General features: G+C 62.3%; 87 protein-coding genes, 1 rRNA gene and 2 riboswitches. Of the genes, 35 read left to right on the top strand and 53 right to left on the bottom strand.

Annotated elements, in window-relative coordinates:
- Window positions 1-389: 389 nt before the first annotated feature.
- The 9 genes from ACWF6P_RS19600 to ACWF6P_RS19560 form a co-directional block, all read right to left on the bottom strand.
- Window positions 390-863: a hypothetical protein gene (locus ACWF6P_RS19600; RefSeq protein WP_452622151.1), complete on the bottom strand. Its 474-nt coding sequence runs from the start codon at window positions 861-863 to the stop codon at window positions 390-392.
- Between the two features lie 130 nt (window positions 864-993).
- Window positions 994-1176, bottom strand: coding sequence for a hypothetical protein (locus tag ACWF6P_RS19595; RefSeq protein WP_452622150.1), 183 nt, complete (start codon window positions 1174-1176; stop codon window positions 994-996).
- 25 nt (window positions 1177-1201) lie between these two features.
- The gene (locus ACWF6P_RS19590) at window positions 1202-1579 is read right to left on the bottom strand and encodes a hypothetical protein (protein ID WP_452622149.1); all 378 of its coding nucleotides are present in this window, start codon (window positions 1577-1579) and stop codon (window positions 1202-1204) included.
- A 321-nt stretch (window positions 1580-1900) separates the two neighbouring features.
- Window positions 1901-2179, bottom strand: a complete 279-nt coding sequence (locus ACWF6P_RS19585) for a zinc-ribbon domain-containing protein (protein ID WP_452622148.1) — start codon at window positions 2177-2179, stop codon at window positions 1901-1903.
- Window positions 2180-2244: 65 nt separating this feature from the next.
- Window positions 2245-2787 carry a hypothetical protein gene (locus ACWF6P_RS19580; protein ID WP_452622147.1) on the bottom strand — a complete coding sequence of 181 codons (543 nt, stop codon included), beginning with the start codon at window positions 2785-2787 and terminating at the stop codon, window positions 2245-2247.
- Window positions 2787-4973 carry a hypothetical protein gene (locus ACWF6P_RS19575; RefSeq protein WP_452622146.1) on the bottom strand — a complete coding sequence of 729 codons (2187 nt, stop codon included), beginning with the start codon at window positions 4971-4973 and terminating at the stop codon, window positions 2787-2789. Before ACWF6P_RS19575 ends, ACWF6P_RS19580 begins: the two co-directional genes overlap by 1 nt.
- On the bottom strand, window positions 4970-5374 hold the full coding sequence (locus ACWF6P_RS19570) for a hypothetical protein (RefSeq protein ID WP_452622145.1): 405 nt from the start codon (window positions 5372-5374) through the stop codon (window positions 4970-4972). Before ACWF6P_RS19570 ends, ACWF6P_RS19575 begins: the two co-directional genes overlap by 4 nt.
- Before the next feature lie 119 nt (window positions 5375-5493).
- A complete protein-coding gene (locus tag ACWF6P_RS19565; protein ID WP_452622144.1) occupies window positions 5494-5898 on the bottom strand; it encodes a hypothetical protein in 405 nt (134 codons plus the stop codon).
- A gap of 119 nt (window positions 5899-6017) precedes the next feature.
- Window positions 6018-6524, bottom strand: a complete 507-nt coding sequence (locus ACWF6P_RS19560) for an MspA family porin (protein ID WP_452622143.1) — start codon at window positions 6522-6524, stop codon at window positions 6018-6020.
- 917 nt (window positions 6525-7441) lie between these two features.
- On the opposite strand from ACWF6P_RS19560, the gene ACWF6P_RS19555 reads away from it, so the two are divergent.
- The 4 genes from ACWF6P_RS19555 to ACWF6P_RS19540 all read left to right on the top strand — a co-directional run bounded on the left by ACWF6P_RS19555 (window position 7442) and on the right by ACWF6P_RS19540 (window position 12225).
- Complete coding sequence (locus ACWF6P_RS19555) at window positions 7442-9043, top strand: ABC transporter substrate-binding protein (RefSeq protein WP_452622142.1); 1602 nt, start codon at window positions 7442-7444, stop codon at window positions 9041-9043.
- Between the two features lie 616 nt (window positions 9044-9659).
- Window positions 9660-9884 carry a hypothetical protein gene (locus ACWF6P_RS19550; RefSeq protein WP_452622141.1) on the top strand — a complete coding sequence of 75 codons (225 nt, stop codon included), beginning with the start codon at window positions 9660-9662 and terminating at the stop codon, window positions 9882-9884.
- A 792-nt stretch (window positions 9885-10676) separates the two neighbouring features.
- Window positions 10677-11225: an AAA family ATPase gene (locus ACWF6P_RS19545; protein WP_452622140.1), complete on the top strand. Its 549-nt coding sequence runs from the start codon at window positions 10677-10679 to the stop codon at window positions 11223-11225.
- Window positions 11226-11778: 553 nt separating this feature from the next.
- The gene (locus ACWF6P_RS19540) at window positions 11779-12225 is read left to right on the top strand and encodes a hypothetical protein (RefSeq protein ID WP_452622139.1); all 447 of its coding nucleotides are present in this window, start codon (window positions 11779-11781) and stop codon (window positions 12223-12225) included.
- 6 nt (window positions 12226-12231) lie between these two features.
- Here ACWF6P_RS19540 and ACWF6P_RS19535 read toward each other — a convergent pair whose 3' ends face one another.
- Window positions 12232-13362: a lipase family protein gene (locus ACWF6P_RS19535; RefSeq protein WP_452622138.1), complete on the bottom strand. Its 1131-nt coding sequence runs from the start codon at window positions 13360-13362 to the stop codon at window positions 12232-12234.
- Between the two features lie 789 nt (window positions 13363-14151).
- Here ACWF6P_RS19535 and ACWF6P_RS19530 point away from each other — a divergent pair.
- Window positions 14152-14673, top strand: a complete 522-nt coding sequence (locus tag ACWF6P_RS19530; protein ID WP_452622137.1) for a 2-oxo-4-hydroxy-4-carboxy-5-ureidoimidazoline decarboxylase — start codon at window positions 14152-14154, stop codon at window positions 14671-14673.
- Window positions 14674-14729: 56 nt separating this feature from the next.
- On the opposite strand, the gene ACWF6P_RS19525 is transcribed toward ACWF6P_RS19530, so the two are convergent.
- The 9 genes from ACWF6P_RS19525 to ACWF6P_RS19485 all read right to left on the bottom strand — a co-directional run bounded on the left by ACWF6P_RS19525 (window position 14730) and on the right by ACWF6P_RS19485 (window position 25001).
- Window positions 14730-15185 (bottom strand): tellurite resistance TerB family protein, encoded by a 456-nt coding sequence (locus tag ACWF6P_RS19525; RefSeq protein ID WP_003941110.1) that lies wholly within the window; start codon window positions 15183-15185, stop codon window positions 14730-14732.
- An 84-nt stretch (window positions 15186-15269) separates the two neighbouring features.
- Complete coding sequence (locus ACWF6P_RS19520; protein WP_452622136.1) at window positions 15270-16826, bottom strand: TerD family protein; 1557 nt, start codon at window positions 16824-16826, stop codon at window positions 15270-15272.
- Window positions 16827-16866: 40 nt separating this feature from the next.
- Window positions 16867-17760, bottom strand: a complete 894-nt coding sequence (locus ACWF6P_RS19515; RefSeq protein ID WP_452622135.1) for an SGNH/GDSL hydrolase family protein — start codon at window positions 17758-17760, stop codon at window positions 16867-16869.
- A 159-nt stretch (window positions 17761-17919) separates the two neighbouring features.
- On the bottom strand, window positions 17920-19332 hold the full coding sequence (locus ACWF6P_RS19510; protein ID WP_452622134.1) for a TerD family protein: 1413 nt from the start codon (window positions 19330-19332) through the stop codon (window positions 17920-17922).
- A 27-nt stretch (window positions 19333-19359) separates the two neighbouring features.
- Complete coding sequence (locus ACWF6P_RS19505; protein ID WP_378448119.1) at window positions 19360-20217, bottom strand: HAD family hydrolase; 858 nt, start codon at window positions 20215-20217, stop codon at window positions 19360-19362.
- Window positions 20214-21323, bottom strand: coding sequence for a cysteine protease StiP family protein (locus tag ACWF6P_RS19500; protein WP_378448118.1), 1110 nt, complete (start codon window positions 21321-21323; stop codon window positions 20214-20216). Before ACWF6P_RS19500 ends, ACWF6P_RS19505 begins: the two co-directional genes overlap by 4 nt.
- Complete coding sequence (locus tag ACWF6P_RS19495; RefSeq protein WP_452622133.1) at window positions 21320-22609, bottom strand: phosphoribosyltransferase family protein; 1290 nt, start codon at window positions 22607-22609, stop codon at window positions 21320-21322. Before ACWF6P_RS19495 ends, ACWF6P_RS19500 begins: the two co-directional genes overlap by 4 nt.
- A complete protein-coding gene (locus tag ACWF6P_RS19490) occupies window positions 22606-23763 on the bottom strand; it encodes an HpcH/HpaI aldolase/citrate lyase family protein (protein WP_378448116.1) in 1158 nt (385 codons plus the stop codon). The genes ACWF6P_RS19495 and ACWF6P_RS19490 overlap by 4 nt, the downstream gene beginning before the upstream one ends.
- A 92-nt stretch (window positions 23764-23855) precedes the next feature.
- A complete protein-coding gene (locus ACWF6P_RS19485) occupies window positions 23856-25001 on the bottom strand; it encodes a hypothetical protein (protein ID WP_452622265.1) in 1146 nt (381 codons plus the stop codon).
- A gap of 243 nt (window positions 25002-25244) precedes the next feature.
- On the opposite strand from ACWF6P_RS19485, the gene ACWF6P_RS19480 reads away from it, so the two are divergent.
- From ACWF6P_RS19480 to ACWF6P_RS19455, 6 genes are all read left to right on the top strand, one after another.
- Window positions 25245-25820 carry a TerD family protein gene (locus ACWF6P_RS19480; protein ID WP_020906049.1) on the top strand — a complete coding sequence of 192 codons (576 nt, stop codon included), beginning with the start codon at window positions 25245-25247 and terminating at the stop codon, window positions 25818-25820.
- Window positions 25821-25957: 137 nt separating this feature from the next.
- Window positions 25958-27085, top strand: coding sequence for a DUF475 domain-containing protein (locus ACWF6P_RS19475; protein ID WP_452622132.1), 1128 nt, complete (start codon window positions 25958-25960; stop codon window positions 27083-27085).
- Window positions 27086-27312: 227 nt separating this feature from the next.
- A complete protein-coding gene (locus ACWF6P_RS19470; RefSeq protein WP_452622131.1) occupies window positions 27313-29367 on the top strand; it encodes a TerD family protein in 2055 nt (684 codons plus the stop codon).
- A gap of 2 nt (window positions 29368-29369) precedes the next feature.
- Window positions 29370-29846, top strand: a complete 477-nt coding sequence (locus ACWF6P_RS19465; protein ID WP_452622130.1) for a GNAT family N-acetyltransferase — start codon at window positions 29370-29372, stop codon at window positions 29844-29846.
- An 18-nt stretch (window positions 29847-29864) separates the two neighbouring features.
- The gene (locus ACWF6P_RS19460; RefSeq protein ID WP_452622129.1) at window positions 29865-30314 is read left to right on the top strand and encodes a GNAT family N-acetyltransferase; all 450 of its coding nucleotides are present in this window, start codon (window positions 29865-29867) and stop codon (window positions 30312-30314) included.
- A gap of 64 nt (window positions 30315-30378) precedes the next feature.
- Window positions 30379-31740 carry a lipase family protein gene (locus tag ACWF6P_RS19455; protein WP_452622128.1) on the top strand — a complete coding sequence of 454 codons (1362 nt, stop codon included), beginning with the start codon at window positions 30379-30381 and terminating at the stop codon, window positions 31738-31740.
- Window positions 31741-31753: 13 nt separating this feature from the next.
- On the opposite strand, the gene ACWF6P_RS19450 is transcribed toward ACWF6P_RS19455, so the two are convergent.
- From ACWF6P_RS19450 to ACWF6P_RS19440, 3 genes are all read right to left on the bottom strand, one after another.
- Window positions 31754-32458 carry an MgtC/SapB family protein gene (locus tag ACWF6P_RS19450; RefSeq protein WP_003941187.1) on the bottom strand — a complete coding sequence of 235 codons (705 nt, stop codon included), beginning with the start codon at window positions 32456-32458 and terminating at the stop codon, window positions 31754-31756.
- Between the two features lie 9 nt (window positions 32459-32467).
- Window positions 32468-35161: a magnesium-translocating P-type ATPase gene (gene mgtA / locus ACWF6P_RS19445; protein ID WP_452622127.1), complete on the bottom strand. Its 2694-nt coding sequence runs from the start codon at window positions 35159-35161 to the stop codon at window positions 32468-32470.
- A gap of 343 nt (window positions 35162-35504) precedes the next feature.
- A riboswitch (M-box (ykoK) riboswitch) is annotated at window positions 35505-35678 on the bottom strand.
- Window positions 35679-35723: 45 nt separating this feature from the next.
- The gene (locus tag ACWF6P_RS19440; RefSeq protein WP_452622126.1) at window positions 35724-36365 is read right to left on the bottom strand and encodes a TetR family transcriptional regulator; all 642 of its coding nucleotides are present in this window, start codon (window positions 36363-36365) and stop codon (window positions 35724-35726) included.
- A 68-nt stretch (window positions 36366-36433) separates the two neighbouring features.
- Here ACWF6P_RS19440 and ACWF6P_RS19435 point away from each other — a divergent pair, with 68 nt between their 5' ends.
- The 3 genes from ACWF6P_RS19435 (at window position 36434) to dszD (ending at window position 38813) form a co-directional block, all read left to right on the top strand.
- The gene (locus ACWF6P_RS19435) at window positions 36434-37537 is read left to right on the top strand and encodes an ABC transporter permease (RefSeq protein ID WP_378448107.1); all 1104 of its coding nucleotides are present in this window, start codon (window positions 36434-36436) and stop codon (window positions 37535-37537) included.
- A gap of 15 nt (window positions 37538-37552) precedes the next feature.
- Window positions 37553-38026, top strand: a complete 474-nt coding sequence (locus tag ACWF6P_RS19430; RefSeq protein ID WP_378546156.1) for a YbaK/EbsC family protein — start codon at window positions 37553-37555, stop codon at window positions 38024-38026.
- 208 nt (window positions 38027-38234) lie between these two features.
- Window positions 38235-38813, top strand: coding sequence for an NADH:FMN oxidoreductase DszD (dszD, locus tag ACWF6P_RS19425; RefSeq protein ID WP_003941189.1), 579 nt, complete (start codon window positions 38235-38237; stop codon window positions 38811-38813).
- Window positions 38814-38865: 52 nt separating this feature from the next.
- On the opposite strand, the gene ACWF6P_RS19420 is transcribed toward dszD, so the two are convergent.
- Together ACWF6P_RS19420 and gabT are read right to left on the bottom strand one after the other, a co-directional pair.
- Window positions 38866-40311 carry an NAD-dependent succinate-semialdehyde dehydrogenase gene (locus tag ACWF6P_RS19420; protein WP_452622125.1) on the bottom strand — a complete coding sequence of 482 codons (1446 nt, stop codon included), beginning with the start codon at window positions 40309-40311 and terminating at the stop codon, window positions 38866-38868.
- A gap of 1 nt (window position 40312) precedes the next feature.
- Entirely contained in the window at window positions 40313-41677 is a 1365-nt protein-coding gene (gabT, locus tag ACWF6P_RS19415; RefSeq protein ID WP_452622124.1) for a 4-aminobutyrate--2-oxoglutarate transaminase, read from the bottom strand.
- 128 nt (window positions 41678-41805) lie between these two features.
- Here gabT and ACWF6P_RS19410 point away from each other — a divergent pair, with 128 nt between their 5' ends.
- Entirely contained in the window at window positions 41806-43323 is a 1518-nt protein-coding gene (locus ACWF6P_RS19410; protein WP_452622123.1) for a PucR family transcriptional regulator, read from the top strand.
- On the opposite strand, the gene ACWF6P_RS19405 is transcribed toward ACWF6P_RS19410, so the two are convergent.
- The 4 genes from ACWF6P_RS19405 to ACWF6P_RS19390 all read right to left on the bottom strand — a co-directional run bounded on the left by ACWF6P_RS19405 (window position 43300) and on the right by ACWF6P_RS19390 (window position 49918).
- A complete protein-coding gene (locus tag ACWF6P_RS19405) occupies window positions 43300-46491 on the bottom strand; it encodes an NAD-glutamate dehydrogenase domain-containing protein (RefSeq protein WP_452622122.1) in 3192 nt (1063 codons plus the stop codon). The genes ACWF6P_RS19410 and ACWF6P_RS19405 overlap by 24 nt on opposite strands.
- 127 nt (window positions 46492-46618) lie before the next feature.
- The gene (locus tag ACWF6P_RS19400; RefSeq protein WP_378534711.1) at window positions 46619-48307 is read right to left on the bottom strand and encodes a flavin monoamine oxidase family protein; all 1689 of its coding nucleotides are present in this window, start codon (window positions 48305-48307) and stop codon (window positions 46619-46621) included.
- Window positions 48304-49149 (bottom strand): carbon-nitrogen hydrolase family protein, encoded by an 846-nt coding sequence (locus tag ACWF6P_RS19395; RefSeq protein WP_378534709.1) that lies wholly within the window; start codon window positions 49147-49149, stop codon window positions 48304-48306. The genes ACWF6P_RS19400 and ACWF6P_RS19395 overlap by 4 nt, the downstream gene beginning before the upstream one ends.
- A gap of 133 nt (window positions 49150-49282) precedes the next feature.
- The gene (locus ACWF6P_RS19390) at window positions 49283-49918 is read right to left on the bottom strand and encodes a helix-turn-helix domain-containing protein (RefSeq protein WP_317551735.1); all 636 of its coding nucleotides are present in this window, start codon (window positions 49916-49918) and stop codon (window positions 49283-49285) included.
- A 146-nt stretch (window positions 49919-50064) separates the two neighbouring features.
- Here ACWF6P_RS19390 and speB point away from each other — a divergent pair, with 146 nt between their 5' ends.
- Window positions 50065-51021: an agmatinase gene (gene speB / locus ACWF6P_RS19385; RefSeq protein WP_003941134.1), complete on the top strand. Its 957-nt coding sequence runs from the start codon at window positions 50065-50067 to the stop codon at window positions 51019-51021.
- Here the strand turns inward: speB and ACWF6P_RS19380 are convergent.
- Window positions 50985-51659 carry a class I SAM-dependent methyltransferase gene (locus ACWF6P_RS19380; protein WP_378534707.1) on the bottom strand — a complete coding sequence of 225 codons (675 nt, stop codon included), beginning with the start codon at window positions 51657-51659 and terminating at the stop codon, window positions 50985-50987. The two genes, speB and ACWF6P_RS19380, sit on opposite strands and share 37 nt — an antisense overlap.
- Before the next feature lie 110 nt (window positions 51660-51769).
- On the opposite strand from ACWF6P_RS19380, the gene ACWF6P_RS19375 reads away from it, so the two are divergent.
- Both ACWF6P_RS19375 and ACWF6P_RS19370 read left to right on the top strand, forming a co-directional pair.
- Window positions 51770-52207: a hypothetical protein gene (locus tag ACWF6P_RS19375; RefSeq protein WP_452622121.1), complete on the top strand. Its 438-nt coding sequence runs from the start codon at window positions 51770-51772 to the stop codon at window positions 52205-52207.
- Window positions 52208-52370: 163 nt separating this feature from the next.
- Window positions 52371-53972 (top strand): ABC transporter substrate-binding protein, encoded by a 1602-nt coding sequence (locus ACWF6P_RS19370; RefSeq protein ID WP_452622120.1) that lies wholly within the window; start codon window positions 52371-52373, stop codon window positions 53970-53972.
- Window positions 53973-54012: 40 nt separating this feature from the next.
- Here ACWF6P_RS19370 and ACWF6P_RS19365 read toward each other — a convergent pair whose 3' ends face one another.
- The 3 genes from ACWF6P_RS19365 to ACWF6P_RS19355 form a co-directional block, all read right to left on the bottom strand.
- Window positions 54013-54393, bottom strand: a complete 381-nt coding sequence (locus ACWF6P_RS19365; RefSeq protein WP_378534701.1) for a 6-carboxytetrahydropterin synthase — start codon at window positions 54391-54393, stop codon at window positions 54013-54015.
- 35 nt (window positions 54394-54428) lie between these two features.
- On the bottom strand, window positions 54429-54782 hold the full coding sequence (locus ACWF6P_RS19360; RefSeq protein WP_378638766.1) for a metal-sensitive transcriptional regulator: 354 nt from the start codon (window positions 54780-54782) through the stop codon (window positions 54429-54431).
- Between the two features lie 198 nt (window positions 54783-54980).
- Window positions 54981-55727 (bottom strand): hypothetical protein, encoded by a 747-nt coding sequence (locus ACWF6P_RS19355; RefSeq protein ID WP_452622119.1) that lies wholly within the window; start codon window positions 55725-55727, stop codon window positions 54981-54983.
- A gap of 311 nt (window positions 55728-56038) precedes the next feature.
- On the opposite strand from ACWF6P_RS19355, the gene ACWF6P_RS19350 reads away from it, so the two are divergent.
- The 4 genes from ACWF6P_RS19350 to ACWF6P_RS19335 all read left to right on the top strand — a co-directional run bounded on the left by ACWF6P_RS19350 (window position 56039) and on the right by ACWF6P_RS19335 (window position 60948).
- Entirely contained in the window at window positions 56039-57469 is a 1431-nt protein-coding gene (locus ACWF6P_RS19350) for an MFS transporter (RefSeq protein WP_452622118.1), read from the top strand.
- Window positions 57470-57542: 73 nt separating this feature from the next.
- Window positions 57543-58070, top strand: coding sequence for a carboxymuconolactone decarboxylase family protein (locus ACWF6P_RS19345; protein WP_452622117.1), 528 nt, complete (start codon window positions 57543-57545; stop codon window positions 58068-58070).
- Window positions 58054-59376, top strand: a complete 1323-nt coding sequence (locus ACWF6P_RS19340) for an MFS transporter (RefSeq protein WP_452622116.1) — start codon at window positions 58054-58056, stop codon at window positions 59374-59376. The genes ACWF6P_RS19345 and ACWF6P_RS19340 overlap by 17 nt, the downstream gene beginning before the upstream one ends.
- A 612-nt stretch (window positions 59377-59988) precedes the next feature.
- Complete coding sequence (locus tag ACWF6P_RS19335; protein WP_452622115.1) at window positions 59989-60948, top strand: DMT family transporter; 960 nt, start codon at window positions 59989-59991, stop codon at window positions 60946-60948.
- On the opposite strand, the gene ACWF6P_RS19330 is transcribed toward ACWF6P_RS19335, so the two are convergent.
- Window positions 60938-61612, bottom strand: a complete 675-nt coding sequence (locus ACWF6P_RS19330) for a TetR/AcrR family transcriptional regulator (protein ID WP_452622114.1) — start codon at window positions 61610-61612, stop codon at window positions 60938-60940. The two genes, ACWF6P_RS19335 and ACWF6P_RS19330, sit on opposite strands and share 11 nt — an antisense overlap.
- Before the next feature lie 157 nt (window positions 61613-61769).
- Between ACWF6P_RS19330 and ACWF6P_RS19325 the strand changes: the two genes are divergently transcribed.
- A complete protein-coding gene (locus ACWF6P_RS19325; protein WP_452622113.1) occupies window positions 61770-63287 on the top strand; it encodes an MFS transporter in 1518 nt (505 codons plus the stop codon).
- Window positions 63288-63642: 355 nt separating this feature from the next.
- Here ACWF6P_RS19325 and ACWF6P_RS19320 read toward each other — a convergent pair whose 3' ends face one another.
- Window positions 63643-65250: an ABC transporter substrate-binding protein gene (locus tag ACWF6P_RS19320; RefSeq protein WP_452622112.1), complete on the bottom strand. Its 1608-nt coding sequence runs from the start codon at window positions 65248-65250 to the stop codon at window positions 63643-63645.
- A gap of 134 nt (window positions 65251-65384) precedes the next feature.
- On the bottom strand, window positions 65385-65963 hold the full coding sequence (locus ACWF6P_RS19315) for a CGNR zinc finger domain-containing protein (RefSeq protein WP_378646094.1): 579 nt from the start codon (window positions 65961-65963) through the stop codon (window positions 65385-65387).
- A gap of 63 nt (window positions 65964-66026) precedes the next feature.
- Here ACWF6P_RS19315 and ACWF6P_RS19310 point away from each other — a divergent pair, with 63 nt between their 5' ends.
- Together ACWF6P_RS19310 and ACWF6P_RS19305 are read left to right on the top strand one after the other, a co-directional pair.
- A complete protein-coding gene (locus ACWF6P_RS19310) occupies window positions 66027-66404 on the top strand; it encodes a hypothetical protein (protein ID WP_452622111.1) in 378 nt (125 codons plus the stop codon).
- Between the two features lie 93 nt (window positions 66405-66497).
- The gene (locus tag ACWF6P_RS19305) at window positions 66498-66842 is read left to right on the top strand and encodes a hypothetical protein (RefSeq protein WP_452622110.1); all 345 of its coding nucleotides are present in this window, start codon (window positions 66498-66500) and stop codon (window positions 66840-66842) included.
- Here the strand turns inward: ACWF6P_RS19305 and ACWF6P_RS19300 are convergent, their stop codons facing one another.
- Window positions 66843-68054, bottom strand: a complete 1212-nt coding sequence (locus tag ACWF6P_RS19300) for a saccharopine dehydrogenase family protein (protein WP_452622109.1) — start codon at window positions 68052-68054, stop codon at window positions 66843-66845.
- Complete coding sequence (locus tag ACWF6P_RS19295) at window positions 68047-69045, bottom strand: alpha/beta hydrolase family protein (protein ID WP_452622108.1); 999 nt, start codon at window positions 69043-69045, stop codon at window positions 68047-68049. Before ACWF6P_RS19295 ends, ACWF6P_RS19300 begins: the two co-directional genes overlap by 8 nt.
- A gap of 149 nt (window positions 69046-69194) precedes the next feature.
- On the opposite strand from ACWF6P_RS19295, the gene ACWF6P_RS19290 reads away from it, so the two are divergent.
- Complete coding sequence (locus ACWF6P_RS19290) at window positions 69195-70067, top strand: PaaX family transcriptional regulator C-terminal domain-containing protein (protein ID WP_452622107.1); 873 nt, start codon at window positions 69195-69197, stop codon at window positions 70065-70067.
- On the opposite strand, the gene ACWF6P_RS19285 is transcribed toward ACWF6P_RS19290, so the two are convergent.
- The 8 genes from ACWF6P_RS19285 to ACWF6P_RS19250 form a co-directional block, all read right to left on the bottom strand.
- A complete protein-coding gene (locus ACWF6P_RS19285) occupies window positions 70046-70660 on the bottom strand; it encodes an LLM class oxidoreductase (RefSeq protein ID WP_378534669.1) in 615 nt (204 codons plus the stop codon). The two genes, ACWF6P_RS19290 and ACWF6P_RS19285, sit on opposite strands and share 22 nt — an antisense overlap.
- A 210-nt stretch (window positions 70661-70870) precedes the next feature.
- A complete protein-coding gene (locus ACWF6P_RS19280) occupies window positions 70871-72196 on the bottom strand; it encodes an aminotransferase class V-fold PLP-dependent enzyme (protein ID WP_452622106.1) in 1326 nt (441 codons plus the stop codon).
- Window positions 72197-72249: 53 nt separating this feature from the next.
- A riboswitch (SAM riboswitch) is annotated at window positions 72250-72364 on the bottom strand.
- A 60-nt stretch (window positions 72365-72424) separates the two neighbouring features.
- Window positions 72425-73960 (bottom strand): PucR family transcriptional regulator, encoded by a 1536-nt coding sequence (locus tag ACWF6P_RS19275; RefSeq protein ID WP_452622105.1) that lies wholly within the window; start codon window positions 73958-73960, stop codon window positions 72425-72427.
- Window positions 73957-75015, bottom strand: a complete 1059-nt coding sequence (locus ACWF6P_RS19270; protein ID WP_452622104.1) for a DUF917 domain-containing protein — start codon at window positions 75013-75015, stop codon at window positions 73957-73959. Before ACWF6P_RS19270 ends, ACWF6P_RS19275 begins: the two co-directional genes overlap by 4 nt.
- 6 nt (window positions 75016-75021) lie before the next feature.
- A complete protein-coding gene (locus tag ACWF6P_RS19265; RefSeq protein ID WP_452622103.1) occupies window positions 75022-76161 on the bottom strand; it encodes a DUF917 domain-containing protein in 1140 nt (379 codons plus the stop codon).
- On the bottom strand, window positions 76158-77759 hold the full coding sequence (locus tag ACWF6P_RS19260) for a hydantoinase/oxoprolinase N-terminal domain-containing protein (RefSeq protein WP_452622102.1): 1602 nt from the start codon (window positions 77757-77759) through the stop codon (window positions 76158-76160). Before ACWF6P_RS19260 ends, ACWF6P_RS19265 begins: the two co-directional genes overlap by 4 nt.
- Before the next feature lie 29 nt (window positions 77760-77788).
- A complete protein-coding gene (locus tag ACWF6P_RS19255) occupies window positions 77789-79156 on the bottom strand; it encodes a purine-cytosine permease family protein (protein ID WP_452622101.1) in 1368 nt (455 codons plus the stop codon).
- Between the two features lie 151 nt (window positions 79157-79307).
- On the bottom strand, window positions 79308-80039 hold the full coding sequence (locus ACWF6P_RS19250; RefSeq protein WP_452622100.1) for an SDR family oxidoreductase: 732 nt from the start codon (window positions 80037-80039) through the stop codon (window positions 79308-79310).
- A 244-nt stretch (window positions 80040-80283) separates the two neighbouring features.
- On the opposite strand from ACWF6P_RS19250, the gene ACWF6P_RS19245 reads away from it, so the two are divergent.
- Window positions 80284-80424, top strand: coding sequence for a hypothetical protein (locus ACWF6P_RS19245; RefSeq protein WP_003941170.1), 141 nt, complete (start codon window positions 80284-80286; stop codon window positions 80422-80424).
- Here the strand turns inward: ACWF6P_RS19245 and ACWF6P_RS19240 are convergent.
- Entirely contained in the window at window positions 80412-80729 is a 318-nt protein-coding gene (locus tag ACWF6P_RS19240) for a hypothetical protein (protein ID WP_452622099.1), read from the bottom strand. The genes ACWF6P_RS19245 and ACWF6P_RS19240 overlap by 13 nt on opposite strands.
- 67 nt (window positions 80730-80796) lie before the next feature.
- Between ACWF6P_RS19240 and ACWF6P_RS19235 the strand changes: the two genes are divergently transcribed.
- The 6 genes from ACWF6P_RS19235 (at window position 80797) to ACWF6P_RS19210 (ending at window position 91060) form a co-directional block, all read left to right on the top strand.
- Window positions 80797-81204: a hypothetical protein gene (locus ACWF6P_RS19235; protein ID WP_452622098.1), complete on the top strand. Its 408-nt coding sequence runs from the start codon at window positions 80797-80799 to the stop codon at window positions 81202-81204.
- A gap of 425 nt (window positions 81205-81629) precedes the next feature.
- A complete protein-coding gene (locus ACWF6P_RS19230) occupies window positions 81630-83483 on the top strand; it encodes a BCCT family transporter (RefSeq protein ID WP_452622097.1) in 1854 nt (617 codons plus the stop codon).
- Between the two features lie 122 nt (window positions 83484-83605).
- Complete coding sequence (locus ACWF6P_RS19225; protein ID WP_452622264.1) at window positions 83606-87499, top strand: Pls/PosA family non-ribosomal peptide synthetase; 3894 nt, start codon at window positions 83606-83608, stop codon at window positions 87497-87499.
- 11 nt (window positions 87500-87510) lie between these two features.
- The gene (locus tag ACWF6P_RS19220) at window positions 87511-88812 is read left to right on the top strand and encodes a M1 family metallopeptidase (RefSeq protein ID WP_378639539.1); all 1302 of its coding nucleotides are present in this window, start codon (window positions 87511-87513) and stop codon (window positions 88810-88812) included.
- Window positions 88813-88973: 161 nt separating this feature from the next.
- On the top strand, window positions 88974-89489 hold the full coding sequence (locus tag ACWF6P_RS19215) for a hypothetical protein (protein ID WP_452622096.1): 516 nt from the start codon (window positions 88974-88976) through the stop codon (window positions 89487-89489).
- An 11-nt stretch (window positions 89490-89500) separates the two neighbouring features.
- Complete coding sequence (locus ACWF6P_RS19210; RefSeq protein WP_452622095.1) at window positions 89501-91060, top strand: SPFH domain-containing protein; 1560 nt, start codon at window positions 89501-89503, stop codon at window positions 91058-91060.
- A gap of 47 nt (window positions 91061-91107) precedes the next feature.
- Here ACWF6P_RS19210 and ACWF6P_RS19205 read toward each other — a convergent pair whose 3' ends face one another.
- Complete coding sequence (locus ACWF6P_RS19205) at window positions 91108-92382, bottom strand: MFS transporter (protein ID WP_452622094.1); 1275 nt, start codon at window positions 92380-92382, stop codon at window positions 91108-91110.
- Entirely contained in the window at window positions 92382-93026 is a 645-nt protein-coding gene (locus tag ACWF6P_RS19200) for a GntR family transcriptional regulator (protein WP_452622093.1), read from the bottom strand. Before ACWF6P_RS19200 ends, ACWF6P_RS19205 begins: the two co-directional genes overlap by 1 nt.
- Before the next feature lie 175 nt (window positions 93027-93201).
- On the opposite strand from ACWF6P_RS19200, the gene ACWF6P_RS19195 reads away from it, so the two are divergent.
- A complete protein-coding gene (locus ACWF6P_RS19195) occupies window positions 93202-94323 on the top strand; it encodes a GGDEF domain-containing protein (RefSeq protein WP_452622092.1) in 1122 nt (373 codons plus the stop codon).
- A 14-nt stretch (window positions 94324-94337) separates the two neighbouring features.
- Here the strand turns inward: ACWF6P_RS19195 and ACWF6P_RS19190 are convergent, their stop codons facing one another.
- From ACWF6P_RS19190 to ACWF6P_RS19175, 4 genes are all read right to left on the bottom strand, one after another.
- Window positions 94338-95135 (bottom strand): SDR family NAD(P)-dependent oxidoreductase, encoded by a 798-nt coding sequence (locus ACWF6P_RS19190; RefSeq protein ID WP_452622091.1) that lies wholly within the window; start codon window positions 95133-95135, stop codon window positions 94338-94340.
- Between the two features lie 78 nt (window positions 95136-95213).
- A complete protein-coding gene (locus ACWF6P_RS19185; protein WP_452622090.1) occupies window positions 95214-95903 on the bottom strand; it encodes a class F sortase in 690 nt (229 codons plus the stop codon).
- 127 nt (window positions 95904-96030) lie between these two features.
- Window positions 96031-97497, bottom strand: a complete 1467-nt coding sequence (locus ACWF6P_RS19180; protein ID WP_452622089.1) for a hypothetical protein — start codon at window positions 97495-97497, stop codon at window positions 96031-96033.
- A 623-nt stretch (window positions 97498-98120) separates the two neighbouring features.
- Window positions 98121-98579 (bottom strand): carboxymuconolactone decarboxylase family protein, encoded by a 459-nt coding sequence (locus ACWF6P_RS19175; RefSeq protein ID WP_452622088.1) that lies wholly within the window; start codon window positions 98577-98579, stop codon window positions 98121-98123.
- A gap of 49 nt (window positions 98580-98628) precedes the next feature.
- On the opposite strand from ACWF6P_RS19175, the gene pdxR reads away from it, so the two are divergent.
- Window positions 98629-100020, top strand: a complete 1392-nt coding sequence (gene pdxR, locus ACWF6P_RS19170; protein ID WP_452622087.1) for a MocR-like pyridoxine biosynthesis transcription factor PdxR — start codon at window positions 98629-98631, stop codon at window positions 100018-100020.
- A 310-nt stretch (window positions 100021-100330) separates the two neighbouring features.
- Here pdxR and rrf read toward each other — a convergent pair.
- Window positions 100331-100423: ribosomal RNA gene (gene rrf / locus ACWF6P_RS19165) — 5S ribosomal RNA — on the bottom strand; the annotation flags it as partial.

The raw sequence follows: 100423 nt of genomic DNA, 5'->3' as shown, positions 1-100423 counted from the left end.
CCGCGCCCCCCCCCGCGCGCCCCCGGCCGCCCCGCCCCCCCCCCCCCCCCGCCCTGCCCCCCCGCCGGCGCGCGGCCGCCCCCCCGCCCCAGATCGTCGCCTACCGACTGATAGAGGTCGACACCGAAGACCGGGTCGATGTCGCGAAGTAACTGCAGCGAACGAACAACGAGAGCGGCGGTGACACTTTCGGATGCTGGCAGCCCCTCAGGCGAGATGGCTCTCAAGGTCAGTCCGTCCGTCATGGTTCGGCGCAGTGATGTCGACGGCATTTTCATTCCTTTCTCGTCGTAGCTCAGTCGAATCGTTCGCTGATCTGCGGGTCGCAGAGTCGGTAGCCGGGGGGCGTACTGGGTGTCACAATTCGATCATCAGGGCCTGCAGAGGTTTCATCGCTTCCACACGATGGTCACGAGTTCGTCTCCCCTTGCCGCCAGCACTAAACTGCGTCCGCCCAGGTCGAAGAGTGCAGTGACTGGTTTGCCGTCCGCCACGGTGTCGACGGTAAGTGCTTGGATCTTGCGGCCGACGAGGGCGGACACGTCAGATCCCTCGCCTGGGTCGAACACTGTCCATTTTCCGTATTCGGCTACGTACCGGGCGTTCTCGGCTTCACTTTCGGGATCTGCGCCAGCACCGACATCAGCAAACGGATCGATCCACGGGCCTTCTCGGCACACCAATTCTTCTCCGTCAGGACCTGCATCGAAAACAAGAGGCGCTCGGTCGCCGACAGTCACCTCGACGGGACCGTTCCGCGACTCGATCGTATCTCCGCGAACGTAGTGCACGCGTCGGATCTTGGTGATCCGATCGCCGACAACGCTCCGTTGAACACTTGTGAGCGAAAGCTGTTCTGCCATCGTTGTTTCGCCCCTCCTTTGACACAGCACCTCGCAATGCTGGCGGCGCAACCGCCCGATCGCAGGTGGTCTGACCGCCGCCGTACCGTGGAAGATCAAACGCCACAACGAACCTGACAGCCACACAACTTCAGCACCCGCACACGGTCCCTACTGCGAACAGGGTGACACCGAGCGCCACTGCTGCGGCGGAAAGGTTCGTCACCAGTCGGCGATCGTCGGGATCGTCGATCACGAGGGCCGCGAACCGTAACGCTGCCGCGACGACTGCGATGAGGAGCCCCACGATCGTGAGACAGCGGGACGGGGTCACCGCGACGAACCTGGCTCGGAAGTCTCTACCAGGCGCTCACCCCGTAGAAGATGTTCCCCAGGTTGATCGCGGGGTCGATGAGATAAAGCCCGACACGACCTCCGGGGTGCGCTGCCGCTTCGTCGACGAACTGATCACCGGTGACCGGGGTCCAACCACCGGTATTCCAGATCGAATCGTCCGGCAAATCGACCGTCCAGCGGTCTCCGAACGCGGCGTTGATCAAATTGCCCGCGTTGACCTGACCGGCGATCACAGTCTCGTGGTGATCGAGAATGACACCGGCATACCCGTCTCCGGAGATCGGAGTCGCAGCGGACGCGCAACCGGCGCCGGCAACAACCACAGCCCCCGCAACCGCCGGGACAGCCAGAGCAGCAACAACTTTGTACATACGAGTCATGGGGAAGTTCCTCTTCTCTAGTCCGGTCCCGGCACAGGCCTGGACCCGAAAGTCCGAAACCCGGTTTGTCGGGTTCTCACCTCTCCAGTGAACAGCATCAGGCAAACAGAGAGCAACCTGGACGGGTTTGACGGAGAGCCAGATCACATCTAACAGTTGAGGGCTCTTCTATTGCAGCCGTTGATATCTCGAATAACTCCACGACAGAATCTTGCCGCACTACTCGTATCACCACATATGAAACAGACTTACAGCTACCGACACGTGCACGAAAGGAGGGCCGCTGCCGCGTCGTCGACCGCGATGTACGGGTGGGGCATTTCAGCGAAGCGTTTCGGTGTTGAGACGCTGGGCTTCGTAGTGTGCGGCGTCGGCGGCGAATCGTTCGGCATCGGGGCGAGCGAGAGCGGTGGCTTGTCCGCAGTGTGCGCAGGCCATGAAGCCCTGACCGTGTCCGAACGGGAAGATCGGGAGGATGAACAGGGTGAACCAGGTGCGGCGACGGTGCAGGCGCTGCGCGGCGGTGACCCGGCACAACTGGCAGGCGAAGAACAGCGCCGCGATGAAGGTTGTTTTCGTGCGTGTTCCGAAAATCAGCATTCCGTTCGCCTCAAGTGAGCATCGAAATTGCTCCGTCGCAACAGTTTTCGGGGGCCAATCTGGGACTATTGCGCGTGGGTGTCTCCGGCGTCGGTGGTGTCGACGACGTTGATGTCGAGTGCATCGTCGGGACGGCGGCGGATGAGATCGACCGCGACGGAGGCGACGTCGTAGTTCACCAGCGCCCCGTTCTCGATGCGGCAGTGCAGCGAGAAGTACACGATCCCGTCCACCACACGGTGGGTCTGGGCTTGGACGCGGAAGTCACCGCCCAACACAAGCCCAGCGCGGTACAAGGACATCGGCCCGTCGGGAATCCCCGGCAATGGGGGGATTTCGTCGATACCGCCGTCGGGGAGCATTCCGTCGACGCCATAGACGATCGGATGCCCATCCGATTCCTTGGACACCACTGCCAACGGCATCGACGCCACGTTGAACAAGATTCTGGGCGCACCACATAGAAGGGCATCGATGACAAGGGAATCACCTTCTGAGCCGAAGGAAACTCCAATGACACGAATCTCCTGCCCCGTGACCAGCCGAGGCGCGTGAACTTCCAGGTCGAGGGCAGGCATACTCGGCCAGGGCTTGCTTTCGACCAACATCAGTTCACTCCTAGGAAGCGTGCGCCTTTGTTCAACGCGTTCTGGTAGGCGTTGTCGCCCTGGATCTTCTTGATCAAAGACTGGGGTGCGCCTTCGAATTCTTGGGTGTTGAAGTTGTAGTAGTACTTCCCACCGCGATCATCCTGCAAGTGCATCTGTCCAGCCCGCACGCCTGGGGCAGGGTTTTCGATATCGATCCGATAGTACGGGCCGTTCGGTGGAATCTTGTCGGTCATGGTTCTGCTGCCGGGTAGTTGTGTTCCGCTCTGGCCTAGCATCTCCCCATTGGGTGCGGTTTGCGCGCTAGGACTCGGTTTCGGGGTACTGCCCGAATTACCGGAAGTCCCATTCCCGGAGCGGCGGGCCTCGAAGTTGGTTGCGATGTCGGGGGCGACCTCGGCCATCCCAGCACCCGCGAAGGCGGCGCCGCCTGCGATCGCCGCGGCACCAACAGCGTTGAGCGCCAACCCGGCCGGTAGTCCGATACCGGTCGCATCGAGCAAGACGCCCCCGCCCTCCACCGTGCCGCCCAGACCGGCCAGGATCATTCCACCGACAATCGATGCGGCGGCGGCCGGATTGTCGAGCATCGCCTGCGCGAAGGCCCCGGCAGCGTCGCCGGTGACATCGAGGGCTTCGTCGCCGAAACCCCAGACGTTGTCCCATACCCGCCGCGCCAGACCCGGTTCGTCCTCCTGTTCACTTGTCTCGCGTTCGACTTCGAGTATTTCGCGGTCGATGGCCGCCTGCTCGGCCGCGGCCGCGGCCTCCTGGTTCGCGTGCTCCTGCTCAGCGGCCATCGTGTCCAGAGCCTGCGTGGTGGGCACGTTCGTGACCTCCAACCCTGCACCGGCCGAATCACCAGGTTTGGTGTAGTTGTTGGTGGTGCCGTCACCTTGATCGACGGTCATCGGGACATCCGGCTTCATCGTCTCCGGGTTCGGCACGTACGCCGAGTGCCCGTCATCCGGGGTGCCCACCACCGCGATACCGCCGGGCTGTCCCGTGATCGCTTCCTGCCCGTTCGGCAGTTCGACCGCAGAGATCTGATGCCCGGTGGCCTCGTTGGTGCCGCCGTCGAGGCCGTCCGCGAAGATCGGATACAGCACATCCGGTCCGGGTTCGATGTGCTGAATCAGGGTGGTTCCGTCGTCGGCGACCTCGTACCATGTCGGCACCGGACGGCCCAGAGCGTCGTACGCCCACGGCGGAGCCTCATGCGAGACCACAGCGCCGTTCACGTCGAGGATGTCAGCGGAGCCGTCTGCGTTGACACGCATATGACCACCTGGGGGAACCTTCTTCGGGAAGTAGTACTCACGAGGTGATTCCGGCCCGTTGAGAAGATCGAACGTCTGCTCCGCACCACCAGGCCACACCACCGTCAATTCCTCGTAGCCGGGGCGGAAGATCCCACCCGATCCGAGACCGCTCATCGACGTCTGCGGTAGCGGAGTGACCTTCCCGCTCTCACGCGCACTGAACGGTCCGGGCCTCCCCCGCACTCCGATACCGGCGGCAGTGAAACCTGCCGCGCCGACCAACACAAGTTCGAGGTAGCGGTCACGTCCGTCGCCTTCACCGAGACCGGCGGGCGTCACCACCGGCGTTAATTCTTGCGGTGCGGGAACACTATTCGACGTCGTTGCGGGTACTGGTCCGGGACCACGATCGGTGGTGGTTCCCTCACCCGGGGTGGGTGTGGGTGAGGGAACCGCTGATGCCGATGCATTGGGGAATGCACCGACACCAGTTTCCGAGGCCGGGGACTCGGAAGTAATGGGCGGAACCTCGATCGTCGGCACAGGGACGATGGGGGTGCCGTTGTAGGTGGGAAAGTTCGTCGGAGCATTGGCCCCGACATTTGGGCCACCGCCTGGAGCCTGCGCACCGGGGAGCCCGACCGTTGTTGTCGGGGCGGCTGTCGGGGTCGTGGTGGGAGCGGTCAGGCACGGGTTGATGTACTCGGGTGGGATGGGGGCACCGGGTGGCAGTGAGGCGATCAGGTTCAGGTAGATCTGATGATCACGTGCCCGCACCGCGGCGCAGTCCTCTGCCGGTCCTGCGGAGGAGGTCGGGGCGAAGATCAGCAGCGCCAGCAGTGCGATCACCATTGCCGCGAGCACCACCACGGTGGAGATCACCGTGGTCGGTGAGGTGCGGTCGAACCGGCGCGCAGGCTTCACCGGCGATCACCCGTATTCGACTTCTTCCGAAATTCGGCGATGAGTGTGTCTGCGCCCCACCAGAACACCCGCCCCGCGATCGACATCCACAGAAAGAACGCCAGATACACCAGAATCGTCCCGTAATCGGCGGCCCACCCTCCGAGGCGTCCGATCACCGCAAACGCCGCGATCAACAACGCGAGCCCGAACACAGTCGCGATCACAGCCTTCGACATCTGACTCAGTTCACTGTCACGATCCCATCCCTGATCACCTGCACCGACTGCATCGCGGGGTAGATCCTCATCCGCCGATGCCGGAGCTGCAATGGTTCCTGGCGGCACGTACGGCAACGCAGGCTTAGCTGTGACGTCGCGGCGGGTGGGTGAGGTCATCGGGGCGTTCGCTGAGGTGGTCATCGGAGGTGAATGCCTTTCCCCGCCAACTAAAAACGCGGGACTCGAGATACCCGACACCGACCAAAAGAACGGGCGGTCACCGGGAGGAGATGCAGCAGTGGACAGGAAGAGGGTGCGCTCTACCAGGGGCAGTTGACGTACGAGGTAGCTCCGGCGAGCCACCCACCTGCCGGCGGGAGATAGAACTGGAATGAGGCGCACCCGTTCGGATACTGGGCAGCAATTGCCGTCCGGCGCGCCAGGACATCAGCCGACACGTCGATCACGGCCTCCCACCCGGGAACGGGGATCATGACGTTCGCGTTCGAGAGTGCCGTCACGATTCCACTGTCGCGGGCCGCCACGGTCAAGGCGTGGCCCAGGGGAACCTGCACCACCGGTGCACCGTACTGCGCCGGAACCGGCCCCTCGAACATCACGGGAGCAGCCATTGCGGCCGGGGCGGTAGCGAGCAGAATCCCGCCGACAGCGAGTGATGCAGCCGCGGTCGTGGCTGCGATTTTCTTCGTGCGAGTCAAAGACATGATGCTCCTTTGATGGATGGAAAAGTGGAAAGTGTTGGGTAACAGCGCCAACGGCGGACCAGCACGGCAACCGAGATAGGCGATTGCGGGCGCGGAATGCCGTTGACGACAGTCCTGGATCAGAGCCAGGTGGGATCGGAGTACACGAACACACTGTTATCCGAGACGGCTGTCGACACCGCGAACTGCGCGTACGAACGGATCGTGACCGGGCCCATGCACGCATCGACCTTGACGTGCACGTTCTCCGCCGTGATCGACGCCTTCGCAGCCTCGAGGTCCTTCTTGCCGAGCGGGATCGTGGTGATCGTGCCCGGTGCGATGGTGGTCTGGATGCTCGTGTTCACCGAGGCATTCACGCCGACGTTCGCCGACGGAACCCCCGAAATGCTGACCCCGACGGACGGGCCGAGGGAAAAACCAAGTCCCACGCCGAGGCCGGAGGACACATCGATTTGGCAACCGATCTGCAACCCCTGCTCGACATAGCCCGTCTTCACCGCAGAATCACCTGCTCCAGAGATGGTGCCGGTGACCTTCGCCGACACGAACCCCTCGCGAGTGAACGCTGTTGTCGCCAGGTTCGGGACCGGGTTCGCCGAAAGTTTGGTAGCCGCCAGATCCAACGTCCAACCGTCGTCGGTGACCGTACTAGCAAACTGGTCCGGCAGCGCCGTCGGGTCGCCGACGCGCCGCCGGCAAAGGCAACAGAGCCTGCCATCAAAACTGACGAAACCGCAGTATAAGCACCCACCGCCTTGCCGAATCGACGCTTTCTTACCTGCGTGCGAGTGGTCTCGAGGGACGTGATGGCCATGGTCGGTCTCCCGGGGGATGCGTAGCTGATTCAGCAACCTGAGCGATTGCCAAAACTTAACTGTTTGGTCTGGCTGGGACGCTACAACACCGTCCATATGTCCGACTAGCCTCCAATGCCCGAATCTGTCCGCCGAAAGTCGTACTCGAAGTTACGTAAACATTTTCCGAACACTCGGACCAGGCGGTTTGTTCGCGCGAGGGGTGTGACGAGCCTCATGATCACGAAACGGTGACTACTTGTTCAGGCTCAGTGATTGTCCGGCAACCCGGTCCCGGAAGGTGTCGACGGCCGGTACGTTTCATATCCTCAGATAGTGATCCCGGTCGTGTTGGCGGGTCCGCTCAATGGTGACAGGGAGGGATCACCCCGCCCCAAAGTCCCTGTGTTCGTTCCACACGAAAGATTCGCTGGCGCGATGCGACGCTGTTTCCAGGTCCACGCCCGCGCAGAAATCTTCGTTTCGACATCGATCGCTCTGTCTCGCACTTCTACCGGAGGGCAGCGGCGGCAACCGACTTAACCCGCCTGTTTCACCGGTCGCTGCCCGATTGTCGACAGGTAATTACTTGTCGATTCAATTCTCGTGGGAACGGACAAAAACCGACCGGATTCTTGTGAGAATCGACTGAGATGGGCGTCACGTCATGCGTCAAGATTTAGCGGTCGACACTTAACCGCGCCCTCATCTTTTTGCTCGGGCCCCGGCTCCATCACGGAGGCACCATGAAACACCGCTCCTATCCAACACTTGCAGCGGCCGCAGGGCTCGCTCTCGTGTTGTCCGCCTGCGGCTCGGGAGGCACGTCCTCGGGCCCCGGCGGCGGTGACCCCCTCATTGACGGAACCTTCCGATTTGCACTGGAGGCCGATCCAGGCGCACTCAACCCGGTCATGACGGCATCCTCTGCTACCGGCGAGATTTCGCGGTTGGCTTACGACTCCCTGGTTTACCAGGATCCCGATACCAGCAAAGTCGGACCGTGGTTGGCAGAAAAGTGGGATGAAACCCCGACGTCTGCATCCTTCACCATCCGTGAAGGCGTGACCTGTACCGACGGGTCCACGTTGACCCCCCAGACCGTCGCGGACAACATCAACTTCGTCGCCAATCCGGACAACGGTTCACGGTTGCGTGGCTCGGTTGTCCCTACCGGTGCATCGGCGACCGCTGACCCCGCTACGCGTACCGTCACGGTGAACACTGCGGCTCCCAGCCCGTTCCTGCTCCTTAATGTCGGGCGCCTCCCGATCCTGTGCGAGGCCGGAGTGAAGGACCCGACGGCATCGAACAAAGCCTCGCTCGGCACCGGCATGTTCCAAGTCACCGAAATCGCCGCCGGCAGTCACTACACATTCGAGCGCCGCGAGGGCTACAACTGGGGGCCCGACGGCACCACCTCCGACACACCAGGCGTCCCCAAGACCGTAATCGCCTCAGTAGCACCGAATGTCAGCACTTCCGCGAACCAGCTTCTGTCGGGCGAACTCCACGCAGCACCGATCGACGGGCCGGACAAGAGCCGAATCGAGGCCGCCAATTTCACCTCGATCAAACGACCGATGTCGGCCGGTCAGATGTACTTCAATCAGACAGCAACCAACCCGACCAGCGATCCCGCCGTCCGCAAAGCACTGATCCAAGCGGTCAATCTCGATGACCTCGCTCAGGTCGTCACCGCAGGAAACGGGATTCGGGCAACCAGTCTCGTCGCCGTCGAACCGCGCGCCTGCGCATACGACTCTGTGACCGCCAATCTTCCCGAGTTCGATCTCAGTGCGGCACAAGCAACCCTGGACGCTGCTGGTTGGACCGCCAACGTAGACGGCAAGCGAAGCAAGGACGGAAAGCCGCTGAACCTGCGCCTCGTCTACGACGGTGTCGACGATCCGCGCAATGCAGCAGCCGAACTCGCGCAGTCGGCGTGGACCCAACTCGGTGCAAACGTCGAGGTGACAGGTGGCGACGAGAACCGGATCATCGACATCATTCTCAGCGGTAAGGACAACACCGCGTGGGACATCGCGTGGATCCAGATCAATTCTTCGCTCCCGAGCACGTTCACCGGATACTTCAGCGGACCCGTTCCCTCAGCCGGTAAGAACTTCTCGTCTATCAGCAACCCCGCATACGACGCAGCAGTAACAAAGGCCTCCGGATTGACTGGCGAAGCGGCCTGTGATGCCTGGGCCGACGCAGAGTCGGAGATCGTGAAATCGGCTTCTGCTGTGACCTTTGCCGACGCGATCACGAACCTGTACTTCAACAAGGCCGGGCTCTCATTCGGTAAAACGCTCAACGGTTCTGCTCTCCGCCTCTTCCAGTAAACGAGTTACTCACTCAATTTCCTTGCGGTAGAACTACTTCCACTCCAACAACCGAAAGCGGTGCGACTCCCCTGAACGTCCAGCGCGAGCTCCGGACCTCTGTCGTCCAGCTCATTCTTCAGAACCGGGAACTGATCTAGCTACTCTCCGACACCTTCGTCACTTCGATGCCCCCTCCACCCACACTGGAGGGGGCATCGAAGTCTGGGCACTCGACCATCTCTTCGTCACTTCAGCAGCGGGTGCCGATCTCTAACCGCGTAGTTTCCGGTGAGAACGTGGCACCGCGGATGACAAGAGTCGTAGCACTAGAACCCAAGGGTTAGATGCGGGTAGAGCCAGATGACAACCAAATCCACACGTTGTCGAGCGGCTTCCGCTCTCGTGCTCGACGCTCGCGCCCTCGCACCAGAAGTACTCCGAGGTTCAGAAGGCCGCCTATGACGTGACTTTGGAGACGGAGGAGGATTCCCCCGCTCCACCGACCAGTCCCTGCGCGGCGATGCCTGCCGGGAAAGCCGACCGACCCTGCGGGGCGCGAAGGCCACGCTTTCGGCCGCCGCCATCGAGGGTAGGACCGCCTTGGTGCTGGCCGTGCTTAGTGGACAATGCGAACATGACGACCTGCGCTCCTGCTCAAACCGTGCACTTTCATCAGAAGCATTACACGGCAGTGGTTTCTGGCGCGAAAGTTTCCACCGTCCGCTGGCGCGAAGACATTCACGAAGGGCCGGCAATTTTCATCTTCGATAATCACCCGACCGCCCGCCCCCTTTCAGGACAGGTCACCGCTGTAGAAACGTACGATCTCGCTCATCTGTCGCCGCTAGCAGCCCGCTAGCCACCCGGCACCGACATGACGAATTTCGCAAGACAACTCCGGGTCAACTACTACCCCGAGATGCCTGAAGACGCTGTTGTTCAGGTGGTCGTCATAGCCACTGGTCACCAAGGGGATTCGTCACTGCCCACGACGTAGTGCGACCGACCTCAGCCGTCGAAAACGTCTGTTGTATTTCTGTGGCCGTCGAGGTCTGCGCTACCGGCGCCGATCCACCGACCGGAGTCAGTGTGGGTGCGGCTTTGAGGAGCCGATCAGGTCGTTGCGGCCCATTCTGGCTGGGTTGATCGGTCCAGGCGCGCTGGCACTCGTCCGGGGTCAGCGTTTTCGTGGATCCTCTGCGACAGGACCGCCTTCGTTTTCCCACCGATCCAGTGCGCGTTTTTCCTGCTTGGCGGCGGTGTCTTTGCGCGATCCGAGTGATTTTACGGACTTGAGTAGTTCTGTGAGTCGGCCCATGACCGGACCATACTCGACTTTCCGGCGATGCTGACCCAGGGTTGGATGTATCTCCATCGGAGATGCCATAGGAGACTTCGACAGCGTCGACAACCACGAAACCCTCCGCCCAGCCCTGCTTGCACTACCCGCACGATCCGGGTGCATGGCGGCGAACTGCCAGCGCGGGCCAACTTGGAGTGCGATTTTGGGACCGAAATGTTCGCGGCCAAACCGCGAGCACGACGGCGGCGACGCTTCGCACGAGATCGCTGCGTTGTTCGGTGAGAATACTGAACCCAGGCCGGGAAAATCGGGTGCTTCAGCCGTCGAGATAGGGATAGGTTGTGGTGCGTGAGCGCACACGTGATCATTCTGACCGGCCCACCAGGGGAAGGGAAGTCGACCCTCGCCGCGAAACTTGCCCGCGGTTACAGCAAAGGCGTTCATCTGCACACAGACGACTTCTGGCACTGCATCGTTTCGGGCGCGATACCTCCGTACGACCCCACGTCCGATGCGCAGAACCAGACTGTCATGGATGTGATCGCCGGCGCCGCCTATACCTATGCTCGCGGCGACTTCACCACGGTGATCGACGGAATCATCGGGCCGTGGATGCTCCCTCACTTCCGAACTCACGCGACACAGCACCCGAACTTGACGGTCCACTACATCGTGCTCCGGCCGCAGCGCGACATCACGCTGAAGCGAGCCCAAGCCCGAACCGCGCCAAGCGCCTTGATCGACGAGGGGCCAATCCTCTCGATGTGGGATCAGTTCTCCGACCTCGGCGAGCTCGACGATCACGTCCTGGACACGTCGGGCGACGCGGAAGAACAGAGTGCCCAACAAGTGGCAGCGGCCATTCGCGACGACCGTTTCCGACTCTTTGCACAGTAGCGGCTCAATCCACCGGAAACCGTCTTGGTGATCGGCATCGGGGCGCCAGTGGATGTGAAACTTGGTGGTATCGAGGTCGGCTAGTTTTCGCTCCGGAGCGCCCGGCTTGGGAGTCGGCCGAAACCCAACTGGCGTCGGGTTTTGTTGTGGCGCTTAGTTTTTATCCAAGTTGCCCACGTGTAGGTCGGTTCGGACGTGGTCTCGTGGTGCTCGATCATGGCCTGCCAGTGCTGCGGAAAGGTCATCGCGGAGCGCAGCGAATTTATCCTCGCGTGGACACCGCAGGTGGCCGGACCGCCGAGCAGGCGAATGCAGTAGATGATCCAACTGACAACGGTTCCTGGTCTATGACTCGTCCGAGAGACAGGTGCCCTGACCGAGCCCGTCCACGACCGCAGGCGGCGACCCCATCGCGACGGGACGATGTGACAGAGATCGGGAATGACCGCGACATACAATCGCGGTCAGAGCGAAGCGCCAGGCCGAGATTCCGGCCCCGCTGTGAGGGAGGGGCAGAGTGTTCGGTTGGAAGAAGAAGCGCCACGATTCGAAGATGACGCTCGACGATGTGATGTCGAAGCTCCGGCCTGACCTGAGTCGGGAATCGCTCGGCGTCGGGCCCGACTTTCCTGGCGTCGCCCCGAACCCGCTAATGAGCAGTGATGCACGCAAGCGCAATGCGGAACTACGTACGGGGGCGCTTGCGCTCGGCGTTCTCGTCGACTGGCGGGAGGTCAACAGCAATCCACGCGCGGTCCTGATGTTCGACGTGGAGACCTTCGACGGCATCTCGTTCCGCGGTATCGCAGACGAAGACCTCACGATCACCGAGCTGACACGACTCGCCCCGGGACAAACGTTGCCCGTGCGCTACCGGCCGGCCGTCATGGACCACTACGTCGCCCTTGCCAGGGACGCGGACCCCGCCCACGTGCAGCAGCTCTCCGACGAGATCGCGAGCCGCAAGCGGACCCCTGCCAGCCATGCGACAAACGCATGAATTCACCTACGGCTGGAAGAGATTCCGGACGAAGGAGAGGCTCTCGGGGAGCGCTGCCCGCATCGTCTCGATATGACCGGTCGGAAATGTGCGGAATGTGACTGGCTGGCGGTTGGCGGCGAGTTCGGCCGCGAGTTTCAAAGCCAGCGGTGCCGGCACCATCTCGTCCGTCAGCCCCTGCCCGAGGAAGACGGGCCGGTCGTACACGGTCGTCGGGATCTCCAGCATGCCGCGAGCAGCAGCCAGCACCGCGGGATCGTCGAGCGGGCGGTTCACCAGATCGCCGATCGCGGTGTCGCCGAGGTCCGATGCCATGTCCTGGTAGCAGTTGGTTTCGGCCCTGGCCAGGGCATCCGTGCCGCGCGGTGTCAGGTAACGATCGATGTCGAGATCGGGTCGCGCCGCCCGGAGTCCGGCCAAGAGGTACGAGACGAACACGGTACTGCCGGTCAATGGCAAGCGGGGAAAGTCCGGCCCCACGAGTGGTGCAAGGTTCTCCAGATTGGACGGCGCCCCGGTCGCGACCGCGCCCCGGTAGTCCAATTCAGGTGCGTACCGTGTCGCGATCGCTGCCGTGACCATCGCGGCCTGACCGCCCTGAGACTGTCCGAGTGCCACCCACCGCGGTGAGAGCGACGGTTCGACCGCACGCGCGGCGCGCACCATGTCGATCACGCTGTGCGCCGCCGACGGTCCGTCCAGGTACGCGTGGATTCCCGGCGTGCCGAGCCCCACGTAGTCGGTCGCGACGATCGCGTAGCCCTGCGAGAGCCAGTTCGTGAGGTATGGACTGCCGACGGTCCCGGTCACGGTGGGAGCGCACTGGTCGGAAATACCTACAGTGCCGTGAGCCCACGAGATGACCGGCCAGCCGCCTTCGGGTGGATCGCCGGGGGGCAGGAAGAGCGCGCCTGTACTCAACGCGGGTCGGTTCAGCGGTCCTGTGGACCAGTACGTGAGCTTTGATGCGTTGGCGGTGCCGGGAATCCAGAAGGAGTGCGGCAGGGAAGTTGCCGCGGTCACTGTGCCCGGCGTCGTGATTGACGACGGTTCCTGCGCGTGGACGGGCGCGGTCGAAACGGCCGCGGAGGCGAGCGCGATCACCATCAATGCTTGGCCGAGCCGTCGTCGGATCATTGCACCGCTCCCCGGGTTCATCCGCGTGTACGCCGACTACCATTCTGCGCGAACCGGTGGTGCCGGTATACCGGTTCGACTATCTTCGGGTGCTGCTCCTGTAGTCGAGGGGCCAGCGGACCGTGCGCGACGAGAAACTTAAAGCCGAGGTCAGCCGTGTGCATGCCGAGAATTATTCGGTCTACGTTGCACACAAGGTGTCCCTGATCGGCAGAAGGTTTCTTGAAACGAGTGCCGTGCGCTTAGGTTTAGTCTTGTCCAGCACGAAAGGCTGAGACATGGAAGCGATTACATCAGCTAGCAGCCACACTCACTTCTGAGTGAACTCTGCGCACACACCGAGACGTCGGTAACTGGAGTTTCCACAGCCAAATCACGAATTTGGAAGATTGACACTGCCTCCCTAATTGCGCGCGATTAGAGAGTCTGCCCAGATAGCCACTGGGTCGACTTCGAATCAAATCGATTTCACCAGCGGGATAAATCGCCGCCAATCGCAACCGCGAGAGCGAGTGCTGCGAGCAAGGCGCCTAGCTGGATACGGGCCGGCCAGAGAAGAAAGTCAGTCACGATCGGGTCTTTTCCCTCCAAGGGGTCCCGGTCTGGAGCCTCGCCGGCGGGGCTCCTGCGTTGTGTGGGTCAGCTCGTTACGCCGCGTTAAGAACCTGAAAACTCGGTGAGCAAACCTTCCTTTCCCAGGTGAAGCGGCGGATTATCGAAGTGGCCGCGCATCTGGTTACCGTGCGGCATGTCGAGCGCGCCTGAAGGCACAACGGGCCGGGAGGTCACATGCTGCTACATCAATCGATCGGGTTGGAGCGCTTCAATGAACTACCGCGGCAGAAGGCGGTTCACGCACTGTTCGAGTGCTGCTGCTCGCTGACGTGGGCCGGATGGGTCAGCGACGGACGCCCGTTCGCCGATCACGCGGAGATCCTCTCGCGAGCCGAGGACGCGATTCTCAACCTCTCGGACGTCGACGTCGAACGCGCCCTGCAGTGCCATCCACCCGTCGGCGTGCGCAAGAACAGCGTGCCGTCCCACCTCGAGCAATGTTCGATCTGGGTTCCGGACGACGCCGTCATGGCAACTATCTATCGCGCCGGCGAGGAGTACGAGCGAAACTTCGGCTTCCGGTATCTGTGGTGTTCGCACGGCCATGACACCGACGACCTGCTCGAGAACATCGGCCAGCGCATGTCCAACGAACGGTCCGTCGAGCGCAAGGTCTGCGTCGACGAGCTCGCCAAGATCACGCGGACGAGGGTCGAGCGCATGCTCGGGCCCGAGGACGGTTATCCCGAGTACTGAAAAGAAAAGCGGGTGCAGCGCTTTCGCGCCGCACCCGCTTTCATACCCTGAATCGATCAGAGATCGAATTCTGCCGGAGAGATTCCGACGGCAAAACACATGTCGCGTACGACGCCGCGCTCGTGCTCGTCGAAGTTGCCGTCCGCGCCGCCGATGATGATGCCGATCTGGATGACCGCGCGAGCCTGATCCTGCTTCGACTTGAGCTTGGCGATGGTCGCGGTTGCCTCGACCTTGCCGAACTCGTAGTCCGAGGACAGCTTGCTGCAGTACCAGTCGAACTGCTCACGCAGCTCGTCCGGCGGGAAAACCGCGAGCGACTCGTTGCTCATGATCAGCGCGGCGGTCTTCTGACGCTCCGACGGATCGATCGAACCGTCTGCGGCGGCGATCAACGCGCACATCGCCATGCTCGCGTTCTTGAATTCCTTGTTCTGGAACTGGCTGGTCTTTGTCTTGAGCTGGCCGTTCATCTCCTGAGCCTTAGCCTTCAATTGATCCCAGAATGCCATGAGTCTCCTCGAGTATTGCCGCCACACACCGCGCGTGGTCGTACCACCACTCTGCCTGTGCGCTCGGCAATTCGCCATCGGCCGCTAGCTGGGGTCGAACACCGCCAGAATTCGCGACTCGGAGATCGGGTCGAGCACGTCCGGGGTGAAGTGCCATTGCGTGCGGGTCCACGGATCGTGAACCTCGGTCTGCCCTGCGGCCGAAAGATGTTGGCACCCCTCGGACAATGCGGCGACGGATTCTTCTGCGAAGTTCGACTCGTCCTCTCCGACAATCAGTATCGACAAACCGATTGCCGGCCCGCGTTCAGCGAGGAACATGATGGTCTGTGCGTCTTCGGCGGAGTATCGGTGCGGGAAATCGCTGAGGATCAACAGTCGTAGGGAACTCGGGCCATCTGCGACGCCGCTCATTCGCGCGAGTTCGCCCATGTCGACGGCCTCGGCCAGTGCCCGCAAGCGCGCCGAGATCTCGGTGTGAGCGGTGATGACCGGCCCCGCGAGCATCGGTGCCAGTCGATCGGTCAGTGGCGTCAGCGAGCCGGTCAGATCGACGACGTCGAGTAGCGGCATCGGGCCTGCGGCCATGACGCGCACGGTGACGGCACTGATCAGACCGAGCGCTGCTTTGCTCGACGTACTGTCCACCCAGATCGGCCGACGCAGTGGGAGCGGGACGCAGTACGGAACGGTGAGCGTGCCACGGTCCGGAGCCGAAAGCTCGCCAAGACGCATTCCGTCGCTGACGGCCGTGATCTGGGCCGGATCAGTTGTACCCGCCCACGACACCGACTTCCACGACGCCATCGACCGAGGGAGCACGCCGTCGATCACGCCGAGTTCGTGTGCAAGCTGGGCGCTGTCACGGGCGTGGTTGTCCCGCGCGAGTGAGACGAGGTCGTCGTGACGCTTCTGTGCGGCGTCGCGTGCCGCCACTCCCGCTGCCGAGTTCCGCAGCGACGGATCTGCGACGGCTGCGGTCAGATCTTCGTCCAAACGGGCGAGCGCGTACTCACTGCTGGAGACGAAGGAAGCGGCCGATCGCGAGGCGTCCTCGAAGATCATCCACGCACGCTCGAGGCCGCGGCCCACCTCCAACGGCTCCACCGCGGAGTCCCACGCGGGCGCAGCCGTCGGGGCTGGTTGTGCCGGCTCGTCGTCCACCTCGACGCCGTGCACCGAGATCAGTTCCGCCAAACCACCCGCATAGCCCTGCCCGACGGCCCGGATCTTCCACGCACCGGACTTTCGATACAGCTCCCAGCAGATGACCGCTGTTTCGGTACCTGCGGTAGGGATCGCGAATTCGGCCAGGACCGAACCGGATTGATCGCTCAGGGTGGCGGAGAGCCCCGCCGTGCGAAAAACGCCCGCGGCCGTCGCTGCCGGATCCACGCTCACGATGCACAACACCGCTGCCGCATCGGGGTGAAGTCGATCGAGCTCCACCCGGATGCCACTCTCGTCGAGTTGCACTCCAGCGGTGGACGGTTGGTTGTAGAAAACGAAGTCAGCGGACGTCAATGCCCGCAGGTTCGCGTCCGCTACCAGCGCCGACACGTCGAACGGCGTCTGGCTCTCGGCTCGAAACGTCACCACGGGCGCCGGAAGCGGCGCGTTCTGTCCGGGAACAAAAGTCATACCCACAGCAGCGAACTATGCCATGACCCGGCTCTCTCAGTCAGCCTTGCAGGTCCGCCACCACTAGATCGGCCACCGCGGTCATCCCGGCGTCCGTGAAGTGCAAGCGCTGCGCCGTCGACTCCGAGAACAAGCCCTCGAACCAACGCTGATCTGCACTCGCACATGCGTCGTGCCCGCCGGCGATGCTCGCCGCCGCAATGTCGACGGTACGAACACCGTGGGCGTGGGCGACCTCGTCGAACTTCGTGTTGTAGCGCGCGAAGTAGTCCATGAACCAGGCTGCGTCGGCGTCGGAGAACGGGATGTTCGGCCAGCATCCGCGAGAGGAGATCATGCCGCCCTCACCGATCAGGTAGATGCGAGCGTTCGGCGCGCGTTGCGTGACCGCGGTCAGGATGCGATCCAATTCTCTGGCAGCCCGGTCGATTCCGGATTGGGCGACGGAATTCGCGAGCGGGTCGTATCGACATCCACGATCGGTTCCTGGTCCCGGAGCGACGCACAGGGGGCCGAGGAAGATGCTGTTGGAATCGTTGCCGCCGATCGAGATGGTGATCAGGTCGGTGTCCGGGTGGACGGCGTCGAGTTGGACCGGCCAGTAGTTCGGAATCAGTTGCGGGGTGTCGATGATGTTCTCGGCGCGGGCCGCACTGCAGGAGACGTCGGCGAACTCGGCGACCTCGAGTGCCCGCGAAATCTTGCCCGCGAAGTTCTCGTACGAACGCGAACAGGCGTCGGGGTACATCGGTTCCAGCCTTGGGCCGGAGGCGCGGGAGTCACCGAGGGCGACGTACTTGATCCCGGTGCCGGATACACCTGACAGCGTTTCCGACTGCGGCACCGAAGCCTGCGCGATTCCGGTGCTCACGAGCGCCAGCACAACGCCTGCGACAGCTGCCGCCCGACCGAGACGTTTCCTTCGAATGATCATCTACTGTGCCAAGTCCTCTCGCGCACGGCCGCTCGACTGACGGCTCGACATGCCGCATGAGGTTAACGCACAGAAGGGACAACGATGTCCGGTTCGGCGGACGGCGATCGAAACCACCTACCGCCGAACCGGATTCGTCAGAACTTATGCAGTCTCGACTCAAGCAGTGAGGAAGCGACCCAGCTGCGGCGCAGCTTCTCCCGCGTGCTTGGCCTGGATACCTTCACCGATGGCCTGCAGCTTCCATTCACCGTTCGCGCGGTACACCTTGGCCATCACCATTCCGGTGAACGCCATGCCGCCCTGGAGCGTGTATCGGGCGAGCTCGGAGTTGGTGGTGCTGTCCACGAGACGGCAGAAAGCGTTGGAGACCTGCTCGAACGTGTGCCCGCGGTACGAGGTCACGGTGAAGATCACCGTGGTCACGTGAGCCGGGACCCGCTGCAGGTCGACGAGCATGACCTCGTCGTCTCCGTCTCCGTCGCCGGTCAGGTTGTCACCCATGTGACGGACGGAGCCGTCCTTGGACGTCAGCTGACCGTAGTAACAGACGTCGACGAGATTGCCGTCGGCGTAGAGGAGAGCAGAAGCGTCGAGGTCGACGTCGGCCGTCCGGCTTCCGAACAGGCCGCTCTTCTTGATCGGATCCCAACCCAGACCCATCTGGATCATGGTGAGCGCGACGCCGCCCTCCTTGCGGAGCGTGACCTTCTGCCCCTTGGTCAGGCTGACGGGGCGTCCCTTGACCAGGCTCACCTCGGGCTGCTGCGCCGGCGGCTGGTTCTGCACGGGAGGCGCCGGGGGCGCCTGGTTGTACGCAGGCTGCTGGTTGTACGCAGGCTGCTGGTTGTACGCAGGTTGCTGTGCCGGTGGGTAGGCCGGCGGCGTCGGCCCCTGGTTGTAGGCGGGCGGCTGGTTGTACGCGGGCGGGGCCGGCGGAACCGGCGGCGCGTTGTACGAAGGCTGCTGCTGCGGCGGCTGGTTGTATGCCGGCGGAGTAGGAGCGACGGACGAGGGCGGTGTGATCGGAGCCGGAGCCGCGACGGGAGTGGGCGGCGGCGGCGCGGGCGCATCGTCGACGGACACACCGTGATCGGTGACCAGCGCGGCAAATCCACCTGCGTACCCCTGGCCGACGGCGCGCACCTTCCACGCGCCCTGGCGGCGGTACACCTCGAGTGCGATGACGATGGACTCGGTGGTGAGACCGTCGATCACGTACTCGTACAACACGTTCCCGGCCGCGTCGGAAACCCGAGCGGTCGGTGCAGCGCTGCGCCCGAAGTTCGACGAGGCGTCGTCGAGCGTGATGACGGCGCGAACCTGCTCGATATCGGCGGGTACGCCGGCGAGTGAGACTCGGAGTGAGGCAATGCCACCCGGGTTGGGCACCAACTGCACACCGGGTCCGGTGGGCTGGTTGAAGAAGACGAAGTCGGCGTCGGAACGAACTTTTCCGTTGCTCGTCACGAGGAGTGCAGACAGGTCAGCGGCTGCAGCCAACTGAACCGACACAACTACATCCGAGACGTCCAGCGGGCCGTTCTGCCCTTTGGCAAGCGATACAGACAACTAAATCCCCTTCATAGAGAGCGTGTATTACCCGAGCGCGGAAGAGAACCACCGCAAGATCTCCGCGCTCGCTGCGATACCGGACCTTTCTGTCACAGTAACGGTCGGCCGTTGCCAATTCAGTTCTTCCAGCTCACCGTGCCTCGGCCGGATCGCGAAATCGGAGTATTCGAGCATGTCCGCGTCCAACGCACCGTCACCAGCCGAGATCACGACGGCTGACTGATCCAGATCGCCCGACTCGACCAGCCTGCGGCGCACCTCTGCCAGCGCGCGTGACTTCGAGACCGCGTCGGGCATCGTGTAGATCTTCCGGCCTTGACGCGAGACGTTCCAGCCTCGTGCCACGCACCAGTGATTCCATTCGGTTTCGAAATCACTCGGCATCACGGCCAGATCGACGACCAGGTACGGAAACAGATCGTCGGCAACACGAATGGAGCTGACCCAGCTCGAGTCGATCCGCGATTCCAGTTCTGCATGAACCTGCGGCAACTCGGCGCCGGCTTTGCGAGTCGAACGGTCGATCTCGTTTCGCCATTCGAGATCGGCTTCGCCGTCTACGAGGATGTTTCCGCCGTTGCTCGTGATCGCGTACTTCCACGGTCCGCCGGGAAGGTCGATCCGCTGGAACTGTGCAATGGTCCTGGTGGTTGTCGGAATCACCGGAACCCGCGAGCTGAGCGCAGTCAGCAATTCGATCGATTCGACGCTCATGTGCGAGAGCGGACCGCCGTTGTAGTACTCGACGCACAGCGGGCTCGGTGCCGAATCCAGATCGGAGCCACTGGGATCACCGCCGATCGCGGCCTGTGAATAGATCATCGTGCGGTCCAGATCGGTGGCGATCAAGACCTGGGACGCCGCGGTGTCCACACGGCTCACGTGATGTCCTTGATCAGGCCGACACACGAGTAGGCGAGATCCGGGACGACCTCGACCGGGACCCCACGGGCCTGTGCCAACAACCGGATGTGTGCGTGCTCCGGGGCTTCGAGTTCGCGCACCAGAACCTTCCAGGGAAGCCGGCGCAGTAGCACCCTGGTTGTTTCTCCGACACCGGGTTTGACGAAGTTGACCGTCGAGATCCCGTATTCGGCCTGCACCTTCTCCACCGACTCCCAGCCTGCCCAGGTCGGCGTCCGATCGGAATCGAGCACTGCGGCCAGAGAATCCGCGACATCGGCACGGACGGAGTCGAACTCGGCTGAGACCACGTCGAGCAACCTGTTGGAGACGTCGACGTCGGCGAGGTCTGCGTAGAACTTGGCGCCGTGGAAATCGCCAGGCCCGATGAGGGTGTCGTTGAGGACTGTTCGTGAGACCAAGCCCGACACCGTCGAATTGAGGCACGCGGACGCGATCAGGAAGTCGTCGCGAGTGCCGTACGTTCGCACGCAGTGGCCGGGGTCTGCGAGAACAGCCAGATCGGAATCGAACTTCGCTCCGCCCGCCTCGTGGTACTCCGTCAACGCTGCGTCGAGTTCGCGGGCGATGGCGCCCTTGCCGGTCCAGCCGTCGACGAAGACGACGTTCTCCGAGTCGTGATGGTGCGCAAGGTAATCAAGCGCGACGGAATCGATGCCCTTGCCGCGGACGATGGACACCGCGTAGTGCGGCAGCGTCAATCCGCGAGTCTGCTGCGCCCAGCGCCGCATCAGAATCCCGATCGGGGTCCCGGCCCGGGCAAGTGAGACCAACGTGATGTCACTCCCCCGCTCGGCCAGCACCAGGTCCATCACGGTCCCGACAGCGCGCGCCAACCGTGGAGCACTCTCGGCGAGCACCGTCTCGAACAGATCCCGGTACGCCTGATCGGGTTGGTACTCGATGGGAAGAGACTCGGCATAGTGAGCCTCACCCGACTGAATGCGCTTCTCGCGCACGGAAACATCAGCTTCGAGATCTACGTGCGAGAGATCCTTGAGCAGCCACTTCACTTCACCCGGCGCGTACGAACCGAAATCGGGTCCGACCAATGGTTCGTTCATGTCGACTCTCCTGCTCTGAAATCTCGCAGCGCCGACGGATCGGCCCCGCGAACGGTGGCGACCAGGACGTCGGTGCCGGAGTTCCGCAACACCTCGACCACTCCGTCCATCGCCGTCAACCGATCGGTGTCGGCGGGCTCGTCGATGACCAGCAGCGCAAGGGCGTCGACCGCCACATCAGGCCACTGCGCGTTGTAGACGTATCGAGGCTCGTTCTCACCCAGTTCCGGTGCCGGAAAGGTGAACCCGCGCCGCAGCGGGTATCCCGGCACGTCGACGACGTACGCGGGTGAGCGAGTTGTGGTCTGGTACCGAACTGCTCGCCCAGAGCTTTCCAAGCCCGCAGCGATGCACAGTGGCAGGTACATCAACTCTTCGTGACCGATCACGATCACAGCACGCGACGGGTCGATCGATGACCCGAGGATGGACACTACTGCCTCGATTGCGGACTCGAATGCCTCGGTGTCGACGTCGAGAAATCCGTGCCGGCCACCGTCGGGAACATGTGCCGGCCACGGCAGATCCAGGCGGGACAGTGTGCCGCGTCGGTCACCGATCGGATTGAGGTCCGGAGCATCCAGAGCCGTGACACGCTCGGTCAGGCCGTCGGGCAGGACCGTCGAACCCGAAGCGAGAGAGACGTAATCGATCCGCACACCCAACTCCGCGGCTGCCGCCTCACTGACGGCGCGGTGCTCCTCGGTTCTCATGTCCACCAACGAGGCCACGACGTAGCGGCTGCGTGGGCATTGCCCATGCAGCGCCCGGATGGCGTCGATCGCGGTGGCGCCGGTGGAGATCTCGTCGTCGACGAGGACCAGCGGCAGGTCGTTCTCGAACAGTTCGGCGGACGTGGGCTGCATCAAATGACTCGTGGCGTGCGAGTGCCCCTCCTCGAACCCGGCGAGCGTAGTAGCACCGGGTACGTCTCGGCGCGTGGAGTGCAGGTAGCAGTGAGCGTGCAGGCGAGCCGCGACGCAGTGACCCAAACCTGTTGCGGTTTCGGCAAACCCGAGAACAACGACGTCGACACCATCACCGAGGGTGGTTCGCACCAGGTCCCCGAGGTCGTCGGCAGCACCGATGACCACGGACGGCTCGGTGGGCACGTGCTTACCCAGCACGGTGGAGACCAGCAGGTGCGCGCGGCGCGGATTCCGTCGAAGACCCGGGATCACCAGATCGGGCACCGAATGCCCGAGTGACGAATCACCGTGAACGAGGTCCAAGCCGAATTCTGCTGTAGCCCAGGGAACATCCTTGGACTGGACAAGCTCTGTCATCGATCGACCAACGCCGTCAGCAACTCGACAAACGTGATCCCCTTGTTGGTCACACCGAACACGTGAGCGCGGAGCGCGGTCTGCCGCGCCCAATTGCGATGCGGCTTCATCTCGTTCATCTTGTTCCGGTAGCCGGACGCCTGAACTCCACCGGCGTCGGCACCGAGAATGTCGAGGGCATCGTGGTATTCCTCGTGCGTGACCGCGGACAGTGCATTGACCGCGGCGACGTGCGACGGGTGGATGACCGTCTTGCCCTGGATTCCGTTGGCTCGGTCCAGCGCGATCTCACGGAGCAGACCGTCGAGGTCGCGGCTGACGAGATGCTGACGGAACCGGACGGCGTCGTGTTCCTCGAACGGGGTGGCGCGGAGCATCGGCCGGAACATGCGTTCGTGATCGGCGAAGTACTCCCACACCGGCCCGGTGATGACAAAACCCGAACCGTCGGCGCGGCCGAGATAGTTGACGATGTCGGCGATGACGTCGACCACCACGCGCACGTCGTAAATGGTCAGATCGCGGTCACGACGAATGCCGAAGGTGCTGCACATGTCGGTGGCGCCGATGCGGACCGCAAGAATTCGATCGCGGTGCTGCGCGAGAATCCCACTGATAGTGCGCAATTCGAGATCACGCGTATCGCGATGAACCAGCGCGGGTGATTCGAGCACCGGCATCGCGTAGAGATGCTTACCCAGCAACTCTGACGCATCCGCGACGGCGTCGAGGAACACGGGGCCGGACTCGCTGCCGAACTTCGGGATGACGAACCCGGTGAGGGCGGCGCGCCCCTCGGTCAACGATGCAGCGACCTTGTGGATGTCCGCGACTTCGCGGACCCGAACGAACAGCAGCATTCCGACGGCGTCGGTGGACGCGATCTTGTCGAGAGCTTCAACCGCGTTTGCGCGCGCCGATTCGACCTCGTGATCGGCGACAGCGTCCTCGAGATCGAGCACCATCGAGCTGACGCCCTCGGACGCACGCTTGGACACGACGTCGGCCAACCCGGCCCGAGTGGCGGGAACGTAGAGAGTTGCACCCAGCGCAATCGCAAGCAGATCCCTCTCGTCGGAATCCGCGAACGATCGAGGCGCATGCAGGAACAGTTGCTCCCGCACGTCATCCTCGAGATGTTGAAAGTGCTGCATTTCTCTTCTCTCTGTAACCGCAATCAAGTCCATGAAACGACCCCCTGTGACAACGCGTCGAGCAACTCCGATCCCCCGATCGGCTCGACCATTCAGTTCTTGCCGGCTCGCGCCCGCATCTTCTCGACAACTTCGGTGATGAACGTCGATACCGAGTCCAGCTGTAATACATACGACCAGTAGTCCGGATGAGTTCCCGACAGTGACGCACTCGCTCGCTCGATCCTTGCTAGTTGAGCATCGAGTACGGAGCCCCACTCCGCCACCAACCCTTGGTTAACAGCGAACATCTGGGCGTCTTTCAACCGGAAACGAACCTCACGTTCCTTTTGGCTCGGATCTGCCCGAACTGCACGCAGAGTAGCGAGACGGTCCGTCACGGCATCGGCGCACGCTTCGGCGTCGGCGAGGTGCACGCGGGCTTCGGCCATCAAAGCGAGTGCATGTTCGGGGTTTCCCGCAGCCAGCGACTGCTTCGCTTCCTTGAGATCGATGTCGGCCTGATCGATATGTGCTCGGCTGCGACTGCTGTTGTCGACGAGGTCAGCGGAACTCGCGGCGTTGAACTCGCGCAGCAATGCGGAGTACGCCGGATCCAGGCGGTCCACTCGAGTGCGCACTGCCGACAACCTGGTCGAGACCGAGGAAATCGTCATCTCGGCACGGTGCTGGGTCGACGGGGCTTCTGCCAATGCTTCTTCGAGCGCCGATACCGCTTCGCGGACACTCTCGGCCCGCGTGCGGACTGCGTCGGCGCGACCGGATGAGCGCGCATTGTCGAGCGCTGCAACCGCGTCGTCGAGGTGTTCGGAGGCCGTCACCACCGACGGGTACTCGCGATAGCGCTGATCGGTGGCAGCCAGTTTTTCCCGGACGGCGTTCGCCAGGGTTCGGGCCTGCTGGCCGAGGACGGGAATGGCGGACATCGTGACCGTCGCCTGCTCGAGGTGCGCACGATGCCCGTTGTAGAAGGCGTCGACGCCCTGCGCTGCCTCGACAAGTGCAGCTACCGACTTCTCGAACGCCGCCCGAGCACCGTTCGGGTTCTGGTGAAGTACCTGATCGTTGCCGTATCGCTCGGATGTGTCGAGGTAGTCCGACGCTGCCTGATAGCACCGGTCACGAACGGGTTCCCACTCCGCGCGCAGCCCTCGCTCGGGGTACAGCTCGGCGGAAGCGTCGACTGCTGCCGACGCGATTGTCTGCCGCTTGTCCATGTCGAGGAACGCCGAAACCATGGCCGTCTGCGCCTCCCGCGCACGACTGACCGACTCCCCCACTCTTGCCCCCCGATTGAAGCGCTCCGACCATCTTCCCACCACGATTGAATCCTACGGGTCCAGCACTTCGCTTCTCGGTTCGTAATTCTGCTGTTACGGCGAACACACCGGAACTGCGGTTAGGGTGGTGGAGGTAAACACACTCCCAAGACGACTTCGCGTCGTAGTGGGCCTTGTCTCTCCTCTTGAAAGGACCCCTGAATGGGCGTCAGCTTGACCAAAGGCGGCAATGTCTCTCTCACGAAGGAGGCCCCGAACCTGACTGCAGTGGTCGTCGGCCTGGGCTGGGACGCGCGTTCCACCACCGGAGCCGCTTTCGACCTCGACGCCAGCGCAATCGGCGCAGGCTCGAACAAGAAGGTCCTCTCCGACCAGCACTTCATCTTCTTCAACAACCTGCGTTCGCCCGACGGCTCGATCGAGCACAAGGGTGACAACACGGATGGCGAAGGCGAAGGCGACGACGAGCAGATCGACGTGAACCTCGCAGCGGTTCCCGCCGAGATCGAAAGCGTTGTCTTCCCCGTCTCGATCTACGACGCAGAGGCTCGCTCGCAGTCCTTCGGCCAGGTCCGCAACGCGTACATCCGCGTCGTCGACAAGGCGAACGGCAACGAGCTCGCTCGCTACGACCTCTCCGAGGACGCTTCCACCGAAACCGCCATGGTCTTCGGTGAGCTGTACCGCAACGGTGCAGAGTGGAAGTTCCGCGCAATCGGCCAGGGTTACGCATCCGGCCTGTCCGGCATCGCGCGCGATTACGGCGTCAACGTCTGATCTTCGCTCTCGACGAGCTGACTCGGGGAAGGTTCCGCAGTAGTGTGTGGAACCCTCCCCGTTTTCACGTTCGGATGCGGTGAGGCACCGCTTGCAGTAACCACTCTGCATTGACCAACTAGAAAGGGCCACGCTCCGTGGTACTGCGAATATTCGGTTTGTCCATCGCGATCTCGATCATCGCGATGATCGTCGCGTTCATCTACGGCGGACCCGAGGCACTATTCCTCGTCATCATCCTGTCGATTCTGGAAATCTCGCTTTCCTTCGACAACGCCGTCATCAATGCGACCGTTCTGCGAAGAATGAGTGACTTCTGGCAGAAGATCTTCCTCACCATCGGCATCGTCATCGCCGTCTTCGGTATGCGTCTGGTGTTCCCGCTCGTGATCGTCTGGGCTGCTTCCGGGCTCGGACCCGTAGCTGCGCTCGACCTCGCACTCAACCCGCCTGCCGACGACGCCGCGTACTTCGCCAACGGCGAGCCGAGCTACGAAACCATCCTCACCGACGCTCATCCGCAGATCGCCGCATTCGGTGGCATGTTCCTGCTGATGCTCTTCCTCGGCTTCATCTTCGAAGAGCGTGAGATCACCTGGCTGTCCTGGCTCGAGAAGCCCCTCGCTCGCATCGGTAAGCTCGATCAGCTCTCCGTCGTCGTGGCCGGCATCGTCCTGGTACTCAGTGGTTCCTTCCTCGCCGCTGACGACAAGGTTTCGACCGTCATGATCTCGGGCGTTCTGGGCATGATCACCTACATCGCGGTCAACGGATTGGGTGAACTGTTCAACTTGCCGGAAGAAGGCGAAGAAGGCGAAGAGGTGACCACCAAGTCCGGTGGTCCCACCGAATTCGCGAAGGCCACCGGCAAGGCCGGCTTCTTCCTGTTCCTCTACCTCGAGGTCCTCGACGCGTCCTTCTCCTTCGACGGCGTCATCGGCGCATTCGCCATCACGGCGGACCCGATCATCATCGCCCTCGGCCTCGGCTTCGTCGGCGCAATGTTCGTCCGTTCCATCACGGTCTTCCTGGTCCGCAAGGGCACGCTCTCCGATTACGTCTACCTCGAGCACGGTGCCCACTGGGCCATCGGCGCTCTGGCCGTCATCTTGATGGTGTCCATCGGCGTTCACATCAACGAGATCATCACCGGCCTCGTCGGTGTCTTCTTGATCGGCGCTGCTTTCATCAGCAGCCTCATTCGCAACAAGCGAATCGCGAACGAAGATCCGAAGTTGGACGAGAACACTCCGGCAACTGTCTGACGTTCTTTCACAAACGCCCGCGACCAATTGGTCGCGGGCGTTTTGTTTGTTATGCCTGAATTGAAGCTTTCGGCATTCACAGCCGCGCGGCTAATGTTCAGCCGCGCGCCACATTCAGCCTGCGGCTGAACAATTGGGCTGCGGGTGCGAAACCGCACAAATTTTGCGCTACCCCTGCACAATCAGGAGGCGAAATCCGACTGTGCACAGCGATGAGGGGGAAATTCGTGGAAGATCAGTTTCTGTCCAAAGGCCAGAACATCGAGCTCCCCGACGAACTCGAACAGATCGACATCGTAATCACCTGGGACAACCCCGAATTCGGTGTCGACGCCTCGGCATTGCTTCTGGGTGCAGACGGAAAAGTCAGGTCCGACGCCGACTTCGTCTTTTACAACCAACAGGAATCTGCTGACGGCTCGGTTCGATACCTCGGCCGCCGCGAAGCCGAATCCGGCTCGCACGAGCGCCTCCTCGTACACCTCGCTACCGTGCCCGATCAGGTCGACGCGATCGCGTTGGTAGGCAGCGTCGACTCCGGTTCCTTCGGCGACCTCGGCAAACTTGCGCTCCAACTAGTTGATTCCGGCGGCTCTCCTATCGCCGAATACGTCACCGCCGACGCGTCCACCGAAACCGCATTCGTCTTCGGTCAGGTCTATCGGCGCAACGGGAAGTGGAAACTTCGTGCCATCGGCCAAGGTTGGGCTTCAGGACTCGCCGGGCTCGCCGAAGACTTCGGAGTCGACGTAAGCGAGGACGCCCCCAGCGAGGAGCCGGAGTCACCTGAGCTGGAGACGCCCCACCTGATATCGGAGCCAGAACCATCAGGCACCGGATCGTCAGGCACGGCACCGTCAGACATAACACCGTCAGACATAGCACCGTCAGACATCGAACTTACGACGCCGCCAAAGCCCGTACGACAACGAGGCGTTCGTACGGCGAAGCCCGTACCCAAGAAAGCCCCTCTACCCGAATTCAAGCACGCAGAGTCCGAGGCCTGGCAACGTGCACGACTCTTCTCGGTGATCGGCGTCGGAACCGGCGAGGAACAAGAACGCCGTACGACGTCGGCGCTGGTCTCCACGATGCAGGCCGTTCCGCTGTTCGCCCGGGCGGTCTCGTCGCGCGTGGGTGCGCCGGCCGGCTCGTTCGAGGGATACGTCGAAGTTCCCTACGTCAAAGGTGAATCTCGGGTGATCCCGGATGCGGTGTGGCGCATCGCCCGCGGAAGCCGACTCTGGACCGGCTTGCTGGAGGCAAAAACCGGTGCAGGCACCCATACCCGAGAGCAGCTCGAAAACTATCTCGACGTCGCCAAGAAGAACAAGTACGACGTCGTGATCAGCCTGTCCAACGACTTGCCTGCCGGCGCCGGCGAACTACCGGTGGAGGTGGACAAGCGAAAGCTCACCAAAGTCGCGCTGCGGCATCTCTCCTGGGCAGAAGTCATCCACGAGGCGCGGATGGTGCTCTCGCACGGCGGAATCGACAACCCACTGCAGGGTTGGATTCTCAGCGAGTTTCTCCGGTATATCGAACATCCCAAGTCCGGGGCCGAGGAGTTCGTCGACATGGGTCGCCATTGGGTATCGATACGCGATTCCGTCAGCGCCGGGACTCTACGTTCTGGAGATCCGAAGGCAGCGGCCGTCGCTCAGTCGTGGATCGCGCTTGCACGGAATCTTGCGCTGCGGTTCACCGCTGATCTCGGTGTCGTCGTCAAACATGTGTTGCCCCGCCGGGTAGTCAACGACGCTGAAGCGCGTACCGCGCTGACAGTCAACGAATTGGCGAACGACGGCACCTTCAGCGCCAACCTCCGAATCCCCGACGCTGCCGGAGAATTACGGGTTACTGCTGATTTGAGAACCAACAAAGTGAGCTGCAGTACAACGGTTTCCGCTCCTGACGAAGGTACCGCGGGAAAACGGGTAACTTGGGCTTTGCGTCAATTGAAAAACGCACCCGAGGACTTGTTGGTCGAAGCGTTGTTCACCGGTCCTGCCTCGTCCACATGCGAGACTCTTACATCGGCTCGTGCAACACCTCGCCTACTGACGGACGGACAAGGCGGTCAACTCAGTTCGTTCGTACTGACGCAATCCTTCGCCCTTGGCAGCAAGCGTTCGGGCACTGCTGCGAGTTTCATCAGCAGCGTCACCAGTTCGGCTGAGATGTTCTACTCCGAAGTCGTTCAACCGCTGCGTGAATGGGTCCCCGCCGCCCCCAAGGCCTCCGACCTCCCCCGAGAAGAACAAGCCGACGACGAAAACTAACCATGGACGAAATAGTCATAGACCGCGCAACGGACGAGGACGCTGCGGAAATCCTTGTTCTACAACGCTGTTGCTGGGTTTTGGAAGCAATCTCCAACAACAGCATGGACATTCCCCCACTCCACGAGGACCTTCCCACGGTCCGGGCCTGGATTCAGGAGTCGACCGTCTGGACCGCACGACGCAGCGGCAGGCGCGTCGGGGCCGTTCGAGGCACAGCGGACGGAACTGTCTGGCAGATAGGGCGTCTCATGGTGGCACCGGACTTGGCGGGTAACGGCCTCGGCCGGCGCCTCCTGCAGCACGTGGAACAGAATGCTCCGGCGCACATCACCAGTTTCGGATTGTTCACCGGAAGTAAGAGCGTCCGGAACATTCGCTTGTACTCCCTGGCGGGTTACGTGCAGTTGCCGCCGGACCCCAACCACATCCCCGGAGTTGTGTACTTGTCGAAGCCGAAGGTCGCCGTCGCCGACTGAACGGCGATACTGACTTGTGTGGTGAACATTCGCGTCGCAGCACAGACGGACTTGCCGTTCTTACGTGAGCATGACTCGCACGTCGCAGCCGAGGAACTCACGTCAGTGGTCCAACGCGGTCGGGTGCTCCTCGCTGAGCACAATGGTGAAGCGGTCGGGTGGCTGCGCTGGGGCTTGTTCTGGGACGAAATTCCGTTCATGAACATGCTGACCGTCCTGTCTTCTCACCGCAGCCAGGGCACCGGACACGCCTTGGTCGCATATTGGGAAAAACAGATGTACCGTGCGGGACATTCACAGGTTCTCACCTCCACCCTCTCCGACGAGTCAGCCCAGAACTTCTATCGCGCAATGGGATACATCGACGCCGGAGTCTTGTTACTCCCGGGCGAATCCTCCGAGATCTTCCTGCGGCGAGACCTCGAGACTGTGCCCGATCTGCCCGATCCCCACATTACCCGCGAGTAATATATGGTGGTCGTCACACCGCGATCTCAGGGTGGGGCGTGGCACACCAACGTGGAGGACGAGTATGTCGTCAAGGGTCTTATCTCGCGCAGTTGTCGGAGTACTTGCGCTCGCACTGACAGGCGTCGGCGCACCGGTAGCGCTCGCGCAGCCAGCCCTTGCCAAGTCTCCCGATGACGGTTTCTACAGCTACGACGGCGCGGCACCCCTCTCGTCGTACGCCCCGGGTGCGGTCCTCGAGACTCGCACCGTGCCGTACACCGTGCTCAACATCCCGACCCCGATACAGGCAGTGCAGGTTCTCTATCGCTCGACCGACGCCCTCGGTCAGCCGTCCGCCAACGTCACCTCGATTCTGCGCCCGGCCAACGCCCAACCGAACAAAGTTGTTTCGTACCAGTCCTTTTACGATTCGCTGAACCCCGACGACAGTCCGTCGCGGGCCATAGCGGGTAACACCCCGATCGGTGACTGGACTCCCAGCGGACGCAACTTCAACATCGGCGGAACCTTCACGAGCATCGAAGCGGCTCTGTTCGGGCCGCTCTTCGCACTGGGCTACACGATCGTCGTCCCGGACACCGAGGGCCCGGATGCAAACTTCGCTGCCGGACCCGAATACGGGATGATGACGCTCGACGCTCTGCGCGCAGCTCGAGATGTCCCGGAAACCGGAATCACCGACGACGCCGAGATCGCGCTGATGGGGTACTCCGGCGGAGCGATCGCCACCAACTGGGCTTCGATCCTCGCTCCCGCGTACGCACCGGAGATCAACGACAACTTGATCGGTGCCGCGCAGGGCGGCGTGCTGGTCAATCCGGCCAACAACCTTCGCTACGCGAGCGGAAGCATCGGGTGGGGCGGCGTTGTCGGCATGGCAGTTGTCGGCGTTGCGCGTTCGTACGACATCGATTTCGGGAAGTATCTCAGCGACCGTGGACGCGACGTCATGGCTCGACTCGAAGACGCGTCCATCGGCAATGTGCTGGCGCAATACCCCGGACTGACCTGGCAAGATCTGGTCAAACCCGAGTACGCCGATCCCAATACGGTTCCCGAGTACGTCGATGTCGTGAACAAGATCAACATGGGCACCGCGGCGACGCCGACCATTCCGATGTTCATCGCGCAAGCAGCCAACGGCACCATTGAGGGCACCCAACCCGGCGGCCCCGGTGTCGGAGCAGGAGACGGCGTCATGATCACGGGCGACGTCCGCAGCCTCGCACGCAAGTACTGCGACGCCGGCCTGGCGATTCAGTACGACCAGTACGACACCATCAGCCACTTCCTCGGCGCCATGCTCTGGCTCCCCGGTGCGCTCGCTTGGGTCGACGACCGACTGAATGGCAAGCCTGCACCGTCCAACTGCGCGAACATCGCACCGGGGAACTCTCTTGCGCCGCAGGAACATGCGCGCTAGCTGAAAGAGACATTTACTTCGACGGCTCCACCTCCCACCGAACGTGAGTCACCAACGGTTCCAGACTCAACCGGCTGACGGCGGATTCCAGAAGTCCGTCGTCACGCTCCGCGGCAGCCAGTTCGGCCACCACCCGCACGCGGTCACTGTCCGGGATATCGAAGGACTGCACTGACCGCAGTTGAAACTCCGGCCTCGAAATAGACTGCACGGTAAGCCCTCTGATGTGAGCCTCGGCGTCACCGTGGCAAGTCACCTCGAAGGTGTAGTCCGCAGGCGGTTCCTCGCGTCCGGTGCGCGCAGGCTGGTGATCCATCATCCGGCCCAACGGCCTCAACAGCGTGTTCGCCAACATGATTGCACCGGCACCGAACACCGCCACCCAGTACATTCCGCCGCCTGCCAGCGCGCCGACGGCGGCCGTGGCCCACAGAGTTGCGGCGGTGTTCAGGCCCGTGACCGAGGCCCCCTGCTTCATGATCACTCCGGCACCGAGAAAACCGATCCCGGAGACGATCTGCGCTGCGACGCGCGTCGGATCAGCGTCCGGCCCCTGAAACCCGTACGCGCCCATGATGACGAAGAGCGTCGCACCCAAGCTCACCAACGCGTTGGTTCGCAGACCCGCCATCCTTGCGCGCCATTGCCTTTCGATCCCCACGGCAGCGCCGAGGACGAGCCCGAGCGCAATCCGCACAAGGATGACGTGAATTTCCACGGTGAACTCCTAGAGCCAGGTCGCGAATCGACGGATGAACATTCCCTTGGCCACCTGCGTGACGACGCAGTATGCCGCGAGAGTGAGGACCAGCCACGGGAAGTAGTTCCACGGCAGTGAAACCAACCCGAGGGAATGACCCCAGGACGTGAACGGGAACACCAGCGCGAAGACGCAGGCGGCGCCCGTGCTGAGCAGTACCGGCAGCGATGCACGCGACTGGATGAACGGGATCTTGCGGGTGCGGATCATGTGAACGATCAGCGTCTGCGAGATCAATGACTCGATGAACCAACCCGATTGGAACAGGGCTGCGTGCTCGGGAGAGTTGGCAGCGAACACGAACCACATCAGCGCAAACGTCGAGATGTCGAAGATCGAACTGATCGGGCCGATGAACACCATGAACCGGCGCAGGCTCTTGGTCTCCCACTTACGGGGCTTCGCGAGGAAGTCGTCGTCGACTCGGTCCCACGGGATCGTGAGCATCGAGAGATCGTAGATCAGGTTCTGCAACAACAGAACTACGGGAATCATGGGGATGAACGGCAGCAGGGCGCTGGCGACGAGCACGGAGAAGACGTTCCCGAAGTTCGACGACGCAGTCATCTTGATGTACTTCTGGATGTTTCCGAAGGTCCGACGCCCTTCGATGACTCCTTGTTCGAGTACACCGAGGTCCTTCTCCAGCAAGATGATGTCCGCGGATTCGCGCGCGATGTCCGCTGCGGTGTCGACCGAGATGCCGACGTCCGCAGCCCGAAGTGCGGGTGCGTCGTTGACACCGTCGCCGAGGAAACCAACCGTGTGGCCGACCCGGCGCAGCGATTCGACAATGCGTGCCTTCTGCATCGGATCCGTCTTTGCGAAGACAGTTGTCCGTTGCACCAACTCGTCGAGGGCCTCGTCGCTCAACGCTTCGATCTCGGCCCCGGATACCACGGTTCCCACATCGATACCGACTTTGCCGCAGACGGTTTCGGCCACCAGTTCGTTGTCACCCGTCACCACCTTGACACCGACGCCATGGCTCGCGAGCGCTTCGATCGCCCCCGCCGCAGATTCCTTCGGCGGGTCGAGGAAGGCAAGCAACCCGACCAGGGTCATGCCTTCTTCGTCGGCAGTGGAGTATTCCCGTCGCTGCTCGTCGACAACGACCTTGGTCGCCACCGCGAGCACTCGCTTTCCCTGACCGTTCAGTTCCGCGACCAGTCGGTCGACTCGGGCCAGCCATCCTGGTGTCAGCTGGTGAGCTACTCCATCCAGTTCCACCGATTCACAGACCGAAAGGAGCTCTTCCACTGCGCCTTTCGTGACGATCAGATCACCGTCGCCGTGATCGACCACCACTGACAGGCGACGACGCTTGAAGTCGAAGGGAATCTCGTCCACCAACCCGTGCCGACGCGAGATCTCCTCGAGTACTTCAGGGCCGGCAGCCTCGATAACTGCGTCGTCGAGAAGACTGCGCAGTCCGGTCTGATTCACGGAATTGATCGCTGCGAGCCGCAACACGTCCTCGGATTTACGTCCGGCAGTGTCCAGATGCTCACCGAGAACGATACGGTCCTCGGTCAGAGTTCCGGTCTTGTCCGTGCACAGAACGTCCATGGCGCCGAAGTTCTGAATCGCGTTGATCTGCTTGACGATCACCTTCTTGCGCGACATGTGCAGCGCGCCCTTGGCCAGATTCGCAGTCACGATGAGCGGCAACATTTCCGGTGTCAACCCCACCGCGGTTGCGACACCGAAGAGTAGTGCTTGGCTCCAGTCCTTGGTCAGTCCGTTGATGATGAACACCGCGGGGACCATGATCAGCATGAACTTGATCAGCAGGTAACTGACGCTGCGCACTCCGACGTCGAAGCTGGTTTCGGGTCGCTTGGACGCCAATTGTGCTGTCATGGCGCCGAAGTAGGTGCGCTTGCCGGTGTGAACCGCGACAGCGGTCCCACTGCCCGACACGACGGAAGTACCCATGAATCCGATGTTCTCGGCTTCGAGCAGTCGATCGACGTCGATCCCCGAGGATGGTTCCGCAGACTTCTCGGCCGGCATCGATTCACCGCTGAGCATGGACTGATTGATCTGTAGATCCTTGGCCCGGATGATGCGGACATCGGCCGGGATCATGTCGCCGGCAGCAAGCTGGACTACATCACCTGGCAGTAGTTGCTCGATCGGAATCTCTGCCGTGACCACGGTGTTGTTGATCTTGCGGGTGGCCGCGACTGTTGTCGTCACCATTGCCTTGAGCGCCTCGGCGGCGCGGCTCGAGCGGTATTCCTGCCAGAACCTCAGGGACACACTGACAAAGATCATCAACCCGAGGGTGATGATGCCCTCGTAGGAAGGTCCGTCTTCCGGGTCCGCCCACACCACGTCGGTCGCGACCATGATCAGGGCGAGGAACACCAGGATCAGGATGAACGGGTTCTTGAACGCCCCCGCGAACTGCACGATTGCCGGCGCCGGGCGGTCGTGGCGGACGTCGTTGCGCCCGTATTGCCGGCGAAGATCGTCGATCTGATCGTCACGAAGCCCGTTGGTCGTCGTGGTCAGATCTGCGAGAACGGTGCGCGTGTCCGAGGTCGAGTAGTCGACCAATTCCTGTGCGCTTTCCTTTGCCAGGACTGTTGAATGTGTTTGTTGTGCACTGTTTCTCGTGGGCCGCGGCCGCAATGCGAGAACGGAAAATGACATGACGAATCTCCTCGGCTGCCCGAACGCATCAGACCATGTCAGTGCATCAGGGCAGCAGAATGCGCTGAACGACAATAGAAGTCGTCAGCGGACGCGGCAAAGCCGCGCAGATGAAACCGAGGGTGCAAATAGGTCAGAGGCTGAGCGAAAGACCGGGGCGAGCACCGTCGGTAAGAGCAGAAGGATGGGTCGGATATCGACTCGGCGGGTCGTCCACGATGGTCACCTCCTGAAAGTTCGGGGCGTCCGTTGACGCCACACGATTGCATGCGCAGCACACGCCAGGAGAACCGAATATCGACGTACTCTCGCCTTCGCCGGAAGAAACCGGCATCAAGCTGCGAAAACACCTCCACGTCCGAGTTTTGGCACTGCACGACGTGTCCCGATCCAAACCGGGAAGCCACTTTGGATCACCCCTTAAGCCGGGGAGATCTGTCCTAACCTTGGGCGTCTCTCGACGTCGTGAGATCAGTGGCCTGTGTTCGTGCAGAAGCCTCACCTAACGAGGTACTGCACCCAGAGGGTAGTTCTCAAATCTATTGCCTGTCAACCGAGCAACTCAGACGGCGGGCAATCCCGCCCGTGCGACGGCACCGGCGAAGAGTGCCGTCACAGCAGCGCCCATCACGCTCTGGTCTACTTCTTCCGGATCCACGGAGTGCTCGAGAACGAGCCCGGATATCAAGGCCATCAACGAGATTGCGGTAGTCCGCACATCGAAGGGCTCGTCCACTCCCCACTCCCGGGCACGTTCGCCGATCAACTCCACGAGCTGACTGCGTAAGTGGCGACGCTCACGCAAGTACGCCTGAGCGATCTGCGGATCACGTCCGGCGAGGACTCCGAATTCGAGGACGAGCAGTGACCACCCCGGATCGTCGACCATCCACGTTGCAATGGCTTCACCACCTTTGCCCGCCGCATCCGCCGGATTCATGCCGGCAATCTCGGCGAGTACGCGGCCGGCCAGTTCGAGAGACCGTTGCGCAAACAGTTCGGCGAACAGATCTTGTTTCGACTCGAAGTTGGAGTAGACAGCCCCCTTGGTGAAGCCGGCTCGGCGAGCAACTTCAGTGAGACGTGCAGCACTGAATCCGCGCTCGGCAAACTCTTCCGCTGCAGCGTCGAGCAGTCTTTGCCGCACCACGTCACGTCCGGGGCGGGTTACCGGAGTCCAGTCCGGTTGACGAGATTCAGTCACGATACCTAGAGTATTCAATACCTCGGGTATTGACAAGCTCTTTACTTTCGACAAGATCAGGACTCTTCGTGACCACTACGCATCCGGCACACGCCGCACCAGACAACAGCTCCACCCACGACGAACACCACCATGACAATCTGCTGGTGAAATACGGCGCACCCAAGGTGATGGCCGCGCTGTTCGTCGGTGTGCTTCTGCTGCAGATGGGCTTCATCCTCAGCTACGTCGCCGCCTTCCATCAGCCGACTCCGCGAGACATCGAAATCGCGGTCATCGCCGATCAGGGCACGCCCGACGGCATGGATCAGCAGATCGCCGACAAACTCAACGCCATCGACGGCAGCCCGCTCGACGCTCAGGTAGTCGACAGCACGGCGACCGCTCGCCGCATGATCAACGACCGCGAGATCCAGGGCGCCTTTGTCATCAACCCGGCCGGACCGGACACCCTGATCACCGCGAGCGCGGGCGGCAGTTCCATCGCGACGTCACTCGAAGCGGTGTTCACGAAGGTCGAGGCAACGCAGGACCGACAGTTCGTCGTCCGCGACGAGATCCCTGTCGGAGCGCACGACAACCGCGGCCTCTCCGGCTTCTACCTCTCGGTCGGCTGGGTCGTCGGCGGCTATCTCCTTGCGGCAGCCATCGGACTGTTCATCGGTGCGCCGAAGACGCTCCGCCAGGCAAGCGCACACACGGGCGTGATCGCGATCTACTCGGTCATCTCGGGAGCCCTCGGCGCCCTCATCACCTCGCACGTACTCGGAACTTTCGCCGGCCACTGGTTCCCGCTCTGGATCCTGGGAACAGCCGTGGTGTTCGGCACCGCCATGTTCACACTCGGATTGCGCGCCGCCATCGGCGTTCTGGCAGTCCCGCTGGCTATCGCCGTCTTCGTGATCCTCGGCAATCCCAGTGCGGGAGGCGCATTCGGCTCCAACGTGATTCCCTCGTTCTACGCCGCCATCGGCCGATGGATCACACCCGGCGCCGGCACCGAGGGCGTCCGGAGCATCGTCTACTTCAACAACGTCGGCGTCGGCCAGCCTGCCCTGACGCTCTTCCTGTACGCGCTGATCGGTGCGGTCATGCTGTTCGGCTTCACGATCCGTCGTAACCGAAAGTCCACCGACACGACGCCGACTCCAGCTGTGGCGAACGCCGACTAGTCCTAGTCTGAACTCATGACGAGCCTCCTCCACCCCAACGCCTCGCACGTCGCCGAAACACTGATCTCGCGGGGTCACCACGGCGTCATCGTCACGCAGCCCGACGCCACGCATACCGCAGCCGAGGCAGCGGCGGCCGTCGGGGTGGAGGTCGGCGCGATCACCAAGTCGCTGGTGTTCCTTCTCGACGACGATCCGGTCCTGCTGCTGGTCTCCGGCGCACATCAGGTCAACCTGAAGGCCACCGGCGAACGCCTCGAAGGCAAGCTCACGCGGGCGCCGCTGGAAATGGCGAAGGCCGCGACGGGCCAGCCGATCGGTGGGGTCGCTCCGCTCGGGCATCCCACCAACCTGCCGACGTACATCGATACCGCCCTCGAGCAGTACCCCGAGTTGTGGGCTGCTGCCGGGCACCCCAACACGGTCTTTCGCACGACGTACTCCGAACTCCTCCGAATCACCGCCGGCCTCGCCGTCGACATGGACTGAAGCACTTCAGCCAACCCGGTCCGAAACCACTCAGACGTGCGTCCACCTATAGTTGGACGCACCATGTGCACTGCAACCAGGACCCCGGCCGGCAACCACTGGCGACGACGGCACGTAGATCTGTGCCGCACCGACGCCTGTCTGTGTATGCCGAGCGCAGTCACCTCGACCACACCGCACACCTCGAGTTCCAGCCGGAGAGTTCCCGTTGTCTGACAAGCCGAATGCCGTTTCCAGCCACACCACCCCCGACGTCCCCGAAGTAGCGGCGACGCCCGAGTTGTCCACCGGTATCTGCGCCGGCGACTACCGCGCAGCGCTTCGCCGCCACCCCGCCGGTGTCACCGTCGTGACCCTCGATTCGGGTACCGGCCCGGTGGGTTTCACCGCCACCTCGTTCTCGTCCGTGTCGCTCGAGCCGCCGCTCGTCTCGTTCAACATCGCGGAGACGTCGTCGAGTATCAACGCACTCAAGGCCGCCGAGTCCTTGGTGATCCACCTTCTCGGCGAACACCAGCAACATCTGGCCCAGCGCTTTGCGCGTAGTGCCGATCAGCGTTTTGCAGACGAGTCGCTGTGGGCGGTACTCGACACCGGGGAACCGGTTCTGCACGGCACCCCCAGTTGGATGCGCGTCAAGGTCGACCAGCTGATCCCCGTCGGGGATCACACGCTGGTCATCGGACTCGTCACGCGGGTTCACGCCGAAGAAGACGACGAATCCGCTGCCGCGCCCCTGCTCTACCACGAGGGCAAGTACTACCGCCCGACTCCGTTAGGTCAATAGACAACTGTGCGCCTTTATTAACCGCCCGCGGTTAATAAAGGCGCACAGCAAGTTAGAGCGCTACGTACTTGGTATCGAGGTACTCGTCGATACCCTCGGTTCCGCCTTCACGGCCGAAGCCCGATTCCTTCACGCCACCGAACGGCGCGGCAGCATCGGAGATCGCGCCGCGATTGACGCCTACCATGCCGGTGTCCAGCTTGGCCGAGACGCGCATCGCACGGTCGATGTCGCGGGTGTAGAAGTACGCCACGAGACCGTACTCGGTGTTGTTCGCAGCCGCGATCGCTTCGTCTTCGGTGTCGAAACCGACCACTGCCGCAACGGGTCCGAAGATCTCTTCCTTCAGCAGGCGCGCATCGGCGGGCACCTGGTCGAGGACCGTCGGGGTGAAGAAGAACCCGGGGCCTTCGGGCGCCGATCCACCGGTGCGAACGCGAGCGCCCTTGGACACGGCGTCGTCGACGAGTCCGGTGACGGTTGCGAGCTGCTTGGTGTTGATCAGCGGGCCGATGTTGGTGCCCTCGGCGTCGCCGGCGCCTACCTTCAGGGCCGCAACCTTGGCGGTGAACTTGTCGGTGAACTCCTCGCGCACCGAGTTGGCGACGTAAATGCGGTTGGCCGCGGTGCAGGCCTCGCCGCCGTTGCGCATCTTCGCGAGCATTGCGCCGTCGACAGCTGCGTCGATGTCGGCGTCGTCGAAGACGATGAACGGTGCATTGCCTCCGAGTTCCATCGACGTGCGGAGCAGCTTGTCAGCGGCATTGCGCACCAACAGCTTTCCGACGCCGGTGGAGCCGGTGAACGTGACCTTGCGCAGACGCGCATCGTCCATCAACGGTCCGCTGATGGAAGCCGCGTCGGACGTCGGGAGGATCGAGAGCACACCGTCGGGCAGACCCGCGTCCGCAAACACCTGACCGACAAGCTGCATGGTCAGCGGCGTGTCCTCGGCGGGCTTGACGATGATGGTGCAACCGGCAGCGAGCGCCGGTCCGATCTTGCGCGTGCCCATGGCAAGCGGGAAGTTCCACGGGGTGATCGCGAGGACCGGTCCGACGGCTTCCTTGGTGACTAGGATGCGACCGTTGCCGGCCGGAGCCTGCGTGAAACGTCCACCGATGCGGACTGCTTCCTCGCTGAACCAACGCAGGAATTCGCCGCCGTAGTTGACCTCACCGCGGCTCTCTGCCAACGATTTACCCATTTCCAGGGTCATCATCAGCGCGAAGTCCTCGGCGCGGGCGTGAAGCAATTCGAAGGCGGTGCGCAAGATCTCGCCGCGTACACGTGCCGGAGTGGCCGCCCAGTCTTCCTGCGCCGCAGCGGCGAGGTCGAGCGCGCGGATACCGTCGGCAGCGGTGGCGTCGGCTACCTGGGCGAGTTCCTCACCCGTTGCCGGGTTGTATACCGCAAAGGTCTTCTCGGCCGGGACGAGCTTGCCGCCGAGCCAGAGACCCTTGGGTACGGAGTCGAGAAGATCTGAGACGTTGGACATGTCAGTTCCCCTGTGCTGCAGAGCGGATGGCGGTCTCGAGGACGGTCAACGCGTCGTCGAGCAGCTCCTCGGAGATGACCAGCGGCGGGAGCAGACGGATGACGTTGCCGTAGGTACCGCAGGTGAGGATCACGACGCCGGCAGCGAGGCAGTCTGCGGCGATTTTCTTGGTGATGTCGGCGTCCGGCTCCTGTCCACCGGGCTTGACCAGCTCGATGGCGAGCATGGCGCCGCGGCCGCGAACGTCACCGATGACGTCGAGTTCCTTTGCCAGTGCATTCATTCGGCCGACGACGGTCGATTCGATGGTGCGTGCACGACCACAGAGGTCGAGCTCACGCATCTGGTCGATGGACGCCAATGCAGCGGCGCAGGCGACGGGGTTACCGCCGTAGGTGCCACCGAGGCCGCCGGGGTGGACGGCGTCGATGAGCTCGGCGCGGCCCGTGACAGCGGCGAGCGGCATGCCGCCGGCGATGCCCTTGGCGAGCGTAACCAGGTCGGGGACGATGCCCTCGTGATCGCTGGCGAACCAGGCGCCGGTACGAGCGAAGCCTGCCTGAACCTCGTCGGCGATGAAGACGACGCCGTTCTCCTTGGCCCACGCGACGAGCGTCGGGAGGAATCCTTCTGCGGGAACGATGAATCCGCCCTCGCCCTGAATCGGCTCGATGAGGATGGCGGCCGTGTTGGCAGCGCCGACCTGCTTCTCGATCATCGTGATGGCGCGCTGTGCGGCCTGCTCACCCGTGATCTTGGAGCCGTCGACATTGAGGCCCTCGCGGTACGGGTAGGACATCGGGACGCGGTAGACCTCGGGGGCGAACGGACCGAAGCCGCTCTTGTACGGCATGGACTTCGAGGTCAGTGCCATCGTGAGGTTGGTGCGGCCGTGGTACGCGTGGTCGAAGACGACGACTGCGTCGCGACCGGTTGCGTGACGGGCGATCTTGACAGCGTTCTCGACGGCTTCTGCGCCGGAGTTGAACAGCACGGAACGCTTCTCGTGGTCACCGGGGGTGAGTTCGGCGAGACGCTCGGCGACCTCGACGTAGCCCTCGTACGGAGCGACCATGAAACAGGTGTGGGTGAAGTGTGCGACCTGATCCTGAACTGCGGACACGACGGCCGGGTTGGAGGCGCCGACGCTGGTCACCGCGATACCGGCACCGAGGTCGATCAGCGAGTTGCCGTCGACGTCGACGATGACTCCGCCGTCTGCGTCGGCAACGTAGACCGGGAGGGTGGATGCGACGCCTGCGCCGACGACCTTCTTACGACGTTCGGCGAGCGCAGCCGAGCGCGGGCCCGGGAACTCCGTGACGATGCGACGCTCCTGCGGAAGCCGGTATTCGATTGCACTCATGTGACCACCCTCTCGGTTGTGTATTGCATTCGAGTATGCGACGCGCGAAGCACCGCAAGCACTGCCGAAATGGATACCTGAAGCTGCAGGGCTACTCCATATCGGCAACGACAGCTAGCCTTGATCAGGTGACGGTTCCGATCTCGTGGCTCTTGCGCCAGAAACACCTCTCACTGGCCCTGCTCACCGACCGAGCAGCCGCCACCTACCCCGTCACGTTTGCGCAGGCCACAGAGCTGACGGACCCCACACCGTGGCTTTCCGGCGGTGAGTTGGTGCTCACCACCGGGCTGGCACTGGTGGGCGCCGACGCCACCGACTACAGCGAGTACATCGACCGTCTGGCCGCCGCAGAAGTGTCGGCTCTGGGTTTCGGGACCGGCCTTTCCCATGAGAGTGTGCCCGCAGACCTGATTGCCGCCGCCCACAGCCGCGGTCTCCCCCTGCTGGAAGTGCCGTTCACGACCCCCTTCGCGGCCGTCACGCGCGCGGTGATGACTCGCCTGAGCCAGCAGGAATACGAATCGGTACTGCGCGCGGCAGAAGTACAGACACGCATCACCCGAGTTGCACTGCGCGGTGGCGTCTCTGCGATCGTGCGTGAACTGGCTACCGCCACAAAAACTTCGGTGGCGTTTGTCGGAGATCGGATCACCGCGGTGCACCCGGCAAACCAGAAGTCGTTGATCACCGAGGTTCGCGCGGTCGCGGCCACCACTCGCGATCCCAACGCTCCGGCGTCGATCTCGCAGAGCACACCCGAACGGACGTTGACACTGTCCCCCGTCGGAGTCACCGACAGTTGGCACGGATACCTCGCCATGGCAGGCGCCGGGCCCCTGAGCAACATCGACAGAGTGCTGCTCGGGCATGCTGTCTCGTTGCTCACCCTCGAACTCGAGAAGCCTGTTCGGCTACGGGCCGAGCGAACCCGACTCAATGCCATGGCTTTCGGGCTTCTGCTCGACGGCCGAATTCCCGAGGACGGCGTGCCGTCGTACCTGGACGAAGCAAGCGACACTCACGGCACCATTCGTGTCGTCCACGTGCGCGGATCCGGACTCGGACCCGTTCTCCGCGAACTCGACAACGCTCTCGCCCGGGCAGGCCGCCCGCTGTTCGCCCAATCCGAAGACGGCGCGCTGACCGTACTCCTTCGCGGAACCGACACCATCGACACAGCCAAAACGCTACTGGCGCAACTCTCCCCCACCGAGGCGAAAGCTGTGCGTGCCGGAATCAGCACCCCTCACCGCCTTCTCGATGCACCGCGCGCACTCGTTCAGGCCCGCGCCGCAGCCAACCTCACAACGGCCACGGCGCGCATTCTCGAGTTCGACGCTCTGAGCGGGTCTACGATTCTGGCGTCCGAGCCTGCCCGTGAGGCACTGATCGCCATGGCTGCGGACACCATCCCGGTGCTGACCGAACACGACCAGGCACACGGAACCGCACTGGTCGCGTCATTGCGCGCCTATCTCGAGGCAAACGGCCAATGGGAGTCGGCCGCAGCCGAACTCGGCGTTCACCGGCACACCCTCCGAGGCCGCATCGCACGCATCGAGGAACTGCTGCAATGCGACCTCGGGCAGGCCAGGGTCAGAGCTGAACTACTGCTCTCGCTACTCGCCTGGGAGGGCCGCTGAACCCTCCTCCGCGTGCACCGAAGCGAAGCTGGACGCACCGCGGACGAGTAGTTCGAGTTCGGCATCGACAGTGCAGAGGCGGGCGGTGTCCAGCGCTCCACTGCGGCTCACGCTCGACATCAAAGCCGTGAACCGGCGCACCGCCTGCGGATTGGCGGTGGTCCACAACTCGACTACGTCCGGAATACCTTCACCGAGCGCACCGGACACGAGGTCCGCGAAACGCGCCGTCAACCTGGCGTGGACGGCAGCGCTGCCCATGACCTCCCAATGCGAGGCACCGACGGCAACGTCGACGCCACCGAGAACATCGCCCAGATCGAGAGCGTCGGAGAGGTCCCGATAGATAGCAGCTGCGGCCGCGGCCGTCGTATTCTCCTGCAGTGCAATGTCCGCCAGGGCGAGCGCTCCGAAGGACGCCTCGATACGGTCGCTTGCCGACAAACCTTCTATGAGCGCCCGCACCGGAGCGGCCCATCGATCGATGTCGGCGCGCGGGTTCACGGTGAACCGGCCTGCGGCACCCGGGCGGCGCAACACCCAGCTCATCTCGGATTCCAACAACTGCTGCAAGCGATCGAGAGCCTTCAACTGTTCGGTGGCACTGAGATCGGAGTTCAGGATTTCGCGTCGAAGGTCCTCTGTGCCAAGCACTTCGCTGACCACAGCGTAGGCCAGAGCCGCTTCCGGACTGTGGACTCCGAGGTGTTCCTCGAGCCGGAACAGAACGCCGGGTCCGACGCGGTTGACCAGTTCGTCGACCACCGAGGTGATGATGATGTCGCGGCCCAACCGGTGTGCGCGGACTGCGTCCGGTGCTGCCTCGACGACGGAGAGCGGGAAGTACTGAGGAAGGCGATCGGCGAAGATCTGATTGTCCGGGACGGTCGACGCCCCCAATTCCGCCGTCAGCACGTTCTTCGATTGCGCCACCAGCACAGCAAGTTCCGGCCGAAGCAAACCCTGACCGGCACGGGCTCTGACCGCCAGCGCTTTGGCGTCCGGCAATGATTCTTCGAGACGCTTCATCGCGCCCGCCGAGACCAGGTTCTCGATCAACCGCTCGTGCTGATCGAGCAGAGCGGGAGCGCGGTGCTCGGCCAGGCTGATCGCGAGGGTCTGATCTTCACTGGCCTCGAGCACCGACGCGGCTACCTCGTCCTGAGCGGCCGCGAGCAGTTCATTGCGCGAGGTCGCGTCCAACGCTGCGAGTGCGATCTTGATGTTGACCTCACGGTCAGAGGTAGCCACGCCGGCCGCGTTGTCGATGAAGTCGGCGTTGATTCGGCCACCGCCAGCGGCATATTCGATGCGGGCACGCTGGGTGAAGCCGAGGTTGCCGCCCTCACCGACCACCGTCGCACGCAACTCGTCAGCGCTGACGCGAACTGCGTCGTTGGATGGATCAGCTGCGTCGACGTTGCTTTCGGTCGACGCTTTCACGTAGGTACCGACGCCGCCGTTCCACAACAGGTCCACCGGAGCGCACAGGATCGCTCGGATCAGTTCCTGAGGGGTCAGCTTCTCCTCGGTGATGCCGAGGGCCGCACGCGCCTCGAGCGGAAGGCGGATCGACTTCGCGCTGCGCGGCCAGACGCCACCGCCAGGCGACATCACGGTGCGATCGAAGTCGTCCCAGGACGAGCGCGGCACGGTGAAGAGCCGAGCGCGCTCGGCGAACGTCGTCTCGGTGTCGGGGTTCGGGTCGATGAAGATGTGGCGGTGATCGAATGCCGCGACCAGACGGATCTTGTGCGAGAGCAACATTCCGTTGCCGAACACGTCGCCGGACATGTCGCCGATGCCCGCGACGGTGAACGGATCGGTGTCGACGTCGAGGTCGCGCTCGGCGAAGTGGCGTCGTACCGCTACCCAGGCGCCGCGAGCGGTGATACCCATCGCCTTGTGGTCGTACCCTGCCGAACCGCCGGAAGCAAAAGCGTCGCCGAGCCAGAAACCACGCTCGACGGCGATGCCGTTCGCGACGTCCGAGAACCGTGCAGTCCCCTTGTCGGCCGCCACGACCAGGTAGGAGTCTTCACCGTCGTACTCGATCACTTCGGCCGGATGTACCGCTGCGCCGTCGGCGATGTTGTCCACCACGTCCAGCAAGCCGCGAATGAAGGTGCTGTACGACTCCTGCACCTGCGCCGGGGTCGGTGACGACGTGCCTCGAACCACGAACGCGCCCTTGGCACCAGAAGGAACGATCGGGGAATTCTTCACGCTCTGGGTCTTCATGAGGCTCAGGGCCTCTGTGCGGTAGTCCTCGTATCGATCCGACCAACGCAGGCCGCCACGGGCGACGGAGGAACTACGCAGATGAACGCCTTCGACATTGGGTGCGCTGACGTAGATCTCGCGGAAGGGAACGGTCTTCTGTGGGGTGGAGAGCAACTGTGAGTCGATCTTGAACGACGCGTACGGCAACGGGTCGCCGGACTCACCACGCAGGTACCAGTTGGTGCGCAGAGTCGCCTGCAGGAACGAACGCACGCCGCGCAAGACGCGGTCCTCGTCCAGAGTGTCTGCACCGTCGACTGATTCGTCGATGGCCGATGCCGCGGTAGCCACGGCTGTCTCACGCGATCCCGCAACGGTGGGATCGAAACGCGCGGTGAAGAGTTCGATCGCCTGTCGTACGAAGAGCGGCTTCGCTGCCAACACTCCGACGATGTAGCTCTCGGACAACCCGATACGAGCCTGAGCGAGGAAACGGCACGCAGCGCGCAGCAACTCTGCGTCGCGCCACGTGATGTCTGCTCGTCCGATCAGACTGGAGAAGGCGTCCATTCGGGTCTGGCCGGCGATGACGGCTTCGAAGGCGTCCGCCATCTTCTCCAGCGCACCACCGTCGAAAGTGCTCGGCTCGAAGGTGAAGTAGTGCGCCGAACCCAGAACGGTCGGGATCGGGCGGTGCGTCGACACTCGGAGTCCGAGGGATTCGAAGTTCTCGCACAGATCGGAGAGGGAGGGCTCTCCGGACGGCCACAGCACCACGCAGGTCAGGTCACCACTGCTCAGGTCGTCACCCTGCCGGAAGACGAGTCGCTGGCCCGCTGCTGCCAGTTCGGCGACCAGTTCGAGCGCCGGGTCACCGGGTCGATCACCGCCTGCCGGTCTCGATTCTGCAGCTACGGTCTTGGTCGCCGATGATGTGCTCGCCATTGAACACCCTCCTGGAAATTATTGGATCCGAACACTTTCCAGTGTTGCGTGGATCACCGGAAAGAGGTCGTGCCCGATAGGAGTACAAACCCCCATCGGGCACGACATTTCGGCAGTTGCGGTGAGCTCAGTCGCCCAACCTGATCGGAGCGAGTTCCTCGAACACGTCGCCGGGTCCGGGATTCTCGGTAGGCGCAGCGCCACCGAGATGGTTGACGACACCCCACACCGCGTTGATCGCGGTCTGGATCGCGCCCTCGGCCCAGCCGGCAGTCCACGACACGTCGTCACCGGCGAGGAAGATGCCGCGATGACGCGGTTCGAGATCATTCTGCACGAAGTGAGAGAACAGGCGCTCCTGGTAGCGGTAGTGCCCCGGAAGGTTCGCCTTGAATGCACCCATGAAGTCGCGCTCGGTTTCCCATGAGAGCGTCACCGGACTCGAGATGATGTGGCTGCGGAAGTCCACGCCGGGGTAGATCTCTTCGAGAGAGCGCAGCATGATGTTCATGCGCTCGGTGGCGTCGAGCGCCAGAAGCTTCAGCGAATCGTCCGACCAGGTGTACGACAAACAGATCAGGCCAGGCTTGCCCTCGCCTTGATCGAGCAGGTACGTGCCGCGACTCATACGGTCCGTCAGTGTCATCGACACCGAATCACGGCCGGTCACGGGATCCTTGTCCTTCCAGAACGGGCGGTCGACGAGTACGAACACCTTGGTCGACCCCATGTAGTGAGTGCGCTCGATCGCAGTCCAGTGGTCGATCGGGAACAGATCGTCGTCACACCTGATGTTGTTGAGCAGCATCCAACTCTGCACTGTTACAACGGCACTCGCGTAGGTGCGAATGAATCCGTCGGAGTCCGTGACGGTGATGTTGCCAGGCTCGGTACGCCGGAGTTCGGTGACGCGGGGACGTGTCTTGCCGTCGTTGAGCGAAGCGACCGTCGTACCGGCAGGCCAATGCGCCATCTGCGCCGGGGCGCGGTTCCACAACCGCATCGGCAGCTGCTGCGATCCACCCACGATGCCGCGGTGGTCGTCGTCGGCGGCCGTGATGACCACACGAAGGATTTCGAGGATCGAGTTGGGGTAGTCGGTATCCCAACCACCCGTACCGAATCCGACCTGCCCGAACACTTCCCGCATGTGGAAGGACTTGAAATGCTTCGACGCGGCGAGGAATCCGTAGAAGGTCTGGTCGTCGTAGCGCACCACGAGGTCGTTCCAGATCCGCTTGATCTCTGCGGTGTCACGGTCACGAATGGCCTGCTGCAACGGAATCAGATCCGCATGCTCTTCGAGAGTGCGCTGCCAGGCCTTTGCCACCTCGGTGTAGATCGGCGGCAGATCCTCGAGAGCGTGCGCGTAGTGGCTCTCGCCCTTGAGGTCGATGACCGTGCTGGGCGTGACCTCGGCAAGAGGATTGGGGAACTCCTCGGTCTGCAGCCCCAGTTCGTTCAGGTAGTGGAACAACGTCGTCGACGACGGTGGGAAACGCATTGCGCCCATCTCGGCGACTACTCCGGGGTGCCCGTCGAACTCGACCGACCGCATCCGGCCACCGATCTGATCGGCTTCGTAGACAATCGGTTTGAGGCCGATTTTGAGCAACTCGTAGGCCGCGATCATGCCGGAGAGGCCGCCACCGATCACGGCAACTTCGGTACCCAATGCCAGATCGGGCACCGAGCCGAGCCCCGCCGGGCTGGAGACGTAATCGTCGTACGGGAACGGGAAATCCGGCCCGAACATCGTGAGCGGCGGCTGCTTGCCGGGTTCCGAGGAACTGTCCGGAGCTACTGGGATGGTCATCTACGGTTCTCCTTGGAGACAGTTGTGACAGAACGGTCTGGATACAGATCGAGGCGTCGATCGTCGAGATGCGTATTGAGAGTGCGCGATTGCGCGACGGTGGCGGCAGCAAGATCCGCGAAGAGCAACTCCTGGCCACCCCCGGCTCTCGCCAACTCGGCACCGTCGGGTGCGATGGCGCACGTGAGCCCGCAGTAGGTCAGGTCGGTTTCGGCACCGCAGCGATTGACGTAGGTGAGAAACATCTGACTTTCGTATGCGCGGGCCGGAACCACCTGCTGCGCAATGTGTTCGTACGGAGTCATCAAACCCGTCGGCACGATCAGCCATTCGGTTCCGGCGTCGGCGTGTGCCCGAACTGCTTCGGGAAATTCCACGTCGTAGCAGATCAACAATCCGCAGCGGATGCCCTCGAAGTCGAACCCGACCACCAAGGTCTCACCTGGCCGGAAGTGCTCGCGGTCGAGCGTGCCGAACAGGTGTGTCTTGCGATAGTGCGCAAGCGAAGTGCCGTCGCTGCCCACCACCTGCACGCTGTTGTAGACATCTCCCCCGTCGAGTTCGGGATAGCCGTAGACGACTGCGATGCCCGCGCTGCGAGCAATCGCGGCGACGGAATCGAAGATCGGGCCGTCTGCCGGCTCCGCACGCAGCGACACCAGTTCGCCGATGTCGTAGCCGGTTGCGGACATCTCCGGCGTCAGGAGGATCTTCGCCCCGGACGCAGCAGCCTCACGGGCTGCCGTATCGATCGCAGCGAGGTTGAACTCCACCGACGCAAAGGTGTCCGGTGTGGTGAGCGGACCTTGAAACAGGCCAACTCGGACAGAATCGACATGCATGGTTCGCTCCTTCAGGAGTTCCGTGACGCCAATTTTCGACGGTGCGTGTGACGGGGACAACTACCAGCGTGACTGGTGCCGCCAATCATGTCAACTCTTGTTTCCTAACAATCAACATTTACACGTTCGAGCCTCACGAAGACGGAGCGCGGGGCCCTTCTGGCAACGCCGGATTCAGGACCCACAGAACCTTCGCCAGAACCGCGCCTTCGGCCTGAAAACTGTGATTGTGCGTAGGCGTGAACGTGAAGGAATCGCCCGCCGCGAGCACGACATCCTCAGCATCGACGGCCTCACCGTTCGGATCCGTCCGACCGCCCTCGAACGAGACCCGCAGGCCACCCTCGAGCACGTGTACGAAGTTCACGTCGATCGGCAGACTGTAGAACTCCTGACCACTTCCGCCGCCTGGTTCGAGCTCGCCGAGCAGCACCTGGATCCGACGCTCGTTGGTAGGCGTGAGCAGGTACTCTGTCATCTTTTCGCCACCGAAGCTGATTTGCGGCATGGCGTCGGCGCGGACTACTTCACCGGCGGACGCATTCTCGAACAGAGATCCGACGGGGATCTCGAGCACCGCGCACACCTTGATCAGGGTCGCCACCGACGCGTTGACGTGATCGCGCTCGAGTTTCGAGAGATACCCCTTGGTCACACCACAGGCCTCGGCCAGGTCGTCGAGGGTCAATCGCTTCGACTGACGTGCCGCCTTGAGCCTCGCCCCGATGCGCGGACCGACCGGCTCGACCGCTTCCTTCGCCTTGGCCACTGAACCCACTCCTTCACGACCGCCGTGTCCCTTTCAGGAAACAGGGGTTGACAACCGAGCCTCTTGAAGAAACCATACTTGCTCAGAAAGCTACATCACTGAAGGGCGCCCGGTGTGCGCCGAATCGAGAGCAGGGACCTCTGCACATGGCTACCAACAACCCCGGATCGTTCATCGGACCCGTCGACGCCACGCGCGTCCCCCGCTACGCCGAGCCGACCACTTTTGCGCGTCTGCCGCGCCTGGACGAGGTCTCGCGCGCAGACGTGACGATTCTCGGCATTCCTTTCGATTCGGGTGTCAGCTACCGCCCCGGCGCTCGTTTCGGCCCGGGCCACATCCGCGCTGCGTCGAAGCTGCTGCGTCCGTACAACCCCGCGCTCAAGGTCTCCCCCTTCGCCAACCAGCAGGTAGCCGATTTCGGCGACATCGGCGTCAACCCCTTCGACATCCAGGAAGCTCTCACGACGGTTCAGTCCGCCGTCACCGACCTGCGCGCCGACGGTTCCTCCGTGCTCACGCTCGGCGGCGACCACACCATCGCACTGCCGATCCTGCGCTCACTGGCCCGCGATCACGGCCCGATCGCCGTCCTGCACTTCGACGCTCACCTCGACACCTGGGACACCTACTTCGGTCAGCCATTCACCCACGGCACCCCCTTCCGCCGCGCCAGCGAAGAGGGCCTGATCGACATGGAGCGCTCGCAGCACATCGGTATCCGTGGACCGCTCTACAGCGAGAAGGACCTCGAAGACGACCGCGTCCTCGGCTTCCAGGTGATCCGCAGCGACGACTACGAGGTCGACGGCGTCGCCAGCATCGTCGAGCGCATGCGTAAGCGCCTCGACGGTGGGCCGGTGTACGTCTCCGTCGACATCGACGTACTCGATCCCGCCCACGCTCCGGGCACCGGAACACCCGAAGCGGGCGGCATGACCTCTCGCGAATTGTTGAACACACTGCGTGGGTTGGTGGGACTCAACGTGGTCGGCGCCGACATCGTCGAGGTAGCGCCGGCGTACGACCACGCCGAGATCACCGGTATCGCAGCGGCTCACGTCGCCTACGAGTTGCTGTCGGTACTCGCACTCAATCGCTGAAGCAGCACAACGGTATCCGTGGTGTGATGCATCTCGGGGGTCGCGGGGAGATCACGTTCCCGCGACTCCGAGACCAGCACCTTCCACCCATCGGTGAACAGCGACTCCACATATTCCGGGGTATGCAGCATGGCCCGATGATGCTCGGTGGGCGACTCGTGGGGCGAGTGGCCCACGATCAGAAGATGCCCATCCGGCGCGACCAGATCACCGAGCGCCCGGAACAATTCCCCGCGCGCGGGTTCGAGCATGTGGAAGAACTGCGCAGACACCAGATCGAACGAACGACCCTGCGGATCCCACTTCGTCAGATCGGCTTCCAGCCATTCGATGTCGACGCCCTCGCCCTCGACGTGAGCCTGGGCGCGACCGAGCGCAACCGACGAGATGTCGGTGCCGGTGACCTTCCACCCGCGACGCGCCAACCACAAAGCGTCGGCACCTTCACCGCAACCGACGTCCAGTGCGGTGCCCGGCTCGAGGTCGGAGGCCTCGGCAATCAACTGCGGGTTGGGGTTTCCGCTCCAACGTGCTGGGCGTTCTTCGTACAGCGAGTTCCAGAATTGTGCGTCCGCCTTGGCGTACGGATTCTCGGTGGTATCGGAGTTTTCGTGGTGAGTGTGGTGTTCGTGGCTCATTCATCCAGGATGAACATCTCCCGCAATTCACGCAACAATCTTTGCTGAAACAGCAATTCCTTCATTTCGACGCTCTGCTAACGTCACGCGTTGTGGCCGGTGGATTTCCCGTGTTTCGCCTGTACTGCACGTCAGCGGGCTCACACGTTTTGTGTTGTGCGCATCTCCCCGAGTTCAGCGGTTCGAACCCGGACGAAGAGTTCAGCACCCAGCAGAGTTTCGACCGCACAGTCGAGAAGATTCTGCGCGAGGCATCCTTCGATCCGACGACCTTGACCTGGGTCGGCGAGCAGCAGGGCTATCCCGTCGGAGACCGACTGCTCGATACGACAGTTCCGCGTACCGGAACCGTCTCGTACGCGTTCCAAGAAGCCGGACCGCCGTGGATCGTTCTCGGCCTCGATGTTTCGGCGGACGAATTCTGGTCCGAGATCGACGACGACGAAGATCTCCGCGGTCTCGGCCCGATCGCCCCGGCGACCTCGGTTCCGGCCGTAGTACTCACGGAGACCGGGTGGCCACATCGAAGTGCCCTCGACTCCCCCTGAACTGAGCCAGAACTCCAGCCTTCGTGAAATCGAACAAAAATCTGCCGGATTTTCGTGAGGATCAACCGAGATGCCCGTCACGTCCTACGCCAAGATTTAGCGGTCACACTCGACTGCGCCCTCACGATTCACTCCCGGGCCCCGGCTCCTTCACGGAGGCACAATGAAACACCGCTCCTATTCGACGCTTGCCGCGACCGCGGGGCTCGCGCTCGTGTTGTCGGCTTGCAGCTCGGGAGGCACGTCCTCGGGCTCCGGCGGCGGTGAGCCTCTGACAGACGGAACCTTCCGGTACGCGTTGCAAGGCGATCCGGGTGCACTCAACCCGATCATGTCCGGCTCCCAGGCAACCGCGGAAATTTCGAAGCTGGCGTACGACTCCCTGGTCTACCAGGATCCTGAAACCAGTGAATTCAAACCATGGTTGGCCGAGAAGTGGGAAGAAACGCCGACCTCCGCGTCCTTCACCATTCGTGAAGGCGTGACCTGTACCGACGGGTCGACGCTGACTGCACAGACCGTCGCGAACAACATCAACTTCGTCGCCGATCCGGCCAAGGGTTCACAACAACGTGGCACCACAGTTCCCATCGGCGCTTCGGCCACTGCCGATCTCGCCACCCGCACCATCACGGTAACCACTCCGGCGCCGACCCCGTTTCTTCTCCTCACTATCAGTCGCCTCCCGATCATGTGCGATGCCGGACTCGAGGATCCGACCGCCTCGAACAACAAGTCCCTGGGCTCCGGCATGTTCGAAGTCACCGAAGTCTCGGCCAACGACCACTACACGTTCGAGCGTCGTGACGGCTACAGCTGGGGCCCCGACGACACCACCTCCGATACACCGGGCGTCCCAAAGACGGTCATTGCTGTCATGGCACCCAATGTCAGCACCGCAGCAAACCAGCTTCTCTCGGGCGAACTGAGCGCATCTCCGATCGCCGGTCCGGACAAGGATCGCATCGCTGCCGCCAATTTCGACTCGGTCCAGCGCCCACTTCCCGCCGGTCAGATGTACTTCAATCAGATTGCGGATAATCCGACCAGTGATCCCGCCGTTCGAAAAGCTCTAGTCCAGGCCGTCAATCTCGACGATCTCGCTGAAGTGATCACTGGCGGCCAAGGCACCCGCGCAACAAGTCTTGTCTCCGTCGAACCCCGCGCCTGCGTGTACGACTCTGTCGCAGGCAACATTCCGGACTTCGACCTCAGCGCAGCAAAGGCAACACTGGACGCGGCCGGTTGGACCGCCGGCTCTGACGGCAAGCGAAGCAAGGACGGAAAGCCGCTGACCCTCCGCCTCTTCTACGCTGCCGGCGAAGATGCGCGCAGCGCAGCAGCCGAACTCACTCAGACGGCATGGTCCGACCTCGGCGCGACCGTCGAGGTGACAGGAGCCGACCAGACCAAGGTCGTCGACGTCATGCTCAGCGGCAAGGACAACAACCAGTGGGACATCGCGTGGATCCAGATCAACAACTCGGTTCCCAGCGGGTTCGTCCCGTTCTTCTCCGGTCCTGCTCCGGCAGCAGGTAAGAATTTCTCTTCGATCAACAACCCCGCCTACGAAGCAGCCGTTGCCAAGGCCTCCGGCTTGACCGGCGACGCAGCATGCGCGGAGTGGGCGGACGCCGAGTCGCAGATCACCAAAACGGTGTCCGCAGTCCCGTTTGCCGATACGGTCTTGAGCTTCTACTTCAACAAGGCCGGACTCGCATTCGGCAAGACCTTCATCGGTTCCGCACTGCGTCTCTACCAGTAACCGATCGATCGAACTCTAAGCGGCAACGAGATACGTCAGATCACTGCGATCTGACGTATCTTGTTGCCACACCGATTGTCTCGTTGTCGAGTTCGACGTAGGCGAGTTGGGGAATGCTGGGCGCCAGTTCACCGAAAGCCCACTTCGTAACGTTCTCGAATGACGGACGGAAATCGAAAATCTCCGGCCAGACACCGCTCGCCAATTGCTCGGTACATCGATCGATCGCTTCGTCCAGAGCGTCCGTGTCGACAAACCATCCACGATCTCCGAGTTGGTCGTCCTGGAACGAGAACCCCGCTCGCATCGTCACCCGAAATCCCTCGGCAGGCATCAGCGGCGGCAAATTCTTTGCGTCCCGCACGGGTGCCGGAAGCCCTTGCCTCACAGCGAATGTACGACGGATCTCGACACTGAACATGCCCACCAAGGTATCAATGTTCGTCGAGCACAGTTCTACGAGCGGACCAATCGCGCAATCGCGTCGTTCGCTTCTTTGATCTTCGCGTCCGCCTCGGGCCCACCGGCAACAGCGGCTTTGACGACGCAGTGGCCGATGTGGTCCTCGAGCAGGCCCATGGCTACCGCCTGGAGAGCCTTGGTCATCGCCGAGACCTGAGTGAGAATGTCGATGCAGTACTTGTCCTCGTCGACCATCCGCTGCAGGCCACGAGATTGACCTTCTATGCGACGCAGTCGCGCCAGGTAGTCGTCCTTGGCGGAGATGTAGCCGTGCGAATCGCTCGTGCAGCATGCATCGCCAGTCGAATCACTGCCTGGAGCACTGCCAACTTCTGTCGCTTCCGACATTCGATATCCTCCTTTTCGTCAACGCGTGATGTCGCAACAATTCTCATTTCCGGGGCGAGGTGCGGATACTCTTCGGCTTCCGTTGTCCTGCAGAGCAATCACTGCGCACATCGCCAGGCACTTCGCTACTGCACGAACAGATGGGTGCATGGCGATTGCCGATGCCCGTTTTCCCGCTGCTGCGAAACGCATTCGATCTCAGTGCCCGTGGTGCGCGTGGTTCGCATGTTCGGACACAGGTGGGGTCGCATTGTCGGCCGTCAGCGTGAATTCCGCTGTACGCACCACCCCGTCGTGTTTGAAGTCCAAGAACAATCGGTAGTCCTCGGCACTCGGCATGTTGGCGTAGAAGGTGATTGCCGGACCAGCTGGCGTAACACCGTCACCGGGATGACCGTCCGGATGCACATGGAGATATGCGAGGTCGGAGGCACGCAACGCGACCAGATGCCCGTACGCGGCAAGGTAGGGCTGCAAGTCTGTGACCGGGATTCCGTCACGACTGACCGAGAGCGTGAGCTTCGATGTCTGGCCGGCATGGGCCGCGCCTTCGAGGGAGACTGTGTATCCGTCGACCGTCGTGGCGGCAGCAGCGGCAGGCAACGGCCGGGGATCATAGGAGCCGACGACGCGTACATCCGCACTCAGCGTGATTCCGTCACCGCCGTCCGGGGTGAAGTCAGCGAAGACTCGATAGTCTCCCGAATGAGCGAAATCAACTGACACATGCCAGTTTCCGTTCTCATCCAATTCGGGATGCACGTGCTGGAACTCGGTCAGGTCCAGACCGACCACGATCAGATGCAACTGCTTGCCGTGGGTGTCCGTGTACTGAGTCAACGGAGTTCCCGCTGAATCCAGAATCCGGAATTGCAGAGGTACATTGCTGCCGACAGCCGCCTCCGACGTTGCCAATTCCAGTGTGTAGCCGTTCTTGCTGAACATCTTGCCCTCCCGAGCTTAGGTCGGCAGCACTTCCGTTGCCGTCTGCGTCAGGTTCTGCACTCCTTGGCATCGAACCTGTTGCAATTTGTACCATACCCCCCTAGGGTATGCAACGAACTACTCGAACACCCTGAATTCACTCGAAGGAGATCCGATGCGCATCTACGCAGAGCGCCGGCCGAATGAGTTCCAAGAGCAGCATTTCCCCGTGCACCCCAACGAAGCGCTGCGCCGATGTCACCCAGGCTCGCTTTCGACACTCCCTGACCACACGAGCATCACCTATACCCCGTACAGGTAAGGAACTCAGAATGTCCACACAACCGAAATCCACCCGTAAGTGGTGGGCGTTGGCGTTGATCGCCGCCGCTCAGTTCATGGTCATCATGGACACCTCGATCATCGGTGTCGCTCTCCCCCAGATGCAGAGCGATCTCGGCTTTTCCCAGGAAAGCCTGACCTGGGTCTTCAATGCGTACGTCATCGCATTCGGCGGGCTACTCCTCCTCGGCGGCCGCCTGTCCGACCTGTTCGGCGCCCGCAGAGTGTTCACCGCCGGTTGGCTGATCCTGCTGATCGGTTCCGTTGTCGCCGGTGCCGCCGGTAACGTCGCCGTCGAACTTGCAGGCCGCGCAGTTCAGGGCGCCGGTGCCGCACTCATCGCGCCATCGGCGCTCACCCTGCTGATGATGCTGTTCGGCAGCACGCAAAAGGAAATGACTAAGGCGTTGTCCATCTACGGCGCTGCCGCCCCAGCGGGCGGTACGGCCGGCGTGTTCCTCGGCGGCGTCATCACCGAATACACCAGCTGGCCTTGGGTTTTCTATCTCAACATCCCCATCGCAGTTATTGCATTGATCGCCATTCCCTTCCTGATGCCGAACGCACCGGCACGTACCGGGTCGATCGACTTCCTCGGCGCACTGGCGGTCACCGCGGGCCTCGCTGTCGGCGTCTTCGGCATCGTCAGAGCACCTGACGTCGGTTGGGGATCCGGGCAGACGTGGCTGGCGCTCGCCATGTCGGCCGCTCTGTTGGGTGCATTCGTATTGATCCAGTCCAAGCGTCGGGAGCCTCTCGTGCGTCTGGGAATCTTCAAGGCGCCCAACCTCGGTGCCGCGAACATCGCTCAGCTCGTGCTCGGCGCCGCCTGGATACCGATGTGGTTCTTCCTGAACCTGTATCTGCAGCAAGTGCTTGGATACAGCGCCTTCCCCGCCGGTGCGGCTCTGCTGCCGATGACGATCTTCGTCATGCTCGGCATGGTCGTCGTGGCACCACGGGCCATGGCGCGGTTCGGCGCGAAAGCAATGATCGTCGCCGGATTGCTGGTCCTGGGAATAGGTTTGGGTTGGATGTCGTTGATCCGGCCCACCGGCAACTTCTGGGTAGACGTGCTGCCGGCCTCGCTGGTAGCTGCGGCCGGTATGACGCTGGCGTTCATTCCTTCACTGGGTACGGCGATTTCGGCCGCACGCCCAGAGGAGGGCGGATTGGCGTCCGGCATCGTCAACGTCAGTTACCAGGTCGGCTCCGCTGTCGGTCTCGCGGTGATGACCGCGATCGCAGCAGTGTTCGGCGCTGATCAACTCGGCGACCTGACCGAGCTGACGAACGGGTTCTCCGCAGTGTTCATCGGTGCAGCCGTCATCGCAGTGGTGGGCGCGGGAATCACCGCGGTAGTGATGCGCTCGCCCAAAGTCGAAGAGTCTCGAACCGTTAAGTCCACCGTCAATTCTTGACCAACTCCGGTAGTGGGTTCGGGGGGCGATCGTCCGCCGAACCCACTACCATCGGAACCACTTAGGACAACTCATGTCACGCCTTGCACCTCTCACACCGGCCACCGCTGTCGGTACATCCAAAGACCTGCTCGCCGAGCTCGTCAACCGTCACGGACAGGTCGGCGACATGGTTGCGGCGATGGCTCATTCCCCCGCCGTGCTGGGTGGCTATCTGCAACTCAGCCGGGCAATGAAGCGAACGAAACTCAACCGCAAGATCGCAGAGCGAATCTCGATCGCCGTGCAGGTCCAGCAAGGTTGCGCTGTTTGCCTCGAAGCCCACGTTGCCGCCGCGCACGCCAACGGCGTCGAGGCGGACGAGATCGAGCGTGCCCGCGCGGGCACGTCGGCCGATCCCGCCATCGCGGCAATAATCGACCTCGGACTTCGCGTCTATCGGGAACCTGCCTCGATTTCCGACGAACACATCTCGGACCTTCGAGCGTACGGCTACGGTGATCGCGAGATCGCCGACGTAGTCGGAATCGTCGCCCTCAATGTCCTGACCGGAGCTTTCAATCTTGTCGCGGGAGTGAAACCAGATGAACCGGACCGCTAGGACCGTGCCAGAACGGAACAGCATGCGTCTGTTCTTGATTCGCGACTATCGCCTGCTCTTCAGCGCCCAGATCATCGCGCTGTTCGGCACTGGGTTGGCGACGGTTGCGTTGGGTCTACTCGCCTACGAACTCGCCGGACCGAGCGCCGGGGCCGTGCTGGCCACCGCGCTGACTATCAAGATGTCCCTGTACGTCGTGATCGCTCCACTCGCGGCGGCGTACGTAGACCGGTTGCCGAGACGAGCTTTCCTCGTCGCACTCGACGTCCTTCGCGCAGCGGTAGTGATCGCCTTGCCCTTCGTCAGCGAGATCTGGCACATCTACGTGCTGGTAGGCGTTCTCCAGGCTGCGTCGGCAGCGTTCACTCCCACGTTCCAGGCGGTCATCCCGGACATCGTGACCGACGAGGCCGATTTCACCCGTGCGCTGTCGGCATCGCAGGTCGCTTACACGATGGAAAGTCTCCTCAGCCCTGTTCTTGCGGCAATCGCTCTGTCCTTCATGACATTCAACCTGTTGTTCGTCGCCACCTCCGTGGGCTTTGCCGTCTCGGCACTGCTCGTGCTGGCCACCCGAATCCCCAACGCTCGTCCCAGCACTCACCGTAAGGCGTGGGATCGGATCGCGTCGGGAGTGCGGATCTTCGTGACCACACCGCGACTGCGCGGCATCATGGCCCTCAATCTCGTGGTGGCAGCAGCCGGCTCGATCGTGGTGGTCAATACCGTCAACTACGTTCGCGACGAGCTCGGTGGAACCCAATCCGACGTGGCCTGGATGCTTGCCGCATCGGGCACCGGCACGCTGGTGACCGCTCTGCTTCTTCCACGCATTCTCGACAGAACCGCTGAACGCACCGTGATGACAGCAGGTTCCGTCGTTCTGGTCTTCAGCGCCGGCGCGGCAGCATCCCTCGCCGTGGCCGGTGTGTTCACGTGGATATTGACTGCCGCAGTGTGGGCACTCATCGGCGCCGGGATGGCCATGATCGTCACACCGACCGGAAAGGTGCTTCGGCGCTCCGTCGACCCCGCAGGTATACCGGAGGTGTTCGCGGCCCAGTTCTCGCTGTCGCATCTCGCCTGGCTTGTCACCTATCCGATCGCCGGATGGGTCGGCACGAGCGCGGGATTTGCGGTCACCTGGAGCATCCTCGCAGCGCTTGCCGCAGTGGGAGCCGTTGCAGGATTTGCACTTTGGCCCCGGGAGACAGGTGATGAATTGCCCGCCCCCACGACATACGAAACGACGCAAGGCGAATGCACCTTGGCGGCTACCCAGTGCGCCTGTGCTCGCGCCGTCTGATGACGACAAGGCTACAAAGACAGTGGTGGTGCAGACATCGCCTGCACCACCACTTCGCGCTCAGCTCACATCGGCGTACTTCCTGGGATTCGCGTCGAATCGAGGACCACATCCCCTGCAGCAGAACCAGTACCGATTGCCTTCGAAGTCACGGAACAGGCCTTCCGCTTCGGCACGCGTCTTCTCGATCACACTGCCGGGCATGACCCGACATTCGACGAGTTCACTACTCCCAGAGTTGAGTAGGTCTTTCCCGCCGGTCGGCATCGCCGTACCGACAGTGCCTGCAGCGCCAGTGGCGTCAGTCTTCGGGGTATTGCCACAGCCACAGCTGCTCATTGGGATTCCTGTTCTATTGGGGGACGGAGGTGAGTCGGGAAGCCAGCCCACACATGTTTCAATATACCCCCTATAGGTATAACGCAGAGGCTGCGGACGCGCGTACGGCCATCAACCCGCCACATAAACCATTGTAGGAAAACGAATTAGCCGTCAATCAATCCGCGATCGCCTGCACATCATGACACAATAATCACAATACCCACTGGGGGTATAGGGTAGGTCGAGGCATTGACCATCCAGGTCCGCAAAGGTCTTTGACGAAGAGGCTCAATGAAGAATCGGAAAGCAATCGGCAGCAGCCGATTCGCCGTAGTTGGAGCTTTGCTGTTGGTCGGCATGCTCTGGGGGAGCTCGTTTCCCCTGGTTGCCGTGGCTGCCCCAACCTTCGGCGCCGTCGGCACGACGCATGCCCGCTTCATAGTCGCAGCGCTGGTTCTCGCACTGATAACGGCCTCCAGCAGATCGACCTGGCGCGCAGTCGGTCACCGGTTTCCCGCATTCCTACTGTTGGCAGCCCTCAACGTCGCTGGACCCCTGACGCTTGTCGCAACTGCGATCGTCGGACTCAACTCGTCGACGGCGTCGATCCTGAATGCCACGACACCGATGTTCACGGTCTTCGTCGCAGCCTTCTGGCTTCGGCAAAAGATCACGTGGCGAAAGATCTCGGGTGTTGCGATCGGTATTGCCGGTGTCTCGGTGCTCGTCGGCGGGATGCCGTCAGCGCTCGACAGTCGCGCAATTCTGGCCGTCGGCGCGTCGTTGACTGCGGCGCTGCTGTACGCAGTCGGAGGTGTCTACGCACGAAAGTCGTTCCAGGACACTCCACCAATGACACTGGCCCTCGGCCAACAACTTGCCGCGGTTGCCCTCTTGGTGCCCGTGTCCGCCATCGCTCCCCCACCGGGGCCCATAACCGTCGGTCCACTCATCGCCGTGGCAGCCCTGGGGCTGGGGGCTACCGCCGGTGGCTACCTGGTCTATTTCTGGATCATTCGCCAGGCGGGCCCAGTCGCGGCATCGGCCGTCACTCTTTTGGTGCCGATTTCGGCATCAGCGATCGGAGTGCTGTGGTTGAACGAGCCTGTCACGTTCGCGCTCGTCAGTGGGCTCGTCATCATTCTTGCGGGAGTCGGGCTGCTCCTGGATCTTCCACCGGCACAAGATCCATTGCGCAGGGTTCCGCCCGAACGGGTGGCTACCGCGGATGAGCGGCCGGTCAGCGGCTGATCGGGGCAGTCCAAAGACCCACCAATGCGTCGACGAGGTCGGTCGTGAAGTCCTCCCACGATGTGACCTCGTCCTGCCCCTCTTCGGCAAGCGCGCGCTCACGTTCGGCGAACATGTGCACGATCGCATTGCGTCCGATGTCCGCGCGAGCGCGTCGAACACTCATCGGCATGTCAGTGAGACAGGCTGATAGTCCGCGAAGCGTCTCCTGCAGGGTGGGCGAGGCCAGAACCTCGTCGTAGACGATTTTCCGCAGGACTGGATCGGTGAGAATCTGCGCACTGAACCGCGCGTACCAGGTCGGGCCACCCATTTCAGCGTAGTGATCGGTCGACGCCCGAACCAGACACGTAATCCAATCTCGAACGTCCTTCGACCCTTCAACCTTCCGTAGCAGTTCGCCGCGCTTCTTCTCGATCTGCTGGGAGTGCTTGTTCACGATCGCGCGGACCAGATCGGTCTTGGTGCCGAAGTGATATCCGACGGCCGCATTGTTGCCCTGACCTGCCGCTTCGCTCACCTGACGGTTCGAGACCGCAAAAACTCCGTGTTCGGCGAACAGCTGCTCGGCGACGGCGAGGATGCGGTCGCGGGTTGCAGCAGAACGCGCGGAATTTGCCGCGACGCCGGCTTCGGCCGTCGCATCTTCAGCCCTCGTAGTCATGGTCACCATCATCCTCGACTGTCCGAAGCTGCTCGGCACCGGAGATGTTCGTCACGATCGGAGACACACCCTTCCCTTAAGTCAGTCACTTGATTTAAGTTTAGTTCAAGCAACTGACTTAAACCACTTTCGTACTTCCTCCGATGGAGTTACCGCAATGTCGTCAAACACTTCTCCACCACCGACTTCTCCACCACCAACAACGCCGCCACAAACCTCGAAGTCACCAGCCACCACCGCAGTGGTGGCTGTTCTGGCGTTTTCCGGCATCGTCGTCTCGCTCATGCAGACGCTGGTGATCCCGATCATCCCGCATCTGCCCGAGTACCTGAACGCGCCGGCGTCCGATACCGCGTGGGCGGTGACCGCCACCCTGCTCGCAGCTGCCGTCGCCGTCCCGACCATGGGCCGGTTGGGCGACATGTTCGGCAAACGCCGTCTGCTCCTGATCAGCATGGCGCTGTTGGTGACCGGTTCGGCGGTCGGAGCACTCAGTTCGAGTGTGATCCCCCTCGTTGCCGGCCGAATCCTCCAGGGTCTTGCGGCCGGCGTCATCCCGCTGGGTATCAGCGTGATGCGCGACGTACTTCCGCCCAAGAAACTCGCCGGCGCCGTTGCGATGATGAGCGCTTCGCTGGGAGTCGGTGGCGCGCTGGGTCTTCCGATCGCGGCCCTGATCGCGGAATACGCGGACTGGCACGTCCTGTTCTGGGCGTCAGCCGTGCTCGGCGCACTTGCGGCTGGGCTGGTTGTAGTCCTGGTCCCCGAATCGACGGTTCGCACGGGTGGCACGTTCGACTTCGGCGGAGCAATCTCGCTCTCAGCCGCCCTCATCGCTCTACTACTTGCCATTTCCAAGGGTGGCGACTGGGGATGGACAAGCACGCTCACGCTTTCGCTGTTCGCTGCCTCGATCGTCATATTCGGATTCTGGGCTTGGTGGGAACTACGCACCCCCAAGCCACTGGTAGATCTACGCGTATCCATCCGCCGCCAGGTGCTCTTCACCAACCTCGCATCCATCGTGTTCGGATTCGCGATGTTCGCCGCCAGCATGGTCTTTCCCCAGGTAGTCCAGTTGCCTGAAGTCACTGGTTACGGCCTAGGCGGTTCGATGCTCACCGCAGGTCTGGTCATGGCTCCCTCCGGCATCATCATGATGCTGATCTCTCCGCTGTCCTCACGCATCACCAATTCGCACGGCCCCAAGTTGACGCTCATGCTCGGCGCCGTTGTCGTCGCAATCGGTTACGGCATCGGCATTTTCGCCATGCACTCGATTTGGGAACTGATCGTGATCGCAGTGATCATCGGAGCCGGTACCGGTATGGCTTACGGCGCGATGCCCGCTCTCATCATGGGGGCTGTTCCTCCGTCCGAGACCGGTGCAGCCAACAGCTTCAACACCCTGATGCGCTCCCTCGGTACATCATTCGCCAGCGCTATCGCCGGTGTCGTCATCGCCCAGATGACCATGTCCATCGGTGGGGCAACGCTGCCGTCGGAGAACGCTTTCCGCGTCGTCATGGCCCTCGCTGCCGGATCCGCCGTCATCGCACTCGTCCTGGCCGGTTTCCTCCCTCGGTTCAGCGGCTCCAACTCCCGCAAGGAGATTGGTAGCCAGCACACCGATACGTCCCTTACTTCCTCGAAGGAATCCGTCCCGACACACTGAGCCAGCGCGCAATACACACTGCGCAGTACACACAGCCCGGCCCCGGCGGAGTCCAACTCCGTCGGGGCCGACGCGTTTCACACGTTTTGCAGTTGATACACCTGCGGACGACAGTTTCGTGACATGCTCCGTTGAGATGGGTGCTCGTTCGATACTCGGGGAAAGGATGCCGCGATCGCCGCTCCTCGTGCTGACGTCGCCCTTGCCGTCGCCGCTGCTGCCGTCCTGGGCATAGGCGTCGGTGTTCTTCTCGCCGATGTCGTCGCCGGCTTGGCTGCAGGTGCGGGTGCTGCGGTGGTATTTCGGTTTGCACTTCGGATGATCAATACCCGAAAGTGAGCATTCTCCGAGGGTCCTACTTCAGGACACGGATCGCCGAGCCCGGGAGAATTCCGCTCGACGGCGGGTAGATCGACGTCGCGCCGTTGAAGAACATGTGTGCGGGAGTCGTAGACACCGGAAGCAGGTCGATGTCGTTGAACAATGCCCGCTCACTTTCCTCCCACACCTTGCAGGACTCATCGCCCGGAAGAAGCGAAGCCTGAGTGGACAATTCGATGTACTTCTTGTTGTCGAGCGAAGCGAAGTTCACTCCTTCGGGCTTCGGCGGACCGGTGAAATACTTGGCAAAGATACTGGGTGTGTCACTGCCCAGCGTCAAACCGATGGAGACGTCCCACGACGAGAGGTCAGTGGTGCTGAACGTGTTGGCAATGACGAAGCTGTAATCGCCGCCGGTCAGTTTGACCTTGGCCCCCAGTCCTTCCCATTGTGTCGCTACGTATTCCGCGGCGGCAGAGTTCGTATCGCGGGCATTGTTGAAAATCACGTTGAGGGTAAGCGGTCGACCGTCCTTTGTCAGGACGCCGTCGGGACCCGCCTTCCAGCCGGCGTCGGACAAGGTCTTCTTGGCTGCGTCGACGTCGAACGCGGGAATCGTTCCTTCGACACTGTTGTAATCGCAGGCGAGGGGTTCCGACACCGCGAGTGCGCGTGCGCGGGTTCCCTTACCTCCGGTGGTGATCTCGGTGTAGTCGTCCAGATCGACGGCTTGCACAAGAGCCTGTCGCACAGCGCGGTCCGCCGTGGGCAGAGACGCGAAATGATTGAAGATGAACTCACCGGACAACGTGGTGTACGTCTTCGAATCAAGACCAGCTGCCAGCACTCGCTCCTCGTCCGAACCGGTCACCGCTGCGGCATTGACCCCGCCGGTGAGAACAAGATTCGCCGTCGTACTCGGATCGGTGACAATCTTGATCGTCACGGTCTTCGGCACCCCGAGAGTGTCAGACGTGGTCTCCCCGTTCGGGCTCCAGGTGTATCCGTCGCGGCGTTCCATCGTGATGTGATCGTTGGGAACAACCTCGGTGACCTTGAACAGACCCGTGCCGTTGCTACTCGAACGGATGCTGGCCGGATCTTCGAGCGTCGCCGCACACGGAAGCCGCAGCGCGCCGATTCGAGAGAGCAGGAAGGGCGCGGGTTCGGCGGTGGTTACCGTCAGTTCGTCACCGTCCGCTGAGGCCGAAGTCGACATCGGCACAGTGGATCCGCGTAGCGGTGAAGCATTTTCAGGATCCATGACCCAATTGATGTCATCGGCCGCGGTTTGCGCGGTGAAGGAAGTGCCGTCGGCACAGGTGATGCCCTTCTTGAGCACGAACTTCAGCGTGTTTCCTTCTTCCGTCCAGCTCTCCGCCAGGTACGGACGCACAGTGCGTGTTTGCGCATCGACGTCGATCAACGAATCGTACGAGTACGCGTTCACGATCTGCGTCGACGTAAGGTTGGTGATCAGAGGGTGCAGATTTCCGGGATCGGCGTTGATGACAGTCGTGAAACTGCCGTCCTTTGCATACTCACCGACCGAACCTTCGGGGCTGGACGCACCGCCACACCCAGCCAGGGTGAACACGCCAACACTGATAACTGCTGTCGCGGAGACAGAACGAGCTTTCATACGAGCCGCCATCTACTAGAAGTTGCCATGGCGACAATGGTGCGGGACTGACGTGGTCTGGATCTCGTTGAAGTGACCCATACACTCGGCCGTACTCTGTTCGATTGTCACTATCGACCGGGCAAGCACAGCGACTATGTATCACGCTGCCGTTGACGGTGATTCGCGACGTTGATTCGGTTGCCGCACAACGCCGGCATGCAGTAGCGGCGTCGCCCTCCCCGGCTTGTATCGACAAACACCCCGTTGCATGTCGGCGATGCACATGGGCGGAATCGTTCGTACCCCAATGTGCGCAGGGTCCCCAGTAGCGAGTAACCGATCAACAACATGAGTTCACCCGCGAGATCGATTTTGCTGTCCGGTACTGCATTCCACCGGTAGTCGTTCTGGGAATCCGGCGTGAGTCGAACATGATGTGGGACGGTCTGCAGGAGTCGATGAGTGCGATCAACGAGCTCATCAGAAGTCGGAGCATCGAGAATCGAACGAATCCCCTCTCTGAGTTCCTTGACGTCGGCAAGTTCACCGCTGGTAAGCCGATGCCCGTTGCGGAGCGCGTCCGGCGAGAGTCCGTGTTCATCCAGTAGATCGTGAAGCGTCTGGGCGTCTGGCAACGCGTCACCGGCCTCCACCCACACTCGGGGTGAGGTGTTGACCAGGTCCGTCGCAAACGACGCACCGGATACGTAATCGTCTAAAACTACTTGCATCCCTTACCTCCCTGCCTTACCGTAATTGAATAACCTAACTTTACACCTTACGGAGGCGGCGGGATGGAACACTGCGCAGACCACGGACTGCCCGAGATACTCCGAGACACCCACCACCGATTGCGCCGCGCCGGCGCCGTGGCAACGCAGACACCTGTCGTCGCCGCCGATCTCTACTGGTCCATCGGCGCGCTCGCCCAGTGTCTGACCGCCATGGACGAGGTCATTTCACAACTGGGAATCAACGCCCGAAAGCAGTTGCGGGCCGGAAAGTTCGATGTCGAGGGCGGACCGTTCGAAGGACAACCCGACGCTGCCCTGCTCACCGCAGTTCTTGCGCTCGCCCGAGCATCGAGCAGTTGTGAACCAGTTCAGACGGCAATCGGCAATGCCCAGATCGCGGTGAGCGATCTCGTCGTCTCAAGGCCCACCAGCACTTGACGCCCGCGCTCGCAGCCTGCCCCAATAAAGACTGTATGGTTGGTTTTCAGGCAGCCGCCGAGAGCATCGACCAGCAGGAACCGGGTTATCACTGTGAGTGCAGGAGCATCGACAATCTACGAGGACCGAACCGTCCGGATCGACAATCAGGGCGTCACGATCCACCACTACTACTTCCCGTTTGTCAGCAAGTTCGTCCCGTACTCGCAGATCGAATCCGTCGACCTCGGAGTCATGTCGTGGCTGAGCGGACGCCTACGAATCTGGGGAACAACAGATTTCAGCTCGTGGTACAGCCTGGATCTTTCACGTCCGCGGAAGGAGACTGCGGTGGTACTCACCCTCACCGGCCGTGGAGCACCCTCGTTCAGCCCCAAAGACGCAGACCGAGTCGACGCCGAAATCCGCAGTCGCATCGGATCGCACGCCGCGAACTGACTAGCGGAACTCGGATTCGACGGTAACGATCTCCCTCCAATCGGTTCGATCGAACAATCGCGCCAGCGCTGTGAACAGAACTTCCGGATCGATGACACTCTCCGGTGAGTGCACACCGACCCGATCCGAAATCGTTCCGTCGGCCAGCCGGGATACGACCTGAGCAAGGCCCAGAGCCAAAGGGATTCCAGTCGCACGGGCCATGTCCGACAGCAACTCCGACACCGGTGAATCGTCTGCAATCCGGGCCACGACGCGCATCGCTCTTCCGTCGAACGTTCCTGTCGCCGAGGCGAAGAACAACGGCAGGGATCCGTGGTCGGCACGCGTGAGCATTCGAGGTGCAGCGCGGATCATCCGCCGGAGCGAGGGCTTGCCCAATTCTTCAGCGGCCGCGTCGAGATCGATTATCCCCCTGTCGATATCCGCACGGAGGACGTCGAGAAACGCAACAGTTTCCGGTGTGATCACCATGAGATCAGCCGAATGGCCTGAGGGACTGAAGGTCCGATGAAACATCACCGGCTCAGGATGCCCGACCACGTAGGCGTTTCCGCGGCGTCCGCCGGGCAGTTGCAGTGCGATGGAACGTAACGGTTCTTCGTAGACGATTCGACCCGCACGAACCACCGGAACCTTGCCGCTGATCTGCTGCATCCAGTGAACGGCAGCGGCACTGACGGCATCCACCGACTCGTCCTCGCCGTCGACATCAACCGGCCAGGCTGTGTACAGATCGTCGACCACGCCCAATCGCGAGACTGCCATCGCGGCCAGGAGGTTGCTCATCCCGGGACTTGCGCCCATGCCGACTACCGCACAGATTCCGGCTTCCCTGGCAGCACCGTCCAATTCCAGCATGTCGACGGCCGGCTCCCAGTCGTCGCAGATGTCGAGATAGTGAGTCCCGGTCTCGATCGCTACCTGGAGAATACCGACGCCGAAACGGAAGAACGGGCCGACCGTATTGATGACGACGTCTGCGTCGTCCAGCAATTCACGTAGCGAGCGACTGTCCGTGACGTCGATACTCCTAGCCTCTACATCCGCAGATGCTCGAGCCAGATCCACTGAAAGTCGCTTCGCAGCATCGATATCACGATCAGCGACTACCACCTTGCCGATCCCCGGCAAGGTGGTAGCCACACGAACTGCGGCCGATCCCATGGCGCCGGCACCGCCCAGAGCAACGACTGTGATTCCGTCAGCCATGAATTCCCTCCAAGAATGCAGTCTGTTCTGCTAGATACCCGGGGGTGAAGATCGAACGGGGAGCAAGGACGGCCACTAGAGCGGACCTCACTTCCGAGTCTTCGAGATCCTTGTCCACGATCGAATGCGTAGCGTCGGGGTACTTCTTGACCACCAATTGCCCTGGAGCGTCGAGCAATTCGCGATACACCCTTTCGGTGTCTGCCACGTCGACGTTGACGTCTTGTCCGCCGACAATCAAGAGCACCGGAACCTTCACGGTTTCGAGATCGGCTCGCGCATCCGAGAGGTAGTTCTTTCGGATGAAGTTCCACCGGTCTTCGGTGAGACCGTCAGCCTCGCCGGAGGCCACGAGATCGCCGAACGATGCATCGCGTGCCAACTGATCCAAGTTCTTCGAACGGTCGACCCGCGCTTTCTCGAACTCGTCGGCCGACGCATTTCTCTCGGAAAGCTCTGCAAGGGTATTGAATTCACCTTGTTGGAGCCAGTTGATCGCCGGACCCACGGCAATGACGAACGCAACGTCCGGGTCGAGGTTTACCACCTTGGGCAGCACCCACCCTGCCTGGCTGGCACCCCACAGACCGATCCGAGACGAATCGATATCCGAACGCCCCCGCGCCCACTCGATTGTCGCTTCCGTTTCCGCCGCCCGATCGTCCATGCTCTGATCGAGCCAATTGCCCGGCGCCCCGTTCACCCCCGGCTTGTCCCAGGAGAGTGACGCGTACCCCGCCTTTGCGAATGCCTCCCAGAGCGGCCGATAGAAGGTGTCGTGTGTTGCATCGATCGGTCCGTCTCCGTGGACGAAAACCACGAGCCCGAAGGGGCCGTCACCGTGTTCAGGCAGTGCAAGGACTCCCTGCAGTGGCACCGATCCTCCGGTGATCGTCACTTTTTCCTCACGGATGTCATAGGTGTTCTGATACAGCGTCCAGCCCACAAGTCCAACAATCAGAACAACCACCACCGCCAGGGAAGTAACCATCCACCTGCGTAAACGAGGGTTCCCCTTCCTCTCACTCACCGATTGCACTGCCATCTTCCCGCCCTAACGTACGAATTGGAAACGATCGTTTTGACTTCGATAGTACAGTTGTAGGCGAAGATGTCGAGACGCGAGGAAAGGGCAGGGCGATGACCGACAGAGACGTCGATGTACCCACGAGGATTTTGATCGAGGGATTACTGCGCACAGACGGAACTGTTGACGGGCGCACCCTCTATGCCACCGCCGACGCCCTCGGCAAAACAGATCAACAGGTTCGGCTGTGCATCAAACGGTTGGTCACCGAGGGAAAGTTCACTCAGGAAGGTCGCGGGCGGCAGTCCACGCTACGAGCAACACCGAAAGCCGTGCGCGAGATGGAACCCGACGTCGATTTCGTTCGGCTGGCCTATCAACAAGATCGCAACACTGCGACACCGTGGGACGGATACTGGCATCTGGTCGGATTCGCAATTCCGGAGTCGTCACGGAAAGCACGAGATGCGCTGCGCACCAGGGTCGTTTACCTCGGCGGCGCGCTCGTCCAGGGCGGTCTGTACGTCTCGCCGCACGCCTGGGAAGCGTACGTTCTCGATGCGGCCGCCGAACTCGACGTCGAACAGCACCTGTCTTCTCTCACCACTCGAGATCTGAAAGTGGGCATGCTCGAAGACCCCGTGAAGATTGCCGCGCAGTTGTGGCCGTTGGGCGAGATCGCTGACGGATATGAACGGCTGCTCGACGTAGCGACCGCACGCCTGCACAAACTGCAGAACACTTCGGGCACCGATGCCGTCACGATGACCATCGAGCTCGCGGCGGAGTTCACGCGAGCCATGGAACCGGATCCGCTACTGCCACCGGAACTGCTGCCCACCAACTGGATCGGCACACGGGCGCGGTCGATCACTGCGCAGTGCTGGGCGCTTCTGGCACAGGTGGACGGCGCAGACGAATTACCGTCGCTGTTCCACCTGTACGCAGATGCAATCGGTGAGGATCAGGACGCGAGAGTGCGCTGACGGGGCGGCAGCCCGAAACGGCTGAGCACTTCGTCGACTGCGGTGGACGGTGTGACAAGTCCCCGATCCTGAAGCCACGGAATGGTGCTGTCCACCAGGTGCTCGAGAGTGCGGGGTAATGCGAGAGGCAACAACGTAACGCCGTCGGCGACATCGGCAGCTCGGATATCGGCGATCAAACTGCCGAGACCGGAAGGCGTTCCGACGTAGTGAAGCGAAACGGGAACCCGCGGCGCAGTCAAAGCGCTGTCCAACTGTGCAAGCTCTTTGCGAGCGGAGCGAGCCTCCGGCGCGATCAGAATCTCGAGATCGACCAGTACTGCGACGCCGTCGGGATCGCGGCCTTCTTCGGCGACGGCAGCGCGTATCCGTGCACGTTCGAGCTGTGCCTCACGCAGATCCGCAGCGCGAATCCGAACCACATTGGTAGGGAATGAAGCTAAATCGAGAGCCTTTTCGCCCTCGGTGAGGTCCACCCAGTAGTCGCCGCCGATGATGGGCAGGTTGCCGGGTGCGCCCTCAGCGGCCGGATGGTGACCGGATCCGGTCAACTCGACCGCTACGTGCAGAGAATGCGAAGCGAGTGAAGACATGTGAGACCTCCGAAAATCAGAAAAGTGTGGGATGAGCGAGACGAATCGTCAGCTCGAACACATTCCTGACGAGGTGCGGCACAGATCGACATGGCGACGGCACCACTGACCGAGAGTGATACTCACTCTCGAAGGAGTGGCGGGAAAGTCCGCTGGTGCCATGGCTGCCATGCTAGTTGTCCGTTCGAGTTTTCGGGGACCGAGCTCAGCTCAGACGCACTCGGCTGCGCCGGCATTGTCGTCTGCAGCTCCGAGGAAGGGGCGGGTCTCGGGCACGGGGTTCCACGCACCGGCCGTCTTCGCGTAGTTCCAATCACGCTGATTCGAAACCAGGATGTTCACGGCGTCGACCAACCGCGTCACATCGTCCGAGCTGCTACCGAGGCCAAGGCTGGCACGAACCGCGCCGCCGGAGAGGCCGAGGCGTGCGAGCACCGGGTGTGCGCAAAAGCGTCCGTCGCGAACTCCGATGCCGTGTTCGGCAGACAGGAATGCGGCGATCTCGCCCGCTTCGAATCCGTCGACGGTGAAAGTCACGATTCCGACGGCGTCGGGTGCGTCGTTCCACAGTCGTACCAGCGAGACTCCCTCGATGGCGGACAAGCCGTCGGTGAGCTGGGCGGTGAGTGCCTTCTCATGTTCGGCGATGACGTCGAAGTCCAGGGCTTGCAGGGTTTCGCAGGCGGTCGCGATAGCTGCGGCGCCGAGAACGTTGGGCGAACCTGCCTCGTGGCGTGCGGGCGCACAAGCCCATTCGGTGGACTCGATGGTCACCTCACGGACGGCGCCGCCGCCGGCGAGGTACGGCTGAGCCTCGTCGAGCCAGTCACGGCGTCCGACCAGAACGCCGGCGCCGAAGGGTGCGTACAGCTTGTGGCCCGAGAACGCCACGTAGTCGACGCCGCATTCCTGCAGGTCGATGCGGCGGTGGGGAGCCAGCTGAGCAGCGTCGACGAGGATACGTGCGCCGCAACGGTGAGCGATGTCAGCCAAGCGTGCAATCGGCAGGATCTCGCCGGTCACGTTGGAGGCGCCGGTGATTGCGAGCAGTGCGGCAGGCTTGGTGCACAGTTCACCGATCAGGCGCTCGATGGTCTCTTCGATGGTGTCTGCGGCGGTGACGATACGAGCGTCGTTCCACGGCAACAGGTTTGCGTGATGCTCGACGTCGAGGACAACGGTGCTGCCGGGGACGCACTGAGCCAGCAGGTTCAGCGAATCAGTGGTGTTTCGGGTGAAGACGACGACCTGATCGTCGGCACAGTTCACGAAACGAGCAACGGATTCACGAGCGTTCTCGTAGGTGAGGGTGGAGATCCGGGAGGCGTAGCCGGCACCGCGGTGGACGCTGGCGTACGTGGGCAACAACTCGGCGATACGGTCGGTGACCTGGGCCAATGCCGGCGCACTCGCGGCGTAGTCGAAGTTGGCGTAGGAGCATTCGCCGCCCTGAACCAGCGGAACCTGCAGGTCAGCACCCGAAACCTTGGCGATCGGAGCGGTGCAGCAGGTGTCGGCACTCAATACAGCAGTCATCGAAGACAATCCTCACGTTCAAGGACTCGTTCGTCGGGAGATGGCCCCGGAAGAGTCCGCGCTTGCCGCATTCGTTTTCGAACGCAGCCGGGTCGTCACCCGGAGCACCCCACCGCGGAGGAGGGTTGCCGACCAGCAAGCCGGGGCTGAACACTGGTACTCGTGACCTGGCAACGAGGATGGCAGGAACGTCCCGTGCTTGTCAAGACGAAGCTGCGAAGCCCGTCGTCACGGCGTAATCGTCCGGCAGGCGAGGTGGAGTGCAAGCCTGGTTTCCGGATCGGCCAGATCCACCGAGAGAAGGCGCTGAATTCGATCGATCCGACTCGATACGGTGTTGCGGTGCAAGCCCATTCGAGTTGCGGTGTGAGCCAGAGACGATTCTTCGTCGAGGTACGTCGAGAGAGTCTCGAGCAACTCTCCACTCGAATCTCGTAGCGGCGCGAGCAGTGCCGCGGCGGCGGGCTGAAACGTGTCGGTTCGCGTCCACGCCAGCAGCAACTGCGCCAGCCCGAGGCGGTCCACGTGCAGGAACCGGCCGGTGTGCGACCGGGAACCGGCGAGACGAGCGGCATCCCCCGCCTCCGACAGAGACGCTCCGATACCGGCAGGGCCATCGTGCGCGCGTCCCACTCCCACCCACGTCTCCATTGTGGGCTCCAACCGCGCTTGAGCTGCGCGAATACGTTCGGCGATCCTGGTGATCGCCTCCGGTCGCGGCTCACCCGGCAGAGTCGTCCACGCTGCCCAGCCGTCAGCCTGTTCCACAACGTTGGCGTCGATTCCCTCCGCTGCGAGGGCGTCTGCAACCTCAGTGCGCCTGGCCACCAGGTCGACCTCGCCGATGGCCAGGACTTTGATGCCGATGTGCCAGCCGTCCAGCGCCCAACCGGCGTCGAGTGCGCGCCTGAGCAGTCCGGGTGTGGCGTCTGCGGACGTGTCGACGAGTTCACCCAGCAACGCGCTACGCCGACGCGCTTCACGCTCGTCGACCATGCGCGCAACGGCCAGCCGGTGACCGACAGCCAACGAGGCCACATCGAGAACGACTGAGAGAGAAGCCTCTTCGACGCTCTGACGCACCGGGAGCAGCACCGCCAGCCAGGGCTCTCGGGCTGCGCCGGACATCACCGGGCACGCGATCAGAACCCCGCCGGAGTCCAATTCGACAGTGGTGGGCGCCCCGCGGCCCGACAACGTACCTGCGGCCGCTCGATCGTCGTCCGACAACAGGTCAGCACCGGTCAGCGGACGTCCGGACGAGTCCAGGAGAATGAACGAACGCTGAAAGGTGTTCAGTAACACCGACAGAAGATTCTCGACGCTTCCACCGGCCCGCTGGCCCGCGTGTGTCGCCCGCAGTACCGCGTCGCCCATCACCGCCCGCGAATTCGACAGAAGATCACGAAGATCCACGCTGAACTGCCACGGGTCGGATACTCCGAGCACCACCAGTCCGAGCCGATCGGCGAGCAACGTGAGACTGGCATCCTCTGCCGCAGTGCTGTGCACAGCGACCACCTGGCATCCGGTCGCCGCCGTTCTTCGAAGGAGAGCATCGAATCTCCACTCTCCGATGTCGATTCGATCGAGAATCACCAGAACTGATCCTGAACTCGCCGCACCCGACACGGCCTCGGCCGATTGTGTCGATTCCCCGGTGAGTGCTCCCACTGTCGTGACGACGGGATCACCGTTGCCGGCAAGTCGATACAACCCGACAAAAATCGGGTTGTTCAGCAACGCCGAAACACTCGCGCTCATCGCGCCTCCATCAGCACTGCGTCGTGGTCGATCCCGAATGCACGCGGGCCGACAACTTTCAATCTGCTTACATCTTCGGCCCACCACTGAGGGCAGGGCAGAACCAACACGGCCACGTCCTGCCCCTGGTGCACGGATTCACACGAGACGAAGGCGCCGGTCCGGACGTCGAGCAGTGTCACGATGTCGGGGCACGTCGAGATCATCTCGCCGTCCAGCGCGACGGTCAGGAACTCACTTTCGAATTCGACTCGAATCACCGCAGAACCGTGTTCGAGAATCACGTTGCCCCGACGATCGCCGGCGTCCGGGTGACCACGACGCACCGCGCGCACTCGACCCGTCCCCAGTATCCGAGCTCCGATGGTATCGGCGATCTCCCGCCAACTGCCGAGGGCTCCGATGTGCTGACCCAGTGCGTACGCTCGGGACAGAGTTCCCGCAATACAGGCCTCCTGCACAGTCCGCGCATCGATCGACGCGATCGCCAGAGCGCCCCAACCGCTGGTCCGCCCGATCAAGGAGCGCACTGCTACCTCGGCGCCCAGCACATCTACTCCGTCGACGACGGTGATCAAGCCGCCTGGCTGGGCGAGGGTGACCGGACACAATTTCAACCCGGCTGCAGCCAGGGAGAAATGATCGAGCCGCGGCATCGCTCGACCGAGCAGGTCCGCGTCGACCACGGGAACTCCCAGCGCCAACGCCGCCGCAATGCCGGAAAGCGCGTTGAGTCCACCGCCTTCGAAAGTCATCACGGCGCTCGGGCTGTTCCCGGTCCACCGCGTCAAAGCTGCTGCGGTGGATGCAAACTCATGTCCGGAGGGCAGTTGCTCCTCCAATGCCAGGGCTGATCCGACTATTCCCACCGGCATCACCAGCGCCCCGTCCGGCAACTTGTCCGGCGCGATGACCTCCACCGAAGTAGACGCCATCAGTGGACGCAGCATTTCCACGAACAAGCGTGGATCGCCGCCCCCGCCGCAGCCCAGGACCACCGCCCCCGCGGCGATCGCGTCGAGGTCGGCCTCCCGGACCGCGTGCAGGCTGCTCACGGCTCGCTATTCTGCCAGCACGGGTTGCTCGAGCGTCTCCACCGGCAGAAACGGCCGATCGATTCCGAAACTCGCCGGACCGAAAACCGCCAGTGCCTCCGGTGTTCTCATGATGGGTGGAGTCGCGATCCCGATGACCGCAACGCGCTGCCCGTACCGCAAGCCCTCGGTGGTGATGGGTTCGGCAGTGTCGGCCTCGACGATGCAGATCAGGTCAGGCACGATCGCCACCATCACTCCGGAATGCTGTACTCCGGAATGCTGTACTCCGGAATGCAGGGCAATCAGATTTTCGTTCTGGAATTGAACCTCGAGTTCGTCTTCTCCGACACCGGCGATCCGTACTGATCCCCGAGCGAACCCCTCATCGGTTCGCCGGTCGACATCGATCACTTTGCCGTGAAAGAGAACTCGCCCGTATCCGTAGAGCGTGTCGGCGAGACTGTCCACCAGCGCCAGCACCGGATCCACCCGCTGCTCACGTGAAAGCCTGATGGACCGGCCGATGGTCAAGGCCAACGACAGAGTCCGTGGGATCGCCGTGCGCTTCACATCCGCACCCGTCATCGAGTACTGCGCGATGTGCGCCATCCCACCGAACCTCGACGTCACCCCGCGGGCGAGGCCTTCCAATCTGCTGTTGTCACTGCCGGTGTCGAAGATCGCCACCTCGTCGTGCTCGTTCGCCATGGCGAGCGGACTCGCCGAAATCCCGTACACCGAGAAGGTTTCCATCTCGAGCTGAGGAAAGGCTCGTCCCATCCCGTCGGCGTCGACAACCGGCAGGCCGCGCCGTGCGGCCACCAGCAACGGAATCATCGAATTGATCCCGCCGCACTCCATCGGCATCGTGGCATCTGCAGTTCGCCCCGTGTGCTTCTCCAACGTGATCAGCGCCAGCTCGGGTTCTGTTCCGCGCGGCATCTTTTCGACCACAACGGTCGGTGCACCCATCTGAGCGACGGGAATCACCCACGCGTCGTCGTCGAGTTCCTCCGGATCGAGAATAGTGATTTCACCGGCTTCACCGAGCGCCTGCGTGACCAGCATCTTGCCGACGAACGGATCTCCCCCGCCGCCGGTGCCCAACAAGGCAGCGCCCCTGGCGAGGTCGTCGAGGTCCGCCGTGCGTAGTGTCCAACTCATCGTGAGCCCTCCTGACCGGTGGAGACCAGACCACTGTGCAGCGCCAGGTCGCCACTGTGCAGTGCCAGATCCCCGACTGCCTTCACTCGAATACGTGTTGCGTTGCCCGGCAGATACGGAATCGGGACCTCGTCGAACTCCACGATCTGCACCGACTCGGGCCGTGCGCCTGCGGCGACTGCCCGGTCGATCGCCTCCTGGCGAGCGTCGTCGGCAAAGACCTGCCGGTGCCCGTCTCGCACCGCTTCGACACGGTCGACTTCACCACTGACCTGCGCGATCGCGGCGCCGATGGCATTGGCAACGTCGAAACGCTCAGGGCGAATCACCGCGCCAAGGCCGGGAAGTTCGCGTTCCAGCAATACCGATCCCCCGCCTACCGCCACCACTGGTAACGGGTCCGACGTGGTCCGCATCTGCTCCACGGCGTCGGCGACTCTCCTCGAGATCCGTTCGAGAGCCGTCGACACCAACCCGCGGTCGAGGTGTGCCACCGCACTGTGGTCGCCGACGTCGGCCAAACCCGCAGCGACCGCGATATCTGTAGCGGTCAACGTGTCTCCGCCGAAGACGAGTGCTCGTGAGCCCAATTCGTACCCCACCGATTCCGGCCCCACCGTGAGCCCGTCCGCATCCACCAACGAACCACCACCGATACCGATCGAGAAGACATCCGGCATGCGGAAGTTGGTCCGTACTCCGGCGACCGTCACCTCGGTGGTTGCTTCCCGCGGAAAGCCATTGGTCAGTACGCCGACGTCCGTGGTGGTACCTCCGATGTCGATCACCGCACAGCTCGCCAGACCGGAAAGCACAGCGGCGCCGCGCATGGAGTTGGTCGGTCCTGACGCGAAAGTTGCCACCGGATAACGTCTTGCGTACTCGATGTCCATCAAGGTGCCGTCGTTCTGACTCAGATAGAGAGGTGCGACGATGCCGTGCTCGACCAACGAACGGGCAAGACCGTCGACGATGTGATCGGCAAGCTCGCGCAGTGCTGCGTTGATGATGGTCGCGTTCTCACGCTGGAGTAGACCCACTCGCCCGATCTCGTGCGAGAGCGAAATTGCGACGTCCGGTCCGAGTTCCTCGCGCACGATCTCCGCGGCAACCGCTTCGCATTCGAGATTGACTGGCGAGAACACCGAAGATATTGCGACCGAACGTGTACCGCTACGAGCCATGTCGGCGGCGTGGCGGCGGATCTCGTCGGAATTCACCGGCGAGATGCGACGACCGTCGAACTCGTGCCCACCGTGAGCGAGGTAATGCCTTCCCTGCACGGCGGAGACCAGGTCTCGTGGCCACCCCACCATCGGGGGCAGAGCCGCAGTCGCCGGAAGCCCCAATCGCAGAGCCGCAGTGGGAGCAAGCCCGCGCTGCTCGATGAGAGCATTGAGAAAGTGCGTCGTCCCGATCATCACAGCTTGAACAGCATTGGGAGAGAACGAGTACTGCTGCTGCAGCGCCGTCAGAGCTCCGCCGATTCCGCCGGTGATGTCTTTGCTGGTCGAGTGTTTGACATGCCCGATGACGGTGGTCCCGTCCATCAGGACCGCGTCGGTGTTTGTACCACCGACGTCGATTCCGATTCGCATCGTGAACTCCTGTCTACAGTTTATGGTCTCTAGTGAGTGAGAGCGGACGAGCCCGAAGGTTCCTGCGGCGCTTCGGTTGCGGTGCGTCCGACTCCGCGAATCAGGCCGAGTCGACCCGCGACGACGTAGAGAACGAATGCCGAGGCCACCGCGTTGATCGACGGCAGTCCGAAGGTGCTGTAGTGGCCGATCAGCGCCGAGACGATCCAGATCACCAACGTGGCAGGTACCCAGGTGGGCGCCGAACTCGGAAGGGTACCGGCGGCGCGGCTCTCCTCCAGATCCTTGCGCCAAGTCTTGACGATGAAGTATTCCGCCACCATGATCCCGGCGATCGGCGGGAATCCGACGCCCAACAGGATCAGGAAGTCGGTGAACGAGTTCAGGATTCCGGCAGCGGCAAGGATCGAACCGGTAACGCCCACAACCGCTGTGACAATAGCGCGGTTGATCCGTCGACCGAACACGACGTCGATGAAATTCACGATGCCGAGGCCGGAACTGTAGAGGTTCCAGTCGTTGATCTTGAAGGTGCCGAGAACGATGATGAGAACGCCGACCCAACCGACCGATGAGAGAATGATCGTGGCGATGTCGGAACTGCGAACAGCGTGGGCAAGAAGAACACCGGTCAGCCCGATCACGTATTCACCCAACGTGATTCCGACGAGCGTCTGCTTCACGACATCGCCCGCCGTGCGGTTGAAACGCGTCATGTCGGGTGTGATCACAGCTCCGGCAATGAAACCGCCTGCGACGATGGTGGTTCCGGCGAGGAAGCTGAGTTCCGGCCCGGCTGGAGCAGATGTCATCAGATCGGACAGCGAGTGATTGCGCAGTTCGGAGATGACGGCCCAACCGACCAGGATCAGGAACAGCGGAACGGTGATGTTGGCGATCAGTTGCATGGATCCGAACCCGCGAAGGACTATCGCGGTGATCAGGAGGCCGAAGGCCAAAGCCCACGCCCACTGCGGCAGAAACGGCATGATTCCGTGCAAACCTGATGCAGAGACAGCAGATTGAATGCCGAACCAGCCGATCAGGCTGACCCCGATCACCAGACCGATCACCGCGGAACCTGCATGCCCGAATCCACACCAGCGTGCGACCACCGATGTGTTGAGCCCTTCACGAACCCCGATGATGCCGATGAAAATACAGACGACCTCGAGAATCACCGCCCCGACTGTCAATGCCCAGAAGGCATTCCAGAACGTCATACCGTAGCCGAGCGTCGCACCGAGCAAGAACTGTGCGAGTGCCGATACCTGACCGAATCGCTGTACTGCCACCGAGAACCACGAATACCGTGCTTCGCCGGGAACGCGGGTGAGCGCGTAGTCGTCACCGTCGGACACCTCGCCGCCTGCGGCGGTTGTTGATGTTTTGTTCATGACGGACTCCTCGAATAGTTGGGAAGTGTTCTCGGAGAAGACGGTACGAATGTGGCCGGGGTCACGCCTATGGGCGAATCGGTGTTTCTTCGTGTTACGACAATGCATTTCGCACAGTCGTCATTTCACACAGTCACCACATGACAAGGGTCTAGCGCAACGCGTACCCGCCGTCGGGGTACAGCGTGGAACCCGTTGTGTACGTGTTGGTGAAGAGATAGAACACCGCTTGCGCGATCTCGTCTTCGTTCCCGACGCGGCCGAGCACGTTGTTCTCGGCGCTCCAGGTGAACGCCGCCTCGCGAACCTCTGCCGGGCGCTGAGCCCAGAGATGCCCGTCGATGGTTCCGGGAGCGACGGTGTTGACACGAATGGGAGACAGTTCAACGGCCAGCCCGCGTCCGAGCCCCTCGATTGCCGCATTGGCCGCAACGTATGCCGCGGCAGCCGCAGGTGGTCGCACACTGGCGGCGCCGGACATCAGGACCACCGATGCGGTGGGCGTCAGTTTGTCGAGCGCAGCGTGCACTACGCGGTACTGTCCCCAGAACTTGGATGTGAACGGCGACGACGCTTCCTCGACGCTCTGCTCACGGAACGAGCCGACCTGGTAGTCGGCGGCCGTGGTGAAGAGCGCGTCGACGCTGGGGATGTTGGCGAAGAACGCTTTCACCGAGTCGTCGTCGGAGGTGTCGACGGTGAACCAGTGCGCCGATTCACCCAGCTGCGCGACTGCTGCTTCGAGTGTGGATACCGTTCGGCCGCCGAGAACCACCTGCGCGCCCGCGTCGACGGCCAGCTGCGCCACCCGCAGCCCGATGCCTGTTCCACCGCCGATCAGGACGACGGTCTTGCCGGAAAGAGAAGTAGGTGTCGTTGTCATACAGCGACTGTAAGGCTCACCGAAGTGCCTCGACATGTGCAGAATGCACAGATTTCACTACAACACGGTGCTAAGTATGCAGACGTGGTTGGTAGAGGCTGCCGCCAGCGAAGATCTCGCTTGACGACGTTTACTGCTTCGAAACTGCCATCACATCTACTCCTCCTTCGAGTTCGCTTGTAACAAAACAACTCCCGCGACCGAAGATGTCGGTGAACCACAACAGCGAAGGGAAGTAACGACTATGGGATCAGCAGACGTAATGGCCTGGCTCGCCGAGGGTTACCTCGCCGGCGATCCGATTCGCTATCCGCTTTACGTCGGATCGATGTTCCTGGCAATGCCGTTCCAATTGATCGGCGTAATTCTGGGTCACCCCTTCTGAATCGTCACATCAGGCCAGGGCGGTCGACGTAGAACGGCCAGAGTTGCGATCACCGCGGCAGCCAGCCCGATGAACTCCCCCATCAAAGTCGCCCTGGTGTGATCGACAGCCGGTGCCCACGACGGCTCGCCCTCGTGGATCGAGAACACTCCAACTGGCACCGGAATCGGGTCGCCGCGCCACCGCCGATGCAGACGCGAAACCGTGATGATCGTTGTTCCGTCGCTGGTCTGGTGCGGTTCACCGAAGATCGTCGAGGTCCCTGATTCCGCTCGTGCTCGCTCCACTGCATCACGAATCTCCATGGTCCCCATCGTCGCATCGAAACAGCAGGGTCGCACCGAAACAGCAGCACTGTGCGAGTATCGATCGATGGCCGAATGGTGGGTTCCGAGCAGGCGCGTCGAGCGATGGTGGCAGACGATCGTGCTGGCCTGGCTTCTCGTTTTCTTCGGCCCAAGCACCCTCGACAAGGTCATCACAGAACCCACAGCCTGGAATTGGGCATGGCTCGCAATCTGGCTTTTCGCGACGGTCGGATCTGCTTACTTCGCCGTCGAAGCCTGGCGAACCAGGAACAATTCTCAGCCGGCGCCGGGGGAAGGGACAACTGCACCCTCCGAGATACCCGCCGACGACGTCCGCAGCGCACTCGCGTCGGCTGACGGGCGCATTCCGGCAATCAAGGCACTACGCGAACTACATCCGGGCTTGGGCCTGAAGGATGCGATGGATCTGATCGACGCCCAGCAGGGCGATCAGGGCCCCCACCGTCAATAGTTGCGACCATCACAATCACAGTTAGGTATCGGAACCACACTGCCGCGATCGAGCGCGCACGCCAAGAGTTAACCACTTGACGGACAAGCTGATTCGCCGAGTTTGACAAAAGTGATCGACCGATGCGAGTTGACCCGACCGATTCAACTCACCGCACCAATCGAATTCGCCGGTCACAGAATCCGAAAGATCCCAATCTCGCTATTGTTCAACGGTTTACACCCGACGAATTGCCAATCAGCGACAATTTTCGCGACAGTGCAGCATCTTTCGTTCAGTTGAGTTGACCGAAACTTGACGTTACGTTGAAATTCAAAGCAATAGCCCGGCCTTGACCTGCGATGGTGTGAGCGCAACGCCCACCTACGCGTGACCCGTGGCCGCCTGAATGGGCGCTGTGAAAGCCTGAACGTTCGAGGAGTGGAATGACTGCGGTCAAAACTGCGTGGCGTGAACTACGGAAACCCGTGTTCATCCCCGCGTCGATAGTGATCTTTGCCCTGATCGCCTTTGCCGTGATCTATGCGGGAACCGCTGCGGATGCATTCGAAACGCTCAACGACGTGATCAGCGACGGCGTCGGCTGGTGGTACATCCTCTCTGCTACCGGTTTCGTGATCTTTGCGCTGTACTGCGGAATCAGCCGCATCGGCAACATCCGATTGGGGCGCGACGACGAGCAACCCGAGTTCGGCATGCTCCCGTGGTTCGCGATGCTCTTCAGTGCCGGGATGGGCATCGGCCTCGTGTTCTACGGAGTGGCAGAACCCCTTTCGCACTATGTGAACCCTCCCGTCGCCGGGCAGATCGCGGGATCCACGGACGCCGCAGCCAATCAAGCGATGGAACTGACTCTGTTCCACTGGGGCCTGCATGCATGGGCGATCTACGTCGTCGTCGGTCTGGGTCTGGCGTACATGACTTATCGCAAGGGTCGCCCGCTGTCGATCCGTTGGCTGCTCGAGCCACTGCTCGGACGCGCTCGTATCGAGGGAAAGATCGGCCATGCCATCGACGTCGTCGCCATCGTCGGCACGTTGTTCGGCGTCGCGACGTCACTGGGCTTCGGTGTCCAGCAGATCTCAGCCGGCCTCGACTACCTCGGCTGGGTGGAGACCGACAACTGGTTGGTCATCACCATCATCGTCATCGTGACGGGTATGGCCACCTTCTCGGTCGTCTCCGGCGTCACCAAGGGCCTCAAGTGGCTCTCCAACATCAACATGATGCTCGCCGCAGCGCTGGCCCTGTTCGTCCTGATTCTGGGACCGACACTGTTCCTGATGCAGTCGTGGGTGCAGAACCTCGGCGGATACGTCCAGGCCTTGCCCGAACTGATGCTGCGCACGTCCCCGTTCGCCGAAGACGGCTGGCAGGGCGCCTGGACCATCTTCTACTGGGGTTGGTGGATGAGCTGGGCACCGTTCGTCGGCATGTTCATCGCGCGCATCTCACGTGGCCGCACCATCCGCGAATTCGTCTTCGGTGTGCTGCTGGCCCCGACGCTGGTCGGGTCGCTGTGGTTCACGATCTTCGGTAATTCCGGCATTCTTCGTCAGCGCAACGAGGGCACGATGCTCGACGCATCCGGCGCAGTGGACACCAACACGTCACTGTTCACGCTTCTCGACGGACTTCCGCTCGGAACGATTTCGAGTGTCCTCGCGATCGTCGTGATCGTGTTCTTCTTCGTCACATCCGCCGATTCCGGCTCGATAGTCATCGACATCCTCGCGACGGGTGGCAGCCTGGAAACTTCCAAGATCACCCGCGTCTACTGGACGTTCCTCTCCGGCGCCGCCGCCGCGGTTCTCCTCATCGTGGGTGGCAGCGGATCGCTCACGGCGCTGCAGACCGTTGCCATCGCCACCGCCGTGCCGTTCTCGGTCATCATGGTGCTTGCATGTCTGTCGATGCTGAAGGCCTTCCGGTACGAGGTCGCTTCGGCACCGCGCTACCTGCGGGTTTCGACAAATACCTCGGCGTCGACCGACGTTCCGCAACCCACCGAGAAACGGCTCCGCGATCTGAGAATCTCGTCCACCTTCGCCGGGCTCACCCCGTCGCAAAGCGGGATCACTACGGAGCCCTCCGACGCGCACATGCTCGTCGCGGTGCACGAAGTTCCCGCCCATGCGGTCAACATCGACCCGGATACCGGCGCTGTCGACTTCTCCGAAGATTCGAAGGTCGTCGATCCGCTGGGCGGAGAGGTGTTCGACACACCCGAGTTCGCCGACTCGGCAGAAGGCCACGCCCAAGCTGCCAGTACGGACTGACCGGCACGTTCGGCATGTTGCATTAGGCATATCTGTTCACCAACTCGCAAACTTGTCATGAGACTTTCAACTCGACAGTTCGCAGGACTCTAAGTTTCGTGAGTAGAACAGGACCAACGGGTTTGCCACTCCAGTCGCAGTCGGAGACGGAACAATCTTTCGGGATACCGTCCGTATTCCTACGGTCGGCGCATGCACCTGCGCCGCGCACGCTCATCGACATCGTGCGGGCCTCAGCCGAGGCCAACCCGGAAGCACCTGCCATCGACGACAGCGACACCACACTGTCGTACTCGGAGTTGCTCGACGAGATCGAACTCGGTGCGCGCTGGCTCGGTGATGCCGGCGTCGGCGCAGGTGACCGCGTCGGAATCAGGATGCCGTCTGGTTCACGTTCGCTGTACGTGGCGATCCTGTCGATCCTCGCGGCGGGGGCCGCCTATGTGCCCGTCGACGCCGACGATCCGGAAGAGCGCGCCGAGTTGGTCTTCGGCGAGGCGCAGGTAGCGGCGATCATCACCGGCGACGGTATCCAGCCAGGGACGGCGCCGAAGCGACTCGAACATCCTCCGGTTCGCGAGCCCGAACCCGACGACGACGCCTGGATCATCTTCACCTCCGGATCCACCGGCACCCCCAAGGGCGTCGCGGTCACCCATCTCAACGCCGCAGCGTTCGTCGACGCCGAGGCGCGCATGTTCCTCCAGGACGAGCCCATCGGGCCGGGCGACCGCGTCCTCGCGGGACTCTCCGTGGCATTCGACGCGTCCTGCGAGGAGATGTGGCTTGCATGGCGTCACGGCGCCTGCCTCGTCCCGGCACCTCGTTCGCTGGTCCGCAGCGGTATGGACCTCGGCCCGTGGCTGGTCTCGCGAGACGTCAGCATCGTCTCCACCGTGCCGACGCTTGCGTCTCTGTGGCCGGCCGAAGCTCTCGAAGCCGTTCGACTCCTGATCTTCGGCGGCGAAGCCTGCCCACCCGAACTGGCCGAGCGCCTCGCCGTCGAGGGCCGTGAGGTCTGGAACACGTACGGCCCCACCGAGGCGACCGTCGTGGCCTGCGGCGCGCTGATGGACGGCAAGAGCCCCGTCAGTATCGGCCTCCCCCTCGACGGCTGGGACCTTGCCGTCGTCGACGCCCAGAGCAATCCCGTCGCGGTCGGTGAGGTCGGCGAGCTGGTGATCGGCGGAGTCGGCCTGGCCCGCTACCTCGATCCCGCGAAGGACGCCGAGAAGTACGCGTCGATGCCATCGCTCGGGTGGGAACGCGCCTATCGGAGCGGCGACCTGGTCCGGCTCGAGACCACCGGCCTGATGTTCCAGGGCCGCGCGGACGATCAGGTCAAGCTCGGCGGCAGGCGCATCGAACTCGGTGAGGTCGACAATGCTTTGCAGAACCTGCCGGGCGTCAGCGGCGCTGCCGCAGCCGTGAAGAAAACGGCGGCCGGCAATCAAATCCTCGTCGGATACATCGCGAGCACGGATCCCGACTTCGATCTCAAAGCCGCTCACGCTTTGCTCAGCGAACAGCTGCCGGCAGCCCTCGTGCCACGTCTGGCGTTGATGGACGAACTTCCGACGCGCACGTCAGGCAAGGTCGACCGCAATGCCCTGCCGTGGCCGTTGCCCGGAGCCGGCGAGGACGCCGGGGCCGCGCTGGGACTCGACGGCACCGCTGCCTGGGTGGCCGGCCTGTGGGGATCGATCCTGGGCGCACAGATCACCGGACTCGACGACGACTTCTTCGAAGTGGGCGGTGGGTCCCTCTCCGCTGCTCAGCTGGTGACCGCCCTGCGCGAGCGGTTCCCCGAAGTGACCGTCGCACAGCTCTACGACCATCCACGGTTGGGATCGCTCGCCGAATATCTCGACGAATTGGCGCCCACCGAAACTGTCGAGCCGCGCATCGTCGCTCCGACTCCGTTGAAAACGCAGCTGGCGCAGATCGCCGCCACCGTTCCGCTCACGACGCTCACCGGACTGCAGTGGGTGACGTGGCTGGCGATCGCGAACAACGTCCTCGGCTGGTTCGTCGACGTGAGCTGGGCCCCCACCGTCTCGTGGTGGTGGATCCTGTTGGCGTTCATCGTGTTCATCACGCCGATCGGGCGCATGACCATCGCCGTCGTCGGAGCGCGACTGCTCCTCCGCAAGCTGGAACCGGGCACATATCCGCGAGGAGGTAGTGAGCATCTGCGTCTGTGGATAGCGCTGCGACTCACCGAAGCCAGTGGCGCAGCCAATCTTTCGGGTGCACCGTGGATGCTGTACTACGCACGCGCCCTCGGTGCCGACATCGGCAGCGGCGTCGATCTCCACACACTTCCCCCCATCACCGGCATGCTCGAACTCGGTGACGGCTGCTCCGTCGAACCCGAAGTCGACCTCTCCGGTCATTGGATCGACGGCGACGTCATTCACATCGGCGAGATCAAGATCGGTGACGGCGCCTCCGTCGGCTCACGCTCGACGCTTCTGCCCGGCGCACGTATCGGTCGCGACGCCGTCGTCGAACCCGGATCGGCGGTGTTCGGCCGCGTGAAAGCGAACCAGCAGTGGGCCGGATCCCCGGCGGTCAAGATCGGCAAAGCAAATCACCCGTGGCCGTCCGAACATCCCAAGCGCGCGCCTGGCTGGGTTCCGGTGTACGGCGTCACCTCGATCTTCCTGGCCGGTATGCCTATCTTTGCGTTGATGGCCGGAATCGCTCTGATCGGCTGGTGGGTTCGGGACACCGAGACTCTCGGGAACGCAGTACTTCAGTCGATGATCGTTCTCCCTTTGGCGACTGTCTTGTCCCTGCTCGTCTTTGCTCTCGTGACGCTGGTTGCCGTTCGTCTTCTCTCGATCGGGATGACCCCCGGCTACCACCCGGTCCGCAGCCGCGTCGGCTGGCAGGTGTGGGCGACCGAGCGACTGCTCGACTCCGCCAGGACCTTCCTCTTCCCCCTCTACGCCAGCCTGCTGACGCCGGGGTGGCTCCGTCTCCTGGGTGCCAAGATCGGCAAGAACGTCGAAGCATCCACGGTGCTCCTGCTCCCCAAGTTCACTACGGTCGCCGACGGTGCATTCCTCGCCGACGACACCATGGTCGCGAGCTACGGCCTCGGCGGCGGCTGGATGCACATCGAACAGGCAAAGATCGGCAAGCGTGCGTTCCTCGGAAACTCCGGTATGACCGCACCCGGTCGACGCGTCCCGAAGAACGGTCTGGTGGCCGTCCTGTCCGCTACACCGTCCAAGGCCAAGTCCGGATCGTCGTGGCTCGGCAGTCCACCGGTACGTCTGCGGCGGGCTGCCGGGGACACCGACGCTGCCCGGACGTTCAATCCGCCGATGCGCCTCAAGATCGCCCGTGGAGTGGTCGAAACCTGCCGTCTGATCCCGGTCATGGTGACGTTCGGCATCGGCCTCGGTGTTCTGTTTGCACTCGAAGCGATGGTCGTCGCAGTCGGATACTGGTTCGCGGCGCTGCTGAGCGGTGTAGTCCTGCTCGTCGCCGGCGCGGTTGCAGGCGCGATCACCATCGCGGCAAAGTGGATCGTCGTGGGACGCATCACCAAGGTCGAGCATCCGTTGTGGAGTTCGTTCGTCTGGCGCAATGAAGTGGCCGACGCGTTCGTCGAGACGGTCGCGGCACCGTGGTTCGCCCGTGCGGCGACTGGTACTGCCGTACTGAACATCTTCCTGCGCGGGCTCGGGGCGAAAATCGGCAAAGGCGTTTGGTGTGAGTCCTACTGGCTACCCGAGGCAGATCTTGTGACTTTGGGCGACGGGGCGACGGTCGAACGGGGGTGCGTCGTGCAAACTCATCTCTTCCATGATCGGATCATGTCCATGGATACCGTCACTCTGGGAGCAGGAGCAACACTGGGACCGCATTGTGTCGCGTTACCCGCAGCCGGCATCGGCGCGGGAGCGACAGTCGGGCCTGCATCTCTGGTGATGCGAGGTGACACCGTTCCGCCTTCCACGCGCTGGCAGGGCAACCCGATTGCACCGTGGGCGGCCTCGTGAAGCCGAACCGCATGCTCGAGGAGCCGCTCGATCCGTACCTGCCGCACAACGGCAACCGCGGTTACCGCGTGTCTCGGTACGAACTGGAACTGACGTACAAGGTCTTCAGTAACCGTCTCGCGGGCAAAGCCGTCATCACCGCAGTCACCACCGAGAGCCGATCCAAGTTCAGCTTCGACCTCGCGCAGAACTTGCAGGTGTCCAAGGTGTCCGTCAACGGTGCCCGCGGCACCAAGTACACGCACCAGAACAGCAAGCTGGTCGTCACACCCTCCACCAAGATTCCCGCTGGCGGTGCACTGTCGGTCACCATCGCGTACAACGGCAATCCCGAGCCGATCAAAAGCCTGTGGGGCGAGGTCGGATGGGAGGAACTCGACGAAGGAATACTGGTCGCAAGTCAGCCCAACGGCGCCGCATCCTGGTTCCCCTGCGACGACCATCCGATTTCCAAAGCGTCGTACCGCATTTCGATCACCACCGATTCGCCGTTCTACGCCCTCGCCAACGGCAAGCTGATCCGCAAGCAGACCCGCGCAAGTCAGACCACGTGGGTCTACGAGCAGACCGAACCGATGGCAACCTATCTGGCCACCATTCAGATCGGCCAGTACGAGCACCGTCAGGTGAGCGCCGGTCCGGTGCCGGTCTTCGCCGTTCACCCCCCGCGACTGCGCGCAGCGTTCGACATCGATTTCGGTCGTCAGCCGCAGATGTTGGAAGTCTTCGGAAAACTGTTCGGGCCGTACCCTTTTGCCGACTACACGGCTGTGGTCACCGACGACGAACTCGAAATCCCCATCGAAGCGCAGGGTCTCTCGATCTTCGGAGCCAACCACTGCACGGGCAGGCGCGGTTCCGAACGTCTTGTCGCGCACGAGCTTGCCCACCAGTGGTTCGGCAACAGTCTCACTCTCGGACAATGGTGTGACATCTGGCTGCACGAAGGCTTTGCCTGCTACGCGGAGTGGATTTGGTCCGAGAATTCCGGCGGTCCGTCCTCCGACCAATTGGCCGCCAACGCCTATCAGGGGCTCCGGCGCAAACCTCAGTTCTTGATCATCGGCAATCCTGGCCCCGCCCACATGTTCGACGATCGAATCTACAAGCGGGGCGCGTTGACTCTGCACGCCCTGCGCGGCGTCCTCGGAGACGAGAAGTTCTTCGAACTGATCCGTCAGTGGACCACGAAGCATCGGCACAGCACGGTCAGCACCGAGCAATTCACCGATCTTGCTTCACGTTTCACCGACACTCCGCTGCGGCCCCTCTGGGATGCTTGGCTGAATCAACGCTTCCTACCTCGACTCTGACGCTTACACGCCGTACCACCACACAGCCGCACCACCACGCCGAAACATTCCGAATGCGCCGATTAGCTTTGTCTTACCTTTACTATAGAGGTGGGCCGAGGGACGACCCCGACAACACAAATTTCAGGGCACGCTTCCTCGACAGGTAGATCGGGGGATCGATGTTCGTTGTATTCACAATATGTTTCGTGATCGGAGTTGTCGCTCTGATCGGAGCCTTTGCCGTCGGCGAGGTTGCGGATCTGGGCGGCGGCCACGCAGACGGGCTGCCGTTTCTGAGCCTGACAACTTTGGCCACAGCACTTTTCGGCTTCGGCGCCGGCGGCGTATCTGCCACTCTCGCGGACGCTCCGACGTTGGTTGCGGTGATTGCGGCAGTCGCACTCGCCGCCGTTCTCGTTGTCGTCACGCGCGGCCTTCTCCTCCCTTATCTCCTGAAGCAACAAGATAATTCGCACATCGGGCGAGATTCATACTCCGGACTACTGGGCACAGTCACCCTCACGATCGCCGCCGAAGGCTGGGGAGAAGTCTCGTTCGTCGATGCCGACGGCAATCGCGTGCAGGCGAAGGCAATCAGTTCACAGCCGGTGGCGCTCACCACCGGCACCACCGTCTACATCGCCGATGTGGACGATCAATACCTTCACGTCGTCACGGTTGACGACGCGATCTAAGGACTCGATACATGCTGGCAATCATCATCATTGCAGTTGTAGTCGCGGTAATCATCTTCATCGTTCTACCCGCGATCTACGTGAAGAACTACGTCAAGGTCCCGCCGAACGAAGTGGCGGTCTTCACCGGTCGCGGCAAGCCGAAAGTGGTACGCGGCGGTGCCCGATTCAAGATTCCCGGCATCGAACGTGTCGACATCATGTCTCTCGAACCGTTCAACGTCAGCATCAACCTCAAGAACGCACTCTCCAACGACGGCGTTCCGGTCAATGTCGAGGCAGTCGGACTGGTACGGATCGGTTCCGCCGACGAAGCGGTTCAGACAGCGGTGCAACGATTCCTGACCTCCGATCTCGACGAGCTGCAGCAGCAGATCAACGAAATCCTCGCGGGCAGTCTGCGCGGAATCACCGCAACCATGACCGTCGAGGACTTGAACTCCAACCGCGACTCCCTCGCCCGCAGCGTGGTCGAGGAGGCAGGCGGCGACCTTGCCCGCATCGGCATGGAAGTCGATGTCATCAAGATCGCGGGAATCTCCGACTTCAACGGCTATCTCGAATCGCTGGGTCAGCGCCGTATCGCCGAGGTCAAGCGCGATGCTGCGATCGGAACTGCTGAAGCAGAGCGTGATTCGCAGATCCAGTCGGCAAAAGCGCGCCAGGCAGGATCTGTCGCACAGGCAGAAGCCGACACCGCGATCGCCAGTGCGAATCAGAAGCGCGACGTCGAACTCGCTCGCCTGCGAGCTCAGACCGAAGCCGAGAACGCCGAAGCCGACCAGGCCGGACCTCTCGCACAAGCAACGGCCGAGAAGGCCGTCGGCATCGCACGTGAGCAGGCCGAGGCAGCCCGCGTCGAGGCTCGCACCGAGGTCGAGCGTCGTCGCGCCCAGCAATCGGAAGCGGCGTTGCAGGCAGATGTCATTGCACCGGCCGAGGCCGAACGCCAAGCCTCCATCGCACGCGCAGAAGGTGAACGGCAGGCTGCAATCCTCCGCGCGCAAGCACAGGCCGAGTCCGCAAGGCAGGCCGGTGGCGCTCAGGCCGACGCACGAAAGCTCGTCGCCGACGCCGTTCGCTCTGAGCAGCAGGCTGACGCCGACGGCCTGCGAGCACGTCTGGAAGCCGAAGCTGACGGATGCAAGGTCGCGGCCGACGCCGTTCGCGCCGAGCAGCAAGCCGAGGCGGATGGTTTGCGCGCCAAGCTCGAAGCGGAGGCTGCCGGTAAGCGTCAGATCGCCGAGGCGCTCAATTCCTACACCCCGCAGGCGGCACAGTTGCTCACTCTGCCAGACGTTCTGGCGGCACTGGTGGACGCCACCGCAGCGGCAGCGAAGCCGGTCGGAGACATCGATCGCATCTCGATCGTCGGGGGCAGCGACGGGGCGCAGGGCTCGATCGGTTCGATACTGGGCATCAGTCCCCAGGTGATTGCCGGCGTCATCGAAACTCTCGAGAGCTCAGGCGTCGATATCACCGGCTTGCTCAACGGCCTGAACAAGACGGCACCGGTTCATGCTGCTTCAGTACACAGTTCCGAGAACGGGTCCGCAACTGTAGATGCATGATTCACCCGGTCCGCCGACTCTCGCGGGAGTCGGCGGACCCGGCGGCGTCATGCAGTCGGAAGATGTGAACGCGACTTGAAAAGGATCAGCATCAGGCAAGCAGCTGCGGCAACTGATCCGAACAGAAGAGTCACTGTATAACTCAGCGCCGGAATGCTTTCCGAGAGCATCGCCAACAGCGCCGGCACGGCAAACCCGATGTAGGTGATCGAGTAGAACACTGCGGTCAGCCCTGCCAGATCGTCCGGGCCCGCGATTCGCTGGATCTCCAGCAATCCGGACACCAATGCCATGCCGTACCCGCAGCCGAGAATCGCTGCGGCGACTATCGCAAACGCCACGGTCAGCGTCGACGCAACCAGAGCGGCGCCCGCCATACCGACCACCAGAAACACCAGCGCCACTACCGCGCCCCGCGCACTGCGATCGGTGTCGATCTTGCGCCCCAACGACTGAATCGCGAACCCGCACGTCAGCGCGACCATACACAGCAAAGCCGAAAAAGCCACGGGCGCATCGCCACTGTGCCCGGTCATCAGCGCCGGAATGACTGCATACGCGACACTGGCGGCACCGAACACCCACGGAGCCAAGGGAACAACGACGTAGAGGAATCTGCGATGACCTGCTGAGGGGATCTTGAGGTCGTCGGTGAGCCGTCGACGATCATCTTTCGCTTGCGCCGGTCGGGTTTCGGGCGCACGCCACAGCGCCACGCCCGCAATTACGGTGATCACGATGTGCAGCACGTACGCCAACGCGCTCGGCATGGGCGCCCATTGCGCCAAGATCCCCGCAGCACCTGCCCCCAATGCGAAACCGGCCGTCAGACTCATCGCTGCTCGCCGGGCCCCGGCACCTTCCGACGCCGCCGAATCCCAAGGCTGCGTGGACAACTCCTTCACCCACGAACCGCCGACGGCCATGCCGATTCCCAACGCGATGCCGCAGAGAATTCTTCCCAAAATCAGAACAGCGGCGGAGTCGGCACCGAAAGCGAGCAACGTCGAGCCGGCGATCGCGATAATCGGCGCCGGAAGCATGATCGGGCGGCGGCCCAAGCGATCGGACAGCGGTCCGCCGAGCAGAAGGGCCGGCACGATCCCGACCACATAGGCGAAGAGGAAGAAGTCGACCATCACGGGCGAATAGCCGTGGTCGAGCCGGTACATCACCAGCAGCGGCGTGAATTCGTTACCGCCCCACGCTGCGGCGAACATACTGGCGGCGACGGTCAGCCACAGCCATTTCCCACCGTCGCTACTTTCATTGCTTCGACGAAGTTCGGCCGCGGTTCCAGCGCCCATCGTTTGGGTGCTCATCACAGAGTTCCTTCGAAGCCGAGGCCGTGCACCTGGCGCATGTGTGTGAGTACGGCGGCGTTGTATCCGTCAGCATCGCCAGATTCGACGAGGTCGGTCAGCGCGGTGTGGTCTGCCAGTATCCGAGGTAGTTGGCCAGGATCGCGCGAGATCGACCGCGCGGTCATCCGACGCTGCCTGTCGCGCAGGCTCGAGTAGAACGAATCGAGTAGCGGATTCCCACCCGCCGCGACGATCGTCTTGTGAAAGTCGGCGTCGATGGCGCTGAATGCGGCTACGTCCCCACGCTGAGCAACCTCACGTTGCTCGATCAGATTCGCGCGCAACGCTGCGACGAGCGCTTCGCGTGCGTGCGGTCGGGCCGACACCACTCGAACGCTCTGAGTCTCGACGAGTTGTCTGGCACTGACTACGTGTTCCGCTTCCCCGTCCGCGACCGGGACGATCAGCGCCCCCTTCTTCGGGTAGAGACGCATCCAACCTTCCGATTCGAGACGCAGAAACGCCTCACGCACCGGCGTGCGGCTCACATTGGTCCGTGCGGCGATGTCACCCTCACTGATCAACTCCCCTCCGGCAAGTTCGCCGGAAAGGATCAGTTCCTTGACTTCGCGGAAGACGGTTTCGGAAGCGGAATACAACATAGACACAAGATGTATTTATACTCCATGCTGGCCCAACCCCGTCTCTCGGGTCATCGATCCGAACATCTCAGTCCAATGCGGCATCGGCCCAGTTAGCATTGCAAGGTGCAGGACAGAAGAGGAGTCGGTTCACGATGCGCGGTACACACCCCCGCCATCGCACACTGAAGCGCCCATGACGTCGCAGATGAAGTCCATGAGGACGCTGACCCGCGAGTGGTTGGTTCTTCCCGATCAATACGACCGTTTCACTCGCTATCTTCGCGATAACGGCCTCACTACTGCCACCCGGCTACTACTTGGCATCATTGTCATCGGGCTGGGAGTGTGCGCGCTACTCAACAGGTTCAGCCCTGCCGGTCCGACAAGCACGATAGCGCTGTTCTTCAACACTGTCGTCGTGATCGCGTGCTTCATAGTCGGAGTCTCATGGTGGGTCTTCGGCCCCACAAAGCGTCGCTCGTTCGGTTTCGTGGTCTTCTGCGACATCGCTGTCACGATCTCCGTCGTTGGAGATTCCTCCCAGCTGGCGCGATTGCTCACCTGCGTCATTTTTGCCCTGATCGGCATTTACATCGCCTACTTCCACAACCCGAAGTTGCAGATCGCACACTTAGCTTTTTCGCTCCTTGTGATCGCGGTGGCCGCGCAGCCAATTCTGTTCGGGCCGAATCGAGACCCAGCCCTTGGTGTTTCGAAAGTACTGGTTGTCATTACCGCGTTGGTGGTCTGCGCATTCATCTCGCAGATCGTGCTGACGATGCTCAGCATGGATGCTTCCAGTTCCGACCTCGATCCTCTCACCGGCCTCTTGAACCGTCGTGGCCTCGACCGCCACGTCGAGAAGGTACTCGAGGGGTTCCAGCGTCAAGAATCTGCGGCACTACTCGTGATCGCGATCGACATCGACCGGTTCAAGACGATCAACGACGTCCACGGTCACGACGTCGGCGATCGCATCATTCTTCGAGCGGCACAGCGCTTGTCGTCTTGGGCACATGCCGATGCTGTCGTCGCGCGAGTCGGTGGCGACGAATTCGTCCTCGTACAACGACTTCCGGTCCCGGCAATCGGCCCGATGCTCGACTCGATCGGGCCGGCAATGCACTCGAACGCCGACGAGATCCCGTCGACGTCGAGCATCGGAATCGCCGTGCGTACCCACAAATTCGTCGCCGGAGAAGAGCGCGCAGCAGCGTTCACGGACATGCAGAAAGTCGCTGATTCGGCGATGTACGAAAGCAAGAGACTCGGCGGCGGACGCGTTCACACGATCGTCGCCACCGCGACCAGGTAGCCGTACGCGAGGTATCAGTAGTAGACCGGCCCCGGCACTCCCCCACCGGCAGCCACTGCGTCCCCCGTGATTGCGATGCTCCGCGGCGATGCCAGGAAAGTCACGACGTCCGCTACTTCTTCGGCATCGATGATTCGGTGAATCGAGTTCGTCGCGATGCCCTCTTCCACCTGCGCGGGCGAACGGCCGGATTCTTCCGACTCGCGCGCGATCCGTGCGGTCAACCTCTCGGTTCGCGTAACCCCCGGATGGACGACGGTGACGTTGATTCCCTTGGGGCCCAGCTCGTCTGCAAGATTCTTGGTCAGCGCCGACACACTGACGTTGCGGATCGTGTGGGCGATCGAGGTTGCCTGCCTGGCTCCCAAACCGCTGATGTTGATGATCCGGCCCCAGCCCTGGTCGATCAGATATGGCGCTACTGCGCGAGCAGTGCGCAGGTACCCCAGCACTTTGACGTCGATCTCCCCACGAACGACATCATCGGAGGTCGCCTCCAAGTCGAACGATCGCCCCGCACTGAACGGCGTCGCGGCCGAGTTGACCAGAATGTCGACGCCGCCGAACTCCTCGACCACCCGCCGCACCGACACCTGGACTGCGTCGTCGTCACGCGTATCGGTAGCGATGCCGACAGCTCGAACTCCGAACTCCGAAGCCACATCTCGGGCAACGTCCACGACAGTCGATTCCGTGCGCGCAAGTATCGCGACATCAACCCCTTCAGCTGCGAGACCTCTGACAATGGCCAGGCCGATCCCCTTGCTCCCGCCGGCGACAATGGCACGTTTCCCTGAAAGGTGAAGATCCATGCCTGCGACACTATCCAACAGGTAATCCCCGATCTCTACGTAGAGAGATCGGGGACCGTCGGCGCATTTTCCGGCTTGTCAGACCATCAGATCCGCGTACAGGTAGACGTTGTCGGCGTAGTTCCCCACACCGTCCTCGAATTGGAGTTCACCGCCGCAGGTGACAACAGCCAACTTGCGGGCGCCCTCCGGGCCGGCCAACACGCTTTCCTCCACGCCATCAGCCTTCGGACGCGTCTTCACGGCAGTCACCTTCCACGACGTGCTCTTGCCGGTCGCGTCGGATGTACGGATCACTTCACCAGGTTCGATCGTGCCCAGCTCGAACAGCGCACCGTTACCCTGGCCGGTCAAATTGACGTGTCCGGCAATTAAAGTCGTGCCGCTGACCGAGTCGAGGGCGGCACCGTCGAGCCAGATCCCGACGTTCTTGACGTTCTCCGGCGGAGTGAGGACGCCATCAGGGACTGTGGCGTCCACGATCGGCGCCTGAACACCGACCGGATCGAGCGAAAGGGTGTTGGGAGCCATCAACGCATCCGCCGGCGCTGCCGGATTCGCGGAGTGCGACATGACAACTCCCGGACTCGGCGGAATCGCAGCATTGTCATCGGAGGAACGTAGGCCGACGAAGGCCATGGAAGCACCAGCGACAAGCACCGCGATGACAGCCAGGACGAACGCGACACGACGCCCCTTAGCGGGACTCGCGGGCTGGTCGTGGTTGGGATCGTCGTATGGATTGGGATCCGACTCGTACATTGTCATCGAACTGTCTCCTGCGGGATGAGGCACCCCCGGCACCTCTTGCGAATTGACGCCCCCTGCGTCTGATCAGTGTCGGCACCGATCACAGCCCGTGATCGGTGCCGACGTCTACTACTTGTGCCTGGCGTCAGGAACGCTTGCGGCGGAGAGCGACTGCTCCGGCAGCAGCCATTCCGACCAGGCCGAGACCTGTCACCGCGACGGCGACGTTACGGCCTGAATTCTGTTCAGCAGCACCACCGTCGATGGCAACCGGGCGAGGTCCGGTGGCCGGCTTCGGAGTCGCCGGTGCCGGAGTTGCAGGCGTGGCAACCGGTTGCGAAGGAACAGGAACACCGGGAACTACGGGCACAATCGGAACGATGGGCACGATCGGAACAATCGGAACGATGGGCACGATCGGAACAATCGGAACGATGGGCACGATCGGAACGACGGGAGTTGCAGGCGTCGTCGTCGAGGGTGTCGTTGTTGCGGGTGTCGTTGTTGCCGGTGTAGTCGTGGGCTGTGCGGCGTACCCGACGGTGGCGGATGCATTCATCGAAGCGGGCCGAACGGTGTCGAAGGACGCGAAGATCTGGCATTCTGCCCCGGCCGTGTTCCAGTGCAGGTTCTCGACCGAATCCGGAATGACGCTTGCCGTAACGGAGTAGTCCCCGCCCTTCGCAGCGGTGAGGCAAAGATCAACGGCAGTCGGTGCATCTCCGCGGCCGTCAACCGTCAATTGATTTCCTTTCAACGTCGCCTTGCTGTTCTCGCCGCAGACCGTGAGTTCGGATCCCGCCGAGGACTGAACACTGATCGGCTTCCGGTACATATTCGTGTTCAGGGTGAACACGGCAGTCTCTCCGGATTTCAGAGAGCCCGACGCCGGCGTCTTGCGAGCAAGGTCCAGCGTCTGCGTGACGTTCATGATCTCGACGATGCGAGCTCGCTCGTCGGCGCCGAGATTCCTGTCGCACAGGCCCTTGAAGTCGGCCATCAGCGGGTTGTCGTAGTCCGAGACACACCACACCAGCGTCTGGCGCGCCGAACGCGCATCCTCACTGCCATTGCCGGAGACGCTGCTGTCAAGCTTGGCAGGATTCTGCAGCAACCAACTGATGACAGCGAGATCGTCGACCGACAGATCGGGATTGCCCGAAGACGGCACCGTCGGCCCCATCTCGTCGTTGTGCTTGTCGACCGGCAAGCCGTTCTCGTCGACGCCGGCACAGGGATCGAGGTCGAAGTCCGTGCAGTACATCCATTCCGACTTCGCAATTCCGTCGACGTCGCGAACACCGCAGACCGGCGCGTCGACCGCGGTCGAGGCACCCCGATCGGTGGTGCCGTACAGCGGCACGATGTTGCCGTCGTTGTAATGATCGAGTCGAACACCTGAGATGTCGAGCATCTGCTTCGAGGGTGTGTACTCGGTGCCCTCGCACAACCCGGCATTGAATGCCGGCGCGGCCGCGGCTCGCACCGGCAGTGGTGCAGAGACAGCCGGCGAAGCAAAAGCAACGCTACTGCCGGCTACCGTCACGGCAATAGCTGCGGTTAGCGAGAGCCGGAGAGCGAGCGGCCTCCGCCGTGAACCAGACACAGTCATCAAAGCTTCCCTTTCAAGACATTTCGGTAGCGGGGAGGTTGCCTGGATTCCCAAGACCACGCTATCCAGCGCTCGCTTCCGAGAGGATTGGCCAGTTACTTATGGCAACCAGCCAGTTACTAGAAGGCAATGTAGTGCATGTTTCAAGAAAGTACACACGCTCATCCAGCCTTGGAGCGCAGCGAGGTCCCACGGACGCCGAGTTAGCCAAGCAAGTGACTGCAACCTTGTTCAACCGCACAACCATCACGATCAACCCAAAAATGGCTCACGCAACCCCGACGATCCCGGCATTTCTCGGCCGCTAGCCAGTAGGTAACTCATAGATTCCAGGGAAACCCACAGGAAGGGGCGCTTTCGGTCCGCGCGCAAAATGAAGGGGTCCGCGTGGCGGACCCCTTCATGGGAGATTTCATCCGAGACTGCTTTGTCGGAATTCGGACAACCTGTCCGCGCTCGGCACGCTCGTCCGACCATTCTTAATGTGATTTGCATCACATTCAAAGATTCAGTCGGTTTTGTTCACACTGATAATCAATCTTTTGGTCGCATTTGGGGCGATTACCTAAATCTTCGGCTGAGACAAAGGACCCCGGATCGAACGCAGAGGATGCGACTCGGGGTCAGCTTCGAACCGGAGGCGCCTTCCTCGTGGTCACCGCGATGCGATTCCACGCATTGATCGTCAAGATGACGCTGATGAGCTGGGCCAGTTCCACGTCCGAGAATTCGCCGGCGGCCTCGCTGTACACCTCGTCCGGAACGAAACCGTCGGTAAGGACTGTGACAGCCTCGGTCAAGGCAAGAGCGGCGCGTTCGCGATCGGAGTACATCCCTCGCGCTTCTTCCCACGCGTTCAGTAGATAGAGCTTCTGCTCCGTCACACCGACCTTTCGAGCATCACGCGTGTGCATGTCCAAGCACCATGCGCAATGATTCAGCTGCGACGCGCGAGTGAGGACCAACTCGACGAGTGTTGGCTCCAGCCCCTGACGCGCAGCGGCATCCAACGCAATCATCGCCTTGTAGACCTCGGGCGCCAGCTTCGCAATGTCGATTCGTTGGCCTGTTGTTGTCGTCATACCTAAACCGTAAGCCTGAAAAGACCCCGAAACATGGTTCAATCCGGTGATGAATTCATGGGCCAATCTTGGGTTCGATCTACATGTCGAACTACCGCACGGAATTGGGGTTCGAGCCGCGTTGCTACAGACGCTTCGCGACGCGATCGACAGTGGGCTGTTGAAACCTGGCACCAGGCTTCCACCCTCCCGCACCCTGGCACTCGACCTCGGCATCGCACGAAACACCGTTGCGGACTGCTATGCCGAGCTTGCTGCAGCTGGATGGCTCGTCACACGGCAGGGTTCGGGGACCGTAGTCGCTTCGCTCGCCGACGCACACATTCGCGGGACCGATCCGTCGCCGACAAGACCGCGCTTCACCTACAGCCTTCTCCCCGGATCGCCGGACGCGTCGGCGTTTCCCCGCGCTGCATGGATTTCATCCGCCAGACGGGCGTTGACTGCCGCACCGAACGACGCATTTGCCGCCACTGACCCCAGAGGCCGAGTCGAACTCCGAAACGCCCTCACCACCTATCTGAGCCGAGCCAGAGGAGTTCGCGTCGACCCGAATCGCATTGTGATCAGTGCCAGCTCGGGTCACGGGATCTCCCTCCTCGCCCGTGCACTCGGCGGAGCAATTGCAGTCGATTCTTTCTGCCTTCACCTTCACCGGCAGCTACTTGTCGACGAAGGATTACAAACAATTCCCATCTCAGTCGACGAATCCGGAACTTGCACAGAAGAATTGGCATCAACATCTACCCGCAGCGCGCTCCTGACCCCGACGCATCAGTTCCCTCTCGGGGGACCACTGACGCCTGCAAGGCGAGCAACCGCTGTCGAATGGGCCTCGAGCACGGGCGGCGTCATCATCGAAGACGACTACGACGGCGAATTCCGTTATGACAGAAAGCCTGTCGGAGCCCTCCAAGGCATCGCGCCGCAGCAGGTTGCCTACCTGGGCACTGTCAGCAAGACACTGTCGCCCGCGATTCGAATTGGATGGATGGTGTTGCCGGACAGACTGATCGAACCCGTCCTCGCAACAAAGGGACCCTACGAACGCTGGGTCAGTTCAACGGATCAATTGGCCTTGGCGGACTTCATCGAGTCCGGAAGATTCGACAGCCATATTCGGAAGATGCGCCCCACTTACCGACGACGACGCGATCAACTGATTGCGACGCTCGCTCAGCAAGTGCCCCAAGTCCGGATCGAGGGGATCTCCGCGGGTCTTCACGCTGTGATCCGACTGCCTTCCGGCAGCGAACAAGCCGTGCTTGCTGCTGCTCAGACGCACGATCTCGGCCTCGAAGGGCTCTCCACATTCCGTCACCCCGACGTGTCGTCAGTCGGCGGTGACGGCATCGTCGTCGGATACAGCACGCCGACGCAGTCCCAGTATCCGAGGACGCTGGATGTGCTCTGCGAGGTGCTACAGGCGGCGCTGCGCTAGGAGCCCACGAGTTTTACCGGGGTTTGTCGGTTCTCCCTGCCCCACTCTGCCGGCCTTTGTGCCCTGCCCTGCCCCAGCGAACGTACCGTTCATCTCGTTAGAAGCGGTGAGAGTGTCGTTCGCTCGATCCCGGCGCGTCGTCGGTCACGCCCCTGCCCGGATGGTGTGAACGTACCGTTCCCCTCGTCTAAGAGGGTGAGAGTGCCGTTCACTCGATGCCGGGGGCGGGTTGGGGGTCGGTTTTGGGCTTGTTTTGGGTACGAGAAAGCCCCCCAACCACGAATGGTTGGGGGGCTTGTCGTTAAATTGTGTTCGGCGGTGTCCTACTCTCCCACACCCTGTCGAGTGCAGTACCATCGGCGCTGAAGGGCTTAGCTTCCGGGTTCGGAATGGGACCGGGCGT

It is taken from the genome of Rhodococcus sp. NPDC055024 (genome assembly GCF_053608585.1).
The sequence above is the reverse complement of the archived record's forward strand: the minus strand, read 5'-3'. Positions and strand labels throughout refer to the sequence as shown.

Bases quoted from the DNA above. Each gene is read 5' to 3' on its own strand.
- ACWF6P_RS19600 (WP_452622151.1), bottom strand. From the start codon at position 863: ATGGCAGAACAGCTTTCGCTCACAAGTGTTCAACGGAGCGTTGTCGGC.
- ACWF6P_RS19590 (WP_452622149.1), bottom strand. From the start codon at position 1,579: ATGACTCGTATGTACAAAGTTGTTGCTGCTCTGGCTGTCCCGGCGGTT.
- ACWF6P_RS19585 (WP_452622148.1), bottom strand. From the start codon at position 2,179: ATGCTGATTTTCGGAACACGCACGAAAACAACCTTCATCGCGGCGCTG.
- ACWF6P_RS19580 (WP_452622147.1), bottom strand. From the start codon at position 2,787: ATGTTGGTCGAAAGCAAGCCCTGGCCGAGTATGCCTGCCCTCGACCTG.
- ACWF6P_RS19570 (WP_452622145.1), bottom strand. From the start codon at position 5,374: ATGACCACCTCAGCGAACGCCCCGATGACCTCACCCACCCGCCGCGAC.
- ACWF6P_RS19565 (WP_452622144.1), bottom strand. From the start codon at position 5,898: ATGTCTTTGACTCGCACGAAGAAAATCGCAGCCACGACCGCGGCTGCA.
- ACWF6P_RS19555 (WP_452622142.1), top strand. From the start codon at position 7,442: ATGAAACACCGCTCCTATCCAACACTTGCAGCGGCCGCAGGGCTCGCT.
- ACWF6P_RS19550 (WP_452622141.1), top strand. From the start codon at position 9,660: ATGACGACCTGCGCTCCTGCTCAAACCGTGCACTTTCATCAGAAGCAT.
- ACWF6P_RS19540 (WP_452622139.1), top strand. From the start codon at position 11,779: ATGACGCTCGACGATGTGATGTCGAAGCTCCGGCCTGACCTGAGTCGG.
- ACWF6P_RS19535 (WP_452622138.1), bottom strand. From the start codon at position 13,362: ATGATCCGACGACGGCTCGGCCAAGCATTGATGGTGATCGCGCTCGCC.
- ACWF6P_RS19530 (WP_452622137.1), top strand. From the start codon at position 14,152: ATGCTGCTACATCAATCGATCGGGTTGGAGCGCTTCAATGAACTACCG.
- ACWF6P_RS19525 (WP_003941110.1), bottom strand. From the start codon at position 15,185: ATGGCATTCTGGGATCAATTGAAGGCTAAGGCTCAGGAGATGAACGGC.
- ACWF6P_RS19520 (WP_452622136.1), bottom strand. From the start codon at position 16,826: ATGACTTTTGTTCCCGGACAGAACGCGCCGCTTCCGGCGCCCGTGGTG.
- ACWF6P_RS19515 (WP_452622135.1), bottom strand. From the start codon at position 17,760: ATGATCATTCGAAGGAAACGTCTCGGTCGGGCGGCAGCTGTCGCAGGC.
- ACWF6P_RS19500 (WP_378448118.1), bottom strand. From the start codon at position 21,323: ATGAACGAACCATTGGTCGGACCCGATTTCGGTTCGTACGCGCCGGGT.
- ACWF6P_RS19495 (WP_452622133.1), bottom strand. From the start codon at position 22,609: ATGACAGAGCTTGTCCAGTCCAAGGATGTTCCCTGGGCTACAGCAGAA.
- ACWF6P_RS19490 (WP_378448116.1), bottom strand. From the start codon at position 23,763: ATGCAGCACTTTCAACATCTCGAGGATGACGTGCGGGAGCAACTGTTC.
- ACWF6P_RS19485 (WP_452622265.1), bottom strand. From the start codon at position 25,001: ATGGTTTCGGCGTTCCTCGACATGGACAAGCGGCAGACAATCGCGTCG.
- ACWF6P_RS19480 (WP_020906049.1), top strand. From the start codon at position 25,245: ATGGGCGTCAGCTTGACCAAAGGCGGCAATGTCTCTCTCACGAAGGAG.
- ACWF6P_RS19465 (WP_452622130.1), top strand. From the start codon at position 29,370: ATGGACGAAATAGTCATAGACCGCGCAACGGACGAGGACGCTGCGGAA.
- ACWF6P_RS19455 (WP_452622128.1), top strand. From the start codon at position 30,379: ATGTCGTCAAGGGTCTTATCTCGCGCAGTTGTCGGAGTACTTGCGCTC.
- mgtA (WP_452622127.1), bottom strand. From the start codon at position 35,161: ATGTCATTTTCCGTTCTCGCATTGCGGCCGCGGCCCACGAGAAACAGT.
- ACWF6P_RS19430 (WP_378546156.1), top strand. From the start codon at position 37,553: ATGACGAGCCTCCTCCACCCCAACGCCTCGCACGTCGCCGAAACACTG.
- ACWF6P_RS19420 (WP_452622125.1), bottom strand. From the start codon at position 40,311: ATGTCCAACGTCTCAGATCTTCTCGACTCCGTACCCAAGGGTCTCTGG.
- gabT (WP_452622124.1), bottom strand. From the start codon at position 41,677: ATGAGTGCAATCGAATACCGGCTTCCGCAGGAGCGTCGCATCGTCACG.
- ACWF6P_RS19405 (WP_452622122.1), bottom strand. From the start codon at position 46,491: ATGGCGAGCACATCATCGGCGACCAAGACCGTAGCTGCAGAATCGAGA.
- ACWF6P_RS19400 (WP_378534711.1), bottom strand. From the start codon at position 48,307: ATGACCATCCCAGTAGCTCCGGACAGTTCCTCGGAACCCGGCAAGCAG.
- ACWF6P_RS19395 (WP_378534709.1), bottom strand. From the start codon at position 49,149: ATGCATGTCGATTCTGTCCGAGTTGGCCTGTTTCAAGGTCCGCTCACC.
- speB (WP_003941134.1), top strand. From the start codon at position 50,065: ATGGCTACCAACAACCCCGGATCGTTCATCGGACCCGTCGACGCCACG.
- ACWF6P_RS19380 (WP_378534707.1), bottom strand. From the start codon at position 51,659: ATGAGCCACGAACACCACACTCACCACGAAAACTCCGATACCACCGAG.
- ACWF6P_RS19370 (WP_452622120.1), top strand. From the start codon at position 52,371: ATGAAACACCGCTCCTATTCGACGCTTGCCGCGACCGCGGGGCTCGCG.
- ACWF6P_RS19365 (WP_378534701.1), bottom strand. From the start codon at position 54,393: ATGTTCAGTGTCGAGATCCGTCGTACATTCGCTGTGAGGCAAGGGCTT.
- ACWF6P_RS19360 (WP_378638766.1), bottom strand. From the start codon at position 54,782: ATGTCGGAAGCGACAGAAGTTGGCAGTGCTCCAGGCAGTGATTCGACT.
- ACWF6P_RS19355 (WP_452622119.1), bottom strand. From the start codon at position 55,727: ATGTTCAGCAAGAACGGCTACACACTGGAATTGGCAACGTCGGAGGCG.
- ACWF6P_RS19350 (WP_452622118.1), top strand. From the start codon at position 56,039: ATGTCCACACAACCGAAATCCACCCGTAAGTGGTGGGCGTTGGCGTTG.
- ACWF6P_RS19345 (WP_452622117.1), top strand. From the start codon at position 57,543: ATGTCACGCCTTGCACCTCTCACACCGGCCACCGCTGTCGGTACATCC.
- ACWF6P_RS19340 (WP_452622116.1), top strand. From the start codon at position 58,054: ATGAACCGGACCGCTAGGACCGTGCCAGAACGGAACAGCATGCGTCTG.
- ACWF6P_RS19335 (WP_452622115.1), top strand. From the start codon at position 59,989: ATGAAGAATCGGAAAGCAATCGGCAGCAGCCGATTCGCCGTAGTTGGA.
- ACWF6P_RS19330 (WP_452622114.1), bottom strand. From the start codon at position 61,612: ATGACTACGAGGGCTGAAGATGCGACGGCCGAAGCCGGCGTCGCGGCA.
- ACWF6P_RS19325 (WP_452622113.1), top strand. From the start codon at position 61,770: ATGTCGTCAAACACTTCTCCACCACCGACTTCTCCACCACCAACAACG.
- ACWF6P_RS19320 (WP_452622112.1), bottom strand. From the start codon at position 65,250: ATGAAAGCTCGTTCTGTCTCCGCGACAGCAGTTATCAGTGTTGGCGTG.
- ACWF6P_RS19315 (WP_378646094.1), bottom strand. From the start codon at position 65,963: ATGCAAGTAGTTTTAGACGATTACGTATCCGGTGCGTCGTTTGCGACG.
- ACWF6P_RS19310 (WP_452622111.1), top strand. From the start codon at position 66,027: ATGGAACACTGCGCAGACCACGGACTGCCCGAGATACTCCGAGACACC.
- ACWF6P_RS19300 (WP_452622109.1), bottom strand. From the start codon at position 68,054: ATGGCTGACGGAATCACAGTCGTTGCTCTGGGCGGTGCCGGCGCCATG.
- ACWF6P_RS19295 (WP_452622108.1), bottom strand. From the start codon at position 69,045: ATGGTTACTTCCCTGGCGGTGGTGGTTGTTCTGATTGTTGGACTTGTG.
- ACWF6P_RS19290 (WP_452622107.1), top strand. From the start codon at position 69,195: ATGACCGACAGAGACGTCGATGTACCCACGAGGATTTTGATCGAGGGA.
- ACWF6P_RS19285 (WP_378534669.1), bottom strand. From the start codon at position 70,660: ATGTCTTCACTCGCTTCGCATTCTCTGCACGTAGCGGTCGAGTTGACC.
- ACWF6P_RS19280 (WP_452622106.1), bottom strand. From the start codon at position 72,196: ATGACTGCTGTATTGAGTGCCGACACCTGCTGCACCGCTCCGATCGCC.
- ACWF6P_RS19275 (WP_452622105.1), bottom strand. From the start codon at position 73,960: ATGAGCGCGAGTGTTTCGGCGTTGCTGAACAACCCGATTTTTGTCGGG.
- ACWF6P_RS19265 (WP_452622103.1), bottom strand. From the start codon at position 76,161: ATGAGTTGGACACTACGCACGGCGGACCTCGACGACCTCGCCAGGGGC.
- ACWF6P_RS19260 (WP_452622102.1), bottom strand. From the start codon at position 77,759: ATGCGAATCGGAATCGACGTCGGTGGTACAAACACCGACGCGGTCCTG.
- ACWF6P_RS19255 (WP_452622101.1), bottom strand. From the start codon at position 79,156: ATGAACAAAACATCAACAACCGCCGCAGGCGGCGAGGTGTCCGACGGT.
- ACWF6P_RS19250 (WP_452622100.1), bottom strand. From the start codon at position 80,039: ATGACAACGACACCTACTTCTCTTTCCGGCAAGACCGTCGTCCTGATC.
- ACWF6P_RS19245 (WP_003941170.1), top strand. From the start codon at position 80,284: ATGGGATCAGCAGACGTAATGGCCTGGCTCGCCGAGGGTTACCTCGCC.
- ACWF6P_RS19240 (WP_452622099.1), bottom strand. From the start codon at position 80,729: ATGGAGATTCGTGATGCAGTGGAGCGAGCACGAGCGGAATCAGGGACC.
- ACWF6P_RS19235 (WP_452622098.1), top strand. From the start codon at position 80,797: ATGGCCGAATGGTGGGTTCCGAGCAGGCGCGTCGAGCGATGGTGGCAG.
- ACWF6P_RS19230 (WP_452622097.1), top strand. From the start codon at position 81,630: ATGACTGCGGTCAAAACTGCGTGGCGTGAACTACGGAAACCCGTGTTC.
- ACWF6P_RS19220 (WP_378639539.1), top strand. From the start codon at position 87,511: ATGCTCGAGGAGCCGCTCGATCCGTACCTGCCGCACAACGGCAACCGC.
- ACWF6P_RS19215 (WP_452622096.1), top strand. From the start codon at position 88,974: ATGTTCGTTGTATTCACAATATGTTTCGTGATCGGAGTTGTCGCTCTG.
- ACWF6P_RS19210 (WP_452622095.1), top strand. From the start codon at position 89,501: ATGCTGGCAATCATCATCATTGCAGTTGTAGTCGCGGTAATCATCTTC.
- ACWF6P_RS19205 (WP_452622094.1), bottom strand. From the start codon at position 92,382: ATGAGCACCCAAACGATGGGCGCTGGAACCGCGGCCGAACTTCGTCGA.
- ACWF6P_RS19200 (WP_452622093.1), bottom strand. From the start codon at position 93,026: ATGTTGTATTCCGCTTCCGAAACCGTCTTCCGCGAAGTCAAGGAACTG.
- ACWF6P_RS19195 (WP_452622092.1), top strand. From the start codon at position 93,202: ATGACGTCGCAGATGAAGTCCATGAGGACGCTGACCCGCGAGTGGTTG.
- ACWF6P_RS19190 (WP_452622091.1), bottom strand. From the start codon at position 95,135: ATGGATCTTCACCTTTCAGGGAAACGTGCCATTGTCGCCGGCGGGAGC.
- ACWF6P_RS19185 (WP_452622090.1), bottom strand. From the start codon at position 95,903: ATGACAATGTACGAGTCGGATCCCAATCCATACGACGATCCCAACCAC.
- ACWF6P_RS19180 (WP_452622089.1), bottom strand. From the start codon at position 97,497: ATGACTGTGTCTGGTTCACGGCGGAGGCCGCTCGCTCTCCGGCTCTCG.
- ACWF6P_RS19175 (WP_452622088.1), bottom strand. From the start codon at position 98,579: ATGACGACAACAACAGGCCAACGAATCGACATTGCGAAGCTGGCGCCC.
- pdxR (WP_452622087.1), top strand. From the start codon at position 98,629: ATGAATTCATGGGCCAATCTTGGGTTCGATCTACATGTCGAACTACCG.